We start from the raw sequence: 81,155 nt of genomic DNA, 5'->3' as shown, positions 1-81,155 counted from the left end.
TGAAAATCTCTAAAATTCGTGCGTCTCTTTGGGGCCGGCGTGCGTCTCTTTCACTGATTCGTGCGTCTCTTTGGGGCCGGCGCGCATTTCCTCGGTTTTCGTGCGTCTCTTTGGGGCCGGCATGCGTCTCTTTCACTGATTTGTGCGTCTACTTTGGGCCGGCGCGCGTCTCTTTCACTGATTCGTGCGTCTCTTTGGGGCCGGCGCGCATTTCCTCGGTTTACGTGCGTCTCTTTGGGGCCGGCGCGCATTTCCTCGGTTTACGTGCGTCTCTTTGGGGCCGGCGCGCATTTCCTCGGTTTACGTGCGTCTCTTTGGGGCCGGCGCGCGTCTGCTCGGTTTTCGTGCGTCTCTTTGGGGCCGGCGCGCGTCTGCTCGGTTTTCGCGCGTCTCTTTGGGCCGGCGTGCGTCTCTTTCACTGATTCGTGCGTCTACTTTGGACCGGCACGCGTCTCCTCGGTTTTCGTGCGTCTCTTTGGGGCCGGCGCGCGTCTGCTCGGTTTTCGTGCGTCTCTTTGAGGCCGGCGCGCGTCTCTTTCACTGATTTGTGCGTCTACTTTGGGCCGGCGCGCGTCTCCTCGGTTTTCGTGCGTCTCTTTGAGGCCGGCGTGCGTCTCTTTCACTGTTTCGTGCGTCTACTTTGGACCGGCACGCGTCTCCTCGGTGTTCGTGCGTCTCTTTGGGGCCGGCGCGCGTCTCTTTCTCTGATTTGTGCGTCTACTTTGGGCCGGCGCGCGTCTCCTTGGTTTTCGCGCGTCTCTTTGGGGCCGGCGTGCGTCTCTTTCACTGATTCGTGCGTCTACTTTGGACCGGCACGCGTCTCCTCGGTTTTCGTGCGTCTCTTTGGGGCCGGCGCGCGTCTCTTTCACTGATTTGTGCGTCTACTTTGGGCCGGCGTGCGTCTGCTCGGTTTTCGTGCGTCTCTTTGAGGCCGGCGCGCGTCTCTTTCACTGATTTGTGCGTCTACTTTGGGCCGGCGTGCGTCTGCTCGGTTTTCGTGCGTCTCTTTGAGGCCGGCGCGCGTCTCTTTCACTGATTTGTGCGTCTACTTTGGGCCGGCGTGCGTCTGCTCGGTTTTCGTGCGTCTCTTTGAGGCCGGCGCGCGTCTCTTTCACTGATTTGTGCGTCTACTTTGGGCCGGCGTGCGTCTGCTCGGTTTTCGTGCGTCTCTTTGAGGCCGGCGCGCGTCTCTTTCACTGATTTGTGCGTCTACTTTGGGCCGGCGTGCGTCTGCTCGGTTTTCGTGCGTCTCTTTGAGGCCGGCGCGCGTCTCTTTCACTGATTTGTGCGTCTACTTTGGGCCGGCGTGCGTCTGCTCGGTTTTCGTGCGTCTCTTTGAGGCCGGCGCGCGTCTCTTTCACTGATTTGTGCGTCTACTTTGGGCCGGCGTGCGTCTGCTCGGTTTTCGTGCGTCTCTTTGAGGCCGGCGCGCGTCTCTTTCACTGATTTGTGCGTCTACTTTGGGCCGGCGTGCGTCTGCTCGGTTTTCGTGCGTCTCTTTGAGGCCGGCGCGCGTCTCTTTCACTGATTTGTGCGTCTACTTTGGGCCGGCGTGCGTCTGCTTGTAAATTCTGGGTTACCGTGTTGGTGAGAACCGTCCCTAAAACTCCATCCAAATTTTAATTGCTGATGCTAGTATGAGGATAGCCAAGATGATTTGTAGTATTTTGGTGTTCATTTTTTTGCCTGCATTGGCTCCTAGAGGGGCAGCTATAAGGCTTGCGACAATCATTACAGCAGCAGGCAAGTACTCAATTTGGCCGGTTGTGATTTTCCCTAAAGTTGATCCTATAGATGAAATAAAGGTAATGGCTAATGAACTGGCGATCGTCATTCTAGTTGGAATTTTTAATACTACAAGCATAATAGGAACTAAAATAAACGCTCCCGCCGCTCCAACGATCCCAGCGCCAACTCCAACGATGAAAGCAAGAATGGCAGCTAATGTCTTATTAAACGTAACTTCCTCATTCTTTGTATCTTCTTTTCCCTTCTTCGGTACAAACATCATAATAGCAGCAATAGTTGCAAGTATTCCATAGACGACATTAACTGTGTAGTCTGACATTAGTTTTGATCCATATCCACCGATAAAACTTCCAATGAGGATACTAATTCCCATATACAGTATAAGAGATTTGTTTAAAAAACCACCTTTACGGTAGGCCCAAACTCCTCCAATCGTTGCGAAAAACACTTGAACAGCACTTATTCCAGATACTTCATGGGCAGTGAATGCGGTAAATCCTAATAATGGTGGAATGTATAAAAGCATAGGATATTTGATAATAGAGCCACCTATTCCAACCATCCCTGAAATAAAAGAACCCACAAATCCTATTAAGAAAAGTGTGAGTATAAATGCAAAGTCCATTCTCTTTCCCCCTCGTATATTACAGTATACTACATTTTCTAATTACCCTTAAGGGTATTATTTTATAGAAAAAATAGGAGGGCAAATTCCCCCTCACCTATTTTCCCATTTTTTCTATTGGACCAGACCACTCACTCATCCCTGGGACAACATTTATCACTTTTTCAAAACCTTTTTCAGTTAACACTTGACATGCCATATCACTTCTATTGCCTGTTCGGCAAACGACATAAATTTCTTTCTCTTTTTCCAATTTATCTATCCTCTCTTCAAGTTGACCAAATGGAATAGATACTGCACCAGGGATATGGGAGAATACGAACTCTGCAGGTTCTCGCACATCTACTAGTATGAAGTCAGCATTTTCATCTAATTTACTACTTAACTGATCATTATTTACAACATGAGGATGTTTTTTCTCTTCTTTTTCCTCATTACTTCCCTTGCGTAAATAGTGTTTAAGGACTCCTTCTTCCTCCACGGACCCTATATATTCATGACCTGAGCTTTTAGCCCATGCTTTAATATCCGCTAATGATCCTTTATCAGTAGCTTCGACTAACACAACTTTTCCCGGATCAACCGTACTCATTGTTTTCTTGGTTTTAACAATGGGCATTGGGCACGCCAAACCTTTTGCATCTATAACAACGTCTGTTTTAATTTCCATATGATCACCCCTATTAAATAAATAGATTTACGTTGCCGTTTTCAGCATCCCCCAGATAGCCTGCCACTCCGGCATACTCAATATCATCCAACAGTTCTTCTTTTTGAAGACCTAACAAGTCCATAGTCATGGTACATGCGACAAGTTTTACATCTTGCATTTGTGCCATTTCCATTAAATCTGATAGAGGCATCGCATTGTGTTTTTTTATAACATCTTTAATCATTTTTGGACCCATACCAGCCATATGCATTTTTGATAGACCTAATTTATTTGCACCACGTGGCATCATTTTCCCAAACATCTTCTCCACGAAGCTTTTATTCGCTTTAATTGGTTCATCTTTTCTAAGAGCATTTAATCCCCAGAAAGTATGAAAAATTGTTACTTCATGATCATAGGCCGCTGCACCATTTGCAATAATATAGGCAGCCATTGCCTTGTCATAATCCCCACTAAACAAAACGATTGTCGTTCTTTTCTTTTGCTCAGACATTTTCTTTCTCCTTCCCCTTGTTGTTATGAGTTTAATATATACCTATACGGGTATAAAAATTCGCAAAAAATTAGCCCTTTTTAATCCAAAATTTAAATACACCAGATTCTTCAGCGTCTTGAACTAGCTCATGACCGGCTGATTTCGTCCATGCCGTAAGATCATTCTTTGCACCCTTATCTGTGGCATGCACCTCTAAAATCTGGCCTGCATCAATTTCTGTTAATGCTTTCTTTGTCTTTACAATAGGCATTGGACATGCCAAACCCTTTGCGTCTAGTAATTTATCTGCTTTCATCAAAATTCCTCCTCAAATTTACTTTAACACATTACCCCTGTGGGTATAGTATAAAACAAAATTAAATTTGTCAACTAGATAAAGTGTAACTTCAATCAGCGGCCGTCCCCCACTGATTGTTAGCACCCAAGGGAATGACTGTCCTTTATGTGGGATAAGGTGACAATATAATTACAGTTTATATTTTATGTTTCTAATTTTATGAATATGTGACAAGGAAGTTATTTTGAAAATCTCGGATTATCAGTAAAGGGATTCTTGAAAGCGTATTTTTCTTTCTATATTGTCAGAATTTTTAGTTATTAGAGAAATTGTCTAGCTACAGCAAAAAAGCTTCATCGAGTAATCTCCGAAGTTTTTGCCCCAAGTAATCCCCCTAAGGAAAGCTACTTAGAGCTTTTTCACAGAAACAACCGATTTTCTTGTTTCGAAAAGCGCCTGCTCTTTTCTTAGAATCTCTTATACTTGGGAGTGGAAGTCCTAATGGTGAAAGCCTTAGCTATACTTATACTATCAACCGACTTAAATTAGAAATTCTGATAGTATAAGAAAAGCGCAAGCGCCCTCGATCATCGACGTAAGGCGGTGGACCTCATCGAACGAGATAAAGGAAACACGGTTCACGAAGTGAATCGATGTTGACTTATCGATGGAGAGGAGGGAACCGACTCTAGTCGATAGGGCGCTGGAGCTAGACAAATTTTATACTTTCTTATCTTGTAAAGAAAAGCTGTAAAAAAGGGCAGCCTCCTAAGAAGCTCCCCCATATGTTACTTACCTGCATATTGTAAAATCTGTTCAGGATCAAAACCGATGACCCAGTTCCCATTAATCTTCGTTTGTGGTACAACTAATTGTCCAGTTGCTTCCACAACTTCATTTCTTCCCACTTCATCTACAGTCAAATCCACTTCCTTAAATGAAATTCCTTCCTCCGAAAGGAATCGCTTAAGCGTTGTGCAGTGTGGTCATGTAGGTGTTGTGTATACCGTTACATTTTTTTCATTCATATGACATCCTCCTCATATTGTTATAATTATTATGCACTCTAATATTTTGTGCTATTCTGTGGTAAATTACCAACCCTCTGGTTAAAATGTACACCATAAGAGTTAGAAAATCTAATGAACAGCTTATGCGAGGAGTGATACACTTGAAACGCGCTGTATTTTTAGACCGTGACGGTGTGATTAACGAAGTTCTTACAGATAGGGTAAAATTTGTGAATCGACCCAATCAGCTTTATTTTTTACCCAAAGTTCCTGAAGCCATAAAAAAGCTAAATGATTCAGGGATTTTTGATCTTATTGCTGTTGTAACGAATCAAGGTGGCGTAGGGTTAGGATACCTAAAAGAAGAAAATCTACAAAAGATACATGATCATATGATTCAGGAGCTCACTAAACAAGGGGCTGTGATTCATGATGTCGCCTACTGCCCACATAAGCCAACAGATGGGTGCGCTTGTAGAAAGCCTGATAGCAAAATGATAGAAGATTTGGCTGAAAAAAATGGCATTGATCTCCGTGCATCCTATATGGTAGGGGACACAGACACCGATATCCAAGCTGGCAAAAAGGCTGGAACAAAGGGAATCTTCCTTGGGGAAAGTGACCCACTAGCAGATGCGAATGTTCCTGACCTTTATCATGCAGTAGAATGGATTCTCCAGGATGCCGCTGAGTAGAAGATAGACATTACCTTTTATGGCTTTCTGTTTTCGCTAAAGTGAAAATTCAATTAGTGGACGTCCCTTACTGATTGTTAACTACCAAGGGTATGACCTAAATGTTCCTTGAACCAATCAGACTTTTTCAGGAAGTTTATCCCCCATCTTCTCTTCTTATTTTTACTTAAGATTTGAGGGGAGGGTATTACTGACGGTTCATGTTGGAAAAACTAAGTGACACCATGCATTCGAGTGTTTATAATAGAAAAAGTGGCCAAGGTCTCGCAATGTGACTTTTTGACCACTTTCTTATGTTATTTACCATAATTTGTGCCTAGCACTAAGGAGTTATTATAAATGAGTATTTTGACTGTAAAAAATTTAAGTCACGGCTTCGGAGATCGGGCAATCTTTCATGACGTGTCTTTTCGTTTACTAAAGGGTGAACATATAGGTCTAGTCGGTGCCAACGGGGAAGGTAAGTCTACTTTTATGAATATTGTAACTGGTAAGCTTCAACCAGACGAAGGGAAAGTAGAGTGGGCCAAGCGCGTTCGTGTTGGATATTTGGACCAACATGCTTCTCTGCAACAAGGGATGTCCGTTCGAGATGTATTGAAAACAGCCTTTCAATATTTGTTTGATATGGAGGAAGAAATGAACAACCTCTTTGCAAAAATGGGAGAGGTGGAACCCGATGAATTAGAAAAACTACTGGAAGAAACCGGAAGCATCCAGGATGAGCTGACCAATCAAGACTTTTATATTATTGATGCAAAAGTTGAAGAAATAGCAAGAGGATTAGGTTTGGATGAAATTGGTTTGGACCGTGATGTTCACGAGCTTAGTGGTGGACAAAGAACCAAAGTATTACTTGCTAAGCTTTTGCTTGAGAAACCTGACATTCTTCTTTTGGATGAGCCTACAAACTACTTAGATGTTCAGCACATCGAGTGGCTCAAACGCTATTTACGGGATTATGAAAATGCCTTTATCTTAATTTCTCATGATATCCCATTTTTGAATAGTGTCATTAATCTAATCTATCACATGGAAAATCAAGAACTAACCCGTTATCCGGGAGACTATGACCAGTTTTTAGAAGTCTATGAGATGAAGAAACAGCAATTAGAGGCTGCTTATAAAAAACAGCAGCAGGAAATTTCTCAGCTAAAGGATTTTGTTGCTAGAAATAAGGCTCGAGTTTCCACTAGAAACATGGCTATGTCTCGTCAAAAAAAGTTAGATAAAATGGAGGTTATAGAGCTAGCTAGTGAAAAGCCAAAACCAGAATTCCATTTTAAAATGGCTCGATCACCAAGTAAGCTTCTTTTCGAAACTAAAGACTTAGCAATTGGCTATGATGAACCTCTATCCATGCCTTTAAATCTTCAAATGGAACGTGGTCACAAAATAGCCCTATTAGGCGCCAATGGGATTGGAAAAACAACTTTGCTAAAAAGTATCCTAGGAGAAATACCTGCGAAATCAGGACAGGTTTTACTTGGAGAAAACCTCCATATAGGATACTTTGAACAGGAACTAAAGGGCGACCAAAATCAAACATGTTTAGATGAGGTTTGGAATGAGTTCCCTCACTTTACTCAATATGAAGTTCGTGCGGCACTTGCCAAATGTGGATTAACAACCAAGCACATTGAAAGCAAGGTTCAAGTGCTCAGCGGTGGAGAAAAAGCGAAGGTAAGACTCTGTAAATTGATGAATCGCGAAACGAATCTTCTCATCCTTGATGAGCCGACCAACCATTTGGACGTGGATGCCAAAAATGAATTGAAAAGAGCACTAAAAGAATATAAAGGTAGTATTTTTCTGATTTCCCATGAACCAGACTTTTACGAAGATATTGTAACAGATGTATGGAATGGAGAGAACTGGACAACCAAAGTTTTTTAAGTGGGAACAAAGCTAGTAAGAATAATATAAAATGGAGTGATTTTCTTGTGGAAGAAGAATCACTCTTTTTTATTCTATGCATTTCTTTCATAGGAAACAAATAGGAGGACATACTAGTTAGCAAAAGTTTACTTATACAATCAACCGACGAAATTTAAAATTTTTGATAGTAAAAAACGCCTTGGAGTGGAAAGCATGCACCTAATCGTCTCCCTTTTTGTCATCCTCTCCGTTTGGTTATGGGGTGACTGGAGGAACTGGCAAAAATACCATACGGTAATGCTCTATTTTGCTTTAGGAAATCTAGCCTATAATTTTCTTACGGCTAATTATTTTTTATGGCGACTAGACGCCGATGCCTTTAGTAATCGTACATTTACTGAAGTGCTTTATACGTTTAGTGTCTTTCCGGGAACTGCCTTGCTCTTTGTTGGAAATTATCCTAAAAACCTTGGGAAATCCAAAATTATTTCTCACTATTTATTTTACATAGGGTGGTATGCTGGAATTGAGTTTTTATATGTTCATTTTAATCGGATTGATTATCAATATGGGTGGAATTACTGGTGGTCAGTGGGATTTGATATTATCATGTTTCCTATGCTTTGGCTTTTTTATAGGAAACCCTTGATTGCCTATCCGCTCTCTATCTTGTTTGCTATCTTTTTCTTGTGGTGGTTTGATATACCAGTAGGGGTTCCTGTAGAAAATCGTAATCACTTAGACTGTTTGACATATCTTTTTTGTGAATAAAACTAAGAAGCATCCCTCACACAGTAGGATGCTTCTTAGTTTACTTGTTTCTGCGTTTTTTAGCGTCTAATAATTGATTCATTCTTTCGGTTCGATTAGACGCACTGGCAGTATTTTTTGATGGATTCTTTCTCTCTTTCAATGGAAGTGACTTTTCCTGTATCGTTTTTTCACTCGTATTGATTTTTGGTTGTAGCTTCTTTTCTTTTTCGGATGCTTCTTTTTTTCGAGAAAGAGCCTCTCTTTTCACCTGTGGTATAACTGCTTTTCTTTCCTTTTCCTTAACTGATTTTGTTAATTCACCAAGGTGTTTTGTTCTAGGGCTTGGTTCTTTTTGTCGCTCGATTCTATCTTTAACACTTGAGACAACTCTATTAAAATTAAATCTTACGTCAAATCGACGAACAAATACATCTACTAAAAATAAAAGCGCTGCAAAAGATAAAAGCCAATGAAAGATGGGTTGTGATTCTTTAGGATTTTCCATTGGTTTTGAAAAAACGAAATCCAAGTCTTCTAAAACCTCACCGCCGCCTGCTTGAGCAATTGCTTCTAACTTCTCGTTATTCGTACCTTGAAAAGCAAATTCATTCGAATAAGGGACAGAAATTCCAGTCTGGAATGACCCTACAATTTCTTCCCCTTTTTTCTCGGACAGTTGGAGATAATAGATCCCCACTTCTTCAGCCGTAAATTTTCCCTCAAAAACACCTGGACCCTTCAAGTCTAAAGTGAAATCCTTAGATTGTCCTTGATCTGTAACAAGGGTACCTTCTAAATCTGTCACTAATGGATCAGATGAGGTAATCGTTAGGATAACCTCGTCCCCTTCTATTTGCTTTTCCACTTCATATTGATCTTGTTCGTATTGAGGGAACGTCCAGGACAGAATCTCATTCCATAGGGGAGACCAATTAGACCATTGAGGCCACTGTCCGCTCCAACCCGACAAATCACTGGTCCATGAGACGGTTCTACCAAGTCCATATTGCCATCTCATTAGAACGGGATCATCCTCATGACTCATCAATATTCTTTGTCCTCTCCCCTTAGGTGTAGTTGCAACATAAGCATTTAAGGTTGGTACTCCTCCTGAGAATAAGCCTTCCCAAGGGTTAGGTGTTATTACAGTAGGTACAAACGGTTCTTCCACAATATAGGTTCTTGTAACCAAGGCCGTTTCCCTAGAAAAAATGACGGGAATATTCGCCTCGCTTGTTGCGTGGTAATAGCGACCTCCTCCAAGCTCTGCCATTTCTTCAAGTAAGCGAGTATCCGCTCCTGAACCGATGGCGATCGTAGAAAGGCTGACCTTCTCGTCCTCTAAATACGATTCGATCATGGAACGATAATCGATGGAAGTTGCCGATTGCCCATCCGTCAATAAAATAATATGCTTTTTCTTTAAATTCAATGGGCCAAGCTGTTCATACCCTTGTTCAAGAGGGGTGAAAATATCTGTTCCCCCATTCGCCGTAATGGAACGAATTTTCTTTTCCATCTCTTTTTTATCCTCAATGGGACCTGTTTCAACAATTTGCCAAGGAGTATTATCAAAGGCAATGACACCTAATGTATCATTCTCTCTTAGCAAATCAAGAGACCTAGCAGCTGCCTCAATAGCTAACGAAATTGGCGCTCCGCTCATACTTCCTGATTTGTCGATGATCATCACAATCCCTGTGGAAGGAATTTTGTTTTTACCTTTTAATTCCATTTCAACAGGCAGAATCTCTTCTATTGGGGTTTTATAATATCCCCCCAATCCATAGGAATTTTCTCCTCCTGACATGACAAAACCAATACCAAATTCTTCAACGGCTTGTTTCATAAGTTCCATTTGGCTTACGTCAAAATCAGTCGCAGAAACATTGCTCATTACAATGGAGTCATAGGAAAGAAATCCACCTAAACTAGTAGGCAACAATTCAGGAGAAACCGTTTTAATATTCATATCACTAGATTGTAGTGCAGTCACTAGGTTATTGGCATTCCCAGGCTCTCCCTCCACTACGAGGACCAGAGGATTCCCTTTCGTCCTGGTGTATGCATATAACTCATTATTTTCCTGTTGCTCATCATCATCACTTATAATTTCTGCACGAAAACTATGAAATCCTGAGTTCTGCACGATGTGAGGATAGGAAAATTCAGTTGTACCTTGAACAAGCTCAACTTGTTGATCCATAATCAGTTGATCATCATCATACATTCGCAATCGGGCATTGGTGTTGATATTACTACTAATCTTACCTGTAAGAGCGGCCTTTTCTCCTAAATACATAGTAGTTGGAGCTTGAAACGACTCAATCGCAACATCACTCTTTCCTTTGGTCTCTATTGGAAATACATCCACAACAAATCCTTGTTGTTTCAAAAATCCAGCTTCTTCAATCACATCTCCCATTGTCTCGTTACCATCTGTAAGCAAGACCGTTCGACCCTTTTGGCCATTTTGAAATAGGCCTGAAGCTAATCTTAAGCCAGCTGTCAGATTGGTGTGTTCCCTATTAATCTCCGTTTGAAAATCCTCCCAATGATTTCGATTCGTCATTGGAATCTCAGAAACTGCTTCTCTCCCAAGAGATACAATGGAGTACTTATCTTCTTCGCCTTTATTCTGGATAGCTTCTTGTATAGTGTCTTTCATTAAAGTTTCATTTCCATAAGTACTATGTGAGCGGTCGGCAACAAAAACAATTTCTTTGTAATCTTTTGAGGTAACCAATGATAAACCAGCTAAGGCAAATATAATACTTAAAAGGATAAGTGTTCTTAATGTAAGAATAATCCATTTATTAGGAATATGTTTCACCGTATGGTAAAACCAAAGAAGCAAAAATGCTAAAGGAAGAATGGATAAAAGCCATAAAGGTTCATCGAACTGCAATCCCACGACGGTACACCTCCCATTCAACCAACAGAATGATCAGGATCAGTATACCTAACCATCGCCATACCTCAACTCGGTTAAAATAATCTTTCTCCACCTTATTCTCCCCTTTTATTTGAAAGGAAGGATAGACAGCAGTTGAACGGTCATTATGTTCAAGGTTAACAATAAATGAACGAGAAGATTTTTGATTATTTTCCTGTTCAACAAGTTCATATAATCCAGGCTGATTCGGCACATTCATGATCCGATTTCTTTCTTGAACATTTGAAAGTATTTCCCCTCGATCATTTTGTACCCATGCCGCTTCTGTAGAAGGTTGTAAAACAACCTCAACTTTTTCTCCAGGTGAAAAATATCCTAATGATTGATTAGTTGCCGATAAGTATTGAATGCTATTTTGTAGAAGGATGGGAAAACTCACATGTAATGGCCAGTCTGAATCTTCAATATCAAAAGGAAATAGAAGCGTTGGTTGCCCCTCAACCTTCCCACGAAGCAAGACGGGATGCTCTCCACTTTTAATAAGTGGAATGAATTGTTGGAAGTCTCCCACGGAATATAATTTAGAAAGGTAAACCTCTGACAAATCTACATACTGTAGAATAGATGAATCAATTCCAGTCGATGCAAGTTTGTACTCTAAATCTATTTTATCCCCTATTTGAAAGGTCCCATTTTTCTGAGGAGAAAACACCAGTTTAGGACCAGTTGGCCAATTCTTTTCTTCTACATGGAAAAGCAAGTACACTCCATCTGTTCTTGTCGTCTCTCTCAAAGATTCTTCGGGAATCGTAACAGGTTCTATCCCCATCGATCTTAAGGCCTGAGTCACGTAAGGATGGATATTTCCACTTGTATAGACTGTTATCTCTTTTTGAGTATCAAGAAGAGCATACTGAGCATTGTCGAGAGTATAGGAATCTTTCGGCTGAATTTCAGCCTTATACATGTCTGTCTCCGGTAGTCCCTCAAACGATTCAGTAACGACATCATTAGGCTGAATCGTGATCTTCTTTTCCTCCAAAATAGAGCTATTATTTTGAATCACAATGGTTGTTTCGATAGGGGCTCCACTCTCATTTTCCACTTGAACCACAGCAGAGACCGTAGAACCTTCTTTCCTAACACCAAATGATCGTAAAGATAGATTATCCAAACCTTGTCCTATATTTTTAACCTCTAATGGGATACTTGACTTTTTAAATCCTTCGCTCAATATATTCTCTTTAAATTGATCCGAGTATAATTGAATCACGCCTGACTGATTCGATAAGGAAGCTACTGCCAATTGAATAGCACTTTCCCAATTTGGTTTTTGATAGGAAACCTCCAAATGATCTATAACATTCATTGCCAATTTATGATTGGATTCATGTAGGGTGAGATAAGATGGATTTTGATTCGCCTCAATAATGGTGACTGATTGCTGGCTAGTCAATTTTTCTATTTGACTTAAAACTTCTTCCTTCGCACTTTCCCATCTTGTTTGTTGAAGCTCCTCAGCCATCATAGAAGCCGATGAATCTAGAATAATCACAAGTTCGTCACCCTGTATTCCTTGCTGATAGATGTATGGACGGAGTGTTGCAAAAATCAAAAGAAAAAGGATAATTAGCTGTAAGATCAGCAATAAATTGTTATGTAGTCTATCCCATATCTTGTTGGATTGACGATCATTGATAGCCTGCTCCCAAAGAAACAAGGCTGACACGGACTGTTTTTCCCTTTGCTTTCTAAAAAAATAAAAAGCTATCAGTATAGGAATCAATGAACTAAGGAGCAATGCCCATGGATTAAGAATCCCCATCCATACCCCTCCTTTCTTTTAGCAAACACTAATTATCCTCTTACCCACCCTAGATGGGCTAATTGTTGAAACATTAAATCTCCTAATGGTTGATCCACCACATGCTCAGCAAACGTAATCCCTCTTTTTTTACAAAATTGTATGAACAGCTTCTCATGTTCTTCTAAGGATTTTTTATACTGACGAATTATACCCTGCGAGAAAGAAATATCCTTTTCCTCCAAGGTGTAACTTTCGATATCCTTTAGCTTTCTATCTCCATAAAAATGTGGCTCCTTTTCTGTAGGGTCCAAAACTCGAATAAAAAGGGTCCGCTGTCCTTTCTTCTGTAACATGGCAAGGGAGGAATACAGCTGCTCTACAGGTTCTAAAGCATCTGAAATCACAATGTTCAATGCATGGTTGGTAGCTATCTCAGTAAGGCTATGGGATAACTCTTTAGAAAAAGTAAAATTTTCATCTGCAACCTGTAGTGTTTCTATATTTTGTAAGAGTCTTTGATTGGATTTTGCTCCTCTCCCTTTTAAGACTAGCTCATCTTTTTTAGGGACTTGTATTAAATAAATAGAATCATGTCCACTAGTGCCTAGAATAACAATGGAAGAAGCTATTTCCAACGTTCTTTTCCATTTTTCAGGCGTTAATCCCATGGATCTAGAACAATCAATAAACAAATGAATTCTAAGCTCTCTTTCATCATAAAATTGCTTGATGTAGTGCTTTTGGGTTCGTGCAAAGCTATTCCAATCAATTTGACGCACATCATCTCCAGGTGTATATAAACGGTACCCTGAAAAGTCGAGAGATGAGCCCATATATTGTGAATGCCTTTCCCCTTTTTGTCCGGTTCTTATTTTAACGGGAGCGACAATTTTTCTTCGAGACAATTTCTGAACCATATTCGGGGATAAAATTGTCATACATTCCCCACCGCCTTTTGGTCAGCCACCATGATCATCTCATCAATGATAAGATCTGGATTTATTTCTTCAGCTTGTCCTTCAAAATTCAAGAACAATCGGTGACGGAGTACAGGTTTAGCAAAAGCCTTTATATCTTCTTTAGAAACATGTACCCTTCCATATTCTATAGCGCGAACTCTAGCTGCTGAGATAAGACCTTGTAATCCACGTGGACCTGGCCCATATCGGACGTATTTTTTGGCTAAATCAGAGGCATTTTGTTCTTCCGGGTGGGCAGCCATGAGAAGGGAGACGGCATAATCCATTACATGTTCTGACACAAGTAGCTGCTTAGATAATTCTCTCATGGAGAGGATAAAATGTGCGTCGGCCTTTTGTTGAAGCGAACCTATATCGTTTCCAGTCGTTCTTCTAGCAATTTCCTTTAACTCGGAAGCTGATGGATACGCCACATCTGCTTTTAGTAAAAACCGATCCAACTGTGCTTCTGGCAAAGGATAGGTACCCTCTAACTCAATAGGGTTTTGTGTAGCTAATACAAAGAATGGTTCAGAAAGTTTCCTTTCCTCTCCTAATGCCGTCACTGTTTTTTCTGCCATAGCTTCTAATAAAGCACTTTGCGTTTTAGGTGTGGCTCGGTTAATTTCATCTGCCAATAAAATGTTGGTAAACAAAGGACCTTCATGAAAAACAAACTTCTGTTTTCCTTGTTCGTCAGGTTGAACCATGTGGGTACCTGTTATATCCGCAGGCATAAGGTCTGGAGTGAATTGAATTCTAGAAAACTTCAAATCCAATACCTCTGATATTTTTTTAATAAGCATTGTCTTCCCTAATCCAGGCAAACCTTCTAATAACACGTGTCCTCCAGCTATAACTCCTATGAGTACTTGGTCAATGACTGCGTCCTGACCGACCATAAATTTTTTCAGCTCTTCTTTAATGGATAATAGAGTATTTCCAGCAGCTTCAATCGAGTTTTCAACATCACTCATTCTTTACTCCCCCTGTCCCTGTTGAAGATCGGTAAAATATTGTTGAATCATCACTTCTAAATAATCAGGCAAATCTTGCCGGTCCAAACTGTTTCGATAGGCAGCTTCATATTGGCCTAAGATTGCCTCGTAATCTTGAGAGTTCCCAGAAATAATCGGTGAATTCCCCATGATTTGATACGTACTTGGACCATCGCCATTTGGAGCTGTTGGTTGCAGTGGTTCCGTCTCGCCGTCCAAGTTTTGTGGAACAGTCAGTAATTGTCGAGAACCTTCTCCCATTCCAGCACCTGAACCCGTACCATTTCCTGTCCCGGTACCTGAACCACTTCCACTTCCAGATCCGTTACCACTTCCAGAATTGGAACCATTTCCATTTCCGTCACTATTTCCCGAACTTTCACCATTAGAGGAGCTGGAATTCCCACTAGAATCTGGGCTTCCACCACCGCTTCCCGAAGAACTGCCCCCTCCACCTCCTGCATTCGTTCCTCCACTTGCAAATGAAAGAGAACCTGTATTCGTTAATCCAGCAGCCATCATCTCTCCTTGCAAGTTGGATGCGGCTTGCTGAAGGGCTGTCTGTAGATTTTCAAGATTGCTTACGTTATTCATAAGTTCTTGAAGCTGTTCTGACAAAGCTTGACTTAGTTGTGAGGAGTTCATGTCAGCTCCTAAATTTTGAGCAAGACTTTCCAAGAGTTGTTCTCCTTCCTCACTTTTCATTAAATCATCCATCATTTTTTGTAACTCTTTAACAGCTTCCTCATTGTTCCCTTCTTCTATTGCCTTCTTTAACTTTTCAGATCCAAAGTTCTCTAAAGAAGATATAAACTCATTTACTTTCTGTTGATTAAAAGAAACCTCTTTTCGAAGCTGATTAATCTCCTCTTCAGACTTTAATAGCCTTTCTTTTATTTCCTCACTTGTACGAAGCTTTTCTATTTCTTTTTGTAGCTTTTCTAATTCTTCCTTTGCTTCTTTTGGTAGCTCCTCATCTTTCTCGATTTCATTTACTTCATCCTTAGCTTTTTCAGCAATCTGTAAATCTTTTTCTAGCATTTTCGCATTCTGCAAAGCATCTGTTGGGTAAAGAAAACTTAACCCAAGGAAAACCATCATAATAGTCGCTGAGGATAAAATAGTTGAATGCCAACGGATCATTTTCTTTCCCTTTAATTCCGGTAAATGGTTATTCATTTTTTCAATTGCTTCTTTTCGTTGGATTACGGCAACAGCACTCTGATCCTCTTTGAATTCTAATGCAGTTGTTACGTAATCTCCTAAAAACAATTGATCGAACAAATGAGCAGCTTGTTCATTCGTTGGCCTTTTTGTCCCTACGAGATAAATCAACCAACTAATAATGAAAAATCCCCAACTCCAACTTATTTTTTCAAACAAGTAAGGGATGGTTACAAAACGAGCGGCAATTCCCCAAGAAAAGGCCAATCCCATAAGTATGAGGAAGAGCCATTGGACACTTTCTCCAATGGCTTTTATCCATAGCTTTCTTTTAGCAATTTTTAACAAGTGATTCATAACCACTCATCTCCCACTTATCCCCTACTTTTCATTTTAGGGCGTAACTTTTGTATAGCGATCCATAAGGAAAGAATAGTGATTCCGATGTAAGAAAGAACAAATCCTATCCATAGGGAAGTTCCTGCTGCATGTCCAGGTTGATAAAACATCTGAGAGAAGAATTGCGGTTCTAATACGGATATTGTAACAACCGGTGGATTTAACATTAAAAATAAGTATCGGAACCAAAAGACACCTGATCCTGGATTCTGATTGTATCCCAGCAATATAGAACCAAATAAAAGAACAATTAATGCTGCACCGATGACTAAGGCAAGCATTGTCGCATACGTTGCAATGACAGAGATCATGGTTCTTCGAATTATAGTAGAAAACATCACTCCAAGACTCCCAATCGTTAGCATCGTTAAAATTTGTACGCCAAACGAGGCTAAAACACTTATTGGGGACACCCCACCATACAAGAATACCAAACTATATAAAGGTAAGGATGAAAAAATAGCCACCAATAAGTACGACAAAGAGGATATGAGTTTACTTAAAATTATGGTCGTCGAAGACTGTTGTGTCGTTAGTAGGATATTTAGCGTTTGCCTTTCTCTTTCTCCGCTTATCGTTCCAGCTGTTAGTCCAGGAGTCATAAACGAAATCAATCCAATTTGACCTAAGGACATAAAAATAAATAAGTATCTACTTTCTTCTGACCCAATATTTCCTATCCCCCCAACTTGAGAAAGGATACCCATAAATCCGAGGCTTGCCCCTCCAAGAACCAAGAGATAGAAGAAAATACCTAAATAGCTTTTAAAGGATCGAAACCGGAGCTTGAACTCTTTATTAAGTACAGGATTAATGAAAAGGGTTGTTAATCGGTTCATTGTTCTCCCCCTTTCGTAATTTCAAGGAAGATATCTTCTAGATTAGTTTGCCTTTGAGAAAAGTTTAAAATAGGTATTCCATCTTGGACTGCGTTTTTCAGCAATTCAATTTGCTGTTGGTCATCTCCCTCAAAAGAAAAAATCAATTCGTTTTCTCGTTCTTCTACCGCGTCCACGCCGGTTACACCTTCAGCCTTATTAAAGAAAAGAAGCGCATCATTCAAACGATCAAGGACAGTAACAGTGATTACTTTATTAGCCTGCAGTTGTTTTTCAATATCAACAACTCCACCATCAGCTATTAAAGTACCATTTTCAATAACCCCTATATGATCGCACATTTCCGCTAATTCAGGCAAAATATGGGAAGATATAAGAATCGTCTTATCCATCCGCTTTAATTCCTTTAAGATTTCTCTCATTTCAATTCTAGCTCTTGGATCCAAACCAGATGCAGGCTCATCCAGAATCAGAACTTCCGGGTCATGGATAAGGGCACGCGCCAAGCAAAGTCTCTGCTTCATTCCTCGAGAAAGAACATCCACATAACTGTCCACTTTCTCGGACAAATTCACGAGCTCCAACAATTGAGGAATAAGAGCCGTTCGTTCCTGACTTGTTAATCCGTAGGAAGCCCCATAAAAATCAAGATATTCTCTCACTTTGAGCTGATCATATACTCCGAAGAAATCAGGCATATATCCAATATGTCTACGTACTTTCTTAGGTTCTTTCGTTACATCAAAGCCATTTACAAATGCGGTTCCTTCCGTTGGGGCTAAAAGGGTAGCGAGAATGGAAAAAGTGGTGGACTTTCCTGCACCGTTTGGCCCTACAAACCCAAAAACAGATCCACTCTCAATGGATATATTTAAATTATTTAAAGCTGTAAAGCTACCATATCTTTTGGTAAGATTACGAATTTCTATCACGGGCGAGCAACTCCTTTCAACAAGATACTCGGTACAGATGCTGGGCCCCCATTACGAAGGGTAGCTCTTATTTGAATTCCCTGTTCTGAAAGGATTTCCATAGCTTTTTCACCCTCGAAAGTTGCTCTGTTTGATGGGAATGGAAGGTATTCTCCCGTTACATGAGAAAAAACTTCATATGTTTCCCCTCCAAAAGGACTAGTTGAAATCGTTATCGAGCTTGGATCAACTTTTTGAAAAGTTTCAGGAAGAGTGTAGTTTAACAAATACGAACCTGCACTCGCTTCAATCATCGATTGACCATTCCCTTGTTCTAAGTAATTAAAATCGATCTCCCCTTTTTCGGCTTGTATTTTGGGTATATCAAGGGTTAGATTAACATCCATTGCTCCCTTTTGTTCTATGGAAAATGGAACCTCTTGAATAAATAAGTTTAGCGCAGTTTGTTCTGTTTTCTTTTCATTTACTGGAATGTCCATAATCGGCTTTTTTGTTACCGCATAGAAATAAGGTTGATTCTGCTTTTGCATAATTTGCGGTGATTCAAAAGCTATTCGGAAAAGCTCTCTTTCTAAATATTCATCAGCACTTTGTCCCATAGAATTGAATGGAAAAAGTCGATAAGCCATATCAGGTGTTCTAGTTGCAAAAAGTCTATCCATTCTTATGGAAATAGAAATTTCCTTCGACTCATCCGTACCTAATTTCCCTAATTGTTCAATTTTATCTCCCGCAATTAAATAGATTTCTGAGATAGCCAATCCTAATTCATTTGAAATAGTTCCAAGTAATTTCCCATCCTTATATTCAAGGTTTCCCTGAATAGCTCCATATTGTTGGTAAGGATGATGAATAGTCATAGATCTTGTCGACCAGAACTCTACATTGGGGTAGGAAATAACCGATTGATCATTCACTGTTTTTACAGCAGGCACTTTATTTAATGCTTGGACTTGATCTGACGGAAATGGTGAATACTGCTTATCAAGCTTTATTTCATATTCACCTGCTCCTTGAGATAAAAAGGCAATTCCTCCATATCCGGAGCCCCATCCATCTTCTGAAAGTTGAATGACAGAAGCAGTATTGACTTGATAGTCTCCCATCCGATCTTTTGCTCCAAATCCAAATAGAGCCAGACTCAAAACAATAGACAAAGAAGGAATAATGACCCAACTCCATTCTCTTTTGTCCATTTTCTTTAATAGCACATACAGTACTGGAACAAATAGGAACAAATAACCAAAAAACAATAAAACAAGTACACCAATAGAAATTTGATCAAAGTTTGGAAATTCCTTTACAATTCTTGAAAACTGCTCTAAAACATTTTCAAAGTACATCCCTTTTGATGAAACATATAGGTTAGACCCATCAATTAAAGCGGACCACCACTCATCAATGCCCTGCCATACATCCAGGGCAGGTGCTCCTATATCATAAAGTGGTTGAATGACAGCCCCTTGGTCAATGGAGCGAGTCACAACTAAAGGTTTTTCACTTTCCTGAAAAAGGATCTTTCCCTCTTCATGAAGGTCCCCTGTATAAATTCTAAAACTATTCTCTGTAAAAGGCTCTCTAGTTGCCTTTTCAAAAGCCTCAAAAGAAGAAATCTCTTCTTCTCCAGATACTTGAAAAGCTAATAGCTCGGATAGTGTCCCTAGTTGTTGAGCTAGTTCAAAACTGCTACCAACAACTAATATCCCACCTTTTGACACCCATTCTCTAATAGCTAATTGTGCATCCTCATCTTTGCTAAGCAGAGATGTATCATAAATGACAATTACATCTAAAGTGTCATAAGCATTTGCATCACTATATAAATCTTGCTCTGTTAATTGAACAACTTGAGGCGAATTACCAGTGAACCGTGCTAATTTAACATCGTTAATAGCATCTGGTCGATCACTTAAAAAACCAATCATTATTTGATCCATAGATGTAATTTGTGGCTGAATCGATAAATCCGGATCAATGGAAACTTCCTTTCCATCCTCATAAGATCCCTCAAAAAGCGCAAACTGCTGTTCAGGCACCCTATTATACTGTGGATTAAACTCGCTTGTGCCTGTTGGGACAACCACACTAATTGTTTTAGTAGAGTTCGCTGCAATGTCGATCGGGATCACAAGATTTCCCACTGCATTCCCATACCTTGGAACAGTTAGAACAAGGTCACCAGAAAAGTCCTCCTGATCGTTAGTTACTTCAATATGTACTGGGAAACTTCTGTCTTGTTTCACTTTTCCATTAAAGCCCACTTGAATATCAATCTCCAGCCGCTCGCCTTCTCCGTGAACAGTAGGAACCGGCAGGAAAAATGTAACAAGCATAAGAAAAATGATGGCAGTCCATAATTTTTTTGTGTGTTTCACAAAATGCCCCCTCTTCTCTTCATAGACGATATTTACTTTTCAAATCCTAAAAATAATTTTAAATGCTATATCTAGTATAGACGATTTCAAAAGGGAAAAGGGTTCGATTTTTCGAAAAAGGTGGCCTTAGGATGGAGTTCTATTTACCGACTTTCCCCTTCCACATTTGAATATAAGTTAATAGAACCCTTCTATTTACCGATTTTGCTACCAACCTAATGAATATGCGTCAATAGACGTTTTCTATTTACCGATTTTCCTCTTCCACAACTGAAAACGCGTTAATAGATGCGTTCTATTTACCGATTTTCCTCTTTCATAACTGAAAGCACGTTAATAGATGCGTTCTATTTACCGATTTTCCTCTTTCATAACTGAAAGCACGTTAATAGATGCGTTCTATTTACCGATTTTCCTCTCTCATAACTGAAAGCACGTTAATAGATGCGTTCTATTTACCGATTTTCCTCTTTCATAACTGAAAGCACGTTAATAGATGCGTTCTATTTACCGATTTTCCTCTCTCATAACTGAAAGCACGTTAATAGATGCGTTCTATTTACCGATTTTCCTCTTTCATAACTGAAAGCACGTTAATAGATGCGTTCTATTTACCGATTTTCCTCTCTCATAACTGAAAGCACGTTAATAGATGCGTTCTATTTACCGATTTTCCTCTTTCATAACTGAAAGCACGTTAATAGATGCGTTCTATTTACCGATTTTCCTCTCTCATAACTGAAAGCACGTTAATAGATGCGTTCTATTTACCGATTTTCCTCTCCCTTAACTGAAAACACGTTAATAGAACCTTTCTATTTACCGACTTTGCTCTCTCACAACTGAAAACACGTTAATAGATGCGTTCTATTTACCGACTTTGCTCTCTCACAACTAAAAACACGTTAATAGATGCGTTCTATTTACCGTTTTTCCTCTCTCACAACTGAAAGCACGTTAATAGAACCACTCTATTTACCGATTTTCCTCTCTCACAACTGAAAACACGTTAATAGAACCCTTCTATTTACCGATTTTCCTCTCCCATAACTGAAAACACGTCAATAGATGCGTTCTATTTACCGATTTTGCTCTTTCATAACTGAAAGCACGTTAATAGAACCATTCTATTTACCGACTTTGCTCTCTCACAACTGAAAGCACGTTAATAGATGCGTTCTATTTACCGATTTTCCTCTCTCATAACTGAAAACACGTTAATAGAACCTTTCTATTTACTGATTTTGCTCTCTCACAACTGAAAGCACGTTAATAGAACCCTTCTATTTACCGATTTTGCTCTCTCACAACTGAAAGCACGTTAATAGAACCACTCTATTTACCGATTTTCCTCTTCCACAACTGAAAACGCGTTAATAGATGCGTTCTATTTACCGACTTTGCTCTCTCACAACTGAAAACACGTTAATAGATGCGTTCTATTTACCGATTTTCCTCTCCCTTAACTGAAAACACGTTAATAGAACCATTCTATTTACCGACTTTGCTCTCTCACAACTGAAAGCACGTTAATAGATGCGTTCTATTTACCGATTTTCCTCTCTCATAACTGAAAACACGTTAATAGAACCTTTCTATTTACTGATTTTGCTCTCTCACAACTGAAAGCACGTTAATAGAACCCTTCTATTTACCGATTTTGCTCTCTCACAACTGAAAGCACGTTAATAGAACCACTCTATTTACCGATTTTCCTCTTCCACAACTGAAAACGCGTTAATAGATGCGTTCTATTTACCGACTTTGCTCTCTCACAACTGAAAACACGTTAATAGATGCGTTCTATTTACCGATTTTCCTCTCCCTTAACTGAAAACACGTTAATAGAACCTTTCTATTTACCGACTTTCCTCTCTCACAACTGAAAGCACGTTAATAGATGCGTTCTATTTACCGACTTTGCTCTCTCACAACTAAAAACACGTTAATAGAACCACTCTATTTACCGACTTTCCTCTCCCATAACTGAAAACACGTCAATAGAACCACTCTATTTACCGATTTTCCTCTCTCATAACTAAAAACACGTTAATAGAACCACTCTATTTACCGACTTTGCTCTCTCACAACTGAAAACACGTTAATAGAACCACTCTATTAACCAATTTAACCCCCAATATAAAAGAAAATGCGTGAATAGAACCCGGCCAAGGAGCCAACATGCCAAGGTCAAGTCTATTCACGCATTTTTTATTTCAATGCTTGTTTTGCCAACATCTGAATTACCATATCATCCATTGGTGGGTTATGGAGGCCTGCACGGACATCTCGATAGTATCTTTCAAATGGAAGCTGTTTAGATAATCCTCTTCCACCAACGATTCTCATAGATAAGTCAACCACTTCATTTGCAACATTCGTAGCTACCGTTTTCACTACAGCTAATTCCGAACTTAGTTTTGTTCTTTCTTCATGAGACGAGCAGTCCCATTTTTCTGCAACAGCATACATAAACGTTCTCGCATGAATAAGCTTCATTTCTATTTCCCCTATTTTTAGCTGAACATGTGGCACCTCAGCAATAGGAGTGTTTAAACTATTAGGCTGGTAGTTTTTCGCAAATTCAATAGCATCATTACGAGCTGCCATTGCAATTCCTAAATAACAGGCTGGAATGTGCAGTAACCACCCTTTTGGATCTGTAGGTCTTTCCCCTTTCGTTTCCACTAATCGGTCAGTAGGCACTTTAACTCCATCTAAAATTAAGTCATCACTCCCTGTGCCACGCATACCTAATGTGTCCCAGGTATGCTCTATTCTCAACCCTTGCATTTCCTTTTCAATTAGGAATGCTCCAACAGTATCAAGGTCTTCGATATAGGCCGTGACAATAAAATAATCCAAAACATCTCCCATGGTCGTGAAGGTTTTCCGCCCGGTAATTTTATAGTGATCCCCTTCACGAACTGCCCTTGTCTCTGGAATTCCCCCTCTAGCAGGGCTTCCTGTAGCACGTTCAGAAGCAGCTCGATTCACAATTTTTCTGTGAAAGCCGACTTCCTTGGCCAGGAAATTAAAATGTTCTTCAGACCATAGAGATTTTTCACTTAGTTCCATCATAACCCCTAAATGCCAACCTATGGATAAAGAGACTGATCCATCTGCTACCGCTAAGCGCTCTTGAAGGAGTAAAAGTTCATATAAAGATAAATTTCTCCCACCAAACTCCTCTGGTAAAGATAGAGTCAAATATCCAGATTCTTTTATATCCCTTACATTTTCTTTAGAAAAAGTACCTGTTTTATCGCCTTCATCCACTCGTACCTTAATTTTATCTGCAAGCTCATCTGCAATTTGAAATAACTCTGATTGTCTTTCATTTTTAATAAATGTATTAAAATGATTTGACATCAAATCCCTCCTTAAAGAAAGTATTCTTATCTATTTTATTCGAATTAAAAGATCTTTATCAGAAAAGGGAATTAAGAAAAGCGCAAGCGCCCTCGATCATCGACGTAAGGCGGTGGACCTCATCGATATTAAGGATCGTCGGCTAAAGCCGTCACATCGTGTGACAACGCCGACGTGACCTACATCGTGTAGGCCCAAAGGAAACACGGTTCACGAAGTGAATCGATGTTGACTTATCGATGGAGAGGAGGGAACCGACTCTAGTCGATAGGGCGCTGGAGCTAGACAAATTTTATACTTTATCTTTCAAGAAAAGCGCAAGCGCCCCTCAAAACAAGAAAAACACTTGTTTCTGCGAAGTAGCTCTAAGTAGCTTTCCTTACTCGGGGCAAAAACTTCGAAGATTACTTGATGAAGCTGTTTCGCTGGAGCTAGACTAATTTTATACTTTTGTATGAAAACAGGCCCTGTAAAACTTTTGTTTACGTGATCAAGTTACAATAGATGGTACTTCTATACCGTCACAACCCGTTTCTTATGCAGGGTATCCTTTCTTATGTAGGGTATCCTTTTTCAGGATTTACCAATGTATATTTCGACCTGGTCATATTGTTATTAAAGGTATTCCCGAAGATGAACAAGATTTATCCTCCTTGTTTGATTACGAATCCATTTTCATGGTAGATGATGGTTCCGCGAAGCGAGGCATAATGATTCTTATCTTGTGAAAAAGACCTCGCATCCCTTTCTAAGAATGTGAAGTCTTTTGAAATTTATACCTTAACTTGTTGGTGAAAGAACTCTACAGCCTGTTCTGCTGGGAGTGGGCGACTAAAAAAGAAACCTTGTCCTGTTTGACAGAAATAGCGTTTTAGAATTTTAAGTTGATCTGCTGTTTCTATCCCTTCTGCAACAATATTTAAGTTCAAGTTATGAGCTAACTGAATGGTACTTTGTGTAATGGCATATGCTTTAGATTTTTCTTTTGTAATGTCATTTACAAAGGATCGATCAATTTTCAGCATGGAAACCGGTAAGTCCTTTAGATGAGATAGGGAAGAAAATCCTGTACCAAAATCATCAATGGAAATGCCTACTCCCTTTTTTCTTAATTGATTCATAGCATCTATCGTTACATTTGGTCGATGCATCGCTACACTTTCTGTAATTTCAATAGTAAGAAAGTGTGGGTCTAATCTCGTTTGTTCTAAAATATCAAATACCATTTGGACAAAGTCCTTTTGCATAAATTGTTTTAGTGAAATATTGATTCCCATCATTACTGGCGGATATCCTTGAAGTTGCCATTTCTTTGCTTGTTCACAAGCTTCTCTAATTATCCATCTCCCCATCGGAACAATGAGCCCATTTTTTTCAGCGATTGGTATAAACTCGCTTGGAGGAATAATTCCAAAAATAGGATGCATCCACCTCACTAATGCTTCAAAACCCGTAAGTGCTCCCGATGACAAATCAAATTGGGGTTGATAATGCAAAATAAATTCATTATTTTCTATAGCTTTCTTCAGGTTATTCTCCATCAGAAGTAATCTCTTTGTTTGCAATCTTAAGGTTTCATTATATGCTTCTACTTGGTTCTTTCCCTTTTCCTTGGCCATGAACATAGCAATATCTGAATTCCTCAATAGTTCTTCTGGTGTCTTCCCATCGTTTGGATAAATAGCATACCCGGCACTGCCTGTCATTTTAATTTGGTGCTCTCCAATCGAAAATGGCGACTGAAGGGCCTGCAAGAAATAGTCCCCTATTTCTTGCCAATTTGGTGAAGGATCCAAGGGTTTGACTACAATCGCAAACTCATCTCCACCCAACCTCGATAGAATGGTGGGACTACCAGCCTGTTCTTTCAAACGATTTGATACTTCTATCAACATTTCATTACCAGCAGAATGGCCAAACGTATCATTAATCTGCTTAAATCTATCAACATCGATAAAATAGACGGCACATTGAGTATCATCGTCATCACAGGAATTAAAACAATTAGCCATCAGTCTTAATAAATGTTTACGATTGGGAAGTCCAGTTAGATCATCATAATTCGTCTGATGATAAATAATATCTTCCGCTTCTTTAGATAAAATGGCAATTCTAGCCAAATGAATATTTTCTGTTAAAGAGCGTTTTTCAATATCTGTTAAAGGTTTGTCTCTTGTTAAAAATAGATGAATCAACGCCACCCATTGCCCATCTTTTCCTTCAATGGGGGCAAGAATTACTTGGCGTATCCCTTGAACTTCCAATAAAGGCGACACACCTTGAAGGTGAAGAGAGCTCTCGACTCTTTCAACGAGAAAGATATCCTCTTGGTTATCAGTTGTCCATACGGCTTGAAACATTTGACGTAAAAACGGTTCATAAGACTTCTTTAATTTCATCCTCAACGTAGGAGCTATGTATTCTTGATGACCTTTTGGAAACATCGTCACGGAAGCCATGCTCTGTGGAATTAACTGTTCAACCAGAACAATGATGCCTGTCAAAATATCATTGACATTTCGGTTTGTAAACATTCCTTTTAATAATTGATTATGTGTATTTAGCACTTGATCGGTAATCTTTCTATCCGATATATCTGAGAAAAATAAAACAAAATTCTCTACCTTATTTTTTTGATTAAAAACAGGCTCAATGGTTAATTCATTCCAAAAATGTTTTCCATGATCTGAATGTATTTCATGTTCCACTGTTGTTGATACCTTTTGAAGTAGAGCATCTTGAATTTGTTTTAAAGAGGGCAAATCAGAATAATTTTCTAATATAGAAAATAATGGCTGGTCAAACATTAATGCTGATGAAGTGCCCAATAGCTGATCTAAACCTTTATTTGCATACCTAATAATATATTCACTTCCATCATGGTCACATAAAATAATCCCTTGCCTCACAGAGTCCAAAGCATGAATGAAACGGTTCCTCTCCATTGAGATCTCTTTTAGCTTTTGATTCTGTTTCATGATGGGGGTTAAGTTGATCATGTTGTATAAAAGTAATGTCTCGTTATCATAAGAGAGTGTCTTTTGGCGTACAACAACATGAAGCAATTCCTGCGTTCTACTGATAAGATGCCACTCCGATGTATCTCCTTCAGGCACTTCTGGACTTCCTTCTTGTAAGATATCCTGTACTGTACATTCATTTAGCTCTTTCTTGGTGAAGTCTGTCCATCTGCTAAACGTTTCATTGCAATCAATTATGGAATACGTTTCAGGATGTACAAGTAACATCCCGCTCGAAGAATGTTGAAAAACGGTTTGATATTTATTTTCTGAGTTCCATAACCTTTTCTCTTGTTCTATCTTTTCATGATTTTGTTTCCTGATCAGATAATAGAGAAGGAAGGAGGTAAGTATGACAAAACTTGCCCCTTTTAACACAGAGGCCAGTTGACTATCTTCCAAAATGGAATACATGAACATATCGGACAATACAACCCAAATAATGGCTATTCCAAAATAAATAGCACCAATTCCAGGCGCAGATAGCAATTCCTTTTTACCAAGCTTTTTCATCAATTTTCCCTCTCTCATTCGGAACTTTTGTCGAAAAAGGTCAAATAATCTCCCTGAAATGTATTTTACTATAAAGTCCGTTTTTTATCTATATTTGGAATAAGAAAAGCGCAAGCGCCCTTCGAAACAAGAAAGGCACTTGTTTCTGCGAAGAAGCTCTAAGTAGCTTTCCTTCATGCGATTACTCGGGGCAAAAACTTCGAAGATTAATCGATGATGTTTTTTCGCTGGAGCTAGCCAGATTTTATACCTTATCTTTTAAGAAAGAAGAGGGACTAGAATATCCTAATATTCAGTCCCTCTCTATAGAAAAGCTTTATTAACTTAATCTCTCTTCTTGATCTTTGGTTAAAACCTTTGTACTCCCTAGATCATCTTCAATATCTCTTAATCTATGAGCAAGACGGCTTGCAGCATTGGAAGCAATGCTTGCGACAATGTCATCTAAAAAGGTATTAACACTTTCTCCTTCCTTCGTATCTAGTTTTTTTATAATTCCTGTCTTTTGCTTATCTAGAAATCCAAAAGTGGTTACAGCAATGCTCCCATAACCAAATACGGCACCCAATGCGATTGTTTCATCTACTCCAAAAAGCCCTTCATCCTTTTCTACGATCGACTGAAGTGGTTCGGATAGTTTTTTTTCCTCTGCTAGGCGATCTAACTCCACCCCCACTAGAATAGCGTGTTGGATCTCCCTTTTTTCTAAAACTCGATCTACGGACTCCAAACACTCCTCCATCGTTAGCCTATCACTGTAGGGACGCTGCAGATTATATACAATGTCTGCAATATCATTTATAGTGACACCCCTCTGTTCCAGTAAAGAACGTGCAGCATCTTCTACTGTTTGGCTTCTTATATGTTTGTCCACAAAATCTCACCTCCTATAAAGTGAAACTTCAATCAGCGGCCGTCTCCCACTGATTGTTAGTACCCAAGGGTATCACCTAAAGGCGCTTAAACCAATCGTACATTTGCGGGAAGTGGACCCTCACCTACACTTCTCGTTTTATTTAAGATTTAAGATAGGGATGTGACTCCCATGAAAATAAAACATTGAATATTTCATCCTTGTTGGTGAAGCTTGCTTCATCGTTGACTGCCAGTAAATCCAGGATAAATCATTGAGACTATTATAACACGCTACCTGCAAATACGTTTTACTTTTACTCATTTGTGATAAACTATTATATGTAGATGCATCAAATGAAAGGGGGATTATAGTGAGAAGAAAGGGGACAATGACTGATCATTCGATTAACAGTGAATTTTTAAATGAGAAAATTCCTTTTAAAATCTATAAACCAGAAGTTTTCTCTCCACTTTATAAATACCACGTCGCCATTATGCAGGACGGTAATGATTACTTTCAGCTTGGGCGTATGGCCACTATTAGTGATGATTTACATAGTCAACGACGTATTGATCGAACCATTTTTGTAGGAATACCCTATCAAGACAAATATGACCGTTCCAAAAAATATCACCCAAACGGAGAGCATAATGAAAGCTATATCAGATTCCTTGTGCATGAGATGGTTCCATTTTTAGATGATTTATTACCAACATATCAAATGGGACACGGAAGAATATTAATTGGAGATTCCCTTGGGGGTACAGTCTCGTTGATGGCGGCTTGCCGGTACGCACATACTTTTGGGAAAGTGATTATGCAATCACCGTACGTCGATGAAAAAGTGATGGATGCAGTAAATCATGCTCCACTCCTTCAGCAGGTTGACATCTACCACACCATTGGCATAGCGGAAGAAAGTGTAACTACCACTGATGGAAAAACCCTTGACTTTCTAAGTGCTAATCGTGAACTTAACCAAATTCTAACTAAGAAAAAACTTTCCTATACCTACCATGAATTAGAAGGCGACCATAATTGGGGAACATGGCAAAAGGACCTCCCGAATGCCTTATTAACTCTTTTAGGAAAATCTGAACAGGAAGGTTAAAATGGGAATATTCTAAACAATTGATATTTGGTATAATAGAAATAGTACTTTTTTCAAAACGATTTTACCAATTAACAGTAGCTTAAGGAGGGGTATTAGATGAAATATGGTATAGCCATTTTTCCGTCAAAAGAGATTCAAGATACAGCAAATTCTTATCGAAAGCGTTATGATCCTCATTATGCGTTGATTCCTCCACATATCACGTTAAAAGAGCCTTTCGAAGCACACTCTGATCAAGCAGATGATATTGTGAAGTATCTAAAAAAAGTAGCAAAAAACGTTTCGCCTTTTCCATTAAAAATAAAAAAAGTAAGTTCTTTTCAACCTGCGAATTATACCATCTATTTCAAGGTGGAACCTGTAGAGGAACTAATTGCGTTAAACGAAAAGCTACATGAAGGAATCCTGCCAAACAAACAGACATATTCCTTTGTTCCACACATTACGATCGCCCAAAAGTTATCTCATGATGAGCATTCAGATATTTATGGAGCTTTACGCATGATGGATATTGAGTTTGAAGAAACAGTGAACCGATTCCAGTTGCTCTATCAATTAGAAAACGGCTCTTGGTCTGTTTATGAAACCTTTATACTCGGAGAGGGATAAATGCTAAATATTCGAGTTGTTCAAAGTGCTACAGAACTTGAAGATGCCTATCATGTAAGACGAGACGTTTTCGTAATGGAACAAAAGGTCCCTGAATCGATTGAGATAGATGATCATGACCGTACGGCAATACATTTTGTTGGGTATGCTGATCAACGCCCGGTCTCTGCCGGAAGAATGAGATTTGTCGATAATTATGCAAAGCTTGAGCGAGTCTCCGTCATGAAACCATTTCGCGGACATGGGTATGGAAAACAATTGATTTTAGAAATGGAAAAGATAGCAAAAGAAAAAGGATATACACAGACTAAATTAAACGCTCAAGATCATGCAGAAGAGTTTTATCGCAACTTAGGATATCACACGATTTCCAAGGAACCTTTCATGGATGCTGGAATTCCTCATGTTACTATGATTAAGGACTTAACAAAAGGTTAATTCGCTATTCGAATTAACCTTTTTGTTTTCTCCAAATTTAACATAAACACGTATGTGCAAGGCATTTTATGTCCATCCTACAATTGTAGTATTGAAAAGGATGGAAAAACAGTTATGGACTATATTCAAATTTTGATAGAAACAATTATTGGATTTATTGCCCTTTTTATCCTCACTAAAATTTTAGGAAAATCCCAAATTACGCAAATTACGGCTTTTGATTTCATCGCCGCCTTGATATTGGGTGAGTTAGTGGGTAATGGACTATATGATGACAAAATCGGAGTCACGCATGTTCTATTTGCTATTTTTCTATGGGGAAGTCTTATTTATATAACTGAGATCATATCCCAAAAATATAAAGGAACGCGTGGACTTTTAGAAGGTCAGCCAACCATCGTCATTAAGAATGGAAAATTGAATCGTGAAAACATGAAGAAAGTTAAGCTAGACATTAATCAGTTACAGCATTTGCTAAGGTCAAAAGGAGTATTTTCCATGCAAGACGCTGAATTTGCTGTTCTAGAAACAGACGGAACCATAAGTGTGATGAAAAATCCTAATAAAGATATTCCAACTGCCGACGATTGGAATATGCAACCAAAACCTTTTAAAATTGCCTATACTCTTATTATTGATGGAGAGATAATTTGGGATAATTTACAGGAGATCGGTCACGATGAAAAATGGCTTATTCAGCAGCTTCAAATACAAGGCCACTCTTCCTATAAAGAAATATTCTATGCTGAATACCAAGAAGGAGAAGCTTTGTATGTTAATGCATATTAAGCTTCTCCTTTTACTATGCTCCTTGACATAATGAAAGACTCATTTTAAATATTTTTCGTGATGCTCGATGTTTGTTTCAACTGTTGAAGAAGAGTTTTCCTTTGGATACATCAGGAAAAGGGTCTACTTCCTCACAATCAATTTAAACAAAAGTCAAGTTTTATAATTATACAAATTCGTCGACAAAGAGGCCTTTCCCTGTTAAATCAGCCACTTTTTTATCTTGAGGAGAATTGGAAAAAGAAGGATTTTGGGATAACTCCCTTTCCTCCCTAAGTTTCAGTGACGGGATTCTTTCAACGACAAAAGGGTCAAACTTTACATTTTTAGTACGGAGATATTGGTTCTGTTCTTGAATATAAGGAATAGGTAAAAGATAGCCCATAAGCTCTTCCCCCTTAGTTTATTACTTTTCTATACCCTCATTACAGCCTTCTTATTCCTTTATTCTATTCTGTTCTCTAATTCCTTCATGACTTTTTCTATTTCATCACCAAACTTGGACCATTCTTTATCAAACTGTCCTTCTGTTTCATCAAATTTCATTTCTAATTCTTCATATTTTTGAAAAGGCTTTTTCCCATCAAGAAAATGATCTAGAGAATTCAGAAATCGAAATAAAGATTCTGGTAGCATTAGCTAGAAACCTTCCTTCTTCTATTTCCACAGTTACAAATGCGTTTCTTTTTTGGACGGTGAACAGCTGTCGTTGCCTTTTTTCTTTGCACCAATTTTTTCACTCTCCTTCCTGTTTCCTTTACTGTATGAATAGTTTCTGCAGTCCGTATAGTCCAGTCGTTTATTTTTCAGTTATTTCAAACAACATAGATGCTGCACCACTTATTGCTAGAACATATAAAATGATCTCTAAGGAGGGAAGATATAAAAAGATCAATAAAATAATTACAGAGGACCAGAAACCAGTACACCAATAACAGGACAAAAGTTCACCAATAAATGCTCGGATTCCTGTCCCTTTTATGTGAATGACCGTTTCTATTTCACCATCAGATAACTCCTGCTCCTCGTATTCATGAAATGGTCGTCGAAGCCAATCTGTGATTGTGTCGAAAACAATTAATCTTGTTAACCGATAACTTGCAAAAACTAAAATAACAAAATCTAATAAATTCATCTTTCCCCTCCTTCGTTTATCCTGCATGAACGGGCAGTAATACCCCGCCTCAAATCTTAAGTGAAACGAAAAGAGTAGGTGGGGGATTACTCCCATGAAAATAAAACATTAAATTTTTCATCCTTGTTGGTGAAGCTTGCTTCATGATTGGCTACCCGGCAATGTCGATTGGTTCAAGGCCTTTAGTTAACCTTGGGTGTCCAACAATCTGTGGGAACGCCACTGATTGAAGTTTCACTTAATAAAGCAAGGCTAAAAAATGGCCAATTCCATTAGTGGGAATGGCCATTTTTCAATGTACCTAGATCCATGAAAATAATGGTCTTCTGCGTTCATCAGAACTTTCTCCCTCTTCACCAGAGGGACTCTTCACTTCAGATTCCCTTTCTTGGTCCGGAGATTCTACTCTTCTCGGTCTTCCAAAGAAAGGATCAACTGGCCGTCTTCTCTCAGGCTGAACAAAATGCACATTTTCGGCCTCAACATATAGGTCTTTCACTTTAATGACCCGTTTTTTCTCGGACATTCTTACACCCCACTTCTTAGATTTAAACTCGTTTCATCTTATGCATTTACCTAAAAAGGGGTATAGGGCATATGCCTTCTTTTCACCTATAATTTTTTATGCTATTAGAATTTATAACTTTAGTCGGTTGATAGTATAAGTAAAACTAAGGCTTTCGCCATTAGTACTTGCACTCCAGGGTATAAGGGCTTCTAAGAAAGCAAAATACACTTTCAAGAATCCCTTTAACGGTAAGCCGAGTTTTTCTAAAAACTCTATTAGAACCATGGTCCGATGCCCACACAAAACTAGGAATAAGTCATATTGTATTAGGGACAATACGTCAAACTTAAAACTAAGAGAGGGGAAAAAGAAATGAGCTGTGGAAAACACTTTGATTCAGATAATTGCGTATGTGATGTTCTCAGAGAAATCGCAGATGCCCAAACCGACGTCCTACCAATCGAATGCGACTCTAGCTGTGAGCAATCCATTGCAGACTTACTTGGTGAAAGAGAAGATACGAACGGCTTAGATACTGTACCAGTATTGTTGTATTGTGACTGTAAACCATTTAAAGGCTTTGGTGCACCATACGAAGAAATTGGAAATCTATTTGGAAGCTTCTTCTTCCGCGTAAAAGAAGTGGATGAGGATTGCTGTGCAACTTTAGAACTTCTTCGCACACCAGGAGACACTTGTAAGGACCCTGAATCCCCAGTAGACCAAGACACTAGTAACCTTCGCACAACTGGCATCTGTATCACTGTAGATGTAAAATGTTTCTGTCACATCACATGCTTACCAGCCATTGACGCAATTACTCGAGTATAATTTTAATAAGCACCCACTCATTTTGAGTTGGGTGCTTTTCTCATGATTAAAAACCGAGCAATTTGATTTCTTTAATCGTTTCAAAGGGAAGATTCACTTGATATGGCCGCTGATATACTTTCATGTGTACCAATCCATCTTCGTAGTTAGTAATTAGTCCTCTAAATATTTTACCCTCACTCGTTTTCACCTGACACTTCATCTTAGGAACTTGTTTTGGCAATTGAACAAAATAGTATACCTTTTCTTCTAAGCTCATATCTTTAAACCGTTTTCTGTTTTGTTCTTTTGTTTCAGTCTCCTGTTCTACCTCTGCCTGAACTTCTTCTTCGTGAACCTCTACCGGTTTTTGTTCCTCTACAGCTTCTTCCTCCAAACTATGGGCCTGAAGAGCAGAGAAATTCAATGTGCGTTTTGAGCGCTTAGGTAAAGTTCTTCCCTCTTCACTTTCTTGCTGTTGAGATACTGCTTGATGATATTTTCTTTGCATTGAAGCTTCAGGAATTGATATAGACTCTGGCTGCTGAATATACAATTTTGGCTCTTGTTTAGATCTATTAAATTCTTCGTTCATTCAGCTTCCTCCTTTTACATTCTCTCTCTTGACACTATATGCAAAGAAAACTAGGTTCGTGCCTACAAAAAAAATCACAGTCAATAAAAGACTATGATTTTTCTCGATTATATGCTTACAATATTGAATCCAGCATCGACATGAAGGATTTCTCCAGTTATCCCTTTTGATAAATCACTCATAAGGAAATAAGCAGAAGAGCCTACATCTTCTTGAGTAACAGGTTGTCTAAGTGGTGCCTTTTCTTCAATAATTTTTAAAATCGCGCTAAAGTCACCTACTCCTTTAGCAGATAATGTACGGATTGGTCCTGCAGAGATGGCATTCACACGAATTCCGTATTTACCAAGGTCATTGGCCAAATAACGAACACTAGCATCTAAGCTTGCTTTGGCAACTCCCATAACATTATAGTTTTCAATAACTCTTTCTCCACCTAAATACGTTAGAGTGACAATGCTTCCCCCTTCAGTCATCAAAGGCTTTGCTGCTTTAGCCACTGCCGTTAAGGAATATGCACTAATATTATGTGCTAGAAGGAATCCTTCCCTTGTTGTATTCATATATTCACCCTTTAACTCTTCTTTGTTAGCAAAAGCAATACAATGGGCAATTCCATGAATGACTCCCACGTCTTCTTTAATAGCCGCAAAAGTTTCTTCCACCTTTGCATCGTCCGTTACGTCACATCCGTAAAATAAAGAGTTATCAGCTTCTAAAGTTTCTACTAATTCTTTGACGGGTTTCTCAAATCGATCACTTGCATAAGTGAAAATTAATCTAGCTCCCGCTTCATGTAGTGCTTGCGCTATCCCCCAAGCAATACTTCTTTTATTGGCAACACCCATAACGACATAGTTACGTCCCTCAAGAGAAAAATTCATGGTATGGTCCTCCTTGAAAAATTGTTTTTATTTTATGATATTAATTATTAGTACCTGCTACTATTTTATATGACCCTAAACAAAAACACAAATTTTTAAGGATTAGAAATACCGTATTCTAGGACCATTCGTAGTTCTTCAACATATTCCTTTGTACCAGTAACAATTAAGTGATCCCCCACCTTAAGTTCGGTGTCACCATGAGGAACTATGGAATCTTTCCCACGGAAAATCCGAACCATGATTACATCGCCAGCAAATGGGAATTTACGCAAAAGAGTACCGTCATATTCTGCATTATTCATTCTAATTTCATAAAGGGCACTTTCCTGTTTCGTTAAGATATCCACAATACTCGGTGCGTTAATCATCGCCTTTAACAAAGTTTTAGATGATTGCAAGACAGAAAAGATTTCAATTCCATGCTCTTTCAATTCTGCATGCATATTCGGATTTTCAATACGAGCGATGACACGTTCTACCCCTTTTTCTTTAGCAAACTTAGAAATCTTAGTATTTTGATCTCCATCCCCCGTAGAAACAACAAGGATATCAGAATGAAAAACACCGAGTGCTTCCAGCTTTTCTATAGAATAGTCACCTATCTCCTTAACATCAAAGGCAGATGGAACAATTTTGTTTTCATCCTTTTCCATTTTGGTATGATACAAAAAAGTCTTAAATAAATTAGGATCAAGTTCTCTTGTAACAGGTAAAGTCATACTATTTGCACCAATGAAAGCTACTCTTTGTCTACGTTCAGTTTCATCTACATATTTACCGTACACTTTCTTAAAGACAATGGGCGTGATGAGACATGTTAAAAGCGCGACTAGAATCAAAGTCCCAGACATTTGATTGGTAATCATCCCCATCCTCTCTGCAATTGTTGACGCTGCAACTACTAAGGAAAGGGTAGAGGTCAACAGAAATCCTGAACCTATAACCGTTCTCCAATCAAACCATTTTTTCATAATAAGTACTGGTACCAGCTTTGATACAAGTAACGCAAGAAAAAGGAGTGGAATTAATAAAAGTAACTTTGGTTCGTCGACAAGCTCCCATATATCGATATCTACCCCTACCATAACGAAGAAGATAGGGATCAAAAAACCATAACCAAAGCTATCAAGTTTTTTGACCATTTCCGGATCAGGGGATAATAAGGAAACAAGTACCCCAGCCATAAATGCCCCTAAAATATTTTCAGCACCCACTGATTCAGACAAAGCCACTAGAACGATAATTAAAGTAAATACGGCTCTTGTATCAATTTGTATAGTTCCTTTTGTCATAGTCTCAATGAAGGACTGGTTTCGAAATCTCTTTCCAACAAAATAAAGCAGTATCCCTGCACCAAATAACAAAAGAAGAAGCCACATATTACCTTGACCGCCTCCATAAATGGAGACAAAGACGGCTAGTAATATCATGGTCACGAGATCCGCGATAACTGCAATTAAGAGTATGACTTGACCAATATTGGTTTTCATCATTTGTGCATCCTTAAGAACAGGAACAACAACACCTAAAGAAATAGTTGAAATAATTAATGTCATCAAAAATAGATTATCTATGAAACCTAATAAAACAAATAAATAAGATAAACCAAGCGAAAGAACGAAAATACCAGCAAATACTACTGCGGCAATTACAAATGGACTTGGTATCTTTTCCCCTTTTTCGTTACTGTTTTTTCTTTTTGCAAATATGGAAAAATCTATCTCTAAACCACTTAAAAACATTAGAAAAATAAAACCTAGGGATGATAATATTTCTAACCAGGAACTCTCCTCCACAATACCAAATCCACTTTTCCCCAATATAAGACCAGCTATTATTTCCGCGACCACAACCGGAATAATTTTCAAATGTAATCGGTGTAAAAGTATTGGGGTGAAAAATGCAGCAATAATAACAATAAGTAATGATGTAATGGATGCACCATGTTCCATATAAGTTCCTCCTTTCTTATGAAAGCAAAGATTGAATAAAAACCGTTGCTAATCCTAAATAAATTAATATAGATAATAAATCGTTAATAGTTGTTATAAATGGACCTGAAGCTACAGCGGGGTCAATTTTCAATTTGTGCATAATTAGAGGAACCATAGCCCCTGCAATTGTAGCGACAAACAATGTTGCCATAATTGAAAGACCAACCAGAATCCCCAGAGTGAAATCACCTTTCCACAAATATACAAGTAATGCAATGAGGATTCCACAAATAAGTCCTGTAATTATCCCAGTTCCTGCTTCTCGAATTACTATTTTGCGTTTTCCCTCTTTTTCAGCTTCTCCAGTGGATATCCCTCTAATAGCAACAGCTAATGCTTGGGTCCCAGTATTTCCAGCCATTCCTGCTATGAGAGGAATAAAAATCGATAGAACGGCGACTTGATCTAGAGTTTGTTCAAAACGACTTATAAGACTTGCAGTCAACATTCCAAGAAAAAGAAGTATAATTAACCATGGTAATCTTTTTTTGGCAGCACCTAAGGCATTCTGGTCAGGACGTCCCATGTCCCCAACGGCAGCCAGCCTAGAATAGTCTTCATTTGCTTCTTCTTCCATAACGTCCATAATATCATCAACGGTTATAATACCAAGTAAATGACCTTGAAAGTCAATGACTGGAACAGCTAAGAAGTCGTAATCGCGCATCATTCTAGCAATATCTTCCTGGTTTTCACCTACAGGAACGGAAACCACTCGCTCACTCATTATGTCTCCAATACTTGTATCTTCTTCGGCAATAATTAAGTCTCGTAAAGAAATAACACCAACTAACTTCTTTTTTTCACTAATTACATAAATATAATATATTGTTTCAGCGTCAGGCGCTTCTTTTCTTAGATGAATCATTGCCTCTCGTACGGTTTGATTCTCATGGATCACAACAAATTCAGTTGTCATAATTGAACCAGCCGTTTTTTCTTCATAATGAAGCAGATCCTTAATCTCTGCTGAAGCCTGTTTATTCATTATGGTTAAAAAACTTGCAACCTTATTTTTCTCTAAAGTATTCAAAATATCAACAGCATCATCCGTTGACATTTCAGCTAAAATAGAAGCAGCATATCTTGGATCCATCTCAGATATATATGGTTCAACCTCAGCATAGTCTAAATGCTCCACCATTTTAGCCATTTCTGTAGGAGAGAGATACGCATAGATTTGGAATCGAATTTCCTCTGGTTGCTCTGCAAAAATTTTCGCCTGATCATAGGGATGCATTTCTAGAAAGGCTTCTCTAAATTGATTCATCTGATCATTAAGTAAAGCATCCTGTAAGTTTCTCCATAGTTGATGGCGTTCATTCTCTTCTAGATGTTCCATTTCAATCCCTCCTAGTAGAATTTCATTTAGAAAAACTTGGCTTATCGTTAAAGGATTCTTGAAAGCGTATTTGCTTTCTTAGAAGCCCTCATACTCTGGAGTGCAAGTCCTAATGGATTTTTTTCACGTACTACCAACCAACTAAAGTTATAAATAGCTGATAGTACAAAAAAGACTTTAATAGCTTATAAAGAAATTGCTTTGTTGTCAAAGATTATAGGTTAATAGAAGGATTTGTCGAAAATATAATAACTATCGTGAAATGTAGGCAAGAATGGTGTAAACTTATAAAGGGTATTTTAACCCGCATGAACGGGTAGCCAACCATGAAGCAGCTCCACCAACAAGGATGAAAAATTTAATGTTTTATTTCCATGGAAGTGATGCCCCTACCTCAAATTTTAAGTAATACAAGAGGAGTAGGTGAGGGATGAAGCCCCCACTGATGGAAGATTCACTTTATTATTTAAACTTTACCACAAGGAAGAGTACTATAGGTAGGACTTATTCGGGTTCTACTTTTCCAATAATTATTGAGATTAGAAAGGGATATATATGGAAAAACAAACACCATCCATGAAGATAGATTATTTCTTAATTATGATCATTTTATCTCTAGGTGCAATAAGTGCTTTTACGTTATACTCCATTGATCCATATCTGCCTGCCAAATATGACAATATTAATTTCGTAACGCAACAATTAACATGGTATGCCCTTGGTGCAGTGGCCATTGGTTTTATCATGCTTTTAGATTATGATCGTTTACGAAATTTAACTTGGATTATTTATGCAATAGGCATTCTTTTATTATTGGGATTAGAATTTAACGTTCCATCTGCCTATGTCAAAACGCTTAATGGCGCTACAGGTTGGTATGAAATCCCAGGAATTGGGACCTTCCAGCCAGCGGAATTTATGAAAGTCTTTATTGTTATCACCTTGAGTCATGTTATCGTTGGACATCAAGAAAAATTTCCTCAACCGCGAGTAAAGGATGATTTCTGGTTACTCCTTAAAATATTTGTCATAGCTATTATCCCTTTAGGTTTAATAGCCAAGCAGCCGGACCTTGGGGGAGCCCTTGTAATAAGCGCAATTGTTGCCTCTATGCTTCTTGTCTCAGGTATACGTTGGCGATTTTTATTAATCCTATTTGGCTCAGTAGCCATCCTTGTTTCTGGAGCAATCGGAATTTATTACTTTTTTCCAGATTTAGTTCTAAATCTTACTCGGAATTCGGATTATAAACATGCATTTGTTCGTTTCTATGGCTGGTTATCCCCTCAAGAATATGCTAGTTCATATGGCTTGCAGTTAATCAAAGCTATGCTTGCGATAGGTTCAGGTCAATTATTTGGGAAGGGAATCAGCAATATTGAGGTCTATATTCCTGAGCGGCATACAGACATGATTTTTACTGCTATCGCTGAACAGTTTGGATTTTTAGGAGCAAGTATTGTTGTGACGCTCTTTTTCTTAATGATTTATCGGATCATAGACACTGCACTCGAAAGCAATGATCCATTTGGTAGTTTTTTGTGTACGGGATTCATCGGAATGTTTACTTTCCAAGTATTTCAAAATATAGGAATGTCCATCCAGTTACTACCTATTACCGGTCTTCCACTCCCTTTCATTAGCTACGGTGGTAGCTCATTGGTTACCTATATGATTGCTATAGGAATTGTGCTAAACGTTCGATCAAGGACTAAAGTTTATATGTTTGATTAGTATGGGAAAGCTACTTTTAGCTTTCCTTTTTTCTTGACTGAAAGTGTACTTTTACATCTCTCTTAAGAAAGGATGAGAATTTTGAAAATCGATATTATTGGTGATGTTCACGGTTGTTATGATGAACTTATGGATCTCTTCAAAAAAATGGGATATTCTTTTGAAGACCATTTACCAAAACATGCTTCACGAGTTCCCGTTTTTTTAGGGGACCTTACCGATAGAGGACCAAAATCCATTGAAGTAATGCGCCTCGTATATAAGTTGGTCATTGAGGAAAACCGAGGAAAATATATCCCGGGAAATCATTGCAACAAATTGTATCGTTTTTTTCTAGGAAATCCTGTAAAACAACAGCATGGACTAGAGACGACTGTTGCAGAATGGGAAGAACTCTCTCCTAGGGATCAGAAAGAGGTTAAGGAAGAGTTTATAACATTGTATGAGACGGCTCCCCTATATCTTCAATTACCAGAGGTGAATGCCGTAGTAGCTCATGCCGGTATTAAACGTGATATGATAGGCAAAAAAGGGAAAAGAGTGGAGACTTTTGTTTTTTATGGAGATATAACAGGGAAAACCTTGCCTAATGGAATGCCAGAAAGATTAGACTGGGCAGAAGAGGATACTGGTGGAGATTGGATCATTTATGGTCATACTCCTGTTCGTGAGCCACGAGTAATTGGAAAGACCATGAACATAGATACAGGTTGTGTATTTGGAGGGAAGTTGACAGCTTTTCAACTCCCCGAAGAAAATATTGTCTCTGTTCCATCCTACCAAGAAGAAGTCCCAGAAAAATTCAAGACATTTGATGCCTGACAATTACAGGCGCTCACCGATTTGTTCCATATCCTCCTGTAAGGGAATGTGGAACTTTTTTGTTTCACCTGTAAAAGGATGAGTAAATCGCAAGGAATAACAATGGAGCGCCTGACGCTGAATCCAATTTCCGCGTCCTCCATATAAATCATCCCCTAATAATGGATGACCAATAAAAGAAAAATGGACACGAATTTGATGGGTACGTCCTGTTTCCAATTCTATCTCTAGAAGACTCATCTTGTCTCCTTCCATCTCTCCTCTTTTTATCACTTTATAGTGAGTGGTCGCTCTTTGCCCGTCTGGTGAAACCATTCTCTGGATAATAGATTCTGGATGTCTAGAAATGGGCTCGTCTATCGTTCCCACATCTTGTTCCACAAAACCTTCCACAATAGCTTGATACCTTCGTTTGACTTCCCCCTTCTGATGAAGTTCAGAAAGCCTTCCATGGGAGTAACGGTGTTTTGCAATAAGAACCAATCCGGATGTATCCTTATCCAATCTAGTCACTACATGAAAAGTATAGGGAATTTCGTGCGTTTTATAATACCCAAGAACAAAATGCGCAAGTGTTCCAGTAGGATGCTCTCTAGAAGGAATAGTTGGGATTCCAGGCTCTTTCCAAATAACTAGGACATCTTGATCCTCGAAAATAATTTGGATGGGATCAAATTCCGGTTGCAAGGCCTTGCCATGAGTCTCCGGTGGAAAGAAAATCTCAATTTGATCTCCATAGGAAAGTGCATATCTGACAGTAACATGTTTTCCGTTTACTAGAATGTCTCCATTTTTCTTAATTGCTGTTAGAAGACTTCGAGAAAGATGTTGTACTTCAAGCAGGTATTCACGAACGAGCATTCCCTCTTGTTCTTTTAAAATTACCCATTGCATGTCATTCTTCTCCTCCATCTTGTATAAAGGAGTCATGGACTCTTTTCCAAAATGGAAATGGACGAAATCGAGCAAAGCGTATTCTTTCCTTGGAAACGCGACACTGAATAGAATGTACATGCTCGTAAGTCTTCGTTATGTGGTCTATGGTTAATAAGAAGCTCCGATCATTCTTTGGCTTCAAAACACAAGTGTGATGGTTCGGTAGTATTAAAGGTGATCCAACAGTTCTAAACACACGATTGTTGATAGATGCCATTTCCGTGATTTGAATAGCATCTATTGCAGGATGTATGATGGCCCCACCTAAAGCTTTATTATAAGCGGTACTTCCAGAAGGTGTAGATATGCATAATCCGTCCCCTCTAAACGTTTCAAAATGTTCTCCACGAATTAATACGTCAAGAACTACCGATCCCTCAGTTGTTTTAACAGAGCATTCATTTAAAGCAAGAAAATGGTCTTCTTGCCCTCCATCCTCAGGCCTGATAATAATTTCTAACAATGGATATTCTACTACTTGAAAAGGAGACTGAGTGATTTCAATAATAAGCCGTTCTAGCTCCTTTGGTTGCCAATCAGCATAGAACCCCAAGTGTCCTGTATGTACACCAATAAAGGCGGTTCTGTCTAGTCGGTGAGTATAGGTGTGGAAAGCCTCGAGTAATGTACCGTCTCCTCCAACTGAAATGACAAGGTCAGGATCCTTTTCATCATAGTCCAGTTTAAACTCTGTCAGATAGTTCTTCATTCTTTCTTTTATTTCATCAGAGGAAGTATCTCCTCTAGAAGTAATAGCAAATTTCATTAAAAACTCCTCCGTCCCTAGTTATTATTCCCTTCTCGGTCTAACCATAAATTCTCTTCGGGCTTCTTGAATTTCATAGCGGATAATGGACATCTCCTCATCCAAACGAAAGGCGGCCTCTGCTGCCCGTTTTAATCTAGATTGAATATTTTCAGGGATCTGTCCCTCATATTTATAATTTAAGGAATGTTCATTAATAGCCCAAAAATTCATGGCCAACGTACGGATTTGGATTTCAGCAAGAATATGCTTTTCTCCGTGAATAGTTTGAACAGGGTACTTTATAATGACATGATAAGAGCGATAACCGCTATCTTTTTTTTCACTTACATAGTCTTTTTCTTCTACAATAGAAAAATCATTTCTTGTACGCAACATGTCCACAATCATGTATATATCTTCTACAAACTGACAAACAATACGAAGACCAGCAATATCTTGAATTTCTTCTTCTACTTTTTCAATAGGTATATTTTTACGCATAGCCTTTTCAATAATACTAGATACAGGTTTAACACGACCGGTTACAAACTCTATAGGTGAATGTTGTCTTTCAAATTCAAACTGGACACGCATTCCTCTTAATTTTATTTTCAGCTCATCAACTGCCTGCTTATAGGGAGTTAATATAATATCCCAATTCATATCTTTCACCCCGCCTCTTAACTTGCACAATCACATTTTATCATATCATTACTAGGATCACCTTCTCTACTATCAGCACATATTAATTGCATTTTTGCCGGATATTCTGAATAATAAGAAACGGCTAAAGACTGAAGGAGGTCCTTCCATTGGCTCAAGAACTTGAAATTGAATTTAAAAATCTTTTGACAAAAAAGGAATATGATCATTTGATTCAAGCCTTTAACATAGCGGATCAGGAACCCTTTCATCAAGTTAATCATTACTTTGAAACCTCTGATCTTAAGTTAAAAGCAAACCAAAGTGCATTGCGTATTCGACAAAAAGAAAACAAATGGGTTCTCACCCTTAAGGAACCACATCCAGATGGTTTATTAGAAACCAATGAAACATTAGATCAAAAAGATGCCGAGGTATGGCTGAAAAACGGATTTGGCCCCTCGAATGAAGTGAAAGCCAGATTGTCGGATATGGAAGTTGATCTAGAACAGTTACATTATCTAGGTGAACTAGAGACTGAAAGGCTGGAAAAAGAAATTCCAAACGGCCTTCTAGTTCTTGATAAAAACCAATATCTAGGAGTCATTGATTACGAGTTAGAATTTGAAGTTCCACAAAAAGAACAAGGTCTCAAAGATTTTGAACAACTCTTAAGTAAATATAAGATTTTAAAACAAAAAACTTCAAATAAAATAGAACGTTTTTATACTCAACTAACAAAATAAAGTGAAACATCAATCAGTGGCAGTTCCTCACTGATTGTTAGCACTCAAGGGTATGACACCTAGAGGCCCTTGAACCAATCGGACTTTTACGGGTTCATCCCCCACTTACTCTTTTCGTTTCACTTAAGACTTGATGTGGGGGCATTACTGCCATGAAAATAAAACATTAAATTTTTCATCCTTGTTGGTGCAGCTTGCTTCATGGTTGGCTGCCATTTCATGCAAGATAAATTAATCTATTATAGTACAGATAAAACGTAACATTTGCTCCAAAGAGTTTTGGTTGCTAAAATGAAAACAACATGTACAACTAGAAAACTTAGGAAGTACTATAAATGGTCATTACATTAATATACCATTTATAAAAAGGAAGAAAGGAAGTATTAGCTCCATGGAACAAACCTTATACGAGGCAATCGGGGGAGCTCAAAAATTGGAGAAGTTAGTAGATAGCTTCTACGGTTATGTACAGGAACACCCAACCCTGATTCCAATTTTTCCAAACGATTTAACTGAGACAGCACGAAAACAAAAACTATTTCTTACACAATTTCTAGGGGGACCTGCTTTATATACTGAAGAGCATGGCCATCCAATGTTACGAGCGAGGCACTTACCTTTCGCCATCACTCCTTCAAGAAGGGATGCATGGCTAGAGTGCATGGAAAAAGCAATTACGGAAGCAAACATACCTGAACCTTACAACGAAATCATTTTTCAAAGGCTAACACACACCGCTCAACATATGATTAACACACCAGAGAAATGAAAGGAGAATTGATGTGAGTATAAAGAATTCTGGGACATCTGGACAAGGGAATCAAACGAACACTCAATATGGGTTTTTTGATTTATTAAAAAAACCAGTAGAAGTTTATGTTTTTATTGATCCCTTATGCCCAGAGTGCTGGTCACTTGAACCCATTCTAAAAAAACTCACCATCGAATACGGGAAATACTTTACTTTAAGACCAATCGTCAGCGGAAAATTAACTCATCTAAATGCGGAGAAGCTGTCAAAGCCTTCAAAACTTGCGCAAGCATGGGAAAAAACAGCCAACCGTACGGGAATGAGTTGCGATGGAGATGTTTGGTTAGAGAACCCTATTGATTCTCCATGGTTGGCCTCGTTATCCATTAAAGCGGCTGAACTCCAGGGTAGAAAAGCTGGTGTCCGCTTTTTGCGAAAACTGCAAGAATATGTATTTTTAAAAAAGAAAAATATCTCTGACAGTAAAGTCCTAGTTGAATGTGCTAGTGAATCTTGTTTAGACGTAGAAGAATTTTCACGTGACCTGCAAAGTACGGGAGCCAAAAAGGCTTTGCAATGTGACCTGAAATTAACGCAAGAAATGAATGTTGATCAAATTCCAGCTATTGTTCTCTTTAACCAACTAGAAGAGCAAGATGGTATTAAGGTGACTGGCATTTATCCCTATGACGTATATGTTGACGTTCTAAAAGAAATTTTAGCTAAAAAAATCATCCCTAGTAAAAAGCCTCCTTTAGAAGAGTTCTTACAGCATTATCGTTTTGTTGCTAGTAAGGAAATTTCAGTCGTGTACGACTGGTCTGAGGCAGAAACGGAAAAAGAAATGAAAAAACTCTTACTTCTTCAAAAGGTTGAAAAGGTCCCTGTCAAACACGGGACCTTTTGGAGGTATGTTTTATAAGAAAAGCGCAAGCACCCTTGATCATCGACGTAAGACGGTGAGGCCCACAGGATGTGGGTCACGTAGGCGTTGCGACACGATGGCGCGGTTTTAGCCTACGTTCCCTCCGAGATAAAGGAAACACGGTTCACAAAGTGAATCGATGTTGACTTATCCAAGGAGAGGAGGGAACCGACTCTAGTCGATAGGGCTCTATGTAGCTTTCCTTACTCGGGGCAAAAGCTTCAAGATTACTCGAGAAAGCTTTTTTGCTGGAGCTAGACAAATATTATACTTTCTTATTCTTGTAAGAAAAGCTGTCGCTCTCTCGACAGCTTTTTTGTTTGTATATATATTTGTACAAACTTCTTCTAAAATTAAATCAAAATAAATAAAATGTAATAAAGTAGAAATTTAAGATTGGAGTTCATGATCCGGGAGAATTTTAACAAAAAAAGAAGGATAAGCAACGGGCTTACCCTTCAAACTTTTGTCTTTTATTTAAAAGACAAAGGGGGATGGGAGAAAGTTTCACGGTCAAACAAAGGGGTTTTGTTTGTTTGTGATTCACTTCACGTTAATAATATATCAAGTATTCAAAGGATAAACAATACTTTTGTTATACATTTCACAAATCTGTCAAAACTCTTCTTCCCTATTTGCGTAAGAGGTCCATAAAAGGGAATAGAAAGGAAGGTGCATCCATGAAAACTATGACTTGGATTATCTTTGCCCTATTATTTTTGATTGCTTTCGTTTTTCAAATCTTTGGCCTTATGGGCTTTATTCCAGTTTTCATATCTACCCCGCTACTATTTATTTCAATTTACCTAATGGTACACGCCTTTTCACATCGAAATCAATTTAAGGGATTTTAGCTGCCTCTTTTAATCAAATTGGGCAGCTTTTTACTTGGGATTACCATTCACCATAACAATCTCCCATGAAAATAAAACATTAAATTTTTCATCTTTTTGGTGAACCTTGCTTCATAGTTGGCAGCCCGTTCATGCGGAATAAAAAGAGTACGGCCCCCTCAAGGAGACCATACTCAACAATGCTAATCAATTTAGTTTAACAACTTTTCCATCTCGGTCAGGTTCTTTTCAAAAACATCAAGCGCCCCAAGAATTGGGTCCTTCGATGTCATATCCACTCCTGCCTTTTTGAGGACTTCAATTGGATAATCACTGCTTCCAGCTTTTAAGAATTCTAAATATCGATCAACGGCTGGCTGTCCCTCTTCAAGAATTTGTGAGGACAATGCTGTTGCAGCTGAATAGCCTGTTGCATACTGATAGACATAATAATTATAGTAGAAATGAGGAATTCTAGCCCATTCTAATCCAATTTCTTTGTCAATCACCATTCCAGTACCAAAGTACTTTTCGTTTAAGGCATAATAAATCTCAGTAAGTTTATCAGCTGTTAAGGATTCCCCATTCTGCGCACGCATATGGATGTCATGCTCAAACTCAGCAAACATCGTTTGCCGAAAGACAGTTCCTCTAAATCCCTCTAAGAAGTGATTTAACAAGTAGATCTTTTGTTTTTCATCATCTGTATTGTTAATCATGTAATGGTTCAGCAAAGCCTCATTACATGTCGATGCAACTTCAGCAACGAAAATAGAATAGTTCCCGTAACGGAATGGCTGATTTTTTCTAGAATAGTAGCTGTGTAGGGAATGCCCTAACTCATGAGCCAAGGTAAAGACATTATTCACATTATCCTGCCAATTTAACAAAATATATGGGTTTGTCCCATAGGCACCAGATGAATATGCTCCACTACGTTTCCCCTTATTCTCTTCAACGTCAATCCAGCGACTTTCAAAGCCTTTTTTAAGAATATGGATATATTCCTCACCCAGAGGTTCTAATCCTTTTGTAACAAGCTCTTTCGCTTCTTCATAAGGAATATCCATTTCCACATCCTTAACTAATGGAGTATAAAGATCATAAAAATGTAGGTCATCCTGCTTTAGTATTTTTTTACGAAGCTCTACATATCTGTGCAAGAGAGGAAGCCTTTCATTCACAGCCTCTACTAGATTGTCATAGACCTCCTCCGGAATATTGTTTGCATCTAGGGCTGACTGCCTTGCAGTATCATAATTTCGCACCCTCGCGTAAAAATTATCCTTTTTAATAGTCCCACTTAACGTTGAAGAAAAGGTGTTTTTAAACTTTCCAAAGGTATCATACATAGCCTGGAAAGCATCCTTTCTTACTCTTCGGTCCTTCGACTCTAAGAACCTAATATAACGTCCATGTGTAACCTCAATTTCCTCTCCATTTTCATCTTTAATGGATGGAAAGGTAAGATCAGCATTATTAAGCATTCCGAAGGTTTGAGACGGATTGGATGTAACTTCTGAAACCTCAGCCAGTAAAGTCTCCTCTTCCTCACTCAAAACATGTGGTTTTTGACGAGTAATTTCATTTAATGTCTTTTGGTACCCTTTAAGTTCCTCATTAGACTCAACAAAGGTTTCAATTTTACCTTCTTCCAGACTTAGAATTTCAGGAACAATGTAACTCATGGAGCTTGCAATCTGCGTGTAAAGATTCTCCGCGCGATTATTCATGTCCTGGTAATGGCTGTTCGTAGTATCTTGGTCAGATCGCATATGGGCATATGTATAGAGCTTTCCAATTCTCATGGATATTTCATCTTGTGTTTTAAGCATCTGTACAAGAGTTTCTGCTGAGTCTCCAAGCTTTCCTTTAAACTCCAGGATTTTAGGATAAAGCTCTTTCATTTGATTAAATTCCTGCTCCCATTTTTCATCTGTCTCAAAAATATCTTCTAACTTCCATGTCTTTTCCTCAGGAATTTCAGAGCGTGACGGTAATTGTTTTGTTGCCATAAGTTTACCTCCTTAAATGTTCTCACATAATTCTATTCGTTAAGAAGAAGAAAAAACCTTCCAAAATTCCATGAATCGTATCTTTCTGTTGACTAGTTTATCCAACTCAGCTTTTTTTACCCTTTCATAAAGTGAAACCTCAACCAGTGGCCACCCCCTACTAATTGTTAGCACCAAAGGCTCTTGAACCAATCGGACATATATGGGCAGCCAACTATGAAGCAAGCTTCACCAACAAGGATGAAAAATTTAATGTTTTATTTTCATGGGACTTATCCCACAACAACTCTTATCATTTTACTTAAGATTTTAGGTGGAGGGTATACTGTTCGTGCATGCGAGATAATTCTTTTCTATTGCCATTTTTCTAACAACAGAGCGAGAAATTCTTGATCGCGATGAAGGGCCTCTTCAATCCCACGAGGAGGAGCTTCAATCTTTTGAATCATATAGCATTCCTCTTGAACCGGAGATAGGATGTTTAAGTAGCAAAGTCCCTCCAAGTAGGAGTGAAAAGGGTCATGGTTTGTAATGGAATATAATATTTTTTCTTCCATTGGAAAAAAACTTTTCAGAATTGCTTTAGCCATAGAAAGGGTTATCAATGTTCCTGGGCTCTTCATCATTATTAAGGAAACATAAAGATACGTTTGCCAGAGAAAGGGTGGAATTTTGATTCTCCATTGGTGAGGGACTGGAAGGTCTATAGATGAAGGAATTAATAAAGGGGAAATTCCGTGGGCATAGAGAAATTTTTTCCAATTTCTTATTTCTTTATTGTTCTCGTTAATAGGGATTAAACGACGGTTTTCTTTTTGCTTTTGCCAGTTGTTTAGCAGCATAGAATAAGGGAAAGTTTCTTGCTTAAAAAGTTGAGTGAATTGAGCATTTTCCAATTTTATATAAGAAAGGAAACCATGTACTTCAGAGGCACTAGAAGGATAGAGATGAGAAAATTGGGCAAAGCGTTGAGAGGAAGAACAATAATATATAAGCTGTGGTTGCCTTGCTTGATTTAAGTGTATTGCATGATAATCTAGTTCATCTAAACGAAGTACCCCCTCCTTTACCATTTTTAATCGGTTGCCTCCTAAAATCCAAAGTGGTAAGATACCTAATTCCCTATAAGATTGTGTTCTTTGTTTCCAAACGGACATGGGTAGCGAGGAACATTGATATTCAAGAGCCCATTTTCTTTGCTTAAAGTTAAAAATAATATCTGCTCTTTGCCTGGTTTTAGGAAAATACACTTCCAACTCTGTAGGAATCTTATTCTTTTGAAGCCATTGATACAATTGATATTTCCCTTGTTCGTGATACTTTGACTCTCCTTGGTGGAGAATGCATGTGGATGTTTTCTTATGAGCAAAATGTGGAATATTTTTATGACCTACTTTCAGGATCACCTCTTCTTTACATTCAGGACAAAAATAGGACTCATGTTTTTTCTTTAGAAGTTCGTCCCTGGGATAAGCAGCAGTGTTTAACAACCTATGAGATTGTGAAAAAGCTTGAAGCAATAGTTCTCCTCCTTTTAAAAAGATAAAGTGAAACTTCAATCAGCGTCCGTCCCCTACTGATTTTTAGCACCCAAGGGCATGACCTAAAGGCCCTTGAACCAATCGGGCATTTCAGGAGGCGTATCCCCTACCTACTTTTATCGTTTCACTTAAGATTTGAGGTGGGGATAGGACTGTCCGTTGTACGGGATAAGAGTAAGCTTCGGCTTTTTTCGTTGAATCTCCTTCCTATTTCCCTAAAAAATTTTGAATTTTTTAACGACATTTATAGTAGGGGGGATAATAGTCTTGACGTAGATTCCATCATACGTTTCCATATGGTTCTTTTTTTGAAAGTCTCCCACTCAATCCTTTTAGAATTGGCCAAATCATTGAGAAAATCATTCACCAAAGTATGAGTGCTATTTGTCCTATATAGGAAGGCATTCACTTCAAAATTTAAGTGAAAGCTTCTCATATCCATATTACTTGTTCCAATCGAGGCTAATTCGTTGTCAACAATTATAATCTTGGAATGTAAAAATCCAGATTCATACTCAAATATTTTAACCCCTGCTTCCAATAATTCAGGGAAATAAGAGCGAGAGGCGTAAAAGACAATTTTTTTATCTGGACGGTTAGGAACTAACAATCTTACATCTATTCCACTTAGAGCAGCTACTTTTAATGCAGAAAGAATATCCTCATCAGGAATAAAATAAGGTGAGGCAATCCAAATGGATGATTTTGCAGATACAATCATGGAAAAAAAGACGTGCTTAATAACTTCCCATTCATTATCCGGCCCTCCTGGAATCAATTGAACTCCACCCAAATCTTTTTTATAGGCCAACGGAGGGGAAAGGTATTCAGCTGTCAAATGGGTTTCTCCTGTCATGTAGAACCAGTCCTGCAAAAAAATTAACTGAAGGCTCCTAACAGCTTCACCTTTAAGCATTATGTGAGTGTCTCGCCAATTTCCGTAATATTGATGCCTTCCTAGATATTCATCTCCGACATTTAAGCCACCAACGAATCCAATATGCCCATCAACCACCACTATTTTCCGGTGGTTTCTAAAATTGATTCTGTGATTAAGAAAAGGAAGCTTAACTGGCGAAAATGGCGTAATCTCTATTCCTGCATTTAAAAGCTCCTGGAGATACTTTCGTGACAACTGCCAGCTTCCTACCGCGTCATATAAAAACTTTACCTTAACCCCCTCTTTGGCCTTTAAAATCAATAATTCTTTAAGTTCTTGACCGATTTTATCATCTCGAACGATATAGTATTCTAAATGAATATGGTCTGTTGCATTCTTTATTTCTTTAAAAAGATATGTAAAGGTTTCATCCCCATTAGTTAGTACCTTTGTCTCGGTATGAAAAGAAATTGGAGTGTTTCCTAGTTTTTGCGCTAAAGAAAAAAGCAACTTTTGGTGATCCCCCATTTGCTCCATATAAGACAAATCTACTTGACGATTCCCTTCTATTTTTTCAAAGGCCTGATCATCAAGTTCCCCTTTTTCCTTAAACATCTTCTTTTTTCTAAAATTTCTCCCAAACAGAAGATAAAAGAAAAAGCCAACGATAGGAAAGGCTGCTAACACCAAAAACCATGCTAGCGTTTGGGTCGGGTGACGATTTTCGAGAAAGATTAAAATAGCAATTAAAATCGTTGAAATCGTAAGAATTATCGATAAAGCTCCGATTATTCTGCCTTCCCAAATAGAATAAGTGATGTAAAAAAATGAAATTAGAAGGACTAAAAAGATAAAAATCTGGATTCGTTTGAACATAGCCTTCCCCCCCTCGTCCATCATTAGGTTATTCAAAATACAGAAAGGACATTCGCAAAGATACGAATGTCCAAGGTTCTTACTTATTTTTTAAAATAGTGCTTAATTTGCTCAAATACATGGTCAGACAAAATGGTTTTACCATACTCTTCTAAAACATGGAAAGTAACCGACGTTTCATTTCCAAACTCGAGCAACTTGCTAAGTAGATCCTCTTGCTCATCATCTGTTGCATCCATATCTACAAAATCTACAAATAGATAGTATTTGTCGTCATAGGAGTATAGTTTCTCTTCGATCAAGTCAGAAGGCTCAAAGGAATGACAAAGCTGAATGACATCTTCAAAGCTTTGGAAACGCAGAACAAAATGCAATGGGTCAGATTCATCTCTTTCTTTTTTGTTATTATGCTTATTGTTGAACTGTTGATCTAAAAGAGATTCGATCTTGTCATCCACTGGCATATCAATCGTTTCTCCGCCTTCCATTGGCAATTCAATTTTATGACCATCCTTGGATAGCTGCGCTTTCGTTACTAAAATCTCTAAGCCCTTATCCATTGCTTGGACCTGTATCCACAACGGACCATCTACTGAAAAATCCCCTTTATCATTTACTTCATCCATTACTTCCCAGAAAAGCTGCTCACTTTTCTCACGGTTATACCATATTTCTTCACGATCAAAGCCACGATCTTCAATGTCGATGTAGGAAATATAGAACTTTACGGTATGCTCATTAATACGCTCGATTTCCATTTGGTGACTCTCCCTTCTAACCTTTTTTTAGAAAGGGACTTTTAACCCTTTTACCCTTTAGCCAATATTTCAAACCATTCCCTGTAAACTTAAAGTTTAATCATAAAACTTTATTTCTTTATATATATTTTATGACAGTGAATCATAAAATGAAAACTGAAACACCTAGAAAAACAAAAAACAAATATATGCCTATAGTTAGTTTAGAATTTGTATTTGAAAGATTACTATAACATATCTTTTTCGCATTTTGTATATTTTAGCTCACAAATTCTACTTTGTCACTAGTATATTAGGGGGTTTTTGTTTGGATCTGGAAATTATTAAATCTATTTTAGTTATTGTTGGAATCGATATTATTCTTGGTGGAGATAATGCCATTGTTATCGCAATGGCAAGTAGAAATCTACCCTCTCACCAAAGAAATAAAGCGATTTTTTTGGGTACAGGCCTTGCCATTGTTGTCCGAGTGATGTTAACCGCAGTTGCTGTTTATTTGCTTGCAATACCCTACCTATCATTGGTTGGTGGACTCTTATTGATTTTTATTGCTATTAACTTACTTACCGAACAAGATGAAGAAATAGACATTAAAGGGAGTACAAGTCTTATTAAAGCTGTACAAACCATTGTATTTGCCGATTTTGTTATGGGGTTTGATAATGTTCTTGCCATTGCAGGGGCTTCCAAAGGAAATATTCTACTGGTAGCAACAGGGCTGCTTATTTCGGTTCCTATCATTATTTGGGGTAGCAAATTAATTCTTGCTTTAATGGAGCGATTTAGCATTTTAATCTATATAGGAGCTGGTATTTTAGCTTATACTGCCAGTGAAATGATAGTGGGTGAGGATTACATGGCTGACATATTCGAAAGGATTCCTAAGATTAATGTCTTTCTCACAATTCTCATCATATCATTTGTGATTGTTGCTGGATATTTAATAAACCAGAAGAAAAAATAGTACAAACCTTCCTATATAATAGCAAAAAACCCTTGCAAGCAAGGGTTTTTTGCTATTATAAAAATATTAGTTTACCATTCTTTGTGCTTCTCTTAGTTGGTAAGTACGAACTGTTCTTGGGAGAAAGCGACGAATTTCATCTTCATTGTAACCCACCTGTAACCGCTTCTCATCTAGAATGATTGGGCGTCTAAGCAAACCTGGATTGTCTCGAATTAATTCAAACAAATCCTGCATTGGCATTTGGTCAATATTCAAATTAAGCTTTTGAAACACTTTAGAACGCGTAGAAATAACTTCGTCCGTACCATCCTCTGTCATTCGCAAAATTTCTTTAATTTCATCAATAGTCAGTGGCTCAGAAAAAATATTTCTTTCTTGATATGGGATGTTATGTTCTTCGAGCCAGGATTTTGCTTTTCGACATGATGTACAACTCGGTGAAGTATAAAGTGTGACCATCATCTTCACTCCTTACTATAAGGTTATATATATTTCTAAATGTTGAACAATTGAACAACTTATTACTTTGTAATAAGTATAAATAACTTTTCTAATTATAAGTATACTACATCTGTCAAGTATACGTAAGATCCTTTTTAAATCTAATTTAGAAGCAAATCCCTGATAGGTCTTATCCCCTATTCTATTCTCAATAAAACCTCTTTTTAATGAAAATGAGAAATTTTTTTAATGTTTTCTACTTGATTTTTTCGCCTTATCGTTAAAGGGATTCTTGAAGCGTATTTTGCTTTCTTAGAAGCCCTTATAATCTTGGGTGCAAGTCCCAATGACGAAATCCTTAGTTTTACTAATACTATCAACCAACTAAAGTTATAGCTGATAGTATAAGAAAAGTGCAAGCGCCCTTGATCATCGACGTAAGGCGGTGAGGCCCACAGGATGTGGGTCACGTAGGCGTTGCGACACGATGTCGCGGTTTTAGCCTACGTTCCCTCCCAGATAAAGGAAACACGGTTCACGAGGGCTCGCAGGATGCGAGTCCGTTCGGTGTTGCGAATTATTTCGGTGGGACGAGTAATCGCAGTCCCAACACGATGTCGCGTTTTTAACCGAATCTCCTTCATCGATGTTGACTTATCGAAGGAGAGGAGGGAACCGACTCTAGTCGATAGGCTACCCCTCGAAACAAGAAAAACACTTGTTTCTGTGAAGAAGGTCTAAGTAGCTTTCCTTACTCGGGGCAAAAACTTCGAAGATTACTCAATGAACCTTTTCCGCTGAAGTTAAACAAATTTTATCCTTTATTATCTTTCAAAATAGGGAATCCATTTTCCACTCCAATTTAAAAAAGTTACTCAAAAGAAATAAGTCAAAGGTATCTACCTTTGACTTATTTCTCTCCTTTACGTTTATGCTTTTGTTCTATCTAAGGAGTTTAAAATATCTTCTGACTCTCTATTCTCGTCTAATGTTAAAACCTCTTCAACAGGCTGATAAGACTTGCCATAAAACTTCTCATCTTTATACGTATGAATATCTTCATACATCCTTTTCATCTTCTCATAGATCGTTTCTTCTGAATCTCCCTCATTTGGAGACCAATACAAGATCTCCATTTGATTCATTTCATTAGTTGCCAACGACCGACGTGTATATCCAATAGATTGAGCATGAATGAATCCTTCACGCTTATAGAAATGAAGACGTTTTTCAGTATCAGAGTCCTCATAATCCACTGGCTCTACCTCAAGAATAATAGGCTTATTTTTGGACTTAAGCTTTTCAATAAGCTTGTGGCCCAATCCTTGCCCCCTCACATTACCCGAAACATACACATAGTCAATAAAAATGAATGAATCGAATTCAGCATACATTAACACATGATTCGGACCCTCATCCTTATGATAAACCTCTGATTTTTCTTTAAGTAGGGTCTCCATATGGTCCTTTGACTTCATTTCTTCAATTGGAAAATACTGATTCAATTTTTCATACCAATTCATTGATCTACTCCCTTTTTATTTAGTCATTATTTATTATAAACAACTTTTGCCAAAATGTTAAATGAATGCCTTATTTTATATCCTACCCTATTCCATTAGAATAAGTTAGGGTATCCAAAATGAATAGGTGGCACTTGTCCATTTTGGATAGGTGGAGTTATCCAAAATATCCGCTGAAAAAACATTAAATTCCCCCCCTGTCCAAAATGGATACCCCTTTTTTCCACCTGTTCTTTAAGAATATCCCGGATATTCTTAAAGTTATATCATAAGAATAAGAACTTATAAAAAGATATTTAAAATAAATGAAAAAACAAAAACCATTCCACCTTTGACTTATAGGTGAGCGGTCTAACTATTGTACTTAATCATGTTTTAATTCCTTTCTTATAATCCAACACAAAAAAGCAAGTGATTTCCATTGAGAAATCACTTGCTTTTTATATTGTGAAATAGATTGTGTGTACTTGAAAATAGAACCCGTTAGAATAAAATTTACTCCTTTTTAACATTGAGACCATTTACATTTTTTCATTCACTAATTAGTCTGGGATATTATTTACTTGATGTCTATTTTGCAAAAACAACTTTTACCCTTTAATTTTGAATAGTCATATTAAAAGGACCTACTGAAACTTGTCTAGAACATTCTTTCGAAAAGTTAATAAGTTCTAACACCGATACCTAAAGCATATTGTACATTATCTATTTGACTATATACAGCACCTAAGGAACTAGTGCCTTCATAAATGCCTCTTAATTGGTTCCCATTAAATACGGGGTCCCCACTATCTCCACCGTCCCTTGTATAACTTGCAACTGTCATATTGTGGTGGGTTCTAACAGAGTAATAAGTGCTTGTAACAGTTCCACAAGTATAGCCGGTTTTGTAGCCCGCTTTACACACATAATCTCCTTCATTTTCTTCATACTCAGCTTGCCAATCTGTAATTTCTCTATCTCTTGGACTTTGTGCAAAAAGATCATTACTAAGCCAACTTGTATTATCAACCTTTATGAGAGCCGCATCTACTGGTCCAGAATTAGCTACCTTAGTAATTGTACCTATTGTTTCACCTACACTTCCACAGTGACCTGCAGTTATATAATAAGATCCTGTACTTGAGAAGCTACCTGTGCAACTTAAACCTTCGAGTATAATCCCCCCCATTAAAGGTCTATATTGGTCATAGCGTGATGAATCTTCCGTTCCTTCCGTTGTTTCCTCAAAGACTGTAATTCTAGTTCTACCAAATAAATCCATAAGCCTTGTAACAGATTTTTCTGTAAGTGGAAGTATTCCAATATCTACAGTCTGATTTTTGAAATTGGAAGAAACACTTATAATATTAAGTCCTTCTTCTTTTAATTCTTTTTTATTTAGAACATTTTTTTTGTTGAGCTCATTTAGGTCACTATAGGAATATTTAGCTGTAAATACTTTTATCTTTTTGTCATCATTATAAATACTCTTTATTTCATTTAATAATTTGACTATATCTTCCTCATTTTTCTTAAATCCTATGTTAATTTCTCCTCCTTTTGCTTGATCAATGTATATACCGGAAAAATATGGGGCAAAAGAAGAACTACTAATATATTTTTTGATTTCAGGGATTTTTTCTTTCTGTTTAGCAATTCATATTTCAATTTCATTTAACTCTTTATCTGTTAAGTAAATACCATGTTTTTTCTTCGAATTATTATCAACACTGTTCATGTTAATTTCTTGAATATATTCCTCATCTGCATTTAATCCCATTTCTAATCTGTACTTTATATTTTCTTTCAGTTCTTTAAAATCTAAAGCATTTCCAGGTTCAGCATTAGAGAATGAATTTACCCCTAAAAATAGTCCGATATATGGAATTAATATTAAAGTGCGATAGAAATTCTTTTTCATTGAAAAACCTGCTTAATTATTTATAATTCTAGAGTTCCATATTTTCATTACTAATTCCTGCTAAATTTTGTAACTTTTTTAATTTTTTTCAAATAATTATATGATAACTATAAAATATGGTAAAATTAAATTTCAGCAAAATTATTTAGGAGGAGCGTTAAGATGAAAAAACAATTTAAATCTGTTGTTTTTTTATTCATTTGTTCTATATTTTTAGTTAGTTGTTCTAATCTCGAACAAAACGATAATAAAGACCTAAGTGAATTTGGTGGTTATGTTGTGCTAAAGAGAATATTTAATAGTAGTTATCAAATACTAGTAGTTCCTAAAATTGAAAAAGATACAATAATGTCGAGTACAGATGAAGAATTGAAAAAAATATCCATGCAAAAAAACGGGGTGTATTTTAGTGTGGAAGAAGATTTATACAATAAAATACAAAAAGGAAGTAGAGTTAAAGTAATTTATGATTTAGAAAAAGGCCAAGAAGATTCATCTCCCCCTCAACGTGATTCTGAAAATGTACAAATAGTTGATTGATACTCAATTCGTTAAGTGTAAGAATTTCTTAGTAGGAGCATTCACTAAAGACCCACAGTCGGGAAAATTTTCAACCTCCTTAATCACGACAGGACGAATTTTATCTCCATGTTTAGCTTTGAAGGCATCCCAATGTTGGTGTTTATCAAAAAATATTTGTTTTAGAATATTGGTTTCTATAGATTGAAAATACCACAGCCCAGCGGACTGTGGTAGATAGCAAAATTTTCCTATTTTTCAGGAGAAAGTCTCCGTAAGACTCCTCCCTCTTAGAAGTAACTGTCGTATTCAAGTCGCTTAGGTCATTCCTTTAGGTACTATCAATCAATGGGGAAGCCTTCCATGGATTGAAATTTTACTTTATTTTATTTATTCTCTTCAAAAATGATGAAACATATTCTACAATAGAATATAGAAAGAGATAATGAAGGAGGGATCGCTAATGGGAAGTTTAATTCTTGATACAGTTCTTATCGCATTATTAGTTATAGGTCTCACTGCTTTCTTAGCTGTTATAGTTAATGGAATTGGTACAAAGGTAATAGGAAAGAAAAACAGTAAAGAATATCTTGGTAAAGGTCGTTCCTACCAAAACAATTGGAAAGCTGTGGGTGGGACAAAAAAATAAGTGATACAGAGAAGGGGCTGCATCAGGCAGTCCTTTTTATATATACCCACTAATGAAGGTATTAAACAGCAATAGAAAAAAATGATTCCTCAAATTTAATGAGGAATCATCTTTTTTGTCCTATAACATTGTCTAATTTAACGGGGTGTAGTCAACACCTTCTGTATATCTGTTGTTGGCATTCCAGATTAGAAATTCTTTGATTCCTGCTTCATTTAGCGCACGAATTTGATCTTCAACTTCTTTTTTGCCATATTGGAAGACAGGAACTCCTGACGGATACAACCAGGGTGCTTCAAAGTCTTGAATCCAAGGACGTGATGTCGGTGGATTTTCAAGTTCTCCTAAGCGTTCATTTTCTACTTTGACATATTCTTGAACAAGCTTATATGGCTCTGTATCGGGTTTTGCAATACCAAAATAGGAAGTCCAGTGACTTGGGTAAATCATAGACGAGATAACATCTACATTTTCAGAGATTTTTGTAAAGTTTTGTCCAATTCCAGGAGCTTCTGGGATCGTTGCTGAATAACCAAATATATCTACAGATACATCAACATCGTAGCCCTTTAAAGCTTCGCGTGCATATTCAACAAAATCGGTAACTGCCTGCACCCTTTTCTGTACATTGTCACCTTCATAGTCCACGTAATCACCTTCACTGTATCTTAACTCTTTATCTCTTCTTTCAAAACCTTCTGGGAAACGGACATAGTCAAATTGAATATCCTGGAAACCCAACTCAGCAGCCATTTTTGCAACTCCTACATTATATTCCCATACATCCTTTACAAACGGGTTTACAAAGGACTCTCCTTTATTATTCTTCCAAACTTTTCCGCTAGAGTCTAAGAAAGACCATTCTGGCTTGTCTTGTGCAAGCTGAGTATCTTTAAATACTACAATACGGGCAATTGGATAAATTTGCTCTTCTTCTAATTTTTCCAAAATCTCTCTTGGATTGCTCATTAGATTTCTGGATCTTTCATAATAAGGTGAATCTTCATCTGGTCTAAAAGTGAGCATTCCATTATCTTCTTTTACATCAATTACCATAGAATTCAAATCTGAGTTTTTAATCATATCAATATATTGTGGAAGCCGTGAACCACCTGCCGAATTACCAGTTAAGTATATTCCTCTTACAGCTTCAGGGTATTCAAAATCTAATCCTGAATCATAGACAAATCGAGCTACAGTATCTGGCAACTTTTTTTCAGTTAATTCAACCATGCTCTCACTATGGAAGTTCACCACTTTTTCTTGTGCATTCTCATTTTCCTCTGCTTGTACAACAAAAGGTATTGAAAGCCCTATTAAAAAGATTGTGGCGTACTTTGAAAGTTTTCGTAAAATGTTTTTCTCCATATGTATCATCATGCTCCCACTTTTATTTTGTAAATCCATTATAACGGAGTTTATACGTAAATGGGGTAGGAAATTCAATCCAAGTCGGCGTTTTTTGAGACCTTCTTCGCTTTCCTTTATATTTATGAACACTCTTCCACTCTTATGACTGCTCCATTCCCCCTTTTCAGTATATGTGAGTACTCAGTTGACTACTAGCCCTTTTTTTGGAAACTGTAGAAGTTCGAAACTTCAATCACTGGCCGCCCCCCACTGATTATTAGCGCCCAAGGGTATGACCTAAAGGCCCTTGAAACAATCGGACATTTACTGGCGTTTTTTCCCCACCTACTCTTTTCGTTTCACTTAAGACTTAAGGTGGGGTATTACTCCCATGAAAATAAAGCAAATTTTTTTCATCCTTGTTGGTGAAGTTTTCTTCATGGTTGGCTACTCGTTCATGCGGGATAAAACGTCCCTAAGAGTTCGCAATAACGAGAACACATTAACTAAAAACACTTTATAAGTAGCCGCCAATCATTTCAATAAGAAAAGCGCAAGCGCCCTTGATCATCGACGTAAAGCGGTGAGGCCCACAGGATGTGGGTCACGTAGGCGTTGCCACACGATGTGGCGGTTTTAGCCTGCGATCCTCTGAGATATAGGAAACACGGTTTACAAAGTGAATCGATGTTGACTTATCGAATGAGAGGAGGGAACCGACTCTAGTCGATAACTCTATGTTGCTTTCCTTCCTGCGATTACTCGGAGCAAAAACTTCGAAGATTACTCGAGGAAGCTTTTTCGCTAAAGCTAGACAGATTTTATACTTTATTGTCTTACAAAGCTGGAATTCCGTTTTTCACTCCAACTTATAAAATCTGATAGTAAAAGAGCTGTCCTAATTGAATTTCAATTAGGACAGCTCTTATAACTTATGGTTTCATTTTTGCCTTGTATTGTTCAAATTCCTTAGATGTACACAATACCCAGTGACGAGGACCAATTTCTCTAAATTCAGGCACTTCACTTGTATCATGTTGACTTGGATCATAAGGAACACGTTTACGATTGCGCTCATAATCTGGATCTGGTAGTGGAATAGCTGATAATAAAGATTGGGTATACGGATGAACTGGATTCTTATAAAGCTCATCTGCATCAGCTAATTCTACAAGCCTCCCATAGTACATAACTCCAATACGATCGCTTATATACTTTACCATTGATAAATCATGGGCAATAAATAAAAAAGTTAGGTCCATCTCATCTTGTAGTTTTTCAAGCAGATTAACTACCTGTGCTTGAATGGATACATCCAATGCGGATATCGGCTCATCAGCAATAATAAATTCGGGTTTAACAGCAAGGGCACGAGCTATACCAAGACGTTGACGTTGACCTCCACTAAACTCATGAGGATAACGACTAGCATGTGAACGGTCAAGACCTACTGTCTCTAACAACTGATAAACTTGATCTCGACGATCTTTAGGATCCTTCGCAAGTCCATGAACATCAATACCTTCTGCGATAATATCCATAACTGTCATACGTGGATTTAAAGAAGAATATGGGTCTTGGAAGATCATTTGCATCTTTCGATTAAACTTCTTTAATTCAGATTTAGGCATTTTACCTTGGACATTTTCACCTTTAAAGAGAACTTCTCCTTCAGTTGCTTCATATAGACGAATTATCGTTCTACCTGTTGTAGACTTACCACAACCCGATTCTCCTACAAGTCCAAAGGTTTCTCCCTTATATATATCAAAAGTAAGACCATCAACGGCTTTTACTATACTTTTTCTTCCTGTCTTAAAATACTGTTTTAAACCTTTAACTTCTAGTAATTTTTCTTGGCTCACTATTCATCACCTCTTAGACCACTAGATGAAGACATAATACCCTTCATTCTTTTCTTCACGGATTCTGGTGGCTCAATATTTGGAGCATACTCATGTAAAAGCCAAGTTGCTGCAAAATGAGTATCTGAGCCCGGAACCGGAAATAGTGGTGGATCTTCTTGAAAATCAATTTCAAGAGCAAATTCATTTCGTGGAGCAAATGCGTCGCCCTTTGGTGGGTGAAGCAGGTCAGGAGGTGTTCCAGGAATAGCAAATAATTCTTCCTCTGAACTATCCAATGTTGGCATTGATCCTAACAACCCCCAAGTATAAGGGTGTTTAGGATTATAGAAAATTTCATCTACTGTTCCAATTTCAACAATTTTTCCTGCATACATTACTGCCACACGGTCTGCAACATTAGCAACAACACCAAGGTCATGTGTAATAAAGATGATAGATGAATCAACTTTCTTTTGAATATCTTTCATCAACTCAAGAATTTGAGCCTGTATGGTAACATCAAGCGCAGTTGTAGGTTCATCCGCAATTAATATCTTTGGATTACATGCTAAAGCTATCGCAATGACTACACGTTGCCTCATACCACCGGAGAATTGGTGCGGATATTGACTAATTCTTTGCGCAGGATTAGGGATTTGAACTAACTCTAATAATTCAATTGCACGTTTTTTTGCTTGTGTACGATTCATTTTTTGGTGTTTAATTAAGCTTTCCATGATTTGTGTTCCAATTTTCATCGTTGGGTTTAATGATGTCATTGGATCTTGGAAAATCATAGAAATATCTTTACCACGAATTTTTTGCATCTGTTTATCAGATTTTTTTACTAGATCTTGGCCTTCAAACAAAATTTGACCAGATTTGATATAGCCATGTGGCTTTGGAATAAGCTTCATTAATGCTTTGGTTGTAACGGATTTACCAGAACCAGACTCTCCAACAATTGCAAGAGTCTCCCCTTTATTTAAATCAAAATTTACACCACGCACAGCTTTAACCTCACCGCCGTAGGTGTCAAATGAAACTTGTAGATCTTTTACTTCTAAAATTTTTGACATATCTAACACCTACCTTTCTAGTCGCGCATTTTAGGATCAAATGCATCACGTAATCCGTCTGCTAATAAGTTGAATGCGATCATGATTATAGAGATTATAATCGCAGGATATAGAAGCATATATGGATATATACGGATGGTCTCAAAACCACTTTCAATTAAGGATCCCAATGATGCTTCTGGAGGAGTAATTCCCAAACCAATAAAGCTTAAAAATGCTTCAAAGAAAATAGCACTTGGGATTGTGAACATAGTATTAATAATAATCAGTCCAACTACGTTCGGTACTAAGTGTCTGATAATAATCTTTCGATCAGGAGCACCTAATGTCCTAGATGCTAAAACAAACTCTTGATTCTTTAATTTTAGTATTTCCCCTCGGACGATCCTGGCCATTCCAGTCCAGCCGGTTATCGTCAAAGCAATGGTTATCGATAAAATACCCGGTTCTAAGACAATTATCATCAGTAACACAACAACCAAGTTTGGAATACCAACAAGAACTTCAATAATACGCTGCATGACGTTATCAACTCGTCCACCATAATAAGCTGAAATACCACCGTAAGCAACTCCAATAACTAGGTCAATTATCGCAGCTAGGAAGGCGATATAAAGTGAGATTCTTGTTCCTTCCCAAACACGTGTCCATTGGTCACGACCAAGACCATCCGTTCCAAACCAGAAATAGGTATCTGTCAATCCTTTGGCTTCATATACAGCATAAGAAGCTTTAACCTGTGCGGAATCATTTGTTCCATCACCTTCATCTAAAACTTCAATTTCAATAAACTCTTCCTTATTACTATAACGTGCGTAGGCATTTTTTGTTGCATCTTCTACATCATCGCCATCATAGGTTCCCTCTAATTTTCCATCAAAACCTAACCAGCTAATGTTTTCGAGTGCTGCTACTCGAGGTGGCAACTTTGCTCTTGATAAATCTTGATCGTCAAAGCCATAATCATTCATGCTTGGTCCAGCAAAACTCATAATAATAATAATAAGTAGAATGATTATAGATGAAATGGCAGGAATATTTCTTACAATACTTCTTGTCACGTCCTGCAAAAATGTACGACTTGGGCGAGAGATTTTATCACTCTCATCATCTCTTTTCTTTGCGGGAACGAATAAATTTTTATCTATATTTTTATTTTCCATAATTATTTTTCTCCTCCCGCAAGTCGAATTCTTGGGTCAATGAGGCCATACAGGAGGTCAATAACCAAAATAATACCAACAAACAAGACAGCAAATAGTAAAGTTGTTCCCATTATTGTTGGGTAATCAAGCACCATTACAGAATTCACAAACTGCTCACCAAGACCAGGAATAGCAAAGATTTTTTCAATAACAAGAGTTCCTGTCATTAAACTAACTGCCATTGGTCCTAAAATAGTAACAAGCGGAATTAAAGCATTTCTTAAACCATGCTTAAAGACAACTCCGTACTCATTTACTCCTTTTGCTCTTGCTGTCGTAATATAATCCGATCCTAAAACCTCGAGCATTTCAGTTCTTGTAAAACGAGCTGCAGTTGCTAGTGGAAAGATCATCAGAGCAATTGTCGGTAATATAGAATATTCAAAGCCCTTCCACAATCCAACAGGTAATAACTCAAATCTAACAGCTAAGACCCATTGTAGTAGACCAGCAAACACGAAAGACGGTATGGATTTACCTAGAACGGCTGTAATGGTTGAGGTATAATCCCAAAAACCTCCGTGCCTTATTGCTGCCAGTAATCCCAGCAGGATCCCAAGTATAGTACCAACTAACATGGCTTGCCCACCTAACTGTGCGGATGGTCCAATTCGTCCAGCTAGAATATGGGTTACAGGGGTACTATCAAACTGAAAGGAAATACCAAGATCACCTTGAACTAATCCACCTAGATAATTTATATATTGGACAGGGATCGGATCATTTAATCCGTACTTTTCCAATACAATCTCTTTTTGTTCTTCTGATAATTTGTTTTCAGCGCTCAGAGGGGTTCCAGGTAGGAATTTCATTAAAAAGAACGAAAGGGATGCGATCAAAAATAGTGTGATCAGCATATAGACGATTCTTTGAAGGATATAACGTGCCATCTCAACACCTCCTGATTATTGTCGAAATCTTGTAGTAATTGACAGAATATTGTCTTTTGTAAGTTTTTTTTTAGAATAACAGGCAAAAGAGAGCATACTCCAATACGGACATATACTCTCCTACCCTATGTTATCTATCCTAATTCAATTCGGAATAGAAAGTTTTATCTTTTATTACTCTGCGCCTTTGTAAGCCCACTTATACTCATAATCAGGTCCGAATGGGTTAACTTGAATATCTTTTACATATGGCTTCCAAAGTTGAGCAACCGCTCTTTGGTATACAGGAGCGATAGCTGCATCTTCGAATAAGATCTTTTCAGCTTCTAAGAATGCTTCGAAACGTTCAACTGGCTTAAGTGCAAGCTCAGTTGCAGCAGCATCGATAAGAGCATCATAATCTGGGTTAGAATAGCTCATCATATTGTTTCCACCATCAGTTACCCATAGATTTAACCAAGTGTTAGGATCAAGATAGTCAGGACCCCATCCAGCGAATTGAATATCGTAATCTTGGTTTGTATCAGCATCTAAACGTTGCTCAAAAGGAACGTTCTTAAGATTAATTGTTAAACCAGGAAGATTTGTTTCAAGCTGGTTCTTAATGTATTCATGCATGTTCTTAGCAGTTTCACTATCATCACCAAGTAATTCAAGTTCTACTGTGTCAGTTCCTAGCTCTTCAAGAGCTGTTGCCCAATATTCTTGAGCTGCTTCCACATCGTATGCAGAAAGGTCTCCATTGATGTCACGGAAGTCTTCCTTAGTTTCAGGATGTGTTACAAAGTTCTTAGGAACGAGTCCGTTAGCTGGAATAGAACCATTGTTAAGGATTTCATCAGTTAATGCTTCTTTATCAAACGCTCTTGAAATTGCCTGACGCACATTAACATTAGCTAATGGAGTCTTTTCACCAAGACGCTCTTGGTTAAACTTAAAGTAGAATACGACCGTTTGCTCGATTGTTCTGAAGTCTTCATGTGTAGAATATACATCTACATGGTCAGAAGAAAGACCCGCACGATCTACTACACCTTGCTCATAAAGGTCGATTCCAGTTTGAACATCTTTCACTACTTGGAAAGTAACCTTATCAAGTTTTACATTTTCAGCATCCCAATAATCAGTGCGTTTATGAAGCTCCCAACTATCTGCAATGTTTTCCCATGCTTCAAGAGAGAATGGTCCATTGAATAGTAAAGTGTCAGTGCTTGTTGCAAACTGGTCACCTTGCTCTTCAACAAATGCTTCATTTAATGGTAGAAAAGTACCGAAAGTAGTTAAAGATTCAAAATAAGGTACTGGTTGCTCAAGTTCAACTACTAATGTGTAGTCACCTTCAGCTCTAACACCTAATTCATCAACAGGTACTTCACCTTTGTTTACTGCAATTGCATTTTTGATAACTCCACCCATCATATAAGGACCATATTCAGATCCAGTAGCTGGGTCTACCGCACGTCTCCATGCATATACAAAGTCGTGTGCTGTTACAGGGTCACCATTAGACCATGTAGCATCTTCACGCAAAGTGAAAGTCCAAGTTAACGCATCGTCACTTACTGTGTGGTCAGTTGCCATACCATCAACTGGTTGAGCATCTGGTCCAAGACGATAAAGTCCTTCCATTGAAGCACCAAGGAATTCAAATGCATAAGTATCTGTTGCAATTGAAGGGTCCATAGTTGGGATTGTATCCCCGTTCATGAAGTTAAGTACTTGCTCTTCTACTTGACCGTCAGAATCAGCAGTATTGTTCTCTCCATTATCAGCTGTGTTATTTGTGCTGTCGCCACCGTTGTTAGCAGTATTATTGCCTTCATCATCGCCTCCACATGCCGCTAAGAACATGCTAAGAACTAAAGCTAGTACTAACAATAGCCAATTTTTCTTTTTCATTTTTGAAAATGACCTCCCCTTTTTAATATAATTTTCTAAATATTGTGTAGATGATTTTACCTACAAAATGAATTATACAAGTTTTCTAACAATTTTGCATCATTTTTTTTTCGTTTTCTGTATAAAACCGCATAAACATTGCATTTAAGTTACATAAAATAGTACAAAAGACTCATTAATTTGTAAAAGTATAATAAACACCTTATGCTTTTTTAAACAAAAGTACAAAACATGTCTAGCTTCATCGAGTTCAAAGTTTTTGTCATCGTAGTAAGCAAAACTACTTATAGCTTTTTCGCAAACACAATTGATCTTCTTGTTTGAAGGAGGCTTGAGCTTTTCCTGCGTTTAAATTCTATCACCTTTTAATGCACTCCTAACTATACAAACTTGTGCTATAATTACAAAAAAAAAAAAACAAGGATGAGCAAAATGAAATTTCTTACTAATAAATGGTGGTTACTAATGTTAAATTTAGTAGTAGGTACATTATTTTTCCTTATCAGTTCCACTCCGAAGCAACTTTCCACTTTGATTAATATTTTATTTTACCTTAGTTCTGCCTATTTATTTATGGGAATTGCCCTGTTTGTAATAAAAGGTCAGTTTTTTGATGGAGTTATATTCGGATTCCGCCGATTTTTCTTTAGGATTAGCAAAAGTCGTGATTTACTTGATGAGTGGGAACCAAAGCCCCCCATTTCTGAAAAAGTAAACCAAACTTTTTTATATGTCGTTTTTTTTCAAGGTGTAATGCTTCTTCTAATCATGTTCGTGGCTCTTTTTGTTTTTTATCAATTTTAGATTTAAGGTCTTGCATATACCTTATTCAATCTATTATAATTTCAACCATAATAAAGCAATGATGAAGTGTAAGTACATACTTCCTCTGGATAACAAGAGAACCTGTGGTTGGTGTAAACAGGTACCATGAAGATATGGAAATGGAACTTTGGAGCTGTGCTCTTTCGCACCGTATTCAGGCGTTAACTGACCAAGTAAGAGACCTCTTTCAAGAGGTAATTAGGGTGGTACCGCGGTTCATTCGTCCCTTTGATAGGGATCGTATGAATTTTTTTTATGCACAAAATTAAACGAGGTGATTTTAATGACAAACATTTTTTCCGGAATTCAACCAAGTGGAACTTTGACCCTAGGAAATCACTTGGGGGCTATGAAACAATTTGTAGAGCTACAGGATGGGCATGATTGTTACTTTTGTATAGTAGATGAGCATGCAATCACAGTTCCACAAGATCGGTTAAAATTAAGAGGAAATATCCGTTCGCTGGCTGCCCTTTACCTGGCTTCTGGAATTGATCCAGAAAGATCAACTCTTTTTATTCAATCGGAAGTATCTGCACATACGCAACTAGGATGGATGCTCCAATCCATTTCGTATCTAGGTGAGCTAGAAAGAATGACACAATTCAAGGACAAATCCCTTTCCAAGGGAAAAGAAGGTGTTTCCTCTGCACTTCTTACTTATCCTCCTTTAATGGCTGCAGATATCTTATTATATGAAACCGACATCGTTCCAGTGGGAGAAGATCAAAAGCAACATTTAGAATTGACAAGAGATTTAGCCCAGCGTTTTAATAACCGATATCTTCCTGTTTTCACAATCCCTGAAATACGAATTCCAAAAGTTGGAGCTAGAATCATGTCTCTTCAAGTGCCCGAAAAGAAAATGAGTAAATCAGATGAAAATCAAAAGGCAACGATTTTTATGTTGGATGAACCAAAACAAATAGAAAAGAAAATTAAAAGTGCTGTTACAGACTCGGAAGGCATAGTTACTTTTGATCCTGAAAAAAAGCCGGGAGTTTCTAATTTACTAATGATTTACTCCAGTTGTTCTAATCGCTCTATAGAGGAATTAGTTAATGAATATAGAGGAAAAGGATATGGAGAATTTAAATTCGGTGTAGCGCAAGCTGTTATACAAACTCTCCAACCCATTCAAGAGAAGTATAACGAGTTAATAAACTCACAGGAATTAGACGAGATTCTAGATCTTGGAGCTGAAAAAGCAAGAAAGCAAGCTGATAAAATTCTCGCTAAAGCTAAAAAGGCTATGGGACTTGGAAGAGTGAAGAAGAACAAGTAAATTATATAAATGCCACTAGGAAAAATAGATCAAATTAAAAAAGATGGTTCCCCGAAATAAACGAGGAATCATCTTTTTGGTTGGTAAAATAAGCTTTGTCCCAATCCCTTTTAATAAGAAGTTCTTTTTGGCGAATCAAATCGATCCCCTTGCTCTAATTCCCACATCTTCTCAAAGAAAGGTTGTCCCTTCACCATTTTTTCACACAGATCTTCATGTGCCCGACTCCATCCTTCAATCACACCATAATATAGTAAGTTCCATGCTTCTTCTTGATCCATCTCCATAATTCTTGAGTACTGACTAGGATCCCATTCCGTTAGCCAATACCGAATTTCGGATATATTCCCTGACTGATGTAATTGATCTAATGTCATCATTAGTAATTGCTTTAGTTGTCTTTCCTTCCTTGTAAGGCCTACCATTGAACTTGGTTCTAAGGATAACAAATGATATTCTTTATTAAATTGATGCTGGTCGAAATCAAAGGATTCTGGATCCATGCCATCAATCATCTCATACACAAGTCTCTCCTGTCTTGGAATCAACCTGCTTTTTCTCACAGGAAGGTGATAGCCCATGGTATCCACTGCCATTACCTCTTTTCCATTGGTCATGACAAAGGCATAATCTAAAGGGATGCGTTCTTGGTTTTTTCTTAAATATCCTTTTTTATGTACATGCTTAAGAAGTGAATGTGGGAGATCCTGTAAATCATTTTCAATGTAAGAAAATAATTCAGGTTTAACATAAAGTAGCGGTACTTGATCTAACAGCTCAATTCCATCTTCTTTTCTCCATTCATGAAAATGACAAACATTGTACCCGTTTTCTTCTCCCTCAAACCAGTTCACCCATACATCGTGTAGATATAGCATGAAGAAATTACCTCCATTATCTTTCAAAATCGAATTGTTATTTTTCATTATGACCATGAGAGGGATATTTATTCTACTTGTTCCAATCTTTAACTATTTTTTGTTCAAGATCTTCTGCGAGAACGTCCATGAAACCAGACTGCGGCATACATCAAAACAAATCCAGCAATAAACAAGTAACATTCTACTTGTGTACTGATGAAGATTAAGTAATCTATAAAGGTTAATCCTGCTGGTAAAAAATTCAGGTAAGCAATAATACTTACTCCTCCAGTGACGGCAAATCCAAATCCAATTAAAAAAATAAAAAGTTCCAGCATATTTTTTCTCCCCTAAGCATGTCCATTTAATACAAACTATGCAGAGATTGTTTTAGATATGAGAATTTCTAGTAATCTATTTTTTCATAATCCAAGCCCTTTACTTCATTTAAAATAAAGAGTAAATTAGTTAAGAATGGTCTTGATTGGAAAGGATGATGAGCTTTGGCAACAAGTCGCTCACTTAAGAACAAGAGAAAGAAAAAAAGAACAAGAAGAATTTGGCTTCTTTCTATATTAATCTTTCTTTTATTAGGAGTGGGATATATAATTTTTGAGTATCAGGCCGGGAAAAAAGCTGCTATGGGGCAAATCGGCAATAAAACTTCAGAAAACGAGCAAGAATTTGACGAAAACTTTCAAGGGGCAGACAATAAAGACAATAAGATTTATGTCCTTTTATTGGGGGTTGACTCTCGAGGAGAAGAAGTCTCCAGAACGGATACTATAATGATTGGCCAATATGACCCAGATAATCAAACAGCTAAACTAGTTTCGATCATGCGTGATACGTATGTAGAAATTCCAGGATACCAACCAAATAAAATTAATGCTTCTTTTGCTTTCGGAGGTCCTGAGCTACTTCGAAAGACAATAGCTAAAAATTTTGGAATTGAAACTGAGTATTATGCTATTGTGGATTTTAAAGGGTTCACACAAATAGTGGATACCATAGCTCCTGATGGCGTAGAAGTGAACGTTGAAAAAAGGATGTTTTATAGTGATAGAAATGCAACAACTTATATTGACCTTTATCCAGGAGTACAAAAGTTAGACGGGGAACAGCTTTTGGATTATGCAAGATTTCGTAATGATAGTGAAAGTGATTTTGGACGTGTTAGAAGACAACAGGAAGTAATCTCGCTTTTGAAAGATGAACTTATTTCGCTTAACGGAGTTGTTAAAGCTCCAAGATTAATAGGAACAATACAGCCTTTCATTAAAACAAATATGGGTAGTACTAAAATGTTCTCATTGGGTACTGATTTCTTACTTAATCCACCGGATGACATTGAATCTTTCCGTATACCTGTGGAGGGAAGCTATTGGGATAAAACTCATTCCCATGCTGGAGCAGTTCTTGAAATAGATAAACAAATGAATATAGATGCACTAAATGAATTCTTTAATGAAAAGGATGCAACAGAAGAAGCTCCCACATCATCGACGGAATAAATACGAAAACCCGAGCTCAAAGGAGCTCGGGTTTTTTCTCACAAGATAAGAAAGTATAAAATTTGTCTAGCTCCAGCGAAAAAGCTTCAGCGAGTAATCGCACGAAGGAAAGCTACTTAGAGTTACTTCGCACGAAGAAAAAGCTTGCTTTTTCGATGATATAGGTCACGTCGGCGTTGTCACACGATGTGACGGTTTTAGCCGATGATCCTTAATCTAAGGTGAGGCCCACCGCCTTATGTCGATGGCCACAAGAAATGCTTCTCGAGAATTTACTTCGCAGAAACAAGTGCTTTTCTTGTGTCGAAGGGCGCTTGCGCTTTTCTTATTCATATTTTTTGAAGATTAGTGAGGCATTATGACCACCAAAACCTAGAGAGTTGCTCATTACTGCAAATACTTCCTTTTCTCTCATAACATTTGGTATATAATCCAAATCACATTCAGGATCTGGGTTTTCATAATGAATGGTTGGAGGCAACTTACCTTCAACTAAGGCCTTCACTGATATAATGGCTTCAATGGCTCCTGCAGCGCCTAATAAATGCCCTGTCATGGATTTTGTAGAGCTAATGGACAAATCTTTGGTATATTCCTCAAATACTCGCTTTAAGGCTATAGTTTCAAATTTATCATTTAATTCCGTGCTAGTTCCATGTGCGTTTACATAGCCAATTTGACTTTTCTCCAATCCAGAATCTTTAATTGCTTCGAGCATTGCCCTAACAGCCCCTTCTCCCTCTGGAGCAGGGGCAGTAATATGATGGGCGTCTCCAGTGGCTCCGTAACCAACTATTTCCGCATAAATTTTTGCCCCTCTTTTTTCGGCTGATTCTAACGATTCGATTACTAGAATTCCAGAACCTTCCCCCATAACAAAGCCATTACGCTCCGCATCAAATGGACGGCTAGCCGTTTCTGGGTCGGGATTTGTAGATAAAGCACGTGCGCTAGAGAATCCAGCAAAAGACATTTTCGTAAGAGGGGCCTCTGCTCCTCCTGTTATCATAATATCTGCGTCTCCTCGCTGGATGACTTTAAAGGCATCTCCGATCGAGTTTGTTCCTGATGCACAAGCTGTAACTGTACAAGAATTTATTCCTTTTGCACCTAACATGATAGAGACCTGACCTGCAGCCATATCCGGAATTAGCATGGGTACGAAAAATGGACTCACACGACGATAGCCCTTTTCTTTGAAATTATCGTACTGTTCTTCAAATGTTGACATCCCTCCAATACCGGAGCCAATCCAAACTCCCGTACGAAATGCATTTTCATCTGTGATCTCAAGCTTTGCATCTTCTACCGCCATTTTTGCAGCAGCAACTGCATATTGTGTAAATAAATCCATTCTTTTGGCTTCTTTTTTTTCGATATAAAGCGATGCGTCAAAATCCTTAACTTCAGCAGCAACTTTTGCTGGATAATCATCAGGGTTTACTCTAGTAAGAACACCAACTCCATTATAGCCATTTAAAATGTTACTCCACATCGTTTTCACGTCGCTACCAACAGGGCTTATTGCACCCATTCCAGTAATAACAACCCGTTTTTTCTCCATAATCAATCCTCCTCGCTTCTATATAATAGAAGATTTATTATTTTCCCCATCGTAAAGCTACAGCACCCCATGTCAAACCTCCACCAAAACCAACGAGAACTACAAGGTCTCCATCCTTAATTTTCCCTCTTTCAATTTCTTCCGAGAGCGCAATAGGAATGGAAGCTGCAGACGTATTTCCATACTTATGAATAAAAGTGGCCATCCTTTCTTTATCTATTCCTAATCTCTCTCTAGCTGCCTCCATAATCCGAATGTTAGCTTGGTGTGGGATTAAGAAGTCTACATCCTCTTTTTTTAAACCTATTTTTTCTACAACATTAACCGCTGATTCTCCCATTTGTCGAACGGCAAATTTAAACACTTCACGACCATTCATATAAATGTGGTCATTTTCATTTTGGTATAGGTGCGGTCCACCGCTTCCGTCAGCACCTAACTCGAACGAAAGGATACCCTTATCTTCAGAAACAGGACCAACAACGGCAGCTCCTGCTCCATCTCCAAATAACACACAGGTGTTTCGATCCGTCCAGTCTGTGATTTTAGACAGTTTTTCAACCCCTACAACTAAAACATACTTATAAGCACCTGCTTCTATAAATTGTTTTGCAGTAACAATCCCATACATGAACCCAGAGCAGGCTGCACTGATATCCATCGCAGCTGCCTTTTTAGCCCCTAACTTTTCTTGAATCATACATGAAACAGAAGGAAATGGAGTATCTGGTGTCACAGTTGCTACAAGAATAAGATCCAAATCCTTAGCTGAAACACCACTTTGTTTAATGGCATTCCTGGCTGCGAAAAGGGCCATATCAGAAGTATCCATGGAGTCCTCAGCAATTCTTCTTTCTTCAATTCCCGTCCGTGTTCGAATCCATTCATCATTTGTGTCTACAAGCTTTTCTAAATCCTTATTGGTAACTACTTTTTCAGGAACATAGTGCCCTACACCAATTAAACCAGCATTCATTTATCCCATCCCCTTAAGGTTTTATATTCTTATATTATGACCTGGTATTAATTTTAATTGATAATAATTCATTTTGCAACTCTACTTCCTCCTAAACGCGGATAAGAGCCCGCTCTATCTTCCTACATTTTCATATGCTAATAAAGGAGGTGTTCAGATGGCAGACTCAAAAAAAGAAAAACAAGTTCATCCCTTTGATGAAATGATGTTTGGAAACCGAAGAAGCTATTCAAAAAAAGAGGAAGAACATGAAGCATCCGAATCAGAATCAGTTGATCTATTTGATAGTGTAGGAATAGTTCGAGAAATTTATCAACAGCTTTCTCCAGTTGTCAAAGATTTAAATAAGGCAAGGAAAAACTTTTCACTAAAAAAATAAGAGCGCTCATCTTAGACGCTCTTATTTTTCATAAGGAAGTAATCCTGTTTCTTTATAATCTTCAACTGCCTGCAGGACCTGTTCTTTTACACTTTCAGGAACAATTGGACTAAACTCTCCCAAGGAGACCGCATCATCTTGAAAATCGAAACTAAGCCTTGTCCCATTGTGAAGCTCATTGTTCACATAAAGGTCTGTAGCTACTAAATATAGCTGTTCAACATGTTGGACCGTACTAGTTAAGACAGTGTTTACTCCAAGATGGATTTGATCACTTACATATCCTATTGCATAGTCCCCGGTCTCTTTTACCTTCTCAATAATAGGAATATTAAATCCGTCTCCCGCTGGATAATAGACATCCACATCTTTCTTCTCAAGTGTCTCAAAAAGGGCTAAGGCAGTATTCACATCGTTCCAATCGTGAACAAACGTAATTTCAACGTTTGCTTCCGGATTTTGGTATAGCACTCCTTGATAGAATCCTTCTACCTCTGGTTGCCATTCATATGCCGCAATAACTGCGACATCGTTTGTTTTAGTCATTGACCCTGCAACCATACCGCCAAAAAATCCCATGGCGTGGGATTGAAAACTAAGACTACTCAAGTTATCACCCGTTCGGCTCCCATTAAAATAAACAAATTCAATATCAGGATATTGTTCATTAAGCCAAGGGAAATAGGAACCATAAATACTGCCATGTCCAAAAATCAATTGGACCCCTTTTCTAGAAAATTCCTTGACTGCTTCATCCACGTCACGTTGAGTAGACACGTTTTCTTTACTATAGACTTTTGCATCATACTTTTTTTGTATTTTTACTATCCCCTGATAACCCTTTTGCCCCCAAACTTGATCATCGATTGTATCCTCTAGTAGAACTCCAACAGCTTTAATCTTATGTGAGCTTTCATTTTGACCACAGGCTGTTAACAAAAGTAGTATAAATAAAGGTGCAATTAATTTTCGAGTCAAAAGCGAGCACTCCTATTCTGCTTTCCTTTCTATTAGTACTATTGTAACTTGTGATCTATTTTTCGTAAATCATTTATCCTATTATCATATTTAATACTTTTTAAACATTTTCCATTTTTGAATGGCATTATCAAAAGAAGTTTGTCGGACTAAGAATTGGCTATTATTAGGATGACATTCCCTTTTTGAATAGGACCTTGGAAGCAATACGAGCTCTTTTTGTTTTACCTTTTGAGAAAGTGAGGAAATAACCCAATCACAGGCATCCTCCACCCATATTCCGTTTTCTCTGACCCAACTTTCTCCTCTTTGCGGAAAAAGAATTTGGTATTGATCATTCCAGGTCCAATCCTCCGATTCGAGCCATGGTCCATATAAAAATGGTAGATAAAAAGTCTTCTGCGGGGAAGAAGAATGAAGGAGCTCCATGCGATAATAACTATGGCCCCTATCTGTTTCATCCACTTCTTCAATTAAAAAGGTCTGATCTACCGAAAAATCAGATGAAACTGTAATCCAATCAAAATTAGCATTTCTACCTATCCACATATACATGTCTTCTTGGTCTTTAGACTTTACTTCGCCTCTACCTTGAACCTCATAACCATGATCTAGTAATCGATTAACCATATGAAAAGAAACCCTTGAAAAACAATGATCAACACCAATTCTCATTTAGGTTCACCTCTGAAAATTAATCTTTTTCCCACTCTCGGAGAAATTCTTTCATTTTTTGGGGAAGAGTGTGATAATCTTCCTTAAAAATAAATTTTATTATCACAGCAGTATCCTCTTCTTGAAGTTTACTTTCCCACTTCCGACCATGAGATTCTACTGGATAAGATCCATCTTTAGGATCTTGAAAAAGAATACTCGGAATAGTAGAGATCCATTCGTTGTAATCTTCAAAAATTGTCTCCTCTTGTTTTTCAATTTCATCCAAATCTTCCTTCTCCATATTATAGGCTTTTGCAATTTGTTTTCGAATTCGTTGCTTTCCCACTCTATTTTCGGATTCTTTCTTATAATATTCATTTAGGTCAATACATGGAGAAAGAAAAACAAAGGATCGGATATATTGGTTACTTTTCGACCCCCATTTTAAGGCGGCTAACGCACCCATTCCTTCGGCTAAAACATGAATTCGTGAATTAATGATTTCTGTTCTTACTACCTTATGATAAAGATGATCTAATAATTCAATGGAACGGTCATTTCCCCAATGGTCCATAAAAAGTCTAGACGTGAAAAGTACATACCCTTGATCAAGAAGTCCTCTTAAAATTTCCTTTCTATTGGGGTTTTCCCACCAAAAAGTATGATCTTCATCTACCCTTTGTCCTTGATCTCCTAGATATAGGATAGCAAATCCATTTGGTTTATTCGGCACATGCACAAAGCATGGCTCTTGTTTTAAATGAAACATTCTTGTAATTGTTCCTTCTCGCAACTGTTCCATTTTTTTTCACCCTTACCTTTTCAACCCTTTCATTTCAATGGATAATAAATGTCCATTTTCCGTTTATCAATTATCAGTCTATGAATGTATGGTACAAAACGTATCACATTAATGAAAATTAGGCGAATAGAACCCCATATAGTAAGATCTTTATTTATTTTTTACCATCCTTTTGATAAACTAATACAAGGACAAGAAAAAAATATATAATGCTATAGATTCAGAGGTGATATTAATGAAAATATTTTGGGCAACCTTTTGGTCTTTTCTATTAAGCGTCATGTTGATTTATGTAACCTCCAGTATGACTGGCGACCATTTTAATTTTACCAAGGTGCTCTTATTAACAGCTGCTATGGCAATCATTGCTACTGTTATAAGCGAAGGAATATTAACAAACGAAGAAGAATAAAATTAAGAAAAACACAAGCTCCCTTCGAAACAAGAAAAGCACTTGTTTCTGCGATGAAGCTTTCCTTACTGCGTTAACTCGTAAAACTTCAAGGAATAATCAAGTGGATTTTTTCGCTGGTGCTAGACACAAAAAGGCTTGCCCTTCCAATGTGGCAAGCCTTTTTCATTCCGTTATATTTTGGGTAGATAAGTCCAAACTCGGTCGTCGTTCGTATTTTCAGGAAAACGGTCTCCCGCAGTCAGTTTTACTTTATTAGGGTGAAGCACCTGTGAACCAGTTTCTCCGATTTCTATATAAATCCCATTGTTTGGAGCACGTTGTCCACCTTTAAATTGATGTTGTTGTCCCATTCAATCTAACCCCCTTCTTTTCTTTATTTTATAGATTGTGTAGGGATGGAATAGACTATACATGAGTTCTCGAGGAGGATTTCTTATGGAAAGTTTATGGTTATTAATTAAATACACCTTTCTTGGCCTTTTTCAAGGATTAACAGAGCCAATTCCTATTTCATCTAGTGGCCATTTGGTCTTGCTAAGGAATATTTTCAATTTAAATATAGAAGGACTTTCCTTTGAGGTTTTAGTGAATTTTGGATCTCTACTTGCAGTTTTATTTATTTATCGAAAAGACATACTCGAGCTAGCATACCAATCCTTCCATTTTTTATTTAAAGGTAAAAAAGAAGGGAAACCCGAATTTCAATTTGTCTGGTATCTTATCATAGGAACCATTCCTGCTGGTGTTATTGGAATCCTATTTGAAGATGCAATTTCTGAAACCTTCAGCAACCCCAAAATGGTAGGTATAACATTATTAATTACTGGTTTAGCATTGTATGCCATAAGGAATTTGCGAGGAAAAAAGGGAGACAAGCAGCTTACAATGAAAGATGCGTTAATCGTTGGTCTAGCTCAAGCCGTTGCTCTCATTCCTGGAATTAGCCGCTCAGGTGCCACGATTGTTGCCGCCATGGGACTCGGTATGAAGCAAGAAACTGCGTTAAAGTTTTCCTTTCTTCTCTACATACCTGTTAGCTTAGGAACAGCCATCTTGTCTGCTGAAGAAATTGTTCAGGACCCTGACATTGCCTTCCTATGGATGCCCTACATTTTGGCTTTTGCTGGATCCATCATTGCTTCCTACTACTCCTTACGATGGTTTATGAATATAATGGCTAAAGGTAATCTAAAGTATTTCGCTTATTATTGCTTTATAGTCGGAATACTTGCGATTCTAATTCTATAGAAAAAACCAATAGAAAGGCGTAGGGAGACTTACGCCTTTCTATTGGTACGTTTCATTAAATTGTTCCCAATCATGAATGACTATTCTTTTGTTTCTAAGACTTACCATTTTATCTTTTTTCAATTTAGAGAAAACACGACTAACACTTTCTCTTGTACACCCAATGATCGCCGAGAAATCTTGAACAGTTAATGGAAGTTCAATTTCCATAGTTTCGTAATGCCTTTCTCCAAAAGTATTCGCAAGTCTAATTAAGGTAGATGTTGTTTTCCCATGGACATCCAATAATGCAAAATCTCTTAGGGTAGAACTGAAAATTCTTAGTTGACGTCCCATAAACTGAATCATCTGAAAAGCAATTTCTGGATGAGCTTGAAATGCATTTTCCAAGTCGCCTGTTCTCAAATAGGATACAGTGCCTGCTTCTGCCATAACTGCCGTACCTGGATATGTTGAGCCTGAATCGCTAAATATGGATACTTCAGCGAAAATATCTCCTTTTTTCTTTATACAGATCACCATTTCACGTCCTAATTGATCAGCTTTCTTTATTTTCACAATCCCATCATTAACAAAATAAATGGCTTTTGCTTCATCCGTTTCATGAAAAATAAATTCACCTTTACGATAAGATTGTGTTTGTATTTGAGACTCTATAAATTCTAACGAGGACCCACTTAATCCACGAAATATCTCAACCCTGGATAAGAAGCTTTCATTGGTTCCGATCGCCATCCTGCATTCCCCCTTATACGCCTTAGTATAAGGAATCGACGAACAGTATGATGTGAGAAAAATCACAATAAAACCGAAAATATGATATAATTCACAGTATAAGTTTCACTTTATTTAGTTTCTTACAAAAAGAAATATAATCTTCACCCAAGTTTTAAAGTAAACTTTTTATAATTTACACTATTTAAATAGTGTAAACTACAATATTTCCTTGACGTCCGCAACAATTTGCTTTTAGAATAAGAGGTACAATATAAAAAAAGGTGGTCGTATTCCTATGAGTAACCCGACCTTAAGAAGTGATCTTTCACCAGATTTAAAAGAATTGCTGTCTGCAGTTGACTATACAATGAAAATAGAAAAAAACTCTTTCTTATTTCAAGAAGGAGAAGATGCAAACAAATTATATATTATCCAATCAGGAAGAATTCAAATTAGTAAAATATCTCCAGATGGAAGAGAGCTTTCTCTTCGGATTTGCAAGGCTGGAGACCTTGTTGGAGAACTAACTCTCTTCACAGAAGGTGCAAAATATTTATTAAATGCAAAAGTTCTTGAAGATGGTGAAGTTGCTGTGTTGAAAAAAGAGCAGCTTGAAAAAAACCTTCTGACAAACAATAATTTAGCATTTGAGTATATGCGCTGGATGAGTGAACATTTTAGAAAAACCCAGACAAAATTTAGAGATCTTGTCCTTCATGGAAAAAAAGGAGCTCTTTACTCCACTCTGATTCGTCTAACCAACAGTTATGGGGTCAAACGAGATGATGGCATTTTAATTGATATCCATTTAACGAATCAAGAATTAGCCAATTTCTGTGGTACATCGAGAGAGAGTGTCAATCGAATGCTGACAGACCTTAAGAAAAACGACGTCGTTTCCCAAGAAAAAGGACTTCTCTTCATTCATGATCTTCAGTATTTAAAGGATGAAATTAATTGTGAAGACTGTCCTATTGTGCTTTGCAGCATCGATTAGTGAAAGAAAAGAATAAAACAGAAAAACCATACACTATTTATAATTTCAAGTATCCCAATTTGTATAGGTTTTAATTTTCTTCCGTATAAAACAATAGCTCTAATCAAACTTGGTAAAAATGCCAAAGAAATCATACCTTGTAGAACTGCTACTAAAACGAAAGTTATAATATGATAAAACCATGACATCCAGCGAAATGCTGGATTTTTCTTTTCTCTAATCATTGTTTTCACAAAAAAGGTACTACCAGTAAAAAATAATACAGAATATGTCCAAAGCATGAATGCTTCATTATCCAATGTACCACCGCCTACTATTGCAACAGCAAACACGCTCATAGAAAAAGCCAAAATGGCACTCATATCATTTAAAAAGGCTCTATCTTTATTTACTTTTGAAAAATATATGTTTAATAGAAAGAAGGGTAACATTAAAAACCCGGCATATACGACCTTCCAATGGGTTACAAGGACTGGAAGGACAGCTATTGCCGCCACCCCTGCGTAACGATAAACCCACATCATATGCTCCTTGGCATCCTTTTTTTTCTTAAGGGCAAGCAAAAAAGGGTAGGTTGCCAGATATAAGGAAAGCCAAGCAATAGCAAGAGGAATATGCATCCAATCAAATCCACTGTGTGCTATTCCTAAACCAAACGGGACAATGAGCATCGCCCATGCGCCATGTTGTTTTGGCATAAACAGTTTCACGAGAATCACCTCTAATTATTTATTTATATTTTCTATTATAACTTTTACCTTATTTGTCAGAAGTGAAATGAATCACTGATATATAAGAAAAGCGCAAACGCCCTTTGAAACAACAAAATCACTTGTTTCTGCGAAGTAAATTCTCGAGAAGTATTTCTTGTGATCATCGACGTAAGGCGGTGAGGCCCACAAGATGTGGGTCACGTATGCGTTGCAAATCATTTCGGTGGGACGAGTAATCG

The 81,155-nt window shown here is 37.7% G+C and carries 73 protein-coding genes, 1 pseudogene and 1 other annotated feature; of the genes and pseudogenes, 23 read left to right on the top strand and 51 right to left on the bottom strand.

Translation table 11 applies throughout. The features are described 5' to 3' along the window. Positions 1-1,600 precede the first annotated feature (1,600 nt). The 5 genes and pseudogenes from RZN25_01680 to RZN25_01660 all read right to left on the bottom strand — a co-directional run bounded on the left by RZN25_01680 (position 1,601) and on the right by RZN25_01660 (position 4,794). Positions 1,601-2,374, bottom strand: a complete 774-nt coding sequence (locus tag RZN25_01680) for a sulfite exporter TauE/SafE family protein (protein ID MEQ6375546.1) — start codon at positions 2,372-2,374, stop codon at positions 1,601-1,603. Between the two features lie 97 nt (positions 2,375-2,471). After that, on the bottom strand, positions 2,472-3,044 hold the full coding sequence (locus tag RZN25_01675) for a sulfurtransferase TusA family protein (GenBank protein ID MEQ6375545.1): 573 nt from the start codon (positions 3,042-3,044) through the stop codon (positions 2,472-2,474). Positions 3,045-3,057: 13 nt separating this feature from the next. Beyond that, positions 3,058-3,540 carry a DsrE/DsrF/DrsH-like family protein gene (locus RZN25_01670; protein ID MEQ6375544.1) on the bottom strand — a complete coding sequence of 161 codons (483 nt, stop codon included), beginning with the start codon at positions 3,538-3,540 and terminating at the stop codon, positions 3,058-3,060. A 70-nt stretch (positions 3,541-3,610) separates the two neighbouring features. Continuing rightward, a complete protein-coding gene (locus RZN25_01665) occupies positions 3,611-3,838 on the bottom strand; it encodes a sulfurtransferase TusA family protein (protein ID MEQ6375543.1) in 228 nt (75 codons plus the stop codon). A 770-nt stretch (positions 3,839-4,608) separates the two neighbouring features. Further along, positions 4,609-4,794: pseudogene (locus RZN25_01660) on the bottom strand (glutaredoxin domain-containing protein). Positions 4,795-4,991: 197 nt separating this feature from the next. Between RZN25_01660 and RZN25_01655 the strand changes: the two are divergent. The 3 genes from RZN25_01655 (at position 4,992) to RZN25_01645 (ending at position 8,174) form a co-directional block, all read left to right on the top strand. Further along, positions 4,992-5,525 (top strand): HAD family hydrolase, encoded by a 534-nt coding sequence (locus RZN25_01655; GenBank protein ID MEQ6375542.1) that lies wholly within the window; start codon positions 4,992-4,994, stop codon positions 5,523-5,525. Positions 5,526-5,864: 339 nt separating this feature from the next. Continuing rightward, positions 5,865-7,421, top strand: coding sequence for an ABC-F family ATP-binding cassette domain-containing protein (locus RZN25_01650; GenBank protein MEQ6375541.1), 1,557 nt, complete (start codon positions 5,865-5,867; stop codon positions 7,419-7,421). 195 nt (positions 7,422-7,616) lie between these two features. Further along, positions 7,617-8,174, top strand: coding sequence for a CBO0543 family protein (locus RZN25_01645; GenBank protein ID MEQ6375540.1), 558 nt, complete (start codon positions 7,617-7,619; stop codon positions 8,172-8,174). 40 nt (positions 8,175-8,214) lie between these two features. Here the strand turns inward: RZN25_01645 and RZN25_01640 are convergent, their stop codons facing one another. The 11 genes from RZN25_01640 to RZN25_01590 all read right to left on the bottom strand — a co-directional run bounded on the left by RZN25_01640 (position 8,215) and on the right by RZN25_01590 (position 28,304). Further along, positions 8,215-11,070: a VWA domain-containing protein gene (locus RZN25_01640; protein ID MEQ6375539.1), complete on the bottom strand. Its 2,856-nt coding sequence runs from the start codon at positions 11,068-11,070 to the stop codon at positions 8,215-8,217. Continuing rightward, positions 11,051-12,877 (bottom strand): VWA domain-containing protein, encoded by a 1,827-nt coding sequence (locus RZN25_01635; protein ID MEQ6375538.1) that lies wholly within the window; start codon positions 12,875-12,877, stop codon positions 11,051-11,053. Before RZN25_01635 ends, RZN25_01640 begins: the two co-directional genes overlap by 20 nt. A gap of 32 nt (positions 12,878-12,909) precedes the next feature. Next, on the bottom strand, positions 12,910-13,797 hold the full coding sequence (locus RZN25_01630) for a DUF58 domain-containing protein (GenBank protein ID MEQ6375537.1): 888 nt from the start codon (positions 13,795-13,797) through the stop codon (positions 12,910-12,912). Continuing rightward, complete coding sequence (locus RZN25_01625) at positions 13,794-14,795, bottom strand: MoxR family ATPase (protein MEQ6375536.1); 1,002 nt, start codon at positions 14,793-14,795, stop codon at positions 13,794-13,796. Before RZN25_01625 ends, RZN25_01630 begins: the two co-directional genes overlap by 4 nt. 3 nt (positions 14,796-14,798) lie before the next feature. Then, on the bottom strand, positions 14,799-16,337 hold the full coding sequence (locus tag RZN25_01620; protein MEQ6375535.1) for a hypothetical protein: 1,539 nt from the start codon (positions 16,335-16,337) through the stop codon (positions 14,799-14,801). A gap of 17 nt (positions 16,338-16,354) precedes the next feature. After that, positions 16,355-17,218: an ABC transporter permease gene (locus tag RZN25_01615; protein ID MEQ6375534.1), complete on the bottom strand. Its 864-nt coding sequence runs from the start codon at positions 17,216-17,218 to the stop codon at positions 16,355-16,357. Next, entirely contained in the window at positions 17,215-18,150 is a 936-nt protein-coding gene (locus RZN25_01610; GenBank protein MEQ6375533.1) for an ABC transporter ATP-binding protein, read from the bottom strand. The genes RZN25_01615 and RZN25_01610 overlap by 4 nt, the downstream gene beginning before the upstream one ends. After that, positions 18,147-20,525 carry a DUF4350 domain-containing protein gene (locus RZN25_01605; protein MEQ6375532.1) on the bottom strand — a complete coding sequence of 793 codons (2,379 nt, stop codon included), beginning with the start codon at positions 20,523-20,525 and terminating at the stop codon, positions 18,147-18,149. The genes RZN25_01610 and RZN25_01605 overlap by 4 nt, the downstream gene beginning before the upstream one ends. 2,211 nt (positions 20,526-22,736) lie before the next feature. Continuing rightward, positions 22,737-23,897, bottom strand: a complete 1,161-nt coding sequence (locus RZN25_01600) for an acyl-CoA dehydrogenase family protein (GenBank protein MEQ6375531.1) — start codon at positions 23,895-23,897, stop codon at positions 22,737-22,739. 773 nt (positions 23,898-24,670) lie between these two features. Next, entirely contained in the window at positions 24,671-27,430 is a 2,760-nt protein-coding gene (locus tag RZN25_01595; GenBank protein ID MEQ6375530.1) for an EAL domain-containing protein, read from the bottom strand. Positions 27,431-27,749: 319 nt separating this feature from the next. After that, positions 27,750-28,304, bottom strand: a complete 555-nt coding sequence (locus RZN25_01590; GenBank protein ID MEQ6375529.1) for a phosphatidylglycerophosphatase A — start codon at positions 28,302-28,304, stop codon at positions 27,750-27,752. 352 nt (positions 28,305-28,656) lie between these two features. Here RZN25_01590 and RZN25_01585 point away from each other — a divergent pair, with 352 nt between their 5' ends. The 4 genes from RZN25_01585 to RZN25_01570 all read left to right on the top strand — a co-directional run bounded on the left by RZN25_01585 (position 28,657) and on the right by RZN25_01570 (position 31,236). Further along, a complete protein-coding gene (locus RZN25_01585; GenBank protein MEQ6375528.1) occupies positions 28,657-29,397 on the top strand; it encodes an alpha/beta hydrolase-fold protein in 741 nt (246 codons plus the stop codon). A gap of 99 nt (positions 29,398-29,496) precedes the next feature. Beyond that, a complete protein-coding gene (locus tag RZN25_01580) occupies positions 29,497-30,009 on the top strand; it encodes a YjcG family protein (protein ID MEQ6375527.1) in 513 nt (170 codons plus the stop codon). After that, entirely contained in the window at positions 30,010-30,447 is a 438-nt protein-coding gene (locus RZN25_01575; protein ID MEQ6375526.1) for a GNAT family N-acetyltransferase, read from the top strand. 114 nt (positions 30,448-30,561) lie between these two features. Further along, positions 30,562-31,236 carry a DUF421 domain-containing protein gene (locus tag RZN25_01570; GenBank protein MEQ6375525.1) on the top strand — a complete coding sequence of 225 codons (675 nt, stop codon included), beginning with the start codon at positions 30,562-30,564 and terminating at the stop codon, positions 31,234-31,236. A 166-nt stretch (positions 31,237-31,402) separates the two neighbouring features. Here the strand turns inward: RZN25_01570 and RZN25_01565 are convergent, their stop codons facing one another. The 4 genes from RZN25_01565 to RZN25_01550 all read right to left on the bottom strand — a co-directional run bounded on the left by RZN25_01565 (position 31,403) and on the right by RZN25_01550 (position 32,897). Next, entirely contained in the window at positions 31,403-31,621 is a 219-nt protein-coding gene (locus RZN25_01565; GenBank protein MEQ6375524.1) for a hypothetical protein, read from the bottom strand. Between the two features lie 59 nt (positions 31,622-31,680). After that, positions 31,681-31,872, bottom strand: coding sequence for a hypothetical protein (locus RZN25_01560; GenBank protein ID MEQ6375523.1), 192 nt, complete (start codon positions 31,870-31,872; stop codon positions 31,681-31,683). A 163-nt stretch (positions 31,873-32,035) separates the two neighbouring features. Further along, positions 32,036-32,371 (bottom strand): DUF1360 domain-containing protein, encoded by a 336-nt coding sequence (locus RZN25_01555; protein MEQ6375522.1) that lies wholly within the window; start codon positions 32,369-32,371, stop codon positions 32,036-32,038. Between the two features lie 301 nt (positions 32,372-32,672). After that, a complete protein-coding gene (locus RZN25_01550) occupies positions 32,673-32,897 on the bottom strand; it encodes a hypothetical protein (protein MEQ6375521.1) in 225 nt (74 codons plus the stop codon). Positions 32,898-33,251: 354 nt separating this feature from the next. Between RZN25_01550 and RZN25_01545 the strand changes: the two genes are divergently transcribed. After that, positions 33,252-33,710 carry a CotY/CotZ family spore coat protein gene (locus RZN25_01545; GenBank protein MEQ6375520.1) on the top strand — a complete coding sequence of 153 codons (459 nt, stop codon included), beginning with the start codon at positions 33,252-33,254 and terminating at the stop codon, positions 33,708-33,710. A 46-nt stretch (positions 33,711-33,756) separates the two neighbouring features. Here the strand turns inward: RZN25_01545 and RZN25_01540 are convergent, their stop codons facing one another. The 4 genes from RZN25_01540 to mgtE all read right to left on the bottom strand — a co-directional run bounded on the left by RZN25_01540 (position 33,757) and on the right by mgtE (position 38,507). Continuing rightward, positions 33,757-34,284: a CotO family spore coat protein gene (locus RZN25_01540; protein ID MEQ6375519.1), complete on the bottom strand. Its 528-nt coding sequence runs from the start codon at positions 34,282-34,284 to the stop codon at positions 33,757-33,759. Positions 34,285-34,391: 107 nt separating this feature from the next. Beyond that, complete coding sequence (gene fabI, locus RZN25_01535; protein ID MEQ6375518.1) at positions 34,392-35,168, bottom strand: enoyl-ACP reductase FabI; 777 nt, start codon at positions 35,166-35,168, stop codon at positions 34,392-34,394. 95 nt (positions 35,169-35,263) lie between these two features. Further along, positions 35,264-37,123 carry a monovalent cation:proton antiporter family protein gene (locus RZN25_01530; GenBank protein ID MEQ6375517.1) on the bottom strand — a complete coding sequence of 620 codons (1,860 nt, stop codon included), beginning with the start codon at positions 37,121-37,123 and terminating at the stop codon, positions 35,264-35,266. Between the two features lie 16 nt (positions 37,124-37,139). Next, positions 37,140-38,507, bottom strand: coding sequence for a magnesium transporter (gene mgtE, locus RZN25_01525; GenBank protein MEQ6375516.1), 1,368 nt, complete (start codon positions 38,505-38,507; stop codon positions 37,140-37,142). 555 nt (positions 38,508-39,062) lie between these two features. Between mgtE and RZN25_01520 the strand changes: the two genes are divergently transcribed. Together RZN25_01520 and prpE are read left to right on the top strand one after the other, a co-directional pair. Further along, complete coding sequence (locus RZN25_01520) at positions 39,063-40,241, top strand: FtsW/RodA/SpoVE family cell cycle protein (protein MEQ6375515.1); 1,179 nt, start codon at positions 39,063-39,065, stop codon at positions 40,239-40,241. Between the two features lie 81 nt (positions 40,242-40,322). Further along, the gene (gene prpE, locus RZN25_01515; protein ID MEQ6375514.1) at positions 40,323-41,063 is read left to right on the top strand and encodes a bis(5'-nucleosyl)-tetraphosphatase PrpE; all 741 of its coding nucleotides are present in this window, start codon (positions 40,323-40,325) and stop codon (positions 41,061-41,063) included. 3 nt (positions 41,064-41,066) lie between these two features. On the opposite strand, the gene RZN25_01510 is transcribed toward prpE, so the two are convergent. The 3 genes from RZN25_01510 to RZN25_01500 are packed head-to-tail and all read right to left on the bottom strand — an operon-like array spanning position 41,067 to position 43,410. Beyond that, positions 41,067-41,957, bottom strand: a complete 891-nt coding sequence (locus RZN25_01510; protein ID MEQ6375513.1) for an RluA family pseudouridine synthase — start codon at positions 41,955-41,957, stop codon at positions 41,067-41,069. A 1-nt stretch (position 41,958) separates the two neighbouring features. Beyond that, entirely contained in the window at positions 41,959-42,765 is an 807-nt protein-coding gene (locus RZN25_01505; GenBank protein ID MEQ6375512.1) for an NAD kinase, read from the bottom strand. Positions 42,766-42,789: 24 nt separating this feature from the next. Beyond that, positions 42,790-43,410 carry a GTP pyrophosphokinase family protein gene (locus RZN25_01500; GenBank protein ID MEQ6375511.1) on the bottom strand — a complete coding sequence of 207 codons (621 nt, stop codon included), beginning with the start codon at positions 43,408-43,410 and terminating at the stop codon, positions 42,790-42,792. Between the two features lie 149 nt (positions 43,411-43,559). Here RZN25_01500 and RZN25_01495 point away from each other — a divergent pair, with 149 nt between their 5' ends. The 3 genes from RZN25_01495 to RZN25_01485 all read left to right on the top strand — a co-directional run bounded on the left by RZN25_01495 (position 43,560) and on the right by RZN25_01485 (position 45,808). After that, entirely contained in the window at positions 43,560-44,135 is a 576-nt protein-coding gene (locus RZN25_01495) for a CYTH domain-containing protein (protein MEQ6375510.1), read from the top strand. Between the two features lie 391 nt (positions 44,136-44,526). Next, positions 44,527-44,904, top strand: coding sequence for a globin (locus RZN25_01490; protein ID MEQ6375509.1), 378 nt, complete (start codon positions 44,527-44,529; stop codon positions 44,902-44,904). A gap of 19 nt (positions 44,905-44,923) precedes the next feature. Beyond that, the gene (locus tag RZN25_01485) at positions 44,924-45,808 is read left to right on the top strand and encodes a ClpXP adapter SpxH family protein (GenBank protein ID MEQ6375508.1); all 885 of its coding nucleotides are present in this window, start codon (positions 44,924-44,926) and stop codon (positions 45,806-45,808) included. A gap of 1,048 nt (positions 45,809-46,856) precedes the next feature. On the opposite strand, the gene pepF is transcribed toward RZN25_01485, so the two are convergent. The 4 genes from pepF to mecA form a co-directional block, all read right to left on the bottom strand. Continuing rightward, the gene (pepF, locus tag RZN25_01480) at positions 46,857-48,659 is read right to left on the bottom strand and encodes an oligoendopeptidase F (protein ID MEQ6375507.1); all 1,803 of its coding nucleotides are present in this window, start codon (positions 48,657-48,659) and stop codon (positions 46,857-46,859) included. 353 nt (positions 48,660-49,012) lie between these two features. Further along, positions 49,013-50,179, bottom strand: coding sequence for a competence protein CoiA family protein (locus RZN25_01475; GenBank protein MEQ6375506.1), 1,167 nt, complete (start codon positions 50,177-50,179; stop codon positions 49,013-49,015). A gap of 265 nt (positions 50,180-50,444) precedes the next feature. Further along, positions 50,445-51,956: a cardiolipin synthase gene (cls, locus tag RZN25_01470; protein ID MEQ6375505.1), complete on the bottom strand. Its 1,512-nt coding sequence runs from the start codon at positions 51,954-51,956 to the stop codon at positions 50,445-50,447. 83 nt (positions 51,957-52,039) lie between these two features. Then, positions 52,040-52,714 carry an adaptor protein MecA gene (gene mecA / locus RZN25_01465; GenBank protein MEQ6375504.1) on the bottom strand — a complete coding sequence of 225 codons (675 nt, stop codon included), beginning with the start codon at positions 52,712-52,714 and terminating at the stop codon, positions 52,040-52,042. A gap of 307 nt (positions 52,715-53,021) precedes the next feature. Between mecA and RZN25_01460 the strand changes: the two genes are divergently transcribed. Further along, a complete protein-coding gene (locus tag RZN25_01460; GenBank protein ID MEQ6375503.1) occupies positions 53,022-53,678 on the top strand; it encodes a TerC family protein in 657 nt (218 codons plus the stop codon). 66 nt (positions 53,679-53,744) lie between these two features. Here the strand turns inward: RZN25_01460 and spxA are convergent, their stop codons facing one another. The 4 genes from spxA to RZN25_01440 form a co-directional block, all read right to left on the bottom strand. Next, a complete protein-coding gene (gene spxA, locus RZN25_01455) occupies positions 53,745-54,140 on the bottom strand; it encodes a transcriptional regulator SpxA (protein ID MEQ6375502.1) in 396 nt (131 codons plus the stop codon). A 911-nt stretch (positions 54,141-55,051) separates the two neighbouring features. Beyond that, a complete protein-coding gene (locus RZN25_01450; protein ID MEQ6375501.1) occupies positions 55,052-55,645 on the bottom strand; it encodes a GNAT family N-acetyltransferase in 594 nt (197 codons plus the stop codon). A 661-nt stretch (positions 55,646-56,306) separates the two neighbouring features. Further along, the gene (locus RZN25_01445) at positions 56,307-56,909 is read right to left on the bottom strand and encodes a S1 family peptidase (protein ID MEQ6375500.1); all 603 of its coding nucleotides are present in this window, start codon (positions 56,907-56,909) and stop codon (positions 56,307-56,309) included. Positions 56,910-57,284: 375 nt separating this feature from the next. Further along, positions 57,285-57,548 carry a hypothetical protein gene (locus RZN25_01440; GenBank protein ID MEQ6375499.1) on the bottom strand — a complete coding sequence of 88 codons (264 nt, stop codon included), beginning with the start codon at positions 57,546-57,548 and terminating at the stop codon, positions 57,285-57,287. Positions 57,549-57,710: 162 nt separating this feature from the next. On the opposite strand from RZN25_01440, the gene RZN25_01435 reads away from it, so the two are divergent. Together RZN25_01435 and RZN25_01430 are read left to right on the top strand one after the other, a co-directional pair. Beyond that, positions 57,711-58,088, top strand: coding sequence for a DUF3221 domain-containing protein (locus RZN25_01435; protein MEQ6375498.1), 378 nt, complete (start codon positions 57,711-57,713; stop codon positions 58,086-58,088). A gap of 442 nt (positions 58,089-58,530) precedes the next feature. Next, complete coding sequence (locus RZN25_01430) at positions 58,531-58,716, top strand: hypothetical protein (protein ID MEQ6375497.1); 186 nt, start codon at positions 58,531-58,533, stop codon at positions 58,714-58,716. Between the two features lie 132 nt (positions 58,717-58,848). Here the strand turns inward: RZN25_01430 and RZN25_01425 are convergent, their stop codons facing one another. From RZN25_01425 to RZN25_01400, 6 genes are all read right to left on the bottom strand, one after another. Further along, positions 58,849-60,084, bottom strand: a complete 1,236-nt coding sequence (locus RZN25_01425; GenBank protein ID MEQ6375496.1) for a putative glycoside hydrolase — start codon at positions 60,082-60,084, stop codon at positions 58,849-58,851. 914 nt (positions 60,085-60,998) lie between these two features. Continuing rightward, positions 60,999-61,931 (bottom strand): ATP-binding cassette domain-containing protein, encoded by a 933-nt coding sequence (locus RZN25_01420; protein MEQ6375495.1) that lies wholly within the window; start codon positions 61,929-61,931, stop codon positions 60,999-61,001. Next, the gene (locus tag RZN25_01415; GenBank protein ID MEQ6375494.1) at positions 61,931-62,992 is read right to left on the bottom strand and encodes an ABC transporter ATP-binding protein; all 1,062 of its coding nucleotides are present in this window, start codon (positions 62,990-62,992) and stop codon (positions 61,931-61,933) included. The genes RZN25_01420 and RZN25_01415 overlap by 1 nt, the downstream gene beginning before the upstream one ends. 17 nt (positions 62,993-63,009) lie before the next feature. After that, positions 63,010-64,155, bottom strand: a complete 1,146-nt coding sequence (locus RZN25_01410) for an ABC transporter permease (GenBank protein MEQ6375493.1) — start codon at positions 64,153-64,155, stop codon at positions 63,010-63,012. A 2-nt stretch (positions 64,156-64,157) separates the two neighbouring features. Beyond that, a complete protein-coding gene (locus RZN25_01405; GenBank protein ID MEQ6375492.1) occupies positions 64,158-65,087 on the bottom strand; it encodes an ABC transporter permease in 930 nt (309 codons plus the stop codon). Between the two features lie 174 nt (positions 65,088-65,261). Continuing rightward, on the bottom strand, positions 65,262-66,986 hold the full coding sequence (locus RZN25_01400) for a peptide ABC transporter substrate-binding protein (GenBank protein ID MEQ6375491.1): 1,725 nt from the start codon (positions 66,984-66,986) through the stop codon (positions 65,262-65,264). Between the two features lie 432 nt (positions 66,987-67,418). Between RZN25_01400 and RZN25_01395 the strand changes: the two genes are divergently transcribed. Next, the gene (locus RZN25_01395) at positions 67,419-67,790 is read left to right on the top strand and encodes a DUF3899 domain-containing protein (GenBank protein ID MEQ6375490.1); all 372 of its coding nucleotides are present in this window, start codon (positions 67,419-67,421) and stop codon (positions 67,788-67,790) included. Positions 67,791-67,839: 49 nt separating this feature from the next. Further along, positions 67,840-68,042: a binding site (T-box leader), on the top strand. Between the two features lie 52 nt (positions 68,043-68,094). After that, entirely contained in the window at positions 68,095-69,096 is a 1,002-nt protein-coding gene (trpS, locus tag RZN25_01390; GenBank protein MEQ6375489.1) for a tryptophan--tRNA ligase, read from the top strand. 110 nt (positions 69,097-69,206) lie between these two features. Here the strand turns inward: trpS and RZN25_01385 are convergent, their stop codons facing one another. Next, entirely contained in the window at positions 69,207-69,974 is a 768-nt protein-coding gene (locus RZN25_01385) for a YjbA family protein (protein MEQ6375488.1), read from the bottom strand. A gap of 104 nt (positions 69,975-70,078) precedes the next feature. Continuing rightward, complete coding sequence (locus RZN25_01380; GenBank protein ID MEQ6375487.1) at positions 70,079-70,294, bottom strand: hypothetical protein; 216 nt, start codon at positions 70,292-70,294, stop codon at positions 70,079-70,081. A gap of 165 nt (positions 70,295-70,459) precedes the next feature. Between RZN25_01380 and RZN25_01375 the strand changes: the two genes are divergently transcribed. Next, entirely contained in the window at positions 70,460-71,470 is a 1,011-nt protein-coding gene (locus tag RZN25_01375) for an LCP family protein (GenBank protein MEQ6375486.1), read from the top strand. Positions 71,471-71,795: 325 nt separating this feature from the next. Here RZN25_01375 and fabF read toward each other — a convergent pair whose 3' ends face one another. After that, the gene (gene fabF, locus RZN25_01370) at positions 71,796-73,034 is read right to left on the bottom strand and encodes a beta-ketoacyl-ACP synthase II (GenBank protein MEQ6375485.1); all 1,239 of its coding nucleotides are present in this window, start codon (positions 73,032-73,034) and stop codon (positions 71,796-71,798) included. 37 nt (positions 73,035-73,071) lie between these two features. Continuing rightward, positions 73,072-74,010 (bottom strand): beta-ketoacyl-ACP synthase III, encoded by a 939-nt coding sequence (locus RZN25_01365; protein MEQ6375484.1) that lies wholly within the window; start codon positions 74,008-74,010, stop codon positions 73,072-73,074. A 157-nt stretch (positions 74,011-74,167) separates the two neighbouring features. On the opposite strand from RZN25_01365, the gene RZN25_01360 reads away from it, so the two are divergent. Continuing rightward, positions 74,168-74,389, top strand: coding sequence for a hypothetical protein (locus RZN25_01360; GenBank protein MEQ6375483.1), 222 nt, complete (start codon positions 74,168-74,170; stop codon positions 74,387-74,389). Between the two features lie 21 nt (positions 74,390-74,410). Here the strand turns inward: RZN25_01360 and RZN25_01355 are convergent, their stop codons facing one another. The 3 genes from RZN25_01355 to RZN25_01345 all read right to left on the bottom strand — a co-directional run bounded on the left by RZN25_01355 (position 74,411) and on the right by RZN25_01345 (position 76,826). After that, positions 74,411-75,367, bottom strand: coding sequence for a BMP family ABC transporter substrate-binding protein (locus RZN25_01355; GenBank protein MEQ6375482.1), 957 nt, complete (start codon positions 75,365-75,367; stop codon positions 74,411-74,413). Positions 75,368-75,457: 90 nt separating this feature from the next. Then, positions 75,458-76,042 (bottom strand): hypothetical protein, encoded by a 585-nt coding sequence (locus RZN25_01350; protein MEQ6375481.1) that lies wholly within the window; start codon positions 76,040-76,042, stop codon positions 75,458-75,460. Positions 76,043-76,061: 19 nt separating this feature from the next. Next, positions 76,062-76,826, bottom strand: coding sequence for a hypothetical protein (locus RZN25_01345; GenBank protein MEQ6375480.1), 765 nt, complete (start codon positions 76,824-76,826; stop codon positions 76,062-76,064). Between the two features lie 235 nt (positions 76,827-77,061). On the opposite strand from RZN25_01345, the gene RZN25_01340 reads away from it, so the two are divergent. Further along, on the top strand, positions 77,062-77,238 hold the full coding sequence (locus RZN25_01340; GenBank protein ID MEQ6375479.1) for a DUF2929 family protein: 177 nt from the start codon (positions 77,062-77,064) through the stop codon (positions 77,236-77,238). Positions 77,239-77,411: 173 nt separating this feature from the next. Here RZN25_01340 and RZN25_01335 read toward each other — a convergent pair whose 3' ends face one another. Beyond that, positions 77,412-77,591, bottom strand: coding sequence for a YjzC family protein (locus RZN25_01335; protein ID MEQ6375478.1), 180 nt, complete (start codon positions 77,589-77,591; stop codon positions 77,412-77,414). Between the two features lie 85 nt (positions 77,592-77,676). On the opposite strand from RZN25_01335, the gene RZN25_01330 reads away from it, so the two are divergent. After that, on the top strand, positions 77,677-78,489 hold the full coding sequence (locus RZN25_01330) for an undecaprenyl-diphosphate phosphatase (protein ID MEQ6375477.1): 813 nt from the start codon (positions 77,677-77,679) through the stop codon (positions 78,487-78,489). Between the two features lie 39 nt (positions 78,490-78,528). Here RZN25_01330 and RZN25_01325 read toward each other — a convergent pair whose 3' ends face one another. Continuing rightward, complete coding sequence (locus RZN25_01325) at positions 78,529-79,224, bottom strand: Crp/Fnr family transcriptional regulator (protein MEQ6375476.1); 696 nt, start codon at positions 79,222-79,224, stop codon at positions 78,529-78,531. A gap of 277 nt (positions 79,225-79,501) precedes the next feature. Here RZN25_01325 and RZN25_01320 point away from each other — a divergent pair, with 277 nt between their 5' ends. Further along, the gene (locus RZN25_01320) at positions 79,502-80,203 is read left to right on the top strand and encodes a Crp/Fnr family transcriptional regulator (protein ID MEQ6375475.1); all 702 of its coding nucleotides are present in this window, start codon (positions 79,502-79,504) and stop codon (positions 80,201-80,203) included. Here the strand turns inward: RZN25_01320 and RZN25_01315 are convergent. Then, positions 80,200-80,913: a YwiC-like family protein gene (locus RZN25_01315; protein ID MEQ6375474.1), complete on the bottom strand. Its 714-nt coding sequence runs from the start codon at positions 80,911-80,913 to the stop codon at positions 80,200-80,202. The two genes, RZN25_01320 and RZN25_01315, sit on opposite strands and share 4 nt — an antisense overlap. Positions 80,914-81,155 lie beyond the last annotated feature (242 nt).

The organism is Bacillaceae bacterium S4-13-56, from assembly GCA_040191315.1.
Lineage (GTDB): Bacteria > Bacillota > Bacilli > Bacillales > JAWJLM01 > JAWJLM01.
Note: the sequence above shows the minus strand (reverse complement) of the source record. Positions and strands in the feature narration are given on the sequence as shown.

Bases quoted from the DNA above. Each gene is read 5' to 3' on its own strand.
- RZN25_01680 (MEQ6375546.1), bottom strand. From the start codon at position 2,374: ATGGACTTTGCATTTATACTCACACTTTTCTTAATAGGATTTGTGGGT.
- RZN25_01675 (MEQ6375545.1), bottom strand. From the start codon at position 3,044: ATGGAAATTAAAACAGACGTTGTTATAGATGCAAAAGGTTTGGCGTGC.
- RZN25_01670 (MEQ6375544.1), bottom strand. From the start codon at position 3,540: ATGTCTGAGCAAAAGAAAAGAACGACAATCGTTTTGTTTAGTGGGGAT.
- RZN25_01665 (MEQ6375543.1), bottom strand. From the start codon at position 3,838: ATGAAAGCAGATAAATTACTAGACGCAAAGGGTTTGGCATGTCCAATG.
- RZN25_01650 (MEQ6375541.1), top strand. From the start codon at position 5,865: ATGAGTATTTTGACTGTAAAAAATTTAAGTCACGGCTTCGGAGATCGG.
- RZN25_01645 (MEQ6375540.1), top strand. From the start codon at position 7,617: ATGCACCTAATCGTCTCCCTTTTTGTCATCCTCTCCGTTTGGTTATGG.
- RZN25_01635 (MEQ6375538.1), bottom strand. From the start codon at position 12,877: ATGGGGATTCTTAATCCATGGGCATTGCTCCTTAGTTCATTGATTCCT.
- RZN25_01630 (MEQ6375537.1), bottom strand. From the start codon at position 13,797: ATGACAATTTTATCCCCGAATATGGTTCAGAAATTGTCTCGAAGAAAA.
- RZN25_01625 (MEQ6375536.1), bottom strand. From the start codon at position 14,795: ATGAGTGATGTTGAAAACTCGATTGAAGCTGCTGGAAATACTCTATTA.
- RZN25_01620 (MEQ6375535.1), bottom strand. From the start codon at position 16,337: ATGAATCACTTGTTAAAAATTGCTAAAAGAAAGCTATGGATAAAAGCC.
- RZN25_01615 (MEQ6375534.1), bottom strand. From the start codon at position 17,218: ATGAACCGATTAACAACCCTTTTCATTAATCCTGTACTTAATAAAGAG.
- RZN25_01600 (MEQ6375531.1), bottom strand. From the start codon at position 23,897: ATGTCAAATCATTTTAATACATTTATTAAAAATGAAAGACAATCAGAG.
- RZN25_01595 (MEQ6375530.1), bottom strand. From the start codon at position 27,430: ATGAAAAAGCTTGGTAAAAAGGAATTGCTATCTGCGCCTGGAATTGGT.
- RZN25_01580 (MEQ6375527.1), top strand. From the start codon at position 29,497: ATGAAATATGGTATAGCCATTTTTCCGTCAAAAGAGATTCAAGATACA.
- RZN25_01575 (MEQ6375526.1), top strand. From the start codon at position 30,010: ATGCTAAATATTCGAGTTGTTCAAAGTGCTACAGAACTTGAAGATGCC.
- RZN25_01570 (MEQ6375525.1), top strand. From the start codon at position 30,562: ATGGACTATATTCAAATTTTGATAGAAACAATTATTGGATTTATTGCC.
- RZN25_01565 (MEQ6375524.1), bottom strand. From the start codon at position 31,621: ATGGGCTATCTTTTACCTATTCCTTATATTCAAGAACAGAACCAATAT.
- RZN25_01560 (MEQ6375523.1), bottom strand. From the start codon at position 31,872: ATGCTACCAGAATCTTTATTTCGATTTCTGAATTCTCTAGATCATTTT.
- RZN25_01555 (MEQ6375522.1), bottom strand. From the start codon at position 32,371: ATGAATTTATTAGATTTTGTTATTTTAGTTTTTGCAAGTTATCGGTTA.
- RZN25_01550 (MEQ6375521.1), bottom strand. From the start codon at position 32,897: ATGTCCGAGAAAAAACGGGTCATTAAAGTGAAAGACCTATATGTTGAG.
- RZN25_01545 (MEQ6375520.1), top strand. From the start codon at position 33,252: ATGAGCTGTGGAAAACACTTTGATTCAGATAATTGCGTATGTGATGTT.
- RZN25_01540 (MEQ6375519.1), bottom strand. From the start codon at position 34,284: ATGAACGAAGAATTTAATAGATCTAAACAAGAGCCAAAATTGTATATT.
- fabI (MEQ6375518.1), bottom strand. From the start codon at position 35,168: ATGAATTTTTCTCTTGAGGGACGTAACTATGTCGTTATGGGTGTTGCC.
- RZN25_01530 (MEQ6375517.1), bottom strand. From the start codon at position 37,123: ATGGAACATGGTGCATCCATTACATCATTACTTATTGTTATTATTGCT.
- mgtE (MEQ6375516.1), bottom strand. From the start codon at position 38,507: ATGGAACATCTAGAAGAGAATGAACGCCATCAACTATGGAGAAACTTA.
- RZN25_01520 (MEQ6375515.1), top strand. From the start codon at position 39,063: ATGGAAAAACAAACACCATCCATGAAGATAGATTATTTCTTAATTATG.
- RZN25_01510 (MEQ6375513.1), bottom strand. From the start codon at position 41,957: ATGCAATGGGTAATTTTAAAAGAACAAGAGGGAATGCTCGTTCGTGAA.
- RZN25_01505 (MEQ6375512.1), bottom strand. From the start codon at position 42,765: ATGAAATTTGCTATTACTTCTAGAGGAGATACTTCCTCTGATGAAATA.
- RZN25_01500 (MEQ6375511.1), bottom strand. From the start codon at position 43,410: ATGAATTGGGATATTATATTAACTCCCTATAAGCAGGCAGTTGATGAG.
- RZN25_01490 (MEQ6375509.1), top strand. From the start codon at position 44,527: ATGGAACAAACCTTATACGAGGCAATCGGGGGAGCTCAAAAATTGGAG.
- pepF (MEQ6375507.1), bottom strand. From the start codon at position 48,659: ATGGCAACAAAACAATTACCGTCACGCTCTGAAATTCCTGAGGAAAAG.
- cls (MEQ6375505.1), bottom strand. From the start codon at position 51,956: ATGTTCAAACGAATCCAGATTTTTATCTTTTTAGTCCTTCTAATTTCA.
- mecA (MEQ6375504.1), bottom strand. From the start codon at position 52,714: ATGGAAATCGAGCGTATTAATGAGCATACCGTAAAGTTCTATATTTCC.
- spxA (MEQ6375502.1), bottom strand. From the start codon at position 54,140: ATGGTCACACTTTATACTTCACCGAGTTGTACATCATGTCGAAAAGCA.
- RZN25_01450 (MEQ6375501.1), bottom strand. From the start codon at position 55,645: ATGAATTGGTATGAAAAATTGAATCAGTATTTTCCAATTGAAGAAATG.
- RZN25_01445 (MEQ6375500.1), bottom strand. From the start codon at position 56,909: ATGGATTTATTTGGTAGAACTAGAATTACAGTCTTTGAGGAAACAACG.
- RZN25_01440 (MEQ6375499.1), bottom strand. From the start codon at position 57,548: ATGAAAAAGAATTTCTATCGCACTTTAATATTAATTCCATATATCGGA.
- RZN25_01435 (MEQ6375498.1), top strand. From the start codon at position 57,711: ATGAAAAAACAATTTAAATCTGTTGTTTTTTTATTCATTTGTTCTATA.
- RZN25_01430 (MEQ6375497.1), top strand. From the start codon at position 58,531: ATGGGAAGTTTAATTCTTGATACAGTTCTTATCGCATTATTAGTTATA.
- RZN25_01425 (MEQ6375496.1), bottom strand. From the start codon at position 60,084: ATGGAGAAAAACATTTTACGAAAACTTTCAAAGTACGCCACAATCTTT.
- RZN25_01415 (MEQ6375494.1), bottom strand. From the start codon at position 62,992: ATGTCAAAAATTTTAGAAGTAAAAGATCTACAAGTTTCATTTGACACC.
- RZN25_01410 (MEQ6375493.1), bottom strand. From the start codon at position 64,155: ATGGAAAATAAAAATATAGATAAAAATTTATTCGTTCCCGCAAAGAAA.
- RZN25_01405 (MEQ6375492.1), bottom strand. From the start codon at position 65,087: ATGGCACGTTATATCCTTCAAAGAATCGTCTATATGCTGATCACACTA.
- RZN25_01400 (MEQ6375491.1), bottom strand. From the start codon at position 66,986: ATGAAAAAGAAAAATTGGCTATTGTTAGTACTAGCTTTAGTTCTTAGC.
- RZN25_01395 (MEQ6375490.1), top strand. From the start codon at position 67,419: ATGAAATTTCTTACTAATAAATGGTGGTTACTAATGTTAAATTTAGTA.
- trpS (MEQ6375489.1), top strand. From the start codon at position 68,095: ATGACAAACATTTTTTCCGGAATTCAACCAAGTGGAACTTTGACCCTA.
- RZN25_01385 (MEQ6375488.1), bottom strand. From the start codon at position 69,974: ATGCTATATCTACACGATGTATGGGTGAACTGGTTTGAGGGAGAAGAA.
- RZN25_01380 (MEQ6375487.1), bottom strand. From the start codon at position 70,294: ATGCTGGAACTTTTTATTTTTTTAATTGGATTTGGATTTGCCGTCACT.
- fabF (MEQ6375485.1), bottom strand. From the start codon at position 73,034: ATGGAGAAAAAACGGGTTGTTATTACTGGAATGGGTGCAATAAGCCCT.
- RZN25_01365 (MEQ6375484.1), bottom strand. From the start codon at position 74,010: ATGAATGCTGGTTTAATTGGTGTAGGGCACTATGTTCCTGAAAAAGTA.
- RZN25_01360 (MEQ6375483.1), top strand. From the start codon at position 74,168: ATGGCAGACTCAAAAAAAGAAAAACAAGTTCATCCCTTTGATGAAATG.
- RZN25_01350 (MEQ6375481.1), bottom strand. From the start codon at position 76,042: ATGAGAATTGGTGTTGATCATTGTTTTTCAAGGGTTTCTTTTCATATG.
- RZN25_01345 (MEQ6375480.1), bottom strand. From the start codon at position 76,826: ATGGAACAGTTGCGAGAAGGAACAATTACAAGAATGTTTCATTTAAAA.
- RZN25_01340 (MEQ6375479.1), top strand. From the start codon at position 77,062: ATGAAAATATTTTGGGCAACCTTTTGGTCTTTTCTATTAAGCGTCATG.
- RZN25_01335 (MEQ6375478.1), bottom strand. From the start codon at position 77,591: ATGGGACAACAACATCAATTTAAAGGTGGACAACGTGCTCCAAACAAT.
- RZN25_01330 (MEQ6375477.1), top strand. From the start codon at position 77,677: ATGGAAAGTTTATGGTTATTAATTAAATACACCTTTCTTGGCCTTTTT.
- RZN25_01325 (MEQ6375476.1), bottom strand. From the start codon at position 79,224: ATGGCGATCGGAACCAATGAAAGCTTCTTATCCAGGGTTGAGATATTT.
- RZN25_01320 (MEQ6375475.1), top strand. From the start codon at position 79,502: ATGAGTAACCCGACCTTAAGAAGTGATCTTTCACCAGATTTAAAAGAA.